The 111,896-nt window shown below is 68.6% G+C and carries 110 protein-coding genes and 2 tRNA genes (2 of these 112 running past the window's edge); 49 read left to right on the top strand and 63 right to left on the bottom strand.

Annotated elements, in window-relative coordinates; all coding sequences use genetic code 11:
* Together BLS34_RS13440 and BLS34_RS13435 are read right to left on the bottom strand one after the other, a co-directional pair.
* A protein-coding gene (locus tag BLS34_RS13440; RefSeq protein WP_093151004.1) for a TRAP transporter substrate-binding protein crosses the window boundary here: on the bottom strand, positions 1 to 10 show its 5' portion. 962 nt of this gene lie to the left of the window's left edge; 10 of the gene's 972 nt are visible here — the first part of the coding sequence; its start codon is at positions 8 to 10; the stop codon falls past the left edge of the window.
* A 211-nt stretch (positions 11 to 221) separates the two neighbouring features.
* Complete coding sequence (locus BLS34_RS13435) at positions 222 to 584, bottom strand: hypothetical protein (protein ID WP_093151001.1); 363 nt, start codon at positions 582 to 584, stop codon at positions 222 to 224.
* Between the two features lie 112 nt (positions 585 to 696).
* Here BLS34_RS13435 and BLS34_RS13430 point away from each other — a divergent pair, with 112 nt between their 5' ends.
* The 7 genes from BLS34_RS13430 to BLS34_RS25475 all read left to right on the top strand — a co-directional run bounded on the left by BLS34_RS13430 (position 697) and on the right by BLS34_RS25475 (position 7,409).
* The gene (locus tag BLS34_RS13430; RefSeq protein ID WP_215906105.1) at positions 697 to 984 is read left to right on the top strand and encodes an amidohydrolase family protein; all 288 of its coding nucleotides are present in this window, start codon (positions 697 to 699) and stop codon (positions 982 to 984) included.
* 454 nt (positions 985 to 1,438) lie between these two features.
* On the top strand, positions 1,439 to 2,644 hold the full coding sequence (locus BLS34_RS13425; RefSeq protein WP_175474222.1) for an MFS transporter: 1,206 nt from the start codon (positions 1,439 to 1,441) through the stop codon (positions 2,642 to 2,644).
* 65 nt (positions 2,645 to 2,709) lie between these two features.
* Complete coding sequence (locus tag BLS34_RS13420) at positions 2,710 to 3,231, top strand: putative pterin-binding protein (RefSeq protein WP_051244538.1); 522 nt, start codon at positions 2,710 to 2,712, stop codon at positions 3,229 to 3,231.
* A gap of 55 nt (positions 3,232 to 3,286) precedes the next feature.
* Positions 3,287 to 5,995, top strand: a complete 2,709-nt coding sequence (locus BLS34_RS13415) for a hybrid sensor histidine kinase/response regulator (RefSeq protein ID WP_093150996.1) — start codon at positions 3,287 to 3,289, stop codon at positions 5,993 to 5,995.
* 64 nt (positions 5,996 to 6,059) lie between these two features.
* A complete protein-coding gene (locus BLS34_RS13410) occupies positions 6,060 to 6,455 on the top strand; it encodes a response regulator (RefSeq protein ID WP_093150995.1) in 396 nt (131 codons plus the stop codon).
* 55 nt (positions 6,456 to 6,510) lie between these two features.
* Positions 6,511 to 7,170, top strand: coding sequence for a GTP cyclohydrolase I FolE (folE, locus tag BLS34_RS13405; protein WP_245701975.1), 660 nt, complete (start codon positions 6,511 to 6,513; stop codon positions 7,168 to 7,170).
* Complete coding sequence (locus tag BLS34_RS25475) at positions 7,167 to 7,409, top strand: hypothetical protein (protein WP_139189313.1); 243 nt, start codon at positions 7,167 to 7,169, stop codon at positions 7,407 to 7,409. The genes folE and BLS34_RS25475 overlap by 4 nt, the downstream gene beginning before the upstream one ends.
* Before the next feature lie 169 nt (positions 7,410 to 7,578).
* Here the strand turns inward: BLS34_RS25475 and BLS34_RS13400 are convergent, their stop codons facing one another.
* The 3 genes from BLS34_RS13400 to BLS34_RS13390 form a co-directional block, all read right to left on the bottom strand.
* Entirely contained in the window at positions 7,579 to 8,589 is a 1,011-nt protein-coding gene (locus tag BLS34_RS13400; RefSeq protein WP_093151064.1) for an NAD(P)H-binding protein, read from the bottom strand.
* 223 nt (positions 8,590 to 8,812) lie between these two features.
* Positions 8,813 to 9,352 carry a hypothetical protein gene (locus tag BLS34_RS13395; protein ID WP_093150992.1) on the bottom strand — a complete coding sequence of 180 codons (540 nt, stop codon included), beginning with the start codon at positions 9,350 to 9,352 and terminating at the stop codon, positions 8,813 to 8,815.
* A gap of 100 nt (positions 9,353 to 9,452) precedes the next feature.
* Positions 9,453 to 9,527: transfer RNA gene (locus BLS34_RS13390), tRNA-Val, on the bottom strand.
* 253 nt (positions 9,528 to 9,780) lie between these two features.
* Between BLS34_RS13390 and BLS34_RS13385 the strand changes: the two genes are divergently transcribed.
* Both BLS34_RS13385 and BLS34_RS13380 read left to right on the top strand, forming a co-directional pair.
* Complete coding sequence (locus BLS34_RS13385; protein ID WP_281241208.1) at positions 9,781 to 10,914, top strand: N-formylglutamate amidohydrolase; 1,134 nt, start codon at positions 9,781 to 9,783, stop codon at positions 10,912 to 10,914.
* A gap of 61 nt (positions 10,915 to 10,975) precedes the next feature.
* On the top strand, positions 10,976 to 11,866 hold the full coding sequence (locus BLS34_RS13380; protein WP_093150991.1) for a lysozyme family protein: 891 nt from the start codon (positions 10,976 to 10,978) through the stop codon (positions 11,864 to 11,866).
* 345 nt (positions 11,867 to 12,211) lie between these two features.
* Here BLS34_RS13380 and BLS34_RS13375 read toward each other — a convergent pair whose 3' ends face one another.
* Complete coding sequence (locus BLS34_RS13375; protein WP_093150988.1) at positions 12,212 to 14,653, bottom strand: GcvT family protein; 2,442 nt, start codon at positions 14,651 to 14,653, stop codon at positions 12,212 to 12,214.
* Positions 14,654 to 14,985: 332 nt separating this feature from the next.
* Here BLS34_RS13375 and BLS34_RS13370 point away from each other — a divergent pair, with 332 nt between their 5' ends.
* The 5 genes from BLS34_RS13370 to BLS34_RS13350 all read left to right on the top strand — a co-directional run bounded on the left by BLS34_RS13370 (position 14,986) and on the right by BLS34_RS13350 (position 20,478).
* Positions 14,986 to 16,074 (top strand): ABC transporter ATP-binding protein, encoded by a 1,089-nt coding sequence (locus BLS34_RS13370; RefSeq protein WP_028794169.1) that lies wholly within the window; start codon positions 14,986 to 14,988, stop codon positions 16,072 to 16,074.
* 112 nt (positions 16,075 to 16,186) lie between these two features.
* Complete coding sequence (locus tag BLS34_RS13365) at positions 16,187 to 17,257, top strand: ABC transporter substrate-binding protein (protein WP_093150985.1); 1,071 nt, start codon at positions 16,187 to 16,189, stop codon at positions 17,255 to 17,257.
* A gap of 108 nt (positions 17,258 to 17,365) precedes the next feature.
* Complete coding sequence (locus BLS34_RS13360) at positions 17,366 to 18,970, top strand: ABC transporter permease (RefSeq protein WP_175474221.1); 1,605 nt, start codon at positions 17,366 to 17,368, stop codon at positions 18,968 to 18,970.
* A gap of 16 nt (positions 18,971 to 18,986) precedes the next feature.
* On the top strand, positions 18,987 to 19,850 hold the full coding sequence (locus tag BLS34_RS13355; protein ID WP_028794166.1) for an ABC transporter permease: 864 nt from the start codon (positions 18,987 to 18,989) through the stop codon (positions 19,848 to 19,850).
* Between the two features lie 94 nt (positions 19,851 to 19,944).
* Entirely contained in the window at positions 19,945 to 20,478 is a 534-nt protein-coding gene (locus tag BLS34_RS13350) for a hypothetical protein (RefSeq protein ID WP_093150983.1), read from the top strand.
* A 5-nt stretch (positions 20,479 to 20,483) separates the two neighbouring features.
* Here the strand turns inward: BLS34_RS13350 and BLS34_RS13345 are convergent, their stop codons facing one another.
* The 4 genes from BLS34_RS13345 to BLS34_RS13330 form a co-directional block, all read right to left on the bottom strand.
* Positions 20,484 to 21,134, bottom strand: coding sequence for a LysE family translocator (locus BLS34_RS13345; protein ID WP_245701974.1), 651 nt, complete (start codon positions 21,132 to 21,134; stop codon positions 20,484 to 20,486).
* 87 nt (positions 21,135 to 21,221) lie between these two features.
* Positions 21,222 to 22,016: a helix-turn-helix transcriptional regulator gene (locus BLS34_RS13340; protein WP_093150981.1), complete on the bottom strand. Its 795-nt coding sequence runs from the start codon at positions 22,014 to 22,016 to the stop codon at positions 21,222 to 21,224.
* Positions 22,017 to 22,026: 10 nt separating this feature from the next.
* Positions 22,027 to 22,767, bottom strand: coding sequence for a glutamine amidotransferase-related protein (locus tag BLS34_RS13335; RefSeq protein ID WP_093150979.1), 741 nt, complete (start codon positions 22,765 to 22,767; stop codon positions 22,027 to 22,029).
* A gap of 13 nt (positions 22,768 to 22,780) precedes the next feature.
* Positions 22,781 to 23,521, bottom strand: a complete 741-nt coding sequence (locus tag BLS34_RS13330; RefSeq protein WP_028794161.1) for an SDR family NAD(P)-dependent oxidoreductase — start codon at positions 23,519 to 23,521, stop codon at positions 22,781 to 22,783.
* Between the two features lie 188 nt (positions 23,522 to 23,709).
* Between BLS34_RS13330 and BLS34_RS13325 the strand changes: the two genes are divergently transcribed.
* On the top strand, positions 23,710 to 24,156 hold the full coding sequence (locus BLS34_RS13325; RefSeq protein WP_093151057.1) for an MgtC/SapB family protein: 447 nt from the start codon (positions 23,710 to 23,712) through the stop codon (positions 24,154 to 24,156).
* Here BLS34_RS13325 and BLS34_RS13320 read toward each other — a convergent pair.
* The 4 genes from BLS34_RS13320 to pdxH all read right to left on the bottom strand — a co-directional run bounded on the left by BLS34_RS13320 (position 24,107) and on the right by pdxH (position 26,390).
* The gene (locus tag BLS34_RS13320) at positions 24,107 to 24,397 is read right to left on the bottom strand and encodes a hypothetical protein (RefSeq protein ID WP_215906104.1); all 291 of its coding nucleotides are present in this window, start codon (positions 24,395 to 24,397) and stop codon (positions 24,107 to 24,109) included. The two genes, BLS34_RS13325 and BLS34_RS13320, sit on opposite strands and share 50 nt — an antisense overlap.
* 5 nt (positions 24,398 to 24,402) lie before the next feature.
* Entirely contained in the window at positions 24,403 to 24,774 is a 372-nt protein-coding gene (locus BLS34_RS13315; RefSeq protein WP_028794160.1) for a hypothetical protein, read from the bottom strand.
* A 28-nt stretch (positions 24,775 to 24,802) separates the two neighbouring features.
* Complete coding sequence (locus tag BLS34_RS13310) at positions 24,803 to 25,657, bottom strand: universal stress protein (RefSeq protein ID WP_051244518.1); 855 nt, start codon at positions 25,655 to 25,657, stop codon at positions 24,803 to 24,805.
* 118 nt (positions 25,658 to 25,775) lie between these two features.
* Positions 25,776 to 26,390, bottom strand: a complete 615-nt coding sequence (gene pdxH / locus BLS34_RS13305; protein WP_038013975.1) for a pyridoxamine 5'-phosphate oxidase — start codon at positions 26,388 to 26,390, stop codon at positions 25,776 to 25,778.
* A 274-nt stretch (positions 26,391 to 26,664) separates the two neighbouring features.
* On the opposite strand from pdxH, the gene BLS34_RS13300 reads away from it, so the two are divergent.
* Both BLS34_RS13300 and BLS34_RS13295 read left to right on the top strand, forming a co-directional pair.
* On the top strand, positions 26,665 to 27,138 hold the full coding sequence (locus BLS34_RS13300; RefSeq protein WP_028794158.1) for an RT0821/Lpp0805 family surface protein: 474 nt from the start codon (positions 26,665 to 26,667) through the stop codon (positions 27,136 to 27,138).
* 160 nt (positions 27,139 to 27,298) lie between these two features.
* Positions 27,299 to 28,288 (top strand): DnaJ C-terminal domain-containing protein, encoded by a 990-nt coding sequence (locus tag BLS34_RS13295; protein ID WP_093150975.1) that lies wholly within the window; start codon positions 27,299 to 27,301, stop codon positions 28,286 to 28,288.
* A 35-nt stretch (positions 28,289 to 28,323) separates the two neighbouring features.
* On the opposite strand, the gene BLS34_RS13290 is transcribed toward BLS34_RS13295, so the two are convergent.
* Positions 28,324 to 29,730: a YihY family inner membrane protein gene (locus BLS34_RS13290; protein ID WP_093150973.1), complete on the bottom strand. Its 1,407-nt coding sequence runs from the start codon at positions 29,728 to 29,730 to the stop codon at positions 28,324 to 28,326.
* Positions 29,731 to 29,834: 104 nt separating this feature from the next.
* Between BLS34_RS13290 and fabI the strand changes: the two genes are divergently transcribed.
* The 4 genes from fabI to BLS34_RS13270 all read left to right on the top strand — a co-directional run bounded on the left by fabI (position 29,835) and on the right by BLS34_RS13270 (position 34,212).
* On the top strand, positions 29,835 to 30,647 hold the full coding sequence (gene fabI / locus BLS34_RS13285) for an enoyl-ACP reductase FabI (RefSeq protein WP_028794156.1): 813 nt from the start codon (positions 29,835 to 29,837) through the stop codon (positions 30,645 to 30,647).
* 21 nt (positions 30,648 to 30,668) lie between these two features.
* Positions 30,669 to 31,760, top strand: a complete 1,092-nt coding sequence (gene aroC, locus BLS34_RS13280; RefSeq protein WP_093150971.1) for a chorismate synthase — start codon at positions 30,669 to 30,671, stop codon at positions 31,758 to 31,760.
* Positions 31,761 to 31,908: 148 nt separating this feature from the next.
* Complete coding sequence (gene sppA, locus BLS34_RS13275; protein ID WP_093150968.1) at positions 31,909 to 33,666, top strand: signal peptide peptidase SppA; 1,758 nt, start codon at positions 31,909 to 31,911, stop codon at positions 33,664 to 33,666.
* Positions 33,667 to 33,741: 75 nt separating this feature from the next.
* Positions 33,742 to 34,212, top strand: a complete 471-nt coding sequence (locus BLS34_RS13270; RefSeq protein ID WP_093150965.1) for a hypothetical protein — start codon at positions 33,742 to 33,744, stop codon at positions 34,210 to 34,212.
* Between the two features lie 168 nt (positions 34,213 to 34,380).
* Here BLS34_RS13270 and BLS34_RS13265 read toward each other — a convergent pair whose 3' ends face one another.
* From BLS34_RS13265 to BLS34_RS13255, 3 genes are all read right to left on the bottom strand, one after another.
* Positions 34,381 to 35,340 (bottom strand): hypothetical protein, encoded by a 960-nt coding sequence (locus tag BLS34_RS13265; RefSeq protein WP_139189311.1) that lies wholly within the window; start codon positions 35,338 to 35,340, stop codon positions 34,381 to 34,383.
* Between the two features lie 253 nt (positions 35,341 to 35,593).
* Entirely contained in the window at positions 35,594 to 36,595 is a 1,002-nt protein-coding gene (locus tag BLS34_RS13260) for a DUF2806 domain-containing protein (RefSeq protein ID WP_093150961.1), read from the bottom strand.
* 51 nt (positions 36,596 to 36,646) lie between these two features.
* Positions 36,647 to 37,381, bottom strand: a complete 735-nt coding sequence (locus BLS34_RS13255; protein WP_093150959.1) for a TlyA family RNA methyltransferase — start codon at positions 37,379 to 37,381, stop codon at positions 36,647 to 36,649.
* 419 nt (positions 37,382 to 37,800) lie between these two features.
* Between BLS34_RS13255 and BLS34_RS13245 the strand changes: the two genes are divergently transcribed.
* The 3 genes from BLS34_RS13245 to BLS34_RS13235 all read left to right on the top strand — a co-directional run bounded on the left by BLS34_RS13245 (position 37,801) and on the right by BLS34_RS13235 (position 40,707).
* On the top strand, positions 37,801 to 38,310 hold the full coding sequence (locus BLS34_RS13245; RefSeq protein ID WP_245565587.1) for an extensin family protein: 510 nt from the start codon (positions 37,801 to 37,803) through the stop codon (positions 38,308 to 38,310).
* A gap of 270 nt (positions 38,311 to 38,580) precedes the next feature.
* Entirely contained in the window at positions 38,581 to 39,201 is a 621-nt protein-coding gene (locus BLS34_RS13240; protein ID WP_215906103.1) for an extensin-like domain-containing protein, read from the top strand.
* Between the two features lie 210 nt (positions 39,202 to 39,411).
* Positions 39,412 to 40,707 carry a tetratricopeptide repeat protein gene (locus BLS34_RS13235; RefSeq protein ID WP_093150954.1) on the top strand — a complete coding sequence of 432 codons (1,296 nt, stop codon included), beginning with the start codon at positions 39,412 to 39,414 and terminating at the stop codon, positions 40,705 to 40,707.
* 241 nt (positions 40,708 to 40,948) lie between these two features.
* Here the strand turns inward: BLS34_RS13235 and BLS34_RS13230 are convergent, their stop codons facing one another.
* The 7 genes from BLS34_RS13230 to BLS34_RS13200 form a co-directional block, all read right to left on the bottom strand.
* Entirely contained in the window at positions 40,949 to 41,896 is a 948-nt protein-coding gene (locus tag BLS34_RS13230; protein ID WP_028794146.1) for an N-carbamoyl-D-amino-acid hydrolase, read from the bottom strand.
* A 98-nt stretch (positions 41,897 to 41,994) separates the two neighbouring features.
* Positions 41,995 to 43,143, bottom strand: coding sequence for a hypothetical protein (locus tag BLS34_RS13225; protein WP_093150952.1), 1,149 nt, complete (start codon positions 43,141 to 43,143; stop codon positions 41,995 to 41,997).
* A gap of 5 nt (positions 43,144 to 43,148) precedes the next feature.
* Entirely contained in the window at positions 43,149 to 44,624 is a 1,476-nt protein-coding gene (gene hydA / locus BLS34_RS13220) for a dihydropyrimidinase (RefSeq protein WP_093150950.1), read from the bottom strand.
* Between the two features lie 79 nt (positions 44,625 to 44,703).
* Positions 44,704 to 45,309 (bottom strand): cyclodeaminase/cyclohydrolase family protein, encoded by a 606-nt coding sequence (locus tag BLS34_RS13215; RefSeq protein WP_175474220.1) that lies wholly within the window; start codon positions 45,307 to 45,309, stop codon positions 44,704 to 44,706.
* The gene (locus BLS34_RS13210; protein ID WP_093150945.1) at positions 45,309 to 46,151 is read right to left on the bottom strand and encodes a bifunctional 5,10-methylenetetrahydrofolate dehydrogenase/5,10-methenyltetrahydrofolate cyclohydrolase; all 843 of its coding nucleotides are present in this window, start codon (positions 46,149 to 46,151) and stop codon (positions 45,309 to 45,311) included. The genes BLS34_RS13215 and BLS34_RS13210 overlap by 1 nt, the downstream gene beginning before the upstream one ends.
* Before the next feature lie 112 nt (positions 46,152 to 46,263).
* Positions 46,264 to 46,764: a hypothetical protein gene (locus tag BLS34_RS13205; RefSeq protein ID WP_093150943.1), complete on the bottom strand. Its 501-nt coding sequence runs from the start codon at positions 46,762 to 46,764 to the stop codon at positions 46,264 to 46,266.
* 147 nt (positions 46,765 to 46,911) lie between these two features.
* The gene (locus tag BLS34_RS13200) at positions 46,912 to 48,366 is read right to left on the bottom strand and encodes an amidohydrolase family protein (protein WP_028794140.1); all 1,455 of its coding nucleotides are present in this window, start codon (positions 48,364 to 48,366) and stop codon (positions 46,912 to 46,914) included.
* A gap of 202 nt (positions 48,367 to 48,568) precedes the next feature.
* Here BLS34_RS13200 and BLS34_RS13195 point away from each other — a divergent pair, with 202 nt between their 5' ends.
* Positions 48,569 to 49,159, top strand: a complete 591-nt coding sequence (locus tag BLS34_RS13195; protein ID WP_093150941.1) for a biotin transporter BioY — start codon at positions 48,569 to 48,571, stop codon at positions 49,157 to 49,159.
* A gap of 184 nt (positions 49,160 to 49,343) precedes the next feature.
* Here BLS34_RS13195 and BLS34_RS13190 read toward each other — a convergent pair whose 3' ends face one another.
* Together BLS34_RS13190 and BLS34_RS13185 are read right to left on the bottom strand one after the other, a co-directional pair.
* Positions 49,344 to 50,972 carry an amidohydrolase gene (locus BLS34_RS13190; RefSeq protein ID WP_093150939.1) on the bottom strand — a complete coding sequence of 543 codons (1,629 nt, stop codon included), beginning with the start codon at positions 50,970 to 50,972 and terminating at the stop codon, positions 49,344 to 49,346.
* A 159-nt stretch (positions 50,973 to 51,131) separates the two neighbouring features.
* Positions 51,132 to 51,908 carry a class II aldolase/adducin family protein gene (locus tag BLS34_RS13185; RefSeq protein ID WP_093150938.1) on the bottom strand — a complete coding sequence of 259 codons (777 nt, stop codon included), beginning with the start codon at positions 51,906 to 51,908 and terminating at the stop codon, positions 51,132 to 51,134.
* 204 nt (positions 51,909 to 52,112) lie between these two features.
* Between BLS34_RS13185 and BLS34_RS13180 the strand changes: the two genes are divergently transcribed.
* Positions 52,113 to 53,309 (top strand): SPOR domain-containing protein, encoded by a 1,197-nt coding sequence (locus BLS34_RS13180; RefSeq protein ID WP_093150936.1) that lies wholly within the window; start codon positions 52,113 to 52,115, stop codon positions 53,307 to 53,309.
* A 9-nt stretch (positions 53,310 to 53,318) separates the two neighbouring features.
* Here the strand turns inward: BLS34_RS13180 and BLS34_RS13175 are convergent, their stop codons facing one another.
* From BLS34_RS13175 to BLS34_RS13165, 3 genes are read right to left on the bottom strand one after another with little or no spacing between them, the layout of a single operon-like run.
* Positions 53,319 to 53,654 (bottom strand): cupin domain-containing protein, encoded by a 336-nt coding sequence (locus tag BLS34_RS13175; protein ID WP_093150934.1) that lies wholly within the window; start codon positions 53,652 to 53,654, stop codon positions 53,319 to 53,321.
* 32 nt (positions 53,655 to 53,686) lie between these two features.
* Positions 53,687 to 54,880, bottom strand: coding sequence for an MFS transporter (locus BLS34_RS13170; protein ID WP_175474219.1), 1,194 nt, complete (start codon positions 54,878 to 54,880; stop codon positions 53,687 to 53,689).
* Positions 54,881 to 54,920: 40 nt separating this feature from the next.
* Entirely contained in the window at positions 54,921 to 55,640 is a 720-nt protein-coding gene (locus tag BLS34_RS13165; RefSeq protein WP_028794134.1) for a hypothetical protein, read from the bottom strand.
* Between the two features lie 190 nt (positions 55,641 to 55,830).
* On the opposite strand from BLS34_RS13165, the gene BLS34_RS13160 reads away from it, so the two are divergent.
* On the top strand, positions 55,831 to 56,769 hold the full coding sequence (locus BLS34_RS13160; RefSeq protein WP_028794133.1) for a DMT family transporter: 939 nt from the start codon (positions 55,831 to 55,833) through the stop codon (positions 56,767 to 56,769).
* Between the two features lie 159 nt (positions 56,770 to 56,928).
* On the opposite strand, the gene BLS34_RS13155 is transcribed toward BLS34_RS13160, so the two are convergent.
* The gene (locus tag BLS34_RS13155; protein WP_093150929.1) at positions 56,929 to 57,231 is read right to left on the bottom strand and encodes a GIY-YIG nuclease family protein; all 303 of its coding nucleotides are present in this window, start codon (positions 57,229 to 57,231) and stop codon (positions 56,929 to 56,931) included.
* A 228-nt stretch (positions 57,232 to 57,459) separates the two neighbouring features.
* Entirely contained in the window at positions 57,460 to 58,725 is a 1,266-nt protein-coding gene (locus BLS34_RS13150; RefSeq protein WP_051244503.1) for an MFS transporter, read from the bottom strand.
* A 155-nt stretch (positions 58,726 to 58,880) separates the two neighbouring features.
* Between BLS34_RS13150 and BLS34_RS13145 the strand changes: the two genes are divergently transcribed.
* From BLS34_RS13145 to BLS34_RS13105, 9 genes are all read left to right on the top strand, one after another.
* Entirely contained in the window at positions 58,881 to 59,288 is a 408-nt protein-coding gene (locus BLS34_RS13145; protein ID WP_093150927.1) for a hypothetical protein, read from the top strand.
* Positions 59,285 to 59,917, top strand: a complete 633-nt coding sequence (locus tag BLS34_RS13140) for an HD domain-containing protein (protein ID WP_093150925.1) — start codon at positions 59,285 to 59,287, stop codon at positions 59,915 to 59,917. The genes BLS34_RS13145 and BLS34_RS13140 overlap by 4 nt, the downstream gene beginning before the upstream one ends.
* Before the next feature lie 68 nt (positions 59,918 to 59,985).
* On the top strand, positions 59,986 to 61,146 hold the full coding sequence (locus BLS34_RS13135) for a DEAD/DEAH box helicase family protein (protein ID WP_093150923.1): 1,161 nt from the start codon (positions 59,986 to 59,988) through the stop codon (positions 61,144 to 61,146).
* Positions 61,147 to 61,169: 23 nt separating this feature from the next.
* The gene (locus BLS34_RS13130) at positions 61,170 to 62,537 is read left to right on the top strand and encodes a hypothetical protein (protein ID WP_093150921.1); all 1,368 of its coding nucleotides are present in this window, start codon (positions 61,170 to 61,172) and stop codon (positions 62,535 to 62,537) included.
* Positions 62,538 to 62,666: 129 nt separating this feature from the next.
* A complete protein-coding gene (locus BLS34_RS13125) occupies positions 62,667 to 63,608 on the top strand; it encodes a branched-chain amino acid transaminase (protein WP_028794127.1) in 942 nt (313 codons plus the stop codon).
* Positions 63,609 to 63,700: 92 nt separating this feature from the next.
* Complete coding sequence (locus BLS34_RS13120; RefSeq protein ID WP_175474218.1) at positions 63,701 to 64,522, top strand: alpha/beta hydrolase; 822 nt, start codon at positions 63,701 to 63,703, stop codon at positions 64,520 to 64,522.
* 27 nt (positions 64,523 to 64,549) lie between these two features.
* Positions 64,550 to 64,634 (top strand) — tRNA-Leu (locus tag BLS34_RS13115).
* 228 nt (positions 64,635 to 64,862) lie between these two features.
* On the top strand, positions 64,863 to 65,192 hold the full coding sequence (locus BLS34_RS13110; protein ID WP_093150917.1) for a hypothetical protein: 330 nt from the start codon (positions 64,863 to 64,865) through the stop codon (positions 65,190 to 65,192).
* A gap of 97 nt (positions 65,193 to 65,289) precedes the next feature.
* The gene (locus BLS34_RS13105) at positions 65,290 to 66,327 is read left to right on the top strand and encodes a TerC family protein (protein WP_028794125.1); all 1,038 of its coding nucleotides are present in this window, start codon (positions 65,290 to 65,292) and stop codon (positions 66,325 to 66,327) included.
* Between the two features lie 21 nt (positions 66,328 to 66,348).
* Here the strand turns inward: BLS34_RS13105 and BLS34_RS13100 are convergent, their stop codons facing one another.
* Positions 66,349 to 67,938: an MBL fold metallo-hydrolase gene (locus BLS34_RS13100; RefSeq protein ID WP_093150915.1), complete on the bottom strand. Its 1,590-nt coding sequence runs from the start codon at positions 67,936 to 67,938 to the stop codon at positions 66,349 to 66,351.
* Positions 67,939 to 67,955: 17 nt separating this feature from the next.
* A complete protein-coding gene (locus BLS34_RS13095) occupies positions 67,956 to 68,276 on the bottom strand; it encodes a hypothetical protein (RefSeq protein ID WP_093150913.1) in 321 nt (106 codons plus the stop codon).
* 185 nt (positions 68,277 to 68,461) lie between these two features.
* Here BLS34_RS13095 and BLS34_RS13090 point away from each other — a divergent pair, with 185 nt between their 5' ends.
* Genes BLS34_RS13090 through BLS34_RS13075 form a run of 4 tightly spaced genes read left to right on the top strand, consistent with a single transcriptional unit; the run spans position 68,462 to position 74,139 of the window.
* The gene (locus BLS34_RS13090; RefSeq protein ID WP_093150911.1) at positions 68,462 to 69,442 is read left to right on the top strand and encodes an HlyD family secretion protein; all 981 of its coding nucleotides are present in this window, start codon (positions 68,462 to 68,464) and stop codon (positions 69,440 to 69,442) included.
* Positions 69,432 to 72,236: a ribosome-associated ATPase/putative transporter RbbA gene (gene rbbA / locus BLS34_RS13085; protein WP_093150909.1), complete on the top strand. Its 2,805-nt coding sequence runs from the start codon at positions 69,432 to 69,434 to the stop codon at positions 72,234 to 72,236. Before BLS34_RS13090 ends, rbbA begins: the two co-directional genes overlap by 11 nt.
* A gap of 1 nt (position 72,237) precedes the next feature.
* Positions 72,238 to 73,365: an ABC transporter permease gene (locus BLS34_RS13080; RefSeq protein WP_093150908.1), complete on the top strand. Its 1,128-nt coding sequence runs from the start codon at positions 72,238 to 72,240 to the stop codon at positions 73,363 to 73,365.
* A gap of 60 nt (positions 73,366 to 73,425) precedes the next feature.
* The gene (locus BLS34_RS13075; RefSeq protein WP_028794119.1) at positions 73,426 to 74,139 is read left to right on the top strand and encodes an SDR family oxidoreductase; all 714 of its coding nucleotides are present in this window, start codon (positions 73,426 to 73,428) and stop codon (positions 74,137 to 74,139) included.
* On the opposite strand, the gene BLS34_RS13070 is transcribed toward BLS34_RS13075, so the two are convergent.
* The 22 genes from BLS34_RS13070 to speB all read right to left on the bottom strand — a co-directional run bounded on the left by BLS34_RS13070 (position 74,136) and on the right by speB (position 94,929).
* Entirely contained in the window at positions 74,136 to 75,539 is a 1,404-nt protein-coding gene (locus tag BLS34_RS13070; RefSeq protein WP_093150905.1) for an amidase, read from the bottom strand. The genes BLS34_RS13075 and BLS34_RS13070 overlap by 4 nt on opposite strands.
* A 131-nt stretch (positions 75,540 to 75,670) precedes the next feature.
* Positions 75,671 to 76,135: a DUF3237 domain-containing protein gene (locus BLS34_RS13065; RefSeq protein WP_028794117.1), complete on the bottom strand. Its 465-nt coding sequence runs from the start codon at positions 76,133 to 76,135 to the stop codon at positions 75,671 to 75,673.
* A 29-nt stretch (positions 76,136 to 76,164) separates the two neighbouring features.
* On the bottom strand, positions 76,165 to 77,889 hold the full coding sequence (locus tag BLS34_RS13060; RefSeq protein ID WP_093150904.1) for a dihydroxy-acid dehydratase: 1,725 nt from the start codon (positions 77,887 to 77,889) through the stop codon (positions 76,165 to 76,167).
* 79 nt (positions 77,890 to 77,968) lie between these two features.
* The gene (locus tag BLS34_RS13055; protein WP_084618802.1) at positions 77,969 to 78,244 is read right to left on the bottom strand and encodes a sulfurtransferase TusA family protein; all 276 of its coding nucleotides are present in this window, start codon (positions 78,242 to 78,244) and stop codon (positions 77,969 to 77,971) included.
* On the bottom strand, positions 78,234 to 78,950 hold the full coding sequence (locus tag BLS34_RS13050) for a DUF1194 domain-containing protein (RefSeq protein WP_215906101.1): 717 nt from the start codon (positions 78,948 to 78,950) through the stop codon (positions 78,234 to 78,236). The genes BLS34_RS13055 and BLS34_RS13050 overlap by 11 nt, the downstream gene beginning before the upstream one ends.
* A gap of 381 nt (positions 78,951 to 79,331) precedes the next feature.
* On the bottom strand, positions 79,332 to 80,240 hold the full coding sequence (locus BLS34_RS13045; RefSeq protein WP_175474217.1) for a LysR family transcriptional regulator: 909 nt from the start codon (positions 80,238 to 80,240) through the stop codon (positions 79,332 to 79,334).
* A gap of 129 nt (positions 80,241 to 80,369) precedes the next feature.
* Positions 80,370 to 81,146: a hypothetical protein gene (locus BLS34_RS13040; RefSeq protein WP_093150897.1), complete on the bottom strand. Its 777-nt coding sequence runs from the start codon at positions 81,144 to 81,146 to the stop codon at positions 80,370 to 80,372.
* Positions 81,137 to 82,009 (bottom strand): hypothetical protein, encoded by an 873-nt coding sequence (locus BLS34_RS13035; RefSeq protein WP_139189309.1) that lies wholly within the window; start codon positions 82,007 to 82,009, stop codon positions 81,137 to 81,139. The genes BLS34_RS13040 and BLS34_RS13035 overlap by 10 nt, the downstream gene beginning before the upstream one ends.
* Positions 82,010 to 82,042: 33 nt before the next feature.
* A complete protein-coding gene (locus tag BLS34_RS13030) occupies positions 82,043 to 82,534 on the bottom strand; it encodes a hypothetical protein (RefSeq protein ID WP_093150893.1) in 492 nt (163 codons plus the stop codon).
* Positions 82,531 to 83,079, bottom strand: coding sequence for a hypothetical protein (locus BLS34_RS25920; RefSeq protein WP_175474216.1), 549 nt, complete (start codon positions 83,077 to 83,079; stop codon positions 82,531 to 82,533). The genes BLS34_RS13030 and BLS34_RS25920 overlap by 4 nt, the downstream gene beginning before the upstream one ends.
* Positions 83,076 to 83,471 carry a hypothetical protein gene (locus tag BLS34_RS13020; RefSeq protein ID WP_139189305.1) on the bottom strand — a complete coding sequence of 132 codons (396 nt, stop codon included), beginning with the start codon at positions 83,469 to 83,471 and terminating at the stop codon, positions 83,076 to 83,078. The genes BLS34_RS25920 and BLS34_RS13020 overlap by 4 nt, the downstream gene beginning before the upstream one ends.
* Before the next feature lie 19 nt (positions 83,472 to 83,490).
* Positions 83,491 to 84,390, bottom strand: a complete 900-nt coding sequence (locus BLS34_RS13015) for a hypothetical protein (RefSeq protein ID WP_139189304.1) — start codon at positions 84,388 to 84,390, stop codon at positions 83,491 to 83,493.
* Positions 84,390 to 84,947, bottom strand: a complete 558-nt coding sequence (locus tag BLS34_RS13010; RefSeq protein ID WP_093150886.1) for a hypothetical protein — start codon at positions 84,945 to 84,947, stop codon at positions 84,390 to 84,392. The genes BLS34_RS13015 and BLS34_RS13010 overlap by 1 nt, the downstream gene beginning before the upstream one ends.
* A gap of 60 nt (positions 84,948 to 85,007) precedes the next feature.
* The gene (locus BLS34_RS13005; RefSeq protein WP_093150885.1) at positions 85,008 to 86,246 is read right to left on the bottom strand and encodes a hypothetical protein; all 1,239 of its coding nucleotides are present in this window, start codon (positions 86,244 to 86,246) and stop codon (positions 85,008 to 85,010) included.
* A 60-nt stretch (positions 86,247 to 86,306) separates the two neighbouring features.
* Entirely contained in the window at positions 86,307 to 86,822 is a 516-nt protein-coding gene (locus BLS34_RS13000; protein ID WP_093150883.1) for a hypothetical protein, read from the bottom strand.
* Entirely contained in the window at positions 86,819 to 88,459 is a 1,641-nt protein-coding gene (locus BLS34_RS12995; RefSeq protein WP_093150881.1) for a hypothetical protein, read from the bottom strand. The genes BLS34_RS13000 and BLS34_RS12995 overlap by 4 nt, the downstream gene beginning before the upstream one ends.
* 98 nt (positions 88,460 to 88,557) lie before the next feature.
* On the bottom strand, positions 88,558 to 89,310 hold the full coding sequence (locus BLS34_RS25915) for a lytic transglycosylase domain-containing protein (RefSeq protein WP_175474215.1): 753 nt from the start codon (positions 89,308 to 89,310) through the stop codon (positions 88,558 to 88,560).
* Positions 89,307 to 89,714 carry a hypothetical protein gene (locus BLS34_RS25910; protein ID WP_175474214.1) on the bottom strand — a complete coding sequence of 136 codons (408 nt, stop codon included), beginning with the start codon at positions 89,712 to 89,714 and terminating at the stop codon, positions 89,307 to 89,309. The genes BLS34_RS25915 and BLS34_RS25910 overlap by 4 nt, the downstream gene beginning before the upstream one ends.
* A gap of 108 nt (positions 89,715 to 89,822) precedes the next feature.
* On the bottom strand, positions 89,823 to 90,791 hold the full coding sequence (locus BLS34_RS25905; protein ID WP_175474213.1) for a hypothetical protein: 969 nt from the start codon (positions 90,789 to 90,791) through the stop codon (positions 89,823 to 89,825).
* Positions 90,792 to 90,905: 114 nt separating this feature from the next.
* A complete protein-coding gene (locus BLS34_RS12985; protein ID WP_139189302.1) occupies positions 90,906 to 92,525 on the bottom strand; it encodes a DUF4384 domain-containing protein in 1,620 nt (539 codons plus the stop codon).
* Positions 92,522 to 93,868, bottom strand: a complete 1,347-nt coding sequence (locus BLS34_RS12980) for a caspase family protein (RefSeq protein ID WP_093150876.1) — start codon at positions 93,866 to 93,868, stop codon at positions 92,522 to 92,524. The genes BLS34_RS12985 and BLS34_RS12980 overlap by 4 nt, the downstream gene beginning before the upstream one ends.
* 113 nt (positions 93,869 to 93,981) lie before the next feature.
* On the bottom strand, positions 93,982 to 94,929 hold the full coding sequence (gene speB / locus BLS34_RS12975) for an agmatinase (protein ID WP_028794101.1): 948 nt from the start codon (positions 94,927 to 94,929) through the stop codon (positions 93,982 to 93,984).
* A 128-nt stretch (positions 94,930 to 95,057) separates the two neighbouring features.
* Between speB and ygfZ the strand changes: the two genes are divergently transcribed.
* The 5 genes from ygfZ (at position 95,058) to BLS34_RS12950 (ending at position 101,412) form a co-directional block, all read left to right on the top strand.
* A complete protein-coding gene (gene ygfZ, locus BLS34_RS12970; RefSeq protein WP_093150875.1) occupies positions 95,058 to 95,984 on the top strand; it encodes a CAF17-like 4Fe-4S cluster assembly/insertion protein YgfZ in 927 nt (308 codons plus the stop codon).
* A 159-nt stretch (positions 95,985 to 96,143) separates the two neighbouring features.
* Positions 96,144 to 97,448, top strand: coding sequence for a sarcosine oxidase subunit beta family protein (locus tag BLS34_RS12965; RefSeq protein WP_093150872.1), 1,305 nt, complete (start codon positions 96,144 to 96,146; stop codon positions 97,446 to 97,448).
* A gap of 17 nt (positions 97,449 to 97,465) precedes the next feature.
* A complete protein-coding gene (locus BLS34_RS12960) occupies positions 97,466 to 97,768 on the top strand; it encodes a sarcosine oxidase subunit delta (protein WP_028794098.1) in 303 nt (100 codons plus the stop codon).
* 1 nt (position 97,769) lies between these two features.
* On the top strand, positions 97,770 to 100,808 hold the full coding sequence (locus tag BLS34_RS12955; protein WP_245701972.1) for a sarcosine oxidase subunit alpha family protein: 3,039 nt from the start codon (positions 97,770 to 97,772) through the stop codon (positions 100,806 to 100,808).
* The gene (locus tag BLS34_RS12950) at positions 100,801 to 101,412 is read left to right on the top strand and encodes a sarcosine oxidase subunit gamma (protein ID WP_093150871.1); all 612 of its coding nucleotides are present in this window, start codon (positions 100,801 to 100,803) and stop codon (positions 101,410 to 101,412) included. Before BLS34_RS12955 ends, BLS34_RS12950 begins: the two co-directional genes overlap by 8 nt.
* Positions 101,413 to 101,420: 8 nt before the next feature.
* Here the strand turns inward: BLS34_RS12950 and BLS34_RS12945 are convergent, their stop codons facing one another.
* From BLS34_RS12945 to BLS34_RS12925, 5 genes are all read right to left on the bottom strand, one after another.
* Positions 101,421 to 102,434, bottom strand: coding sequence for a hydroxyacid dehydrogenase (locus tag BLS34_RS12945; RefSeq protein WP_051244489.1), 1,014 nt, complete (start codon positions 102,432 to 102,434; stop codon positions 101,421 to 101,423).
* An 11-nt stretch (positions 102,435 to 102,445) separates the two neighbouring features.
* Positions 102,446 to 103,615, bottom strand: a complete 1,170-nt coding sequence (locus tag BLS34_RS12940; RefSeq protein ID WP_028794096.1) for an iron-containing alcohol dehydrogenase — start codon at positions 103,613 to 103,615, stop codon at positions 102,446 to 102,448.
* Between the two features lie 502 nt (positions 103,616 to 104,117).
* Positions 104,118 to 104,879, bottom strand: a complete 762-nt coding sequence (locus BLS34_RS12935; RefSeq protein WP_215906100.1) for a DUF3750 domain-containing protein — start codon at positions 104,877 to 104,879, stop codon at positions 104,118 to 104,120.
* Positions 104,876 to 105,334, bottom strand: coding sequence for a GlcG/HbpS family heme-binding protein (locus BLS34_RS12930; RefSeq protein ID WP_028794094.1), 459 nt, complete (start codon positions 105,332 to 105,334; stop codon positions 104,876 to 104,878). The genes BLS34_RS12935 and BLS34_RS12930 overlap by 4 nt, the downstream gene beginning before the upstream one ends.
* An 11-nt stretch (positions 105,335 to 105,345) precedes the next feature.
* A complete protein-coding gene (locus tag BLS34_RS12925; protein ID WP_028794093.1) occupies positions 105,346 to 106,755 on the bottom strand; it encodes an FAD-binding oxidoreductase in 1,410 nt (469 codons plus the stop codon).
* A gap of 354 nt (positions 106,756 to 107,109) precedes the next feature.
* On the opposite strand from BLS34_RS12925, the gene BLS34_RS12920 reads away from it, so the two are divergent.
* The 3 genes from BLS34_RS12920 (at position 107,110) to BLS34_RS12910 (ending at position 110,196) form a co-directional block, all read left to right on the top strand.
* Entirely contained in the window at positions 107,110 to 107,454 is a 345-nt protein-coding gene (locus tag BLS34_RS12920) for a PilZ domain-containing protein (RefSeq protein WP_093150870.1), read from the top strand.
* 108 nt (positions 107,455 to 107,562) lie between these two features.
* A complete protein-coding gene (locus BLS34_RS12915; protein WP_093150867.1) occupies positions 107,563 to 108,294 on the top strand; it encodes a TerB family tellurite resistance protein in 732 nt (243 codons plus the stop codon).
* 48 nt (positions 108,295 to 108,342) lie between these two features.
* Positions 108,343 to 110,196, top strand: coding sequence for an ATP-binding cassette domain-containing protein (locus BLS34_RS12910; protein ID WP_093150866.1), 1,854 nt, complete (start codon positions 108,343 to 108,345; stop codon positions 110,194 to 110,196).
* A 21-nt stretch (positions 110,197 to 110,217) separates the two neighbouring features.
* On the opposite strand, the gene BLS34_RS12905 is transcribed toward BLS34_RS12910, so the two are convergent.
* Both BLS34_RS12905 and BLS34_RS12900 read right to left on the bottom strand, forming a co-directional pair.
* The gene (locus tag BLS34_RS12905; RefSeq protein ID WP_175474212.1) at positions 110,218 to 110,688 is read right to left on the bottom strand and encodes a c-type cytochrome; all 471 of its coding nucleotides are present in this window, start codon (positions 110,686 to 110,688) and stop codon (positions 110,218 to 110,220) included.
* A gap of 46 nt (positions 110,689 to 110,734) precedes the next feature.
* Positions 110,735 to 111,202 (bottom strand): c-type cytochrome, encoded by a 468-nt coding sequence (locus tag BLS34_RS12900; RefSeq protein ID WP_245565586.1) that lies wholly within the window; start codon positions 111,200 to 111,202, stop codon positions 110,735 to 110,737.
* 556 nt (positions 111,203 to 111,758) lie between these two features.
* On the opposite strand from BLS34_RS12900, the gene BLS34_RS12890 reads away from it, so the two are divergent.
* Positions 111,759 to 111,896 carry the 5' end (the start) of a DMT family transporter gene (locus tag BLS34_RS12890; RefSeq protein WP_028794087.1) on the top strand. The gene runs 753 nt beyond the window's last position, so 138 of the gene's 891 nt are visible here — the first part of the coding sequence; its start codon is at positions 111,759 to 111,761; its stop codon lies beyond the right edge, outside the window.

Here is a 111,896-nt window from a genome sequence, read left to right as displayed (position 1 = left end):
GCTTGCGCATGATAGGCCTCTCCTTTGCGTGTTCTTTTGTTTCACCGGTGATCGGCTAACGCGGCCGTTGGCCGGCCGCGTGTCGTAGCCGTAACAGCCCAAGGATGAACTTGGAACCTGTCGAACGAGGAACACCGGCCTGGGCAGGTTAGAGCGCCAATTTAACGGATATGAGTGCGGGCACAAGGTGGGGACCGCCAGTCGCGGAACCGATCCTCCCTTCACTGACTTGGTCCACCGCCATGTTTGTGGGAACGCAGGACCGCGGTCGGCCGGCGATCGTGGTCGTGTGTTCGGACCGCGCCCGCGAGGGTCATCGACCGGCGGAACAAGGCTTCGGCCTCGGCGGCGCTCCGGTCGTCCCCGTCGGCCAGGATCCGCTCGCCCAAAATCCGCTCACCCTGGGCACGCAACACCCCGGGGGCGCACCAGTTGTCCGCGCTGGCCGCGATCCGCCTCAGCAGATCGTCGTCGAGAAAGCCCGGATGGAAGGTCGCCATGAGTTCGGGAAGCTGCGCGCCGCATATCGGGTTGCGCCATGCGTAGCGGTCCGGATGCAGCGCCGGGTCGCCGCCGTCGAACATAAGGCGCTGGCCCCGGTCGCCGCCGGCTGACGCGCTCCCCCGGCGTCGCGTCGTCCGCTTCGCGGCGCCGGGCCCCTCGCCCCCCTCAATGCTCACCCCCGAGAGGCCCCCGATGACCCCTGATCCGATCCTAACGAACGGTCGGGTGACGACCCTGGATCCTTCCAATCCGGAGGCCGAGGCGGTCGCGATCGTCGGTGGCGTGATCCAGGCGGCCGGGATGGAACGGGACGTGATGCCCCTGGCCGGGCCCGAGACGAAAATTGTCGATCTCGGCAACAGGCGGGTCATTCCCGGACTCAACGACAGCCATACCCACCTGATCCGCGGCGGGCTCTTCTACAATATGGAGCTGCGCTGGGAGGGCGTGTCTGACGTCAGCGTTCGTGGGACGGATTGAAGGGTATTCGTAAGGGAGGGTTTCTGGGGACCGGTCTCGCCCTGAAAACCTGGAGTGGCAAGACCACGGGCACCGCCCAGGCTGGCGTCAAGTGAGCCGCGATCAGGTTCTCCTGTTCTCCCGTGTCGCCTGGAGTGGCGTCCTTTTCTAAAGCGGCATCGACAAGCTTGTCGGCTGGTCGGTTGCTGTGCAGGAAGGGTGGGCGGTTGCGGCGTACCGGCCGGCCGACCCTCAACCCGGATCGGGGCCGCCCCCATTCTCCAACAAGCCGATCAAATTTAACGATAGTTAACTCATTTTTCATACATGCCGTCCACGTTGATGCAATCAGGGGAGAGGGTGCATCAGACAAATGAGTCAGCAGGAAAGCGTCGAACGGACGGTCGGAAGTGTGCTCTCCTGGGCGCGCCACTCCGCGGGGATGTCTGGCCTTCGGGTCAAGCGGGTCACGGTCATGCTCTGGACCATGATCGTTCTCGCCGTTCTCAGTCAGTTCTACCGATCGTCCAACGGCGTGATCGCCCCGCAGATCATGGCGGAGATGCATCTGGACGCCGCCGTGATCGGTCTGTCATCCGGTGCGTTCTTCCTGATCTTTGCGGCTCTCCAGATCCCGATCGGCGTGCTGTTCGACAAATACGGCGCGCGACTGGTCGTCTCGAGCATGTTGGTTTTCTCGATCATCGGCTCGGCCCTGTTCGCCATGGCCCATTCGGTCGAGGCACTGGTCGCCGGGCGGTTCCTGATCGGCCTCGGACTTGCCGGCGGCATGGTCGGTTCGCTGGTGATTCTGGCACGCTGGCACAGCCCCAGCGACTTCACCCGCGCCATGACGATCCTGTTCGCCACCGCCAATCTGGGCAGCCTCCTCGCCACGTCGCCGCTGGCCGCGTCGGCCGACTGGATCGGTTGGCGATCGACATTCCTGGTCCTGGCGGCACTCACCGCCGTGATCGGAATCGTGTTCTACGCCGTGGTGCGGGACACGCCCGCGCCGGTGCACGCCGCGGACAGCAACCGGGAATCCCTGGGCGCCAAGTTCCGCGGGGTGGCGCAGGTCTTCCGGGTCCCGGGACTGTTGTACGTGCTGCCGATGGTGGCGCTCGGCTACTCCTCGGTGATCACGATCCTCGGACTCTGGGGCGCGCCCTACCTGCATGAGGTTCACGGCCTGGACAACCTGGACAGCGGCAAGCTGCTGTCGGTGTTGGCCGTGGCCTTCGTCGTCGGGACGCTGGCGTTCGGACCGATCCAGCGACGGGCCGGAGGGTTCAGGCGTGTCGTCGTCGCCAGCGCGTCGCTGACCGGACTGATCCTGCTCGCGCTGGCCGCCTTCATCGACTCCCCGCTCGTCGTGACGGTGTCGATGCTGATCCTCGTGTGCCTGGTCGGCGCGTTCAGCGTCGTCCTGATGGGACATGGCGTCGCCCTCATCCCCAAGGAGCTCGTCGGCCGCGGAACGACGACGCTGAACTGCGTTCTCATGGGTGGAACCGCGATCCTGCAGATCGGCAGCGGTGCCATCGTCGAGGTTGCCCACGCGTGGTTCGGAACGGCGACGGCAGGCTATGCGGCGTTCTTCGGCGTCCTCGGTGCGCTGATGCTGGGCGCAACCTTGCTGTATCTGCGCGCGCCCGAACCGAAACCGAAATCTGACTGACCCTGTCTACCCGTTCGCAAGAACGGACGGACCCCCGTGCAAGAACCTCGACCAGGAGATCCAAAATGACCGGCACTGCTAGATTTCTGAGCTTCCTTTGCTCGCTGAGTGTGGCCGTCCTCGTTTTCAGCGGACCGTCGGGCGCCGCCGAGCTCGCCAAGCCGAAAGGAGAGGTCCTGCTGACCCTCAGCGGGAATGTGTCCAACCAAAATGCCGGCGACAAGGCAGAGTTCGATTTCGACATGCTGCACGCGCTGGGCGTCACCAAGATCGAGACGGCGACGGCCTGGACCCAGGGCACCAAGACATTCGAGGGGATCCTGCTGAAGACCCTCGTCGACGCGGTCGGCGCCGAAGGCTCGACTGCCGAAGTGATCGCGCTCAACGATTACAAGGTCGACATCCCGATGAAGGACTTCACCGACTATCCGGTGATCCTTGCCTATCAGATGGATGGAGAGCGTCTGAAGATCCGTGAAAAGGGTCCGCTCTGGGTCGTCTATCCCGAGGATGACAATCCTAAGCTGAAGAACAAGCAGACCCAGGCCAAGTGGGTTTGGCAGGTAAAAGAGATCCACTTCAAGTAAATCCATGATCCGCTCCAGGCTTTCCAGCGATCAAAGCGAAATGGGGTGAGTCTCAATGGCCACGATGCGCGAATTCAAATGGTTCATAGTTCGCCACAGCCTATTAATCGTGGCATTCACCGCCTGTCTCGCCGGTGTTTTCTTCTCGATTCAGGGGCTGATTCAGCAGCGGGAGCTGATCGAAAAGGAAAGCCGGATCAACATCTGGTTCCTGGCCCAATCTGAAATCGAGTTCCTGCGCTTCACCGAGTCCCTGAAGGACTATGCCCTTGCCCCCGGCTCGGATACCGCGGGCGAAACACGCGAGCGGTTCGAGATATTCTGGAGCCGCCTGATACCGCTTCTCGAAGGAAGGCAGACGGCCGATCTGCGGGCGATCGAAGGGCTTGTCCCTCTGGTCGAGAATATGATCGGCGAACTTGAGGCGCTCGAGCCGTTAATCTATGGGCTGGAAGAGCTTTCCGATCCGCAATTGGCGGGGATCGCACAGAAACTCGACTATCTGCGGACCCCCGTTCACGACATGGTCCGGCGCGGGCTGCTGTATGAGTCGGACGAGGTCAGCCGCGCCCGGGACCTGCACAATGCGCTGTACTACAAGCTCATCGGCCTCTTCGCACTGATTCTGATCGGCGTCTTCACCATTCTCTGGCTGCTGTGCAGCCAGATCTTGAAGACCAATCGCGCGGTCACGGAAAAGGAACAGGCTGCCACCCAGGCGATCCGTGCGCGCAACGAGCTCGAGCTGGCGATCAATAGCATTTCGGAAGGCTTCATCATCTTCGATCAGAACGATCGGGTGGAGCTGTTCAATCAGCGATATGTCGATCTGCATCCCATGCAGGCCGATGATCTCGCCATCGGCGTGAGTTTCCAGGATCTGCTGCGGAGCGCGGTCCGCAACGGCGGCGTCAAGATACCGGCCGACGAAATGGAGGACTGGGTCGCCTCGGTCACCGAAAAGCGCAGGGCGACCGAGTCGACGAAGTTCGAGAGCCGACTGTCAAATGGCATCTGGCTGCATATCAGCGAGCGGTGGACCAGCGACGGCCGGCTGGTGGGCGTGCATACCGACATCACCGAGTTGAAGGAGCGGGAGCGGCTGGTCAGCGAGAAATCCGAGTTGCTGCGCACGACTCTCGACAACATGAAACATGGCATCGCGGTCTTCGACAGCGACATGCGGTTGATGCTGTTCAATCAGCGCTTCCTCGAGATCAACGAATATGCTGATGACCTGGTCACCGGCAGCCTGGACTATCGCGAACTGATCAAGCACGCCGCCGGCCGCGGGGACCTGGGGCCGGGCAAACCCGACCAGATAGCCGACGCCCAGATCTCCTCGATCCAGAAGCTGCTGCGCACCCGCACCGGCAGCCAGCGCCAGGTTCGCCATATCGGCGACGGTCGGATCGTGGAAGCCATTGTCGCAGCCCTCCCCACCGGCGGCTTCGTGAAGACCTACGAGGACATCACGGAACGCACAGATGCCGAGGCCGAACGCGCGCGATTGACCGAGATGTACCACGCGTCCCAGCGCACCCAGGCCCTCGGCACCCTGGCCGGCGGAATTGCCCACGATTTCAACAACATCGTCGGCGGGATCCTGGGCAATTGTTCGCTGATGATCAGCGACCTGCCCAAGAATTCCCCCATACAGCCCCGTCTGACCCAGATCATGGAAGCGAGCACGCGGGCTCGCGATCTGGTGCGCCAGATCTTGACCTACAGCAGAAACGCCGGCTCCGACCGCAATCCTCTGGATCTGCAGAAGGCCGTCAAGGACGGTCTAGGATCTCTGGACCTCCAGTTGCCGGCGAATATCTCGCTGAAAATCGGTCAGCTCCAGCCGTGCATCGCCGAAGCCGACGCGGCACAGATCCATCAGCTGCTCGTCAATATCTGCCAGAACGCCGCCCAGGCGATCGGCGAGCATACGAGCGGTACAATCACCATCTCGATGGAGAGCTGCTTCCTCGACGGGTCGGCCGACGCGTTGAACCAAATGCAGAGCGGCCACCAGATTTCGATGGGCCGAGGGATCAGCGGACAGGTCAGTGACCTGAAACCGGGAGAGTATGCCCGCATCGGCATCACCGACACGGGACCCGGCATCCCAGCCGAGTTGATCCCTCGGATCTTCGAACCGTTCTTCACGACCAAGCGTATCGGCGAGGGCACCGGCCTCGGCCTCGCCGCCGTGCAGGGCATCATCCGCAACCACGAGGGGGCGATCGTCGTCGAAAGCCTCGAGGGCGTCGGGACCCGTTTCGACATCTATCTGCCGATCCTGGAGAAGACGCGCGTTGCCGCAGTCGCGAAACGCTCCGTCGTATCCCCCGCCTCCTCTGGAACCGAGCGACTGATGCTGGTCGATGATGACCGGATTTTGCTGTCGGTGAGCCAGGAGATCCTGACGCGTCTCGGTTATACGGTGGACGGTTTCGTCGACCCCGAGGAGGCCATACGCGCCTTCCGCCGGGATGCCGGGACCTGGGATCTGGTGGTCACCGACCGGAAGATGCCGAAGATCACGGGAGAGGATTTGGCGCTCTCCCTGCGCGAGATCCGAACGGACATCCCAATCCTGATGCTGAGCGGGTTCGTGTCCAACGAAGAACACGAGCAGATCATGTCCTGCGGCGTGACCGCCATCGTCGGAAAGCCGGTCCTTCCCGATGAGCTGCTGAACGCCGTGATGTCCGCCCTCGGACATCGCACCGATACCCCTGAGCGACCGGGACTGGAACGCAAGACGGGCTAGTGCCCGTGACCATCGAGATGACTGTCTGTGACGCCCTGAAGCCGCTTATCGGAGCACCGGGAGAATGACGAAAATCTGTCTGGTCGAGGATGACCCTGATCTACGCGAGAACCTGGCTGTCGTTCTGGGGCGGGCCGACTATGACGTCCGCACCGCGAGCAACGGGGTCCACGCCATTCCGATGCTGCTCGACTGGCGACCGGATATGGTCGTCTGCGACATGCTGATGCCGGACGGCGAGGGGTTCGAGGTCCTGCGCAGCGTCCAGTCGACTCTCCCGGACACCAGCTTCGTGATGATGTCCGGGGCGATCGGAGAGGTTGCGGACGTGCTGGAGGCGGCGCGACTTCTCGGCGCCGATGCAATTTTGCGCAAGCCGTTCACGCCGGACGAACTCCTGGAGACCTTGGCGCGGCTTCGGAATCAAGCCCGAACCGCCGTGAACGTTTCCGCAACGTAAACCACAGACGGCGGCCAGGGTCCGCGCGAGTCTCAAAAGGGATGGAGTGCCTAAAATGACGGATATGCCCGTTTCGATCATGCGCAGTGGCGGTCTTGCCGCACACCAGCTCTCAGACGACGGCGAGTTCGTCGCCGAATCAGGAGAAGACCGGCTCGCCGCTGCGGAGTCGGGCATTCGCGCCTTGCTGCGCGGGATCGGCGAGGATCCGGGCCGCGATGGGCTGCTGGAGACCCCGGCCAGAGTCGTGCGCGCTTTCTCCGAGTATTGCAGCGGCTATGCCGTGGACGCGAAGGCTCTCCTCACCACCACGTTCTCCGAAGTGTCGGGGTACCAGAACCTCGTCATCTTGACCGACATCGATTTCGTTTCCCACTGCGAGCATCATCTGGCGCCGATCGTCGGCAAGGCCCATGTGGCCTATCTGCCGGCGAGTTCGGTCGTCGGCATCAGCAAACTGGCCCGCGTCGTCGATGCCTATGCGCGCCGCCTGCAGATTCAGGAGCGGATGACGTCGCAAATCGCGCAATGCATCGAAGACGGCCTGAACCCGCAAGCTGTGGGCGTCATCGTCGATGCGGAGCACGGGTGTATGACCCTCCGAGGAGTCAACAAGCGGAGCCCGCGCCTCCGCACACAGGATTTCAGGGGACTTCTCGCGGAAGACCTGACCATGCAGCAGCGATTCCTCGACGCGATCGGCGCGCGTCCATGACGGAAACGGACGCCGGCCAGTGCCGACCGAGTGGCGATACGAACGACGCAGAACCCAGCCCTCAGGCACTCGTGCACGATATCAACAACGTCACAGGGCGCCTTCTGTCGACGCTGTACCTCTGCCTGTCCGACATCGAGCCCGATCACCCTGTTCATGGCCGATTGCAGGTCGCAAATTCGACGTCGCTCGAACTCCGCTCCCTGATCCAGCGCCTGGAAAATGCCCTGTCGGGTTAGAGGCCGTTTGGAAAATCGGCGGTTTGACGTTTCACGCAAGCCCGGGCTGAGGCTTGCGCCTCAATCTCCTTGGCAGCATTCGCCGCAGCTGCGAAGCCGCCCGAAAGGAAGCGCGGAAGGTCGCCTTTTGAAGTCACTGGTGATCGGCTGCGACCCGAGACGCTGAACGTCAAAAAACCGCGTGTTCCCCAAGATCGACCGACTCCTCTTGGGCCACGATCTTTGCGTAGAAATCGAAAAGCGTGTCGGCGCCCGTGGACGGTGTCGCATCTGCGTCGTAGCGACCCGTCGCCGGATCGAGCACCAGCATCGACTCGGTTGCGTAGTATCGCCCGATCCGAGCCAGTTCTGCCTTGTCGCGCAGACGCCGCGAAACTGTTCCGAGCACACTCAGGCCCACGATTATGGCGTCGAGCAGCCCGACCGGCACCCGCCGCACGCGCGGCGCCTCGTCGAGCAGCTCGAAGAGCCGTTCGGCTTGCGCAAGGGGCGTTATGGCGGGGCCCGGCCCGCCAATCGGAAGCACCCGGTTCCAGAGAGACGCGTCGTCGAGACAGTCTGCGAGAAAATTTCCCAGATCCCTGTCGCTGATCGGCTTGCAGGCCGTGAGCTCACCGTTCCCGAACACAAGATACGGCTTTCCGCGACGAACCCGGTCGATCTGCCCCGACAGCGACTTGAAATAGGCGGTCGGCCGCACGATCGAGGATGTCAGGCCGGACCCGATCAGCTCCTCCTCGAAGGCAAGCTTGGCCTTCTGGAACGCCAATCGGGGTCGCTGCACACAGATCGCCGAGAGCAGGACCATGTGCGAGATGCCTGAGCTGCGCGCAACGCCGAGGGCCTGCGAATGCGCGGTGTAGTCGATGGCCCACGCATCCCTCGGTGCGCCAGAACGGGAGGCAAGACAGGAGACCAATGCGTCGAAGGTCTCGCCGCGAAAGCCATCGCGGGCAAGGGCGGCGGGATCGGTGATCTCGCACGGCCGGATGTCGGCGTCCGGGGGGAGCTGCAGGCGCGCCGTGTCGAGGCTCGCGGGGCGCACAGGGCATATCACCCGGTGCCCTCGCTCGAGAAGGGCGCTGACGGTCGCGCGTCCGATCGTTCCGGTGCCGCCGAGCACGACGACCCGCTTGGACCCGCGCGGGACATCGGGGCTTTTGGATGTCGCCTGATCCATCGCAGCAGTGTGAAGGAAGGCAGAGGACATTGGTAGCGAAGCAAGTGCCGCACCGACCGGCAGTCGCTGCGTGAAGGCCTTCGTGGCGCAGCCTTATCTTGCGGGGCTACGCGGCGACGGAACCCGGTCGGCAATTATCTCTCGCCCTCCACAGTCCCGCCGTCCGGTGACGGCAACTGACCTGGTGATCGCTTCGTGCCGCAGGTCGTGGAAATGCAGGTCTTCAAGGCCTGCGCGCTTCGAGGCGGGCCTGCTCTTCAATGGGAAGCCGACGTGAGCGTCCGGGCGCTGGGCTGGGCCTCCGCACCAGCCGGAAGGGGTTATCCAGCCCCACCAGGCCCCAGGAGCGATGCGCGACGTCCCAGACATGCTGCAACGTGCCGAGATCCCGTCTGACGGTATCGACGGACACCTCAGCCATCCTGGGGTCACGGTGGTCCGACACCACCGAGGGGGAGAGCTTTGACAGCACCAAACCTGAGATCGCGTCCCGTCGCATCTTTCCCAGGCGCAGCGCCTCGACCTCTGAACTGCGCTTGGCTGGTGTGATCTCCCGCTGGTACCGGTCGATCAGGTCACCAAGGGTCGTCTGCGCGACATGAATGCCGGTGTCATTCGCGAGCGACCGACGGACGCTCTTCTCAGTCTCGGCCGCCCAGGCGACGGCGTCCTGGTAACGGTCGAAGGTCTTGGTGATGGTGGCCTTGTTGGCGACACGCACCTGGGCCTGCCAGCGGCGGTTCCGCTCGCGGATGGTGGGCATGGGTGGACCTCACTGTGACACAAAGTGTGACAGCAACGGTCTCCGTCGAGTTTTGGACCTAGCCTGAGCCGGAAAATGTCAATGACATCAACCGGATGCGTGGTGGGCGCGGCTGGGATTGAACCAGCGACCCCTACGATGTCAACGTAGTGCTCTCCCGCTGAGCTACGCGCCCACTGTGCCGGTCTGATCGGCCCCGGGAGGGACCTGTCGGCGGCGGCACTGACGGGAATTCCGTGCCGCGAGCGGCTGGTCTTAATGCCCCTCTCCAAGCTTGGCAACCCTATTTTCACATCCCCGCCTCGCGCCCCGTCCGGCCGACCCTCAGGTGCCCTGGCCGCCCCACCGGACCGTCCCCTCGCCCCGGCGCCGGCGTCCCCGGACGCTCCGGCGACGCGGGTCGCGCTCAGACCGGTGACAGGGGCGCCGTGTTGCTCTATCTGAATGTCATGGACGAGCGCGTCGACAGCCTGCCCGAACCCGCCGAGACCGGCATGCCGGCGAGCGTGGCCGCTTCCGACTCAGCCCCCGGCCCGACCCGCGTGGCAGCCGTCCCTCAGACCGCCTCCCGCGCCGTCTCAACGGTGGTCCCCGCCGTCCCGGACCCCGCCGCCCCCCGCCCCGCTGCCGCCATCGCGGCCGCCGCCTCAGTCACCGCCACAGCCGCCGCCGCTGTCACCGCCGCTGACGCGCCGCCGCCGCCGGTCACGGTGCGCCGGCCGGTGCGCCAGACCCTGCCGATCGTCGTCTCCTCGCCCCATTCCGGGCGCCACTATCCCGACGATCTGCTGACCCGCACTGGGCTCGACGAGCGCACCCTGCGCTCCAGCGAGGACAGCTTCGTCGACGAGCTGTTCGCCGCCGCCCCCGAGCTCGGCGCGCCGCTGGTCGCCGCCACCTTTCCGCGGGTCTATGTGGACGCCAACCGCGAGCCCTACGAGCTCGACCCGGCGATGTTCTCCGACCCGCTGCCCGACTACGTCACCACCCGCAACGCGCGGATCGCCGCCGGACTGGGCACCATTGCCCGGGTCGTCTCCAACGCCGTGCCGGTCTATGCCGGCAAGCTCGCCTTCGAGGACGCGGTGCACCGGATCGAGGGCTACTGGCGGCCCTATCACGCCGCCCTGACCGAGGCGATCGAGGAGACCCGCAGCCGCTTCGGCTACTGCATCCTGGTCGACGCCCATTCCATGCCGTCCAACGTGCACACCATCGGCGCCGACGGCCGCAGCTATCCGGTGAGCGACATCGTGCTGGGCGACTGCCACGGCACCAGCTGCTCGCCGGTGCTGACCGGCCGGGTCGAGCGGCTGCTCGGCCACCAGGGCTACCGGGTGCGGCGCAACAGCCCCTATGCCGGCGGCTACGTGACCCGCCATTACGGCCGCCCGGATCTCGGCATCCACGCCCTGCAGATCGAGGTCAAGCGCGGCCTCTACATGGACGAGCGGCGGCTCGAACGCACCGCCGGGCTGCAGCGCCTGGCCGCCGACATGCGCCGGGCGATCGCCGGGCTCTCCACCTTCGATCCGCGCCGTCCCCTGGGCGACGCCGACTGACACCTCCCCTCCGAACGATCTGGCACGGCACTTGCTTTACCTTCGGCAAAGGAGGTCCGCCATGCCGATTGCCAAAGCCCTGTCTGCCAAAGCCCTGTCTGCCAGGGCCGTTCTTGTCGCGCTCGCGGCGCTGCTCGTTCCGGCCCTGCTCGGCCCGGCGCTGATCGGCCCGGCCCAGGCCGCGCCCACCGCCCCGGTGACCCCCGAGGCGCATGGGCTCTGCGTGGCCGCGACCCGCCAGGCCGAGATCGACAACCGCCTGCCGCCGCACCTGCTGGCGGCGATCTCGCTGGCCGAGACCGGACGCTGGAGCAGCCCCCACAAGGCAAGCTTTTCCTGGCCGTGGACGGTGATGGCGGAGGGCGTCGGGCGATATCTGCCGAGCAAGGCGGCGGCGATTGCCGAGGTGAGGCGGCTGCAGGCCCGCGGCATCACCAACATCGATGTCGGCTGCATGCAGATCAACCTGTACTACCACGGCGACGCGTTCCGCGACCTGGAGCATGCCTTCGACCCGGGTGCCAACGCCGAATACGCCGCGGCCTTCCTGGCCGACCTGAACGAGACGACCCAGTCGTGGCCGAAGGCGGTCGCCTATTACCACTCCCGCGACGAGGAGCGCGGCCCGTATTACCAGAAGAAGGTCTACGAACTGTGGTACGGCCAGCGCGAGCACCTGGTGGCCAGCGCGGCCGGCCTGCCGATCGTGCACAGCGCCGTCGCCCGCCGGCATATGGAAGACCGCCAGGAGATGCTCAAGGAGCGCGCCAGGCAGACGGAGCTGCAGCGGGTGCGCGCCGCGGCCCGGGCGGCGAACGTGGCCTTCCTGCAGCGCCAGGCGGACCTGACCGAAGCCCGGATGATGTCAGAGTTCGAGGCCCGCAAGGCAAAGGCGCTCGCCGCCTTCCGCGAGCGCAAGGCCAAGCGCGAGGCGCAGCAGCAGGGCGGGTGATCGCTGGCAAGCGATCGTTGGCGGATGACCGCTGGCGGGTGAGGCCGAGCGGACACCGGCCTCGCCCTCTCCCTTCCCTCTTCTCTCTCACTCCCCGGATTTAGTCCGGGGCGAGCGCATCGGAGCGCAAGGGCGGCACATCCAGGAACACCCCGGGCGTGGGCCCCGGACTAAATCCGGGGAGTGGGTGTGGGGAGGAAGAAGAACAAGAAACTGAAACGGTCAGATGACGATGCCAAACCGGCGGCGACCTCCGGGGCCGCCGGCCGTCTCATCCCGTCGGAAGCGCCGCCGCCCGTCTCGTCTGCCACCTCGTCTGCAACGCCGCCGCCGGCCGCGCGCGCCTTACGCCCGGAGCATCTCGTTCTCGGGGTCGTAGGGACTCTCCGGGACGATGCGGGCCGGGCGGAGTTCGCCCATGACCCGGACCTGGCATTCGCGGCCGATCTCGGCGAACTCGGTCTTCACATAGCCCAGCATCAGCGACTTCTTCACATGATGGCCGTAGCCGCCCGCCGTGCCGCGACCGACCACCTCGCCGTCCATGAACACCGGCTCGTTGCCGAAGCTGTCGGCGTCCCCGGCATCGATCTCCAGCGTGCAGTACGTGTTCGGCACGCCGGCCTCCTGCTGGCGGGTGAGCGCGTCGCGGCCGACGAAATCGCCCTTGTTCAGCCGCACGAAGCGGTTCAGCCCGGCCTCCAGCGCCGAGTTCTCAGCGTTCAGGTCGGTGCCCCAGAGCCGGTAGCTCTTCTCCAGGCGCATGCTGTCCATCGCCCGCAGGCCGACCAGCCCGATGTCGAACTCGCGGCCCGCCTCCATGATCGCGTCGTAGAGATGGGCCTGGTACTCGATCGGGTGGTGCAGTTCCCAGCCCAGCGAGCCGACGAAATTGACCCGCAGGGCGCGCACGGTCGGGCACCAGCCGACCGGGATGTCCTGCACGGTCAGCCAGGGGAAGGCCTCGTTGGTGACGTCGGCATCGGCCAGCTTCTCCAGCACCCTGCGGGCCATCGGACCGGCCAGCACCAGCACGCCGTACTGGGTGGTCAGGTCGGACAGGATCACCGACCCGTCGCGCGGCAGCTGCTTGGTGAGGAAGTCCCAGTCGTAGTCGTGACCGGCCCCCGGGCCGACCAGGTAGAAGCGCTCGCCGTACAGCCCGTCGGGCAGTCGCGAGATGGTGAATTCGGAGCGGATCGAGCCCGAGGGGTTCAGCGCGTGGCTCAGGCTCATGCGGCCGATCTTCTTCGGGATGATGTTGGCGACCATGTGGTCGAGCCAGGCCCGCGCGCCCGGCCCCTCGACCATGTACTTGGCGAAGGAGGACAGCTCCAGCAGGCCGACGCGCTCGCGCATCGCCGCCACCTCGTTGCCCACATGGGGGAACCAGTTGGAGCGGCGGAACGAGTATTCGTCTTTGCGGGCCACGCCCTCCGGGGCGTACCAGTTCGGGCGCTCCCAGCCGAAACGCGCGCCCCAGACGGCACCGGCGGCATCGAGCCGGCCGTGGATCGGCACGGTCTTGGCCGGCCGCCCGGCCTCGCGCTCCTCCATGGGGAAGTGGTTGACGAAGACGTGCTCGTACGCCTCCTCGTTCTTGATCTTGGCGAAGTTCTTGGAGACCACGCCGAAGCGCCGGGGATCGACGCCGATCATGTCGACCGAGGGCTCGCCGTCGACGATCCAGTTGGCGAGCTGCCAGCCGGCGCCGCCGGCCGCGGTCACGCCGAAGCTGTGGCCTTCCGAGAGCCAGAAGTTCGGCAGGCCGAAGGCCGGGCCGACCATCGGGTTGCCGTCCGGGGTGTAGGAGATCGGGCCGTTCACGATGTCCTTGATGCCTGCGGTCTCGAACGACGGGACCCGGCTCATGCAGGCCTCCACATGGGGCATCAGCCGCTCCAGGTCGCCCGGGAACAGGTCCTTCTCGAAGGTCGAGGGCACGCCGTCGACGAAGCAGGCCGGGGCGAATCGCTCGTACGGGCCGAGGATCCAGCCCATGCGCTCCTCGCGAAAATAGTACTGGCTGTCCGACTCGCGCAGCACCGGCAGCTCCGGGTTCCCGGCCTCGCGGTATTCCTTCAGCGTCGGGTCGACATCGGTGACGATGTACTGGTGCTCGACGGGAATCGCCGGGATCTGCAGGCCGACCATCAGCGCCGTCTGGCGCGCGTAGTTGCCGGTGGCCGACACCACATGCTCGCAGCGGATCGAACCTTTCGAGGTGTGGACGATCCACTCGTTGTTGTCGCGCTCGATGCCGGTGACCTCGGTGTGCTGGTGGATCGTGCCGCCATGCATCCGCGCCCCCTTGGCCAGGGCCATGGTCACGTCGACCGGGGCGATATGCCCGTCGGTCGGGTGCCACAGCGCCCCGATCAGCCCCTCGGCATTGATCAGCGGCCAGAGCTTCTTGATCTCGTCGACGCCGACCAGGTGGCAGTCGACGCCGATGGTCTCGGCCGTGCACTGGTAGTTGCGGTACTCGTCCATGCGGTCGCGGTTGGTCGCGAGCCGAAGGTTGCCGACGCCGTGGAAGCTGACGTCCTGACCGGTCTCCGCCTCCAGGGTCTTGTACAGCTCGACCGAGTACTGGTGCAGCTGGCCGACCGAGTAGCTCATGTTGAACAGCGGCAGCAGGCCGGCGGCATGCCAGGTGGAGCCGGCGGTCAGCTCGGTGCGTTCCAGCAGAACGCAGTCCGACCAGCCCTTCTTGACGAGGTGGTACAGCGTGCTCACCCCGACCACGCCCCCGCCGATAACGACGACCCGAGCCGTATCCTTCATATCCGTCTCCCGCAATCGCACCGGGCACGCGCCCCGCCACCGACATCGGGCCGGCTCGCCCGTCATGAGCCTCGCCCGTCATGGGCGCAGAGTGCCGTCGATCGCAAAGCCGTCCCGACCCGTAGGCGACGGTCGCGTGTCGCATTTGTGGCAATGTCGCAGGGTTCCGCCGTTCCTGGGGTCCTTCCTTTCGCACCGCAACGACGCGCTTTACAGGCCGCGCACCGTTGTCTTAGGGTTTTGCGAAACAAAGGGCGCGCAATGCCGCGCCGAACAGGGCGTGTTGCTTTAGGGAGAGCGGCACGGCGCGAGTCTAGGGTGGCAAGGGGGACATGGCGGAAAAAAAGACGCCGTTCGTCCAATTCGTAGAGGTCCAGAAGACGTATGACGGGGAGATCCTCGTCGTTAAAGACCTCAATCTCGATATTCAGGCTGGCGAGTTCGTGACCATGCTTGGACCTTCCGGGTCCGGCAAAACGACTTGTCTGATGATGCTGGCCGGTTTCGAGACGCCTACGGAAGGGACGATCATGCTCGGCGGCCGCGAGCTCAATCACGTGCCGCCGCACAAACGTGGAATCGGGATGGTTTTCCAGAACTATGCCCTGTTCCCGCACATGACCGTTGCCGAGAACCTCGCGTTCCCGCTGCAGGTCCGAAAGCTGTCCAAGGCGGATACCGAGGCGAAGGTCCAGCGGGCGCTCGACATGGTCGAGCTCGGCGCCTTCGGCGGCCGGCGGCCGGGCCAGCTTTCCGGCGGCCAGCAGCAGCGCGTCGCCCTGGCCCGCGCCCTGGTGTTCGAACCCGATCTGGTGCTGATGGACGAGCCGCTCGGCGCGCTCGACAAGAACCTGCGCGAGCAGATGCAGTACGAGATCAAGCACATCCACGAGCAGCTCGGGATGACGGTCGTGTACGTGACCCACGACCAGTCCGAGGCGCTGACCATGTCGGACCGGATCGCCGTGTTCAACGACGGCAAGATCCAGCAGCTCGCCACGCCGCCGGACCTCTACGAGCGGCCGGACAACGCCTTCGTCGCCGAGTTCATCGGCGAGAACAACCGCCTGCGCGGGACGGTGAAGGAAGTCAACGGCACCAGCTGCACGGTCGATGTGGACGGCCACATCATCCAGGCGCTGAGCGTCAATCACAACGGCACCGGCTCGCAGACGACCCTGTCGCTGCGGCCCGAGCGGGTAGCGCTCGATCCGGCGCCTGGCAGCATGCCCAACGTATTCGATGCGAAGGTCGAGGAACTGATCTACCTCGGCGATCACATCCGTACACGGGTGAGCACCTGCGGCGATGACGAGTTCATCGTCAAAGTGCCGAATTCCCACGCCCATGCGTCGCTGAGCCGTGGACAGAAGGTTCAGGTCGGCTGGGCCCTGGACGATTGTCGGGCGCTAGACGCCTGACGGTCGCCATTCGGGAGTACGGGCCGGTCGCGACCCCCGTCCGGTCCTCGAACACAAAGACTTCAGGGGCAGTCGCCGGAAACTTCCGGCACAACACAGGGAGACTTGTTCAATGAACCATCTATTGAAGTCGGCGGGAGTCGCGGCGGTCGCGCTTGCGGCGATCGGCTACGCGGGGACCTCCTCCGCGGAGACCCTGACCATCGTGTCCTGGGGCGGTGCCTACACCAAGAGCCAGGTCGAGGCGTACCACAAGCCGTGGATCGCGCAGACCGGCGACACCATCAACTCCGAGGACTACAACGGCGGTCTCGCCGAGATCCGCGCCCAGGTCGAGGCCGGCAACGTGACCTGGAACCTGGTCGACGTCGAGCTGTCCGACGCGGTCCGCGGCTGCGACGAGGGCATCCTCGAAACCCTCCCGACCGACGATCTGCCGGCGGGTGACGACGGCACGGCGGCGGCCGAGGACTTCATTGCCGGTACCGTGCACGAGTGCGCGGTCGGCACCATCGTCTGGTCGACCGTCTACGCCTACGACACCACCAAGTTCGACACCGGCCCGACCACGATCGCCGACTTCTTCGACCTGGAGAAGTTCCCGGGCAAGCGCGGCATGCGCAAGACCCCGAAGGCCAACCTTGAGATGGCCCTCCTGGCGGACGGTGTGCCGTCCGACGAGATCTACGACCTGCTGGCGACCCCGGAAGGTGTGGAGCGGGCGTTCGCCAAGCTCGACACCATCAAGGACGACACCATCTGGTGGGAAGCCGGCGCCCAGCCGCCGCAGCTTCTGGCCGACGGCGAGGTCGTGATGACCACCGCCTATAACGGTCGCCTGTTCAACGCGATCGCCAAGGAGAACAAGCCGTTCGAGATCGTCTGGGACGGTCAGGTCTGGGACATCGACCTCTGGGTCATCCCGAGGGGTGCGCCGAACATGGAGCGTTCCTGGGAGTTCATCAAGTTCTCCACCGACACCCAGCGCCTCGCCGACCAGGCGAAGTACATCTCCTACGGCCCGGTGCGTAAGTCGTCCTTCGACAAGATCCTGCCGGAGATGCAGCCGCACATGCCGACCGCGCCGGACAACTTCAAGAACCCGCTGCAGAACGACTTCGAGTTCTGGGCGGACTACGGCGACGAGCTGAACGAGCGTTTCAACGCCTGGCTCGCCAGCTAAGACCTTTCGGGGAGAGCGGTGCGCCGCTCTCCCCTCCCCATTCATTCGTTTTGCACTTTTTCTCCCCGCTCGTTTGAGCGGCCGACAACCCGATTGCGGGAGACCCCGATGGCGCATGCGGTAGAAGAGGCAGGCCCGGCACGGCCGTTGACCATGGCCGACGGCACGCCCCTGAAGGTGGCTCTGGCCCGCGCCACAAGGCGCAGCAAGATCCGCGCCTTCCTGCTGGTCGCCCCGCTGCTGCTGTTCATCCTGGTCACCTTCATCTTCCCGATCGTCGACATGCTGATGCGCAGCGTCGACAACCCGGAAGTGAACGAAGCCATCCCGCAGACTGTCGCCGAACTGGAGAACTGGGACGGCGAGGGCCTGCCGCAGGACGCGGTCTTCGCCGCCTTCATCCAGGAGATGGGCGACCGCAGCGAGGGGCAGCGACGAAATATCGGCCGCATGGGCGCCCGCCTGAACTACGAGGACGGCGGCTTCCGCTCCCTGATCAACAAGTCGCAGCGCGCCGCCGCCAAGATCCAGGACGACCCGATGCAGTTCGCCCTGGTCGGTTTCGACGAGCGCTGGGAGGACAAGGCGACCTGGCCGACCCTGGACGCCCTGGCCGAGACGCCGGAATTCGCCGAGGTACTGCCGGAGACCGCCGCCCTGCTGCGCAAGTGGGAGACCGGCAACTCGCCCTTCGCCGAGAAGACGCCGAAGCCGGAGACCTACCCCACGCTTCTGACGGAACTGGAGAGCGCGCAGGCGGACGGTTCGCTCGACCGGCTGCTGCCGCTGGTGCAGGCCGAGAACGAGGAGCTCGCGGCCCTGCTGGAGAAGACCGCCACCGGGGCGGGCGAGATCCGCGAGAACCCGCTACGCTTCGCCCTGGTCGGCGTCGACCCGGACTGGGGCAAGCCGAGGACCTGGACGATCATCAAGCAGGTCTCCTCGCCGATCACCTTCAGCTACTACCTGAACGCGGTCGACCGGACGTATGACATCGAAGGCAACATCGTCATGCAGCCGGAGTGGAAGCAGATCTACGTCCAGCTGTTCATGAAGACGATCTACGTCTCCATCGGCGTGACGGTCGCCTGCCTGATCCTGGCCTATCCGATCTCCTACCTGCTGGCGACGCTGCCGCCGTCCAAGGGCAACCTGCTGCTGATCCTGGTGTTGCTGCCGTTCTGGACCTCGCTGCTGGTGCGCACGACGTCGTGGATCGTGCTGCTGCAGACCCAGGGCGTGATCAACGACACCCTAGTCTTCCTCGGGATCCTCTCCGACGATAACCGGATCGAGATGATCTACAACATGACCGGCACGATCATCGCCATGACGCATATCCTGCTGCCGTTCATGGTGCTGCCGATGTACTCGGTGATGAAGACGATCTCGCCGAGCTACATGCGCGCCGCCCGGTCGCTGGGCGCCAACCCGCTGATCGCCTTCGTGCGGGTGTACATGCCGCAGACCGTGCCCGGCATCGGCGCCGGCTCGATCCTCGTGTTCATCCTGGCGATCGGCTACTACATCACCCCGGCCCTGGTCGGTGGTCAGGACGGCCAGCTGATTTCCAATTTCATCGCCTATCACATGCAGAAATCGCTGAACTGGGGCCTCGCGGCCGCGCTCGGCACGATCCTGCTGGCTGGCGTGCTGGTGATGTACTGGCTGTACGACCGCCTGGTCGGCATCGACAACATGAAGCTCGGCTGAGCGGAGGGACGGCGATATGGCAATTCCCAGCTACGCAGGTCCCCTTGAGCGGGTCTGGTACTATCTCTACCGGCTGATCTGTGCGGCGATCTTCTTCTTCCTGATCGTGCCGATCCTCGTGATCATCCCGCTGTCGTTCAACGCGGAGCCGTACTTCACCTTCACGCCGGAGATGCTGCGCTTCGAGGCGGAAGCCTTCTCGCTACGCTGGTACGCAGACATCGTGAACAACGAGCAGTGGCTGCACTCGATCAAGAACAGCTTCATCATCGGCATCGCCTCCACCCTGGTCGCCACCTCGCTCGGCACTCTGGCCGCATTGGGTCTGTCGCGGGCGGAGCTGCCGGCCAAGAGCCTGCTGATGGGCATCCTGATCTCGCCGATGATCGTGCCGCTGATCATCACCGCGGCCGCCATGTTCTTCTTCTACTCGGCCCCCTTCGGCAGCGATTTCGCGCTGGCGCAGACCTATACCGGCGTGATCCTGGCGCACGCCGCGCTCGGCACGCCGTTCGTGGTGATCACGGTCACCGCCACCCTGGTCGGCTTCGACAAGAACCTGATCCGGGCGTCGAACAGCATGGGCGCGGACATGCCGACCACCTTCTTCAAGGTGATCATGCCGCTGATCCTTCCGGGGGTGATCTCCGGTGCCCTGTTCGCCTTCGTCACCTCGTTCGACGAGGTGGTCGTGGTGCTGTTCATGGCCGGGTTCGAGCAGCGCACCATCCCGCGACAGATGTGGGCCGGCATCCGCGAGCAGATCAGCCCGACGATTCTCGCCGTGGCGACCCTGCTGATCATCATCTCCACGATGCTGCTGGCGACCATCGAGCTCCTGCGGCGGCGCAACGAGAAGATGCGCGGTGTGACCTACTGACGGCGTTTTCGCGAATCATTCGCAACAAGCTGCTGGACTTTTGGTCCCGGACGCATCATATGAATGGGGAACCGCCACGCCTGGAGGCAGGGGCATGTACCGCGACAATTCTCTCGTTCCCAAGGAAGCCATTCGTCTCGCCGCGCTCGGCCTGCTGGCGGAGGGCGAACGGGTCTATAGCGACCTGTCCGCCGAGGTTCGGGAATTCGCGGCCCGCATCGTCGGCCCGTCCCTCGACCTGCTCGGCACCTCCATCGAGCTGCTGAAGTTCGAGGGGCTGATCGAGGCGGTACCAGGTCAGGGCTCCGGCGACAACGCCCTGCTCCGGCTGAGCGACGAGGGACGCGAGGCGCTGTCCGGCTACCTGACCTCGCCGCTGCGCCCGGGCGTGTCCGACCTGAACAAGCTGGTGCTCGCCCTCAAGCTGCGCTTCATCGACCAGCTCGACGCCGAAGGCCGCGGCGAGCAGCTGCACGCGCTGGAGGTCATGTACCAGGGCGAGCGCGCCCGTCTGGCCGACCTAGCCGCCCATGAGGAATGGGGCGGCGGCCTGCTGGACGACTGGCTGGGCCACGAGATCGACCAGATCGACCGCCGCATCGAGTGGGTGCGCGGGCTTCGGGGTTAGCCGGGCTACCGCTCGCTCAGCAGCAGGCGCAGGCCGAGCAGGCCGAAGGCGCCGGCAAATCCGTATCTCAGAATTTTCATGACCGACGGTTTCGCCAGGACGTAGGTTCTGGCGGCCGACGCGCAGAGGCCATAGACCGCGAAGACCGCGAAGGTCATCGCCATGAACACCGCCCCCAGCACCAGGATCGACAGCGCCGGGGCCGGCGCGTCCGCCGGCAGGAACAGCGGCAGGAACGCCAGGAAGAACAGCGTCAGCTTCGGGTTCAGCAGGTTGAGCAGGATGCCGCTCAGGATGATGCGATGGGCCGGGCGCCCGTCGCGCTCGGACGTCACCTCCAGCGCCCCGCCGTCCCGCAGAATCCCCCAGGCCATGTAGAAGAGATACGCCACGCCGAGCAGCTTCACCGCCTGGAAGGCCGCCGCACTGGAATGCAGCAGCGCCGCAAGCCCCACCGCGCAGGCGACCAGATGCGGCACGATGCCCAGCGTACAGCCGAAGGCGGCGATCAGGCTGGCCCGGCTCCCGCGTCCCACACCGTGGGCCAGCGTGTAGATCACCCCGGTCCCGGGCATGACGCAGACCGCCAGCGACGTCAGCAGGTAGTCCGGTGCGAGTGCAGACGCCAGGGCGGCCCTCAATGCGTCGTCGATCACGATCCCTCTCCTCTCGACGGCTTCAACGGCCGTCAGAAGAGCGGAAGCCGCGTTCCCCGGTCTTGAACGAAGTTGCAGGCCCGACGCTCAGGTGCCGGCATAGGCACCGGGCGGGTAGCCGAAGCGGCGAGTGAACAGCCGGGTCATGTGACTCTGGTCGGAAAATCCGCAGGCCGCCGCGACCTCGGCCAGGGGCAGACCGCCGCGGATCTGCCGGCGGGCCAGTTCGATCCGCCGCCGCAGCAGATAGGCATGGGGGGTGAGCCCCGTCGCCCGCGCGATCCCCCGCACCACCTGGAACCGGCTGAGTCCCGCCGCCGCGGCTAGCTCGCGCAGGCCGAGGGGCGCCGTCGGATCGTTATCGATCAGCTCCAGCGCACGGCGGATACCGCCGACGGGTCCCGGCCCCGCCGCGCGAACGCCGAGCAGCGGCGCCAGCGCCAGGAGGCTCCGCTCCTCGCTCTCCAGGCCCTCGCCATCCGATGCCGCCCGATGGATCGCGGCGATCATGGCCGCGACACGGGCGGCGACCCGCCGGTCGGTCACGACGGGGGCGGTGAATTCGCGGCCGGTGTCGGCCCGCCCATCCACCTCGTCAACCAACGACGCCATTCGGCTCGGCTCGACATACAGCATGGACCAGCGGCGCCCGCCGCCGATCGGTGCGCCGTCATGCACCTCGCCCGGGTTCACGGTGATCACGTCGCCCGCCTCGGCCTCGACCTGACCGCGTCCGCTGGCGGAGATCTGCGCGCCGTCGAGGATCACGCCGACGCCGAACTGGTCGTGGCAATGGCGGGGAAAGCTGCGGTCGGTATCGGCCAGGACCGCGTCGACCCCGTCGATCACGTCGCGGCGGATCGTGACGGAGCCGCGCTCCACCGGCCGCCCCCTACTCCGCCGCGACGGTCTTGCCGGCCGACGCGTCCAGGGCCCGGCGGATGAACCCGGCGATCCAGGCGCCCATGGCGTCGTGGTCGAGCGGCTTCTGCAGCGACGCCTTGCCGGCGGCGAACACCTCGGCGCCGACTCGCTGCTCGCGCAGATCGAGCAGGCGGTCGACGATGGGAATGGTCATTTCCGGATGACCCTGGAAGGTCAGGATCTTCTCACCGATCCGCAGCATGGCGTTGGGGCAGAACTCGGTGCCGGCCAGCACCACCGCGCCCTGTGGCGCCTCCACCACCTGATCCTGGTGGCTGACCACCACGTTCGGGCGATCGGGGCCGCCGTCCATCCAGGCCTCGCGCCTGAGGACCGGATGGGTGTGCACGCCGATGCCCCAGCCCTTGTCCGACTTCACCACCGTACCCCCCAGCGCCTGGGCGATGAGCTGGTGGCCGAAACAGCCGCCGATCAGCACCTTGCCGGCGGCCGCCGCGTCGCGCACGAACTGCTCGGCCCGGCGGATCCAGTCGAGATTCTCGTAGACCCCGTGCGGGCTGCCGGTGAAGACATAGACGTCGTGATCCTCGACGGAAGCCGGGAACGTGCCCTCGATGATCATCGAGCCGGTGATGGTCGCCTCCGGCAGATGCGGCGCCAGCAGCCGGCGGAACATCTCCAGATACGGATCCAGCACGTCGGCCAGATCCGGCCCGACATGGGCGCATACCATCACGCAGATCCGCATCTCGACTCTCTCCCTAGAGGATGTGCTGGCCGCCGGTCACGAAGATCTCGGTGCCGGTGACATACTCGCTGTCCTCGCTGCACAGGTAGTAGATCGCCCCGGCCACGTCCTTCGGCTGGCCGAGTTTCTGCAGCGGGATGCGCGGGATCAGCACCTCGGTCTCCGGCGACAGCATGGCGGTCTCGATCTCGCCCGGCGCCACCGCGTTCACCCGCACGCCCAGCTCGGCGAACTCGTTGGCCATCTCCCGGGTCAGCGCCGACAGGGCCGCCTTGGAGGTGGAATAGGCCGAGCCGGCGAAGGGATGGATCTCGTGGCCGGCAATGGAGGTGATGTTGACGATCGCCCCCTTGCCCTTGTGCAGCGAGGCGGCGAAGCCGCGCGCCAGCTTCAGCGGCGCGAAGAAATTCACCTCGAACACCCGGTGCCAGGCCTCCAGATCGCCGTTCAGCACGCCGAGCCGCTCCTTGAACGACGATTTCGGCGACCAGCCGGCATTGTTCACCAGGGCGTGCAGCGGCCGGTCGCCCAGCCACTCGTTCGCCTCGTCGATGAAGGCGTCCAGGCTCTTGGGATCCGACAGGTCGGCGGAGATGTGCCAGGCCCGGTCGGGGTCGCGCAGGCATTCCGCCGGCGGCGCGTCGCGCGAGCAGGTCAGCAGCCGCCAACCCCGGCGCACGAAGATCTGAACGGTGGCGTGGCCGATCCCTCGACTGGCGCCGGTGAGAAGCATGAGTTTTGAGTCGTCTGACATGGGTCGGAGCCTATCCCCATCGGCGCAGGGCGTCACCTGCGCAGACAGGGTGCAACGGCATTTCCCACGGGTTGAGGAACCGGCTCCGAGCCGGACCGTTTCCCGACGATGCGCCACTAGCCGGGAAAGGACGCCCCGTGCAGGATCTCTTGCCGACCATCGGCCAATTCACCAGCAGCGACACAGCCATGTACGCTGAAAGACTGGGCCTGGCCCTGCTGCTGGGCATGGTCATCGGCCTCGATCGGGAGTTGCACCGCAAGCCGGCCGGCCTGCGCTCGCACATGCTGGTGTCGCTCGCCTCGGCTTCCTTCGCGCTGATCGCCATGGAGATCGTCGACTCGGTCGACGGCTGGGACGAGCATGTCCGCATCGACCCGACCCGCGTGCTGGAGGCGGTGGTCACCGGCATCGCCTTCCTCGGCGCCGGCGCCATCATCCGCAACAAGGGCGAGGTGGAAGGCATCACCACGGGCGCCAGCCTGTGGCTGACCGGCGCCCTCGGCGTGGCCTGCGGCGTCGGCCAGCTCTACCTCGCCGGCATGACGGCGGTATTGGGCGTGATCGTGCTGGTGGTGATCGGGCTCATCGAGCGCCGCGCCGAGCGGCGACGGGATTGCGTCGGCGACGAGTGAGCGCCTCGGCCAGCCAGGGCACCTGTTCCGTGGCGGCCGCCGATGCGGCCGCCGCCGTCTCGAACCGGGCGGCGGAGTGGTAGGCGACCGGCGTCCAGCCCCCGCCGTCTTCCGGGTCGCGCCGGAACTCCTCGAAGCCGTAGCTGCCGTCCGGTCGGGAAAACAGATCCACACACCGGTCGTGCTGGCGGTTCTCGACGCTGTCGAAAACCAGCCAGCCCTCGTCCAACCGGCGCGACACCCGGTTCAGCGGACGCTGACGACGCGGAAGGTGTGTTGCTCGCCGTCGTGTTCGGTGATCGACACGTATTCGCCTTCGACGAAGTGATGACGGTCGAACTTGAAGATCATGTCGTCCTCCTCATCTTCCTCGTGGGTCACGCCGTCGTAGTGGAACAGCCAGCGGTTGCCGCGGCGGTGGACCAGATGACCGGTCTCCTCCGCCGCACCGTCCCAGAACCGCCGGAAGGTGCAGTCGCTGCGCACCTTGGACCACGCGTCATGGTCCAGCGTACCGTCCGCGGTCAGCGGCGCCTTGAACTCGTAGCCGCGAGAGGCGCTGCCCTCGGGAAACTCGGGGCCGCGGGCCAGCTCCAAACGAATGGTTCGCACGCTCATTCCGGTGATTCCTTCACGTTTTTCGTTGTTATCGGGCCAGCATCATGGGCACCGATCCTTCGGTCAAGGCATCGTCCGTGACGCCGCCCATGACGAATTCGCGGACCCGGCTGTGGCTGTAGGCGCCGATCAGGATCAGGTCGGCCTTCTGCTTGCCGGCCTCGACCTCGAGGGTCGCCGCCACGCCGGCCTTGTCCATCGTCGCCTTCACCGCCTCAGCCTTCACGCCGTTGGCCCGCAGGGTATCGGCCAGGGGTTCGGGATCGGCCGACACGTCGCCGTCATCGACTGTCACGACGACCACCTTGCCCGCCTGCAGCAGCAGCGGCATCGCCATCGAGACCGCCCGTGCCGCCTCGGCCGAGCCGTTCCAGGCCACCAGGATGGTGGTGGCGATGCTCTCCAGCTCCGCGTCGGGAACGACGATGACCGGCCGCCCGGCCTCCATCACCGCCACTTCCAGCAGGGCCGCCCGGTCCGGGCTGACATCCCGCGGGGCGCGGGCGCAAATCACCACATCGCTGACGCGCTCCGCGGCCACCTCGACGCCCGGCACTGGGCCGACCAGTTCGCCGAAGGTCGCGCTCAGGCCCTCGGCGCCGGGGGCCGCGCCGACATTGGCGCCGGCTGCCGTTGCCCACTCGTCGAAGTTCTTCCTGGCTTTCGCCGCCTGTTCCTGGGAGCCCTTCTCCGCGGCGGCCATGACCTCGTCGATCATCGCCGCGCCGAAGCCCTCCCCGACGATCGGCAGGACATCGCGCGGATCGCGGCGCAGCACGCGCGCATCGACAAAGCCGCCGGACGCCGCCAGCAGCTTGCCCGCAGCATCCAGGGCCGCACGGTCGCCAAGCTCACCAAGCAGCGGAACGAAGATCCGTTTCATCTCATGCCTCCATGGCCGGTAGTCGATCGGGCGGTCGCCCTCTCGTATGTGGAGGCTAGGTCAGGCGATGCAAACCGACCTTGATGCAGATCAAGCGATATGCGGCCCGTTTTCCGGTTCAGGGATACAGGCGCTGCACGCTCCAGGGCTGGCCTTCGGCCTGGCGGGTGAAGACGAAACGGTCGTGCAGCCGGAACGCCCCGTCGTGCCAGAACTCGATGCGCAGCGGCGACAGCCGGTAGCCGGACCAGTAGGGCGGGCGCGGCACCGCCTCGCCGGGATATTCGCCGCTGAAGCGCTCGACCGACTGCATCAGCGTCGCCCGGTCGGCGAGCGGACGCGACTGCTGCGAGGCCCAGGCGCCGATCCGGCTGTTGCGCGGACGGCTGTCGTAATAGTCGTCGGCCTCGGCCGCGGTCACCGGCGTCACCGCCCCCTCGAAGCGGACCTGGCGGCGCAGGGACTTCCAGTGGAACAGCAGAGCCGCGAACGGGTTCACGGCAAGCTGCAGACCCTTCTGGCTCTCGGTGTTGGTGTAGAACACGACACCGCTCTCGTCGTAGTCCTTCATGAGCACGATCCGGGCCGAAGGACGGCCGTCGGAACCGGCGGTCGCCAGGGTCATCGCGTTGGCGTCGTTGACCTCGCTGGCCTCTGCCTCGGCGAACCAGAGCCGGAACTGCTCGAACGGATCGTCGGTCTGCGGCTCGAAAATGGCCTTGTCGTCACTCATGTCACATCCCCTCGATGCCGGTGTCCGGCCTTCAATATGGCGAGAGCGACGCCATATCCAGTGCCGAATTGCCGACCGGAGCGGCGTGGCGATGGAATATCGGTGCGCAAAAAAGAGTTGAAGGAACCGACGGATCGTCGTGGCCGTTACGTTTCTAGCTGCGAGTTCCGCGATCTCCATCGTCGAAGGCGTCACTGCCCCGGCTTTGGATGGGGAATTCAGGGGAATCAGTCCGGCCGGAAAATGCCGGGCTCATGCGAAAGGTAAGAAGATCATGTTCCGCAAGACCGCAATCGTCTCCGCAATGGCGCTCAGCCTCGGCCTTGCCGCCTGCGCGGACACCGGGGCCAAGCAGACCGGCGGCGCCGTTCTCGGCGGCCTCGGCGGCGCCGTCGCCGGCTCGCAGTTCGGCCAGGGCAAAGGCCAGCTCGCCGCCGTCGCAGCCGGCACCCTGCTCGGCGCGCTGATCGGCAGCGAGGTCGGCAAGTCGCTCGACCGGGCCGACAAGGCGGCGCTGGCCTCGACCACCCAGAACACGCTTGAGAACCAGCCGAGCGGCGCCAGCTCGACCTGGAGCAACCCCGATTCGGGTAATTACGGCACCGTGACACCGACCCGGACCTATCAGACGAACAACGGCCAGTACTGCCGCGAGTACTCGCAGACGATCAATGTCGGCGGCCGCACGGAAGAAGCCTTCGGCACCGCCTGCCGCCAGCCGGACGGCACCTGGAAGGTGGTCAACTGAGGTCGGTCTGGCGACCCCCTTTACAAAGTCTTGATCCGGGACGACCTCTGGTCGGACACTCACGCTTCGAGTTTCCTGACGAGGTATCTGCGGCAATGGAACGGCCCACGGCCAGGTTCCCGATCATGTCGATCCTTCATCCGCCGACGGGAGTCGGCGGATGAGCGATCCGTATAAGGTTCTCGGCGTTACCCCGTCGGCCTCCCAGGACGAGGTAAAGGCCGCCTACCGCAAGCTCGCCAAGAAATACCATCCCGACCTGAACCAGGGCGACGACGACGTCGCCCGCAAGTTCCAGGAGGTCAGCTCGGCCTACGACCTGCTGGGCGACCCGGCCAAGCGCAAGAAATACGACCGCGGCGAGATCGATCCGGACGGCCGCGAGCGTCGCGGCCGCGGTAGCTTCTGGTCCAAGGGCTGGAAGTCGCGCAGCGGCCATGCCACCGGCGGCACCGGCTCGGGCCGCGGCAGCACCTTCGATTTCGACGACACGTTCGACGGCGACGGCAGCGGCGACCCGATCGAAGAGATCCTCAAGCAGTGGCGCGCCGGACGGTCCGGCACGGCCGGCGGACCCTCCGCCGGCGACGCCGGCCCGCGCAGCTCGCCGCGGCGCAACTCCCAGGACCTGCGCTACCGCCTGAAGATCCCCTTCGTGGAGGCGGTGAGCGGCATCAAGAAGCGGGTGACGCTGAGCGACGGCAAGGTCGTCAACCTGACGATCCCGCCGGCGACCGAGGACGGTACCGTGCTGCGCCTGAAGGGCCAGGGCAAGCCGGCCAGCAGCGCCCTGCCCGCCGGCGACGCCTATCTGGAGCTGAATGTCGAGCCGCACGCCCATTTCACCCGCGAGGGCGACGACATCCTGCTGGACCTGCCGATCACCCTGCAGGAGGCCATTCTCGGCGCCAGCGTGACGGTGCCGACCGTGCACGGCTCGGTCTCGCTGAAGATCCCGAAGGGCTCGAACGGCGGCAAGCGCATGCGCCTGCGCGGCAAGGGCGTGCCGGCCAAGGGCGGCGGCGAGCCGGGCGACCAGTACGTCACCCTGCGTGTGATGCTGCCGGAAAACGTGGATGCCGACCTGACCCAGTTCATCGAGAAATGGGGCGCCACCCACGCCTACAACCCGCGCAAGTCGCTGGGCTGAACTGCCGGGTTAGAGTCCCGGGCTGAGGCGACCGGCTACTCCGCCGGCGCGCTTCCGTCGGTCCGCGGCAGCATGGTGATCACGCCCTTGGCCTCCCATTCCGACGCGCGGTCGCGGATCGACTGGTCGATCACGTCGGCCAGCGACACCCCGAGCAGCCGGTCCTCGGCATCGGCCAGCTCGCGCAGCAGGGACGGCACCGGCCCCAGCCGGCCGTCCAGCACCCGGGTCATCATCTTGTTCACTTCCAGCTTGCGCATCAGACCGAGGGTCACGCCGAGGTCGCGGGCCAGTTCGGCCACCGTGGCGTGGCGCAGATCGCGGGTCAGGCTGTAATTGTCCTCGTCGGTGGCGGCGACATAGCCGGTCACCCGCAGGTCCTCTATCACCGAATCCCGGGCGTCCAGCGGCAGGGCGTCGGCCAGGGATTCCGCGTCGACCGCCCCGCCGGTCCGCGCCTTGGCCGAGATCACCGCCAGCAGTGCGACCGCCGCCTCCAGCCGCAGGGCCGGCGACAGGGCGGCCGTCACGCCCGGCACCCGCGAGCGCCACCATTCAGGAAACGAGGCCGCGAAGACCGCGCCGAACAGCACGATCGTCCAGGCCATGTACAGCCAGATCAGGAAGATCGGCACCACCGCCACCGCGCCGTAGATCGTCTGATAGGTCGGAAACGAGGAGAGATACCAGCGGAAGCCCCACTTCAGCAGCTCCAGGGCAATCCCGCTGACCGCCCCGCCGATCAGCGCGTCGCGCAGCCGGACCTGGCGCGCCGGCACCAGCATGAACATCACGGTGAAGGCGCCGGTCTGGATCAGCGCGGCGAACAGCCGATTGAAGAAGCCGAGCTTGCCGGTCAGGTCGATCGGCATCACCCCGGCCCCTTCCCAGGCCAGGCGCTGGATCGCGACGAATATGTCCGTGGTCAGCGTGAAGCTGACGGCCAGGAGCAACGGGCCCAGGGTCAGCATGGTCCAGAAGATCAGCAGCCGGGAGACGAGCGGCCGGCTGCGCTGTACCCGCCAGATCCGGTTGAAGGTCGCCTCGATGGTCGCCAGCAGCAGGACCGCGGACACGCCCAGGGCCACCACGCCGACCGCGGTCAGGTTGGTGGTGTTCTGGGTGAAGTCGGCGATGTAGCTGCGCACCTCCAGGCCGACCTCCGGCACCAGATTCTCGAACAGCATCGCCTCGAACCGGTCCTGGATCGCCTCGAAAACCGGGAAGGCGGAAAAGATGGCGAACGCGATGGCCAGCAGGGGCACCAGCGCAAGCAGCGACGTATAGGTCAGCGCACCCGCTGCCTGGGCCCCCTGATCGGCATAGAACCGGCGCACCGCGTAGAAGGCGTAGTTGCCGACATCGACCGCGATTCGCGTGGCGCGATGGGCCTTCCAGCGGTCCAACCGGCTGGAAGACTTCTTCTTATCCGGTGATTCCATGCGGCGATCCTAACACGTCAAAGCCATCGGCGCGCTTGCTTGCGGGTGTGGATCGATGGTGTAGGATGCGTCACTGCATGCTGATTGGCGATATCGAGGATTTAATGACGAAAGATCCCCGCATCATGGCGGGCAAACGCGGCCTGATCATGGGCGTGGCAAACGACCGTTCCATCGCCTGGGGCATTGCAAAGGCGGCCGCCGATCAAGGCGCCGAGCTTGCCTTCACCTATATGGGCGAGGCCCTGGAGAAGCGGGTGCGACCGCTGGCCGATCAGCTGGGGAGCAGCATGGTCGAGCCCTGCGACGTGAACGACGATTCCAGCGTCGACCGGGTGTTCAGCCGCATCGCCGAGACCTGGGGCAGCCTGGATTTCCTGGTGCACGCCATCGCCTATTCCGACAAGGACGAGCTGAAGGGCAAGTACCTGGACACCTCGCGCGACAACTTCCGGCGCACGATGGACATCTCCTGCTACTCCTTCACCTCCGTCGCCAAGCGCGCCGCCCCGTTGATGAAGGACGGCGGCAGCCTGCTGACCCTGACCTATTACGGGGCCGAGCGGGTGATGCCGCACTACAACGTCATGGGCGTGGCCAAGGCGGCGCTGGAGGCCAGCATCCGCTACCTCGCCGTCGACATGGGCGACCAGGGCGTGCGGGTGAACGGGCTGTCGGCCGGGCCGATGAAGACCCTGGCCGCCTCGGGCATCGGCGATTTCCGCTATATCCTGAAGTGGAACCAGTTCAACTCGCCGCTGCGCCGCAACGTGACGCTGGAGGATGTCGGCGGCGCCGGCGTCTACCTGCTGTCGGACCTGTCGACCGGCGTGACCGGCGAAGTGCATCACGTCGATTGCGGCTACAACATCGTCGGTATGAAGGCGGTGGACGCGCCCGACATCTCCGTCGTCTGACCGGGATCGGGAGCATACGCCATGGCCAGCAACGGTTTCGGCCAGATCTTCCGGGTCACCACCTGGGGTGAGAGCCACGGGCCCGCGATCGGCTGCGTGATCGACGGGGTGCCGCCGCGCATCCCGTTGAGCGAAGCCGACATCCAGCACGACCTGGACCGCCGCAAGCCGGGCCAGTCGCGCCACACCACCCAGCGCCGCGAGCCGGACGAGGTGCAGATCCTGTCCGGCGTGTTCGAGGGCCAGACCACCGGCACCCCGCTGTCGCTGGTGATCCACAACCAGGACCAGCGCTCCAAGGATTACGGCGAGATCAAGGACCGCTACCGGCCCGGCCACGCCGACTACACCTACGACGCCAAGTACGGCATCCGCGACTATCGCGGCGGCGGGCGCTCCTCGGCGCGCGAGACCGCGATGCGGGTCGCCGCCGGTGCCGTCGCCAAGAAGATCCTGGCCCGGCGCCTGGGCAACGCCTTCTCCGTGCGCGGTGCGCTGGTGCAGATCGGCCCGCACGGCATCGACCGGGCGCGCTGGGACTGGGCCGAGGTGCAGAACAACCCGCTGTTCTGCCCCGACCCGGTGGCGGCCGCCGAGTGGGAGACCTTCCTCGACGGCGTGCGCAAGGCCGGGTCCTCCGCCGGTGCCGTGATCGAGACCGTGGCCACCGGCATTCCGGCGGGCCTGGGCGAGCCGGTCTACGGCAAGCTCGACACCGAGCTGGCGGCGGCGATGATGAGCATCAACGCGGTCAAGGGCGTGGAGATCGGCGACGGCTTCGCCGCCGCGTCGATCCCCGGCCACGAGGCCTCCGACGAGATGCGGATGCAGGACGGCAAGCCGGTCTTCACCTCCAACCATGCCGGCGGGATCCTGGGCGGCATCTCCAGCGGCCAGGACGTGGTGGTGCGTTTCGTGGTGAAGCCGACCTCCTCCATCCTCACCCCGCGCGCCTCGATCGACCGCTTCGGCCAGGAGGTGGAGGTGGTGACCAAGGGCCGCCACGACCCCTGCGTCGGCATCCGCGCGGTCCCGGTGGGCGAGGCGATGATGGCCTGCGTCCTGCTCGACCACCTGATGCGCCACGAAGCCCAGGTCGGGCCGATCGGGTGAGCCGGACGCCGCCGCGCGCCGCATTCGACAGGCCCGACCCGCAGACCGAGAGTAGAGTCGCGCACACTGACGCGGTCACGAAGTGATCCCGTCACCGCACGATCTGCTCTAGACTTCCGCCCTTGCTTCCGTCACCGGTCGAGACCCCATGCGTCGTTTCTTCGTCGGATTTTTCGCCACCATCGGCGTCCTCTGCCTTGTCCTGCTGGTCGGCACGCTCGCCGCCGGGATCTGGTTGGCCGACAGTTTCCAGACCGACGAGCCGCTGCCCAAGCGGATCATCCTGCAGCTCGATTTCAACGGGCCGATCGACGAGTCTCCGCTGCTGCCGGAACTGGCCGGTCTGCTGGACGAGGACGCGCCGCTGTCGATGATCGACTATGTCGACGCGCTCGACCGGGCGGCGGCCGACGACCGGGTGACCGGCCTGTTCGCCGATCTATCCACCCTCGCCCTCGGCCTCGCCCAGGCGCAGGAGCTGCGGGCCGCCGTGTTCCGCTTCCGCAGCGCCGGCAAGACCGCCATCGCCTTCGCCGACAGCTTCGAGAGCGGCGAAAACGGTCCCTACTACCTGGCCAGCGCGTTCGACCGGATCTGGCTGCAGCCCTCGGGCCTGCTGGGCCTGACCGGCCTGCAGCTCGAATTTCCCTATGCCGCCGGGCTGCTGGACAAGCTCGGCCTGCGCGCCGAGTTCGAGCAGCGCTACGAGTACAAGGGCGCCGCCGGCGCGGTCACCGAGGACCATATGCCCCGCCCGGTGCGCGAGAACATGACCCGGGTCGCGGAATCCCTGTTCGGCCAGGTGATCAGCGGCATCGCCACGGCCCGGCGGCTGGGCGGCGGCTCAGTGCAGGCGGTGATCGACCGCGGCCCGCTGCTGGCCACTGAATCGGTCTCCAACGGCCTGATCGACAGCCTGGGCTATCGCGAGCAGGCCCGGGCCATGCTGGAGGGCGAGAGCGTCGGCGTCGGCCGCTATCTCGACGGCGCCGGAGGGCCGTATGACGCCGGCACCCGGATCGCCCTGGTGCATCTGGACGGCGCCATCGTGCGCGGCGACAGCCAGGGCCTGCTGGACCGGGACAACGCCGCCTCCGGTCCGATCGTCGCCGCCCTGGACGACGTGCGCACCGACCCGGACGTCAAGGCGCTGATCCTGCGGGTCTCCTCGCCGGGCGGCAGCTACGTCGCCTCGGACACCATCCGCCACGCGGTGGAGCGGGTGCGCGAGAGCGGCCGGCCGGTGATCGTCAGCTTCGCCGACGTCGCCGCCTCGGGCGGGTATTTCGCCGCCCTGGGCGCCGATCACATCATCGCCCATCCGGGCACCCTGACCGGCTCCATCGGCACGCTGGGCGGCAAGGTCAGCGCCGAACAGCTGCTGCGCGACTGGGACGTCAATATCGGCCGGATCAGCATTGGCGCGAATGCCGGCATGTTCTCGCCGACCGAACCGTTCACCGACAGCCAGCGCGACCGGCTGCGCCGGCTGCTGGATGCGGTTTATGCCGATTTCACCGCCCGGGTCGCCGCCGCCCGCCGGCTCTCCGCCGACGAGATCGACGCGCTCGCCCGCGGCCGGGTCTGGACCGGCGAGGACGCCCGGCGGGTCGGCCTGGTCGACGCGGTGGGCGGCTATGCCGAGGCCATGCAGCTCGCCCGCAACGCCGCCGGCATCGGCCCGGACGCGCCGGTGGAACGGATGCGCTTCCCGCAGGAGGAGGAGCCCTGGGAGCGGCTGATCGAGCTGGTGCGCGACCGCGACTTCACCGCCTCCCTGCGGGTCCTTGCCGGACTGGCCCGCCATGCGCATATCCTGGGAGAGAGGCTGGAGGCGAGCGGCGTGGACCTGAACGGCAGCGGCGCGCGAATCAAGACCCGGGCGCCCGCGCTCGTGGTACAATAAGCCTCGGGGACATCCCTCAGGGGACGAAGGGGACCGACCGGCAGGCGCCGGCGAGGTCCATGGAGAGAGGCTGACATGATCCGGATATCCTTGGCTGCCGCCGTGCTTGCGCTTCTGGTCGCGGGCGCGCCGATCCTGTCGGCGCCGGTCCTGGCGGAGACCAGCTCCACCAAGGAGCGCAAGGAGGAACAGAAGCAGCGCGACAAGGAACACAAGCAGTTCAACCGCGAGATCCAGTACCGCCGGGTCGTCGGGCCGAACGTGCTGCCGATCGGCCCGTTCTCGATCTCGGTCTTCGTCAAGGGCCAGCCGCTGGAGGCCCGTCTCAGGGTGGCCATCGAGGCCAAGGACGTGCAGGCCAAGACCGCCCTGGACGCCCAGAAATGGGCGGTGAACGGCATCGTCTACCCGCTGGCGGTCAAGCTCTACGAACAGGGCCGGCCGAACCGCGATCAGATCGAACTGTTCAAGATGGAAGCCCAGACCCAGCTCTCCGAGCGCTATCCGGACATGGTCGAGGCGGTCTATATCGAGTCGCTGATCTAGAGCCAGATCCGATCAGATGGAGACATCTGCTCGTGTGAATTTGCTCTATCTTTAATGGGTTAGGGGCGACCCACGAGCGGACCGAACGGTCCGCTCGTGTGAATTTGCCCAAGCGCCAGTTCGTTGGAGCACGATCGAAGGACGCGCCCGGGTCTCAGGCGGACGTTGTCAGCCTTGGGTGCCGAGCAAATCCTCGGTCGCCCGGATCGCGGTGGGCAGCCTGTCCTCGAAGCCCTGGAACCAGGGTTGCCGCTGCAGGTCCCCGGCATCGCGGATCGAGCCCAGGGTCCATCCCCGCGAGACATCGCCCTGCATCGTCCCCATGGCCGATTTGATCAGCTGGGCCAGGGGGACGTCGCTGTCCAGCTGCTCGGCGAGCCCGTTGCCGCGCGGCGTACTCCATTCGTAGGCAATCTGGGCCGAGGCGCGGGCCGACGCCCAGGCGACACTGCTCTTCTCCTCGTCGCTCACCTGATCCAGGAAGGACATGGCGGCCTCCATCCGCGCCGGCGTGTCGTCGGGATTTGGATCGACGAAGGCACTCTTCTGGCTGGTCGGCCCGGAATAGAGCCCCATCGCCAAGCCCTGCTGCTGGAGCATGATGTTGCGGGCGATGTCCTGTTCCTCCTCGCTGAACAGGCCTTCGGCATTGGTGGCGACGGCATTGAGCGAGCGGCGGTCGAGATCGACCATCAAGGTGTACTGGTCGCGGCCCTCGAAGCTCCCGGCGTCGAACGGCTGACCCTCGGCCGCCATCTGCTCGTATCGGGCATCCATCCGGGTGCGGGCATCGGCGGCGACCTCGGCGCGGGACAGCCCGGACGAGCTCCCCGCCTGACCCGGGTCGGCGACGGCCGCCGCAAGCGCGGACGCCGGTTCGCCGTCGCGGGTCGGGAAGAAGCGGGAATAGTACGCGGCCGGATCGCTGTCGCGCAGGGCCAGCGCCTGGGCCTGGGGCGAGAGCTTCACCAGGACCGGGTCGCCGGCCTGTCCCGCCGTGCGTCCGGCCTGGTTCATGCCCTGGGCCGTTCCCTGGGCCGCCCCCTGGGTCGTCGCATCCGCGTCGCGCATCAGCCGCGCCAAGCTGGCGTAAGTGGAACTTCCGCCATAGACGGATGAAATGGTCATGTTGGCCTCCCTTTCCGGACTCCGGTGATCGGTGCTGGTCGGAAAGGAGGCAAGGGCCATGCCACTCAGGAAAGTACGGGTATACTGCGTCGGCGGGGTTCCGCCGACCGGGCAGAATCCGAGCCTGCGGCCCGGTCCGGGTCGGCAGAGTCTTCCGCCCTGTCGGGTCTGCCGGGCGGTCTACCGCCTTGTCGGGTCTGCCCCCGTCGGGACTGCCGGGCGGCCTACCGCCCTGTCCGGTCTGTCGGGCGGTCTACCGCCCGAGCGCGACGATGTCGCAGAACGGGGAGTGGCGCGAGACGACCTGTTCGTCGGCCCGCTCCAGGATATCCGCCTGGGCGGTGTGGAAGCCCTGGCGCTGCAGGAGGCGGACCACCTCGACGATGTAGTCGGTGTCGGAGCGCAGCTCCCCCTCCTCCAGCAGCGCCCGGCACAAGGTGGTGCCGAACTCTGTCAGGCGGATGCAGGACAGCACGAGCTGCTTGTCCGGGTGGTCGTGGGTGATGCGCAGCGCCTTGTCGGCATAGAGCAGGTTGGTCGAGAACCGGTCCTCGCGCTGGCTCTGGAACACCCGGTTGAGGTCCCGGTTGGTGCGGATCAGCCCGTATTCCTCCAGGATCAGCATGTCGTCGGAGGTCAGGTCCTTGCCCTCGAAGAAGGACGGCTCCAGGCGCACGATGAAATTGTTCACCGCGAAGGCAGACAGCCGGCGGAACACCGCGAGCACGGTCTTGGACAGGCTCGGCAGGCGGACCAGCACGCCGCAGGGCACGGCCCCCGGCCGGCGCACCTCCTGCACCAGCAGCCGGGCCCACAGCCGGGCGAATTCCGGATCGGCGGTGTCGGCGGCGTGGGTGAAGAACGCGGCCGCCCAGTCCTGGTCCGGCGCGCCGTCGACCACCTCCTCGGGCAGCAGGCGCAGGGCGCGCTGTAGGATCGCCTCGATATTGCGCTGACGCCGGCTCTCCACGTGGTCCAGCCGCTCGGACACCCGGCTGGCGAGACTGCCGTCGCCGGCCGCCTCGCCGCGGTGCATCTGCAGGCCGCGCACCCAGTCGCGCTGAGCGGCTCCCAGGGCGGCGACCACCATCTCGTTCAATCGGGCGAGTGCGGCCGCCGTGGTCGGCCCGGCCGGCTTCGGCAGACCGAGCGGCGGTGCCGCCCGCTCGGAGCCGTCGGGATCAGGGGCGCTGGGGCCCGCCTGGGTGCCCAGATGGGGGCCGGCAGGGGGTTGATTCCCGTCGAGTGTGCTCATCGTCACCTCTCCCACCAGTAGGCTGTCGATCCCCCGATCCCGGACAGGCTATCACAGACGGCGGGCCGAAATCAGGAACTCGATATTGCCCTCGGGCCCGGTGATCGGCGACGGCACGATTCCGTCGATGGCCCAGCCGCCGATGCCGTCGAGCCAGGCCCGGATGTCGTCGCAGACTGCCGCGTGCACGTCGGGATCGCGGACCACGCCGCCCTTGCCGACCTGGGCGCGCCCGGCCTCGAACTGCGGCTTGATCAGCGCCACCATCCGGCCGCCCGGCTTGACCATGGCGATCGCCGCCGGTAGCACCGTCTTCAGCGAGATGAAGCTGGCGTCGCAGACCACCATGTCCACCGGGTCGGGCACATGCTCGGCGGTCAGGTGCCGGGCGTTGGTCTTCTCCAGCACGATCACCCGGTCGTCGTTGCGCAGCTTCCAGGCCAGCTGGCCGTGGCCGACATCGACGGCATAGACCTTTGCCGCCCCGCCCTGGATCAGCACGTCGGTGAAGCCGCCGGTCGACGCGCCCACATCGATCGCCACCGCGCCCGTCGGGTCGATGGCGAAATGTTCCAGCGCATGGGCGAGCTTCAGGCCGCCGCGCGAGACCCAGGGGTGGTCCTGTCCCCGCACCTCCAGGGCGATGTCCTCGGCCACCTGCTGGCCGGCCTTCTCCAACTTGCGCTCGCCGGAGAACACCTTGCCGGCCATGACCAGCGCCTGGGCCCGGGTGCGGGACTCCACCAGGCCGCGGTCGACGAGAAGCTGATCGAGGCGCCGTTTCATGGGGTCGGTCGGAGGGAAATCGCTGTGTCTGTCATGCGGCTCACCTTACAGATCCGCGGCACCGGGGCCAGCCCAAGGATGCCGCAGACCGCAGCCTGCCGCATTTCATCCAGAACCGGCCACCGCCCTGCCGCGTTGCCCCGATACCGATATCGAGGAACGAGTGCGGGAGGGTTGAGGCGATCGCCGATCGGAACGACACACGCGGATCCGGCGGCCTCGGCGGCTTTCTGGCCCGCGCCGCCCTGCCCCTGCTCGGGCTCGCCCTGCTGGCGGCGGCGGTTCACGGCATTCTCCTGCGCTTTCCCCTGCCCGCGCAGCATCTGCCGTTCAAGCCGCTGGACCTGGAGCGTCCGATCGGCCTGGCGACCGGCCTGCAGCTCGCCAATCTGAAGGACGATCTGGATCAGTGCCTCGGCGTGATCGGGGCCTCGGCGCTCGAGGTCCGGGCGATCCCGCCGCGCAAGACCGGGGAGTTCTGCGGCTTCACCGACGCGGTGCAGATCCTGCAGTCGACCGTGCCCTATTCCGGGCCGGTGCGGCTGACCTGCCCGATGGCGGCCGGGCTCTACCTGTGGGAGCGCGAGGTCGTCGCCCCGGCTGCCGAGAAGCACCTGGGCAGCCGGGTGGTGCGGGTCGACCATCTGGGCACCTATTCCTGCCGCCGGATCGGCGGCGGCACGACCGGCCGGCCGAGCGAGCACGCCACCGCCAACGCCATCGACATCGCCGGCTTCCGGCTTGAGGACGGTCGCCGCATCACGCTGGCGAGCGACTGGTCCGACGGCAGCGACGCCGAGCGCGCCTTCCTGCGCGCGGTGCGCGACGGCGCCTGCGACCTGTTCCGGGTGGTGCTGGGACCGGACTACAACGCGGCGCATCGCGACCACTTCCATTTCGACATGGGCCGATTCGGCACGTGCCGGTGACAGGGAAGGCTGGCGCGGCGGTCGGCTATCGGCGCGGTGTCCAGCCCCGAGGCCCCGGCCGCGGCAATCCCGTCTAGAATGCGGATCGAGGGCCGAACCGCAGCCCCGCTCTGAAATCCACCACCGCTCGAAGGGAGCAGGACGATCGCCGAACCGACGGGACCACGCATCTCCGGCGGATTTTCAGGAGTCCCGGTACGCGCCGCCCTGGCGGCGCTGGCTCTCTTCGTGCTGCTCATCGCGGGCTGCGGGACCGTGGAGCGGTCCCCGGTGCCGGACGCGAGCACCCCGGTCGGACCGCTGGACCTGGAGCGGCCCGTCGGTCGCGCCACCGGGCGCCAGCTCCTCGCCCTCAAGAACGATCCCGATCGGTGCCGGGCGACCCTGGCCGCCTCGCGGCTCCAGGTACGCGCCCTGGAGAACCGACGCAACGGCGCGTTCTGCCACTATTCCGACGTGGTGCAGATCCTGCGCTCCACCGTCCCCTATTCCGGCCCCGTGCATCTGACCTGCCCGATGGCCGCCGCCCTCTATCTCTGGGAGCGGGATATCGTCGCCCCGGCCGCCGTGAAATATCTCAGCAGCCGGCTGGTGCGGATCGACCATATGGGGACCTATTCCTGCCGACGCAGACAGGGTGGCTCCAGCAACCGTCCCAGCGAGCATGCCACGGCGAACGCCATCGACGTCTCCGGCTTCCGCCTGGAGGACGGCCGGCGGGTCACGGTGCTGGGGGACTGGAGCCAGGGGACAACCGCCGAGCGAGCCTTCCTGCGCGAGATCCGGGACCGCGCCTGCGGTCTGTTCCAGGTGGTGCTCAGCCCCGACTACAACGCGGCGCATCGCGACCACTTCCATCTCGACATGGGGGATTGGGGCGTGTGCCGGTGAGGCGGTGAAAGCGCCGCGTGACGGAGCGACGGAGATCCATCACCACCGCCCCAGCTGCCGCCTCTCTGGATCCCAGCGCAAGCCCGGGAAGACGGTTCGAGCAACGAACCCACCGAAGCGAGCGAACGTGATCTCCCGAGCGCGTTAACCGTTTGAAGTCCCGCTCCTCAGCGTCGACAATCGGGCAACCGTCACCATAAGGCGAGACCCATGCTGCAGGACCGATACGGCAACAGCCTCTCCACCGATTCCAACGCCGCGCGCGACGCCTATGTCGACGGCCTCGACCGCTTCCTGGCCGCCCAGTCCGGGGCCGAGGGAGCGTTCGAGGCCGCCGTCGCGGCCGACCCCGATTTCGCCCTCGGCCAGATCGGCCTCGCCCGCATCCGCCAGGCCATGGGCCAGGGCCACGACGTCTCCGGTCCCGCCGGCCGGTCAGCGCAGCTCGCCGAGGGGCTGAGCGAGCGCGAGGCCGCCCATGTGACCGCACTCGGCCTGCTGGTCTCCGGCCAGGGGCCCGCAGCCTACAAGGCGATCCGCGCCCATCTGCTGGACCACCCGCGCGACGCCCTGGTCGCCCAGACCTGCACCGGCGTGTTCGGACTGATCGGCTTCAGCGGCCAGCCGGGACGCGAGGCGGAGCAGCTCGCCTTCACCGCCGGCCTGGCGCCGCATTACGGCGAGGACTGGTGGTTCCTGTGCCAGCACGCCTTCTCCCAGGTCGAGGCCGGGCAGACCGGCCCGGCGACGGCGACCATCGAACGCTCCATGGCGCTGAACCCGCGCAACGCCCACGGCGCCCATATCCGCTCCCACGTCTATTACGAGGCGGGCGAGACCGCGGCCGGCTACGGCTATATCTCCGACTGGGTGCGGGACTACGACAAGTCGGGCCAGCTCCACTGCCACATCTCCTGGCACATCGCGCTCTGGGCGCTGGAGCAGGGCGATTTGGAGACCATGTGGCGGGTCTACGACGCCGACGTGGCGCCTTCCAGCGGCGAGGGGTCGAGCGGCGCCTGGGGACCGCCGGTGAACGTGCTGACCGACGCCGCCGCCCTGCTCTACCGCGCCGAACTGGCCGGGGTGGAGGCACCGGCGGCGCGCTGGCAGGCGGTCAGCGCGTATGCGGCGCGCTGCTTCCCCAACCCGGCCATCGCCTTCGCCGACGTGCATGCGGCGCTGGCCCATGCCATGGCGGGGAACGGTGCGGCGGTGGCCAGGATCGCCGCCGAGGCCAAGGGGCCCGCGGCCGATATCGTACGCGAACTGGCCGAGGCCTTCGCCGCGATGGCGGCCGGAAACTGGGCCGAAGCGGAGACGCATCTCGCCCGCACCATGTCGAGCCACGAACGCATCGGCGGCAGCCGCGCCCAGCGCGACCTGGTGGAATACGCGCTGCTGAACGCCTTGCTGAAACAGGGCAAGGCGGAGGAGGCCCGGCTGCTGCTGTCGACCCGGCGGCCGCTCAAGGTGGCGAGCGCGGCGGTGAAGGGGTTGACCTGAGGGGGGCGGAAGGCCTTCCCTTCCCTCTCCTCACCCCGTCTTCCCGGACTTGATCCGGGACCCAGAGCGGCCACAGCCGGAAAAGCGGGCCTCTGTTCTGCGACGCTCCAGCACGCCGAAAGCCGGGCCCCGGCTCAGGGCCGGGGAGACGGCAAAGGGTGACGGTGCTGCAGCAACGAATAAGGGCGCGACCCGGTGAGAGCGCGCCCCTGATCCGACGGACCCCGAAGGCCCTAAGGCGTCACTCCGCCGCCTCGTCCAGCGGCGGCTCGATCACGCCGGTCTGCGAGGTGATGATGCCGTAATGCTCGATCCGGCGGTGCTTGGCGTAGTTGAACACCGTCTCCTTGCCCATCTTCGCCAGGTCCAGGTCGCAGGCATAGGTGATCAGCTCGTCGCCCAGGGACGACGCGAGCGCCACCATCTCGCCCGAGGGCTGCACGATGCAGGAGCCGCCGATCAGCATGCAGCCGTCCTCGATCCCCGCCTTGGCGGTGCCGATGACGAAGCAGGAGTTCTGATAGGCGCTGGCCTGCATGACGATGTGGTTGTGGAACATCCGCAGGTGGTTCGGCTCCGGCGCCGACGTGTTCACGTCCGGGGTGTTGTAGCCGAGCATGATCACCTCGGCCCCCTTCAGCGACATCACCCGGTAGGTCTCCGGCCAGCGGCGGTCGTTGCAGATCGCCATGCCCATGATGCCGCCCATGGTGCGCCAGACCGGGAAACCGAGATCGCCCGGCTCGAAATAGCGCTTCTCCAGGTGCTGCCACGGACGCTTGCCGTCGTACTCGGAATGACCCGGCAGGTGCACCTTGCGGTACTTGCCGACGATCTTGCCGGTGTCGTCCACCAGGATCGCGGTGTTGAAGCGGTGGCCGTCCTCGGTCAGCTCGGCGTAGCCCAGGTAGAAGCCGATGCCGAATTCCTTGGCCTTGTCGAACAGCGGCTTGCACTCCGGCGTCGGCATCTCGCCGCGCTCGTAGTGCATGTCCATCTTGGAGATGTCTTCCTCGTAGTAGCGCGGGAAGAAGGTGGTCAGCGCCAGCTCGGGAAAGACAACCAGGTTGACGCCCCGGTCCTTCGCCTGCTTCAGCAGCTCGATCATCCGGTTCACCGCGCTCACCCGGCTCTCGTCGGGGGCGATCGGGCCCATCTGGGCGGCTCCGATGTTAATGATCCGGCTCATTGCGCGTCAGTCCTCGAAAGATGGTTGGGTTCACGCGCGTAGTCTAAGGGGACCATCGGGCGGCGTGAAGAACCCTTCGGCGGGTCGCGGCGAGGCCGTCAGCCGAGATCGACCAGCCGCTCCGCCACTGCCGCCAGGACCTCGTCGCGGCTCCGCACCGTCCCGGGAATCCGGTCGAGACCGAGCATCGACCGGGTCAGGGGGTCGTCGGCGTCGATGATCGGCATCTTCTGGTTCGGATCCGAGGCGCGCTCGTAGGACGGATGGCCCGGCGGCACGAAGATCAGGTTGGCGGTGACGAGTTGCTTGCCGCCGGGCAGGGCCGCCGGGTGCTTGGGGTTTCGGCCGATATAGCGTGCCGCGATCACCAGCGGGCGCAATCCGACGTCCATCAGCGCCCGCAGGGCGACATCGCCGCTGGTCTTCCCACCCCCGGGGCATTGCGCCAGGAACACGCCGGTCGGCTTCAGCACCGTGACGAACAGGCTGGCGTAGTAGCGCAGCGCGGTCTCGCTGAACTCGGTGAGGTTGGCGTTGGAGGTCACCACGTCGTAGCGGCGCGCGGCCAAGTCCTCCAGGCGCCACCAGGGGAAATGCTCGGCCCGAGGGCGCCGTTCGACGGTCAGGGATTCCGGCTTCTCGTAGTTGACCAGGATCTCCTTGTGCTGCGCGCGCATCGTCTCGAAATCGATGCCGCCGAGATCCAGCGATCGGCTGTCCAGTTGCGCGTGGTCGAGGAAACGGGTGCCGTAGACGTGCCGGTTCACCAGGCTCTGCAGTAGGTAGAAGCTCTCGGTCGCCTCCACCTGGTCGTACCGCTCGACGCCGGGGTCCTTGGCCAGGAAGAAGGAGAGCAGGCCGCTGCCCGGCCCGATCTCCAGCACCGTCTTGCGCTCGGGAATGCCGCGCAGCTTCAGGGCGATGGCGTATTGCGACAGCATGCCCGACAGCGGGATCGGGATCTCGGCCGAGGGAAACTGGGTCAGGAAGAACCGGGCGTAGTCGACGAAGGCGTCGAGCAGTTCGGCCATGTCGGCATCGCTCAGCCCGCCCAGCTCGGCGACGAAATCGTCGAAGCGGTTGTTGTGCATGACGTCGAGGAGGATCACCAGATCCTCCATCGACTCCACCCGGGTCAGGAACCCGGTCGACTCGAAATACTCCGGCGCATGGATGCCGGTCTGGCGCAGCGAGCGCATGGCCCGCTTCGCCAGGGTCTCCGACAGCCGGTAGGACGCCGCGTCCACGCCGTTCAGCCCTCGGTCTTGCCGGCCTCGATCTTGCCGGTGATCGGGTTGAACGGGGTCGGGAACTTGCCCGAAGGCTTGATGTAGTCGTAAGGCGCCCGCGCCAGAAACTGGCCCCAGCCGGCCTCGCAGCCGACCTCGCCGTCGTTCCAGACCACCTTGCCGCGCGACAGGGTCACCGCCGGCCAGCCCGTCACCTCCATGCCCTCGTAGGGGGTGTAGTCGGTGTCGTGGTGCAGCATGTCCTGGGTGACGGTCTGCTTCTTCTCGGCGTCCCAGATGACGATGTCGGCATCGGCGCCGATGCCGATCCGGCCCTTCTTCGGATACAGGCCGAACAGCTTGGCCGAGTTGGTCGAGGTCAGGGCGACGAAGGTCTGCAGGTCGATCCGGCCCTTCGCCACGCCCTCGGAGAAGGTGATCGGCATCCGCGTCTCCAGACCCGGCACGCCGTTGGCGATCTGGCTGAACGGCGCGTTGTCGCCGGCCCAGAACTTCCCGTCCGGCGCGTCGATGTTGTACGGCGCGTGGTCGGAGGTGACGTTGCCGATGGTGCCCATGCGCACGTGGTTCCACAGCGCCTGCTGATCGGCCACCGAGCGCGGGGCCGGCGAACACAGGACACGGGCGCCCTGACGCTGGTCGCCGTCGAGATCGTCGGCGGTCAGCACGAAATACTGCGGGCAGGTCTCGGCGAAGACCTTCACGCCGCGCGCCTGCGCCCGGCGGATCTCCTCGGCCGCCTCCTCGCAGGTCACGTGGAAGATCTGGATCGGCAGGTCCATCAGTTCGGACAGCATGATGATCCGCTGGCAGGCCTCGCGCTCGACCAGCGGCGGCTTGCACCAGGCGTGATACTTGGTGTTGCCGAAGCCGTTCCCGACCAGCTTCTCGGTCATGTACATGATCGCGTCGTGGTTCTCGGCATGGACGCAGACCAGTGCCTGATGCCGCCGCGCGGTCTCGAAGATCCTCAGGATCTGCTTATCGTCCACCCGGTTCTTCGGGTAGGTCATGAACAGCTTCAGCGACCGGTGCCCGGACTCGATCAGCTCCGGGATCTCGGTCTCCATCACCTCGTCGGACGGGTCGTTGAGGATGATGTGGAAGCTGTAGTCGATACAGGCCTGCTTCGCCTTCTCGTGGTAGTCGGCGACCATGTGCTTCACGCCCTTGCCCTTCTCCTGGGCGGCGAAGGCGATGACGGTGGTGGTGCCGCCGCAGGCCGCGGAGCGGGTGCCGCTCTCCCAGGTCTCGGCGTTCTGGCCGCCGCCCGACGACGGCTGCTGGATGTGGCAGTGGCTGTCGATGCCGCCCGGCAGGACGTAGCGGCCGGCGGCATCGATGGTGCGCGCGGCGGAGCCGGAGAGTTTCTCGGCCAGGGCGACGATGCGGCCGTCCTTGATGCCGATATCGGCCTGCTGCGTGTCGGCCGCGTTGACCACGGTCCCGCCCTTGATGATGACGTCGTACTCGCTCACCTGTGTACTCCCGGAAAATCGGTTGATCCTTGCCGAAAGTTAAGCACGCCTCGCCGGGTCAGCCCATAGGCGCAATGGCTCAACCCGTCGCTTTGACGAGGAGATCGGCCGCCTCGCGCAGCAGTTCCGCCTTGGCCTCGGCGTAGCGGGTGCGGTCCGCCTCCGACGGGATCGAGCCGAGATTGGCGTCGACATTCAGCAGGATCGATCGGCAGGACGCCTCCAGCAGGTTGGCGCCGGCATAGACGTCGCTCAGAATCGTCGGCCGGCAGATCGCCCGCGCCTCGGTCGCGATCATCAGCCCGGCCACGCAATGGGCGGCGGCGGCCACCGGCACGGCGGTGGAGGTGAGCGCCGCCTGCCCCATGGCGGCCTTGCGGGCGGCGATCTCCGCCTCGGTGCCCTTCGGCATCTTCAGGGTCGCCATGTAGGTGGAGAAACAGTCGATATCCGCCACCAGGCTGGTCTTCATCTCGGCGATCACGGTACGGCCGCGCTCGATCAGCGCGGTGAAGGGAGCGGGGTCCTCCGCCTTCTTGACGGACACCTCCAGCGCCATCACCACCAGCGCCATGCCGGCGGCGGCGGTGTAGGCGCTGACCGAGCCGCCGCCCGGCACCGGGGCGTCGCTGGCGATGGCGTCGAGAAAGCCGCCGATGGGTTGCTCGAAGGTCGCGTCGGTCATCACGGATGCCCCTGCAGTCTCATGCATTTCAGAAGGTTGGCGAAGATGATCGCCGAGGTCACCCGGCCGACCCCGCCCGGCACCGGGGTGTAGGCGGCCACACCCTCGGCCGCCTCGGCATCGAAATCGCCGACCAGCTTGTCGTCCTTGTAGGCGATGCCGGCGTCCAGGATGACGTGGTCGGCGGTGACGTTGCCGGCGTTCAGCAGGCCCGGCCGGCCGGTGGCGGCGAAGACGAAGCGGCACGGCGCGATGGTCGCCGCCAGATCCGTGGTGCGGCTGTGGGCGACGGTCACGGTGGCGCTGCGGTTGATCAGCATGGCGGCCAGCGGCTTGCCCACGGTGGGGCCGCGTCCGACCACGGCGACCCGCTCGCCCGAGAGCCCGCCGACGGTCTCGGCCAGCCGGATGCAGGCCTGCGGGGTCGCGGGACAGATCGCCTCGGCCTCGCGGCCCTGCTGGATCAGGCCCTGGTTCAGGGTGGTCAGCCCGTCCACGTCCTTCTTCGGATCGAGGATCGACAGCACCCGGTCGTGGTCCAGCCCGTCGCGCACCGGCAACTCGATCATCACGCCGTGGATGGATGCGTCATCGTTTGAGGCGCGGATCAGCGCCTCGAACGCCGCCTGATCCTTGTCCGGGCCGAACTCCACCACCTCCATGGCGATGCCGAGATTGCCGGCCTGCTTCACCTTGGAGCGGACATAGGACAGCACGGCCGCGTCGTCGGTGGCGACGATCACCCGGATCGTGGGCTCGACGCCTCTCGCCTTGTGCGCCTCCACGCCGGCCGTCACCTCGGCCTTGATGGCGTCGACAATGTCCTTGGCTTCGATCTTCATCGCTTACCCCGTGCCTGCTCCGCGATCATGCAGATCGCATAGCGCGCCTTTTAACGCGGCCTTGGTGCAGGCGCGACCCCCGGTGTCGGAGATGGGGTGAAGCGACGGTTCGTCAGCCCCGCCCGGCGAGCCGGATGACCAGCACCAGGACGATGCCGTAGAGCACGTGGCCGACCAGGGCGACCCAGGTGATGCCGGTGAAGTTCAGGAAGAACGGCAGCCCGGCGATCGCGGTGATGCCGCCGATGGCGAAGACCCACAGGCCGAAGCCGTAGACCGCCGCCGGCAGGAACCAGCCGCCGATGCCGCCCAGGACCTTCTCCCAGAGGGGCTTGAAGATGAACAGCCAGCCGACCGGATAGCCGATCAGGCCGACCAGATAGAAATGCACGAAATAGCCGGCGAAATCGCCGTTCGGCAGCCCGAAGGTACCGAGCAGGCTCTTGGCCAGACCGTGGGGCGACAGGTTGGCCCAGCCGAGCGCCGGGCTGACGAGCTGTCCCCACAGGTCGAAGGCCATGGTGGCGACGGCGCCGGCGAGGAACATCAGCCCCACGGTGGCGGCGGTCAGCGGCGGGACGGTCGGGCGGCTGTCGGTATCGGTGGTGGCCATGGCGCTGCGGGCTCCTGCGTTGCGGGCGTCGATCGCATCGACGTCCCGCCCCTAATGAGCCGCACCCGCGGTCGGTTACAATCACCTCGCACGGTCTTCAACCGGTTGTGACGGGCGGTGAGCGTCGGCCCACCGCCCGTGTCCGTCCTACTCCCGGGTCTCGAACACCATCGGCGTCATGGTGTCGATGTCGCGGCCGGCCCAGTCGCGCTGGCGCACGCCGGAGATGGTGATCTCCTGAAACGCGTTCAGCTTGGCCGACACGTCGGCCACGTCGATGCTGTCGACCTCGCCCTTGGAGACCACCTTCTGGCCGTGCACCCAGACATCCTCCACCGCGCGGTCGCCGGCGGAGTAGATCAGGCTGCGGATCGGGTCGCGCAGCGGCTGCATGTAGGGATGGCCGCAATCGACCACGGTGAAGTCGGCCTTGCAGCCCACCTCCAGCCGGCCGATGTCGTCGCGGCCGATCAGAGCGGCCGCCCCCGCCGTCGCGGCGTAGAAGATCTGCTCCGTGGTGGCGTTGGTGAAGTCGCCGGCCATCAGCCGCCCGGCGATCATCGCCACCTCCATCTCGTGGATGAAGTTGTGCGGGAAGGTGTCGGTGCCGAGGCCGAGCGGGATGCCCGCCTCCATGTAGCGGCCGACATGGTTCAGCGCGATGCCGCGGCGCCAGAACACGTTCGGGCAATGCGCCACGCCCGCGCCCGAGGCGACCAGCCGACCGAAATCGTTCGCCTGCGGCCAGTGCAGCCAGGGGTGATCGTTGAGGAAGATGCCGTGGGCGACGATGGTGCCGTCGGTCAGCACGCCGAGATCGTCCAGCCACTCGATCGGCGTCATGCCGTGGCGGCGGGTCATCTCGTTGAACTCGACCACGCTCTGGGCTGCGTGAATGTGCATGGTGATGCCCCGGTCCATCGCCTCCTTGTGGGAGGCCTGGATCAGCTCGGCGGTGCAGGTGTCGATCTGCGACGGGCCCATCATGCCGGACATGCGGCCCGAGGGGTGGGCGTCGGCCTCGTCGATGGTCGCGATGGCCCGCTCCATGGCCCGCTCGCCGGCGGCCTCGTCCCAGTCGTAGACGACGGAATGGCCGTCCTTGGTGGTCCAGGCGGCCGAGCGGTACATCGGGCAGAGCACGCCGCGGATGCCGGTCGACGCCACGTCCTCGACCCAGCCGTCGCGCGCCATGGACAGGTCGCAATAGGTGGTCACGCCGCTCTTCAGCATCTCGTGGATGGCGAAGCGCATGGCCGGGCTGGCGCCCTCGGGCAACATGCGGAAGACCGGCATGTACTCGTAGAGCGAGGACTGGCCGAGCTTGGGCGAGCCCAGCTCCTCGTTCAGCCCCTTGTTGCCGGGTTCGGAGGCAGGGTGGGAATGGACGTCGATGAAGCCCGGCATAACCATCTTGCCGGCCCCGTCCAGGGTGACGTCGGCCTCGCCGTCGAAGCCCTTGCCCACATGGATCAGCGCGTGGTCGCGGAAGGCGATGTCGGCGCCCTTCAGATAGACATGGCCGCCGGTGCCCTCGGCACCGCCGTCGGGATCCCAGGCGATCACCCAGTCGCAATTCTTGATCACCGTCGTGCGGCTCATGGTCTTCCTCATTCTCGATTGCAGTTCCGGCTCGATTGCAGATCCGGTCGGCGGGGGCTCCCGCGGCGGCAGCGAGTGTGCGGGGCGGGACCGGCCGCGTCAAACCGGAGAAATCGCCTTAAGTGACGTCGGGTCACCGTTGACAGGCCGGCGCCGTCTTCCGACCGTTCGCGTCTCGACAACCTGCCAACGGAACTCTGGCATGACCGCTTATCCCACCCTTCTCGACACCGCCCTGCCGGTCGACGGCCGCACCCGGCGCCTGCTGCGCGACGCCGGGCTGGCGCTCGCCGGCTCGGTGCTGCTGACGCTCTCGGCGAAGACGCAGATCCCGTTCTATCCCGTGCCGATGACCATGCAGACCTTCGTCATCATGGTCCTCGGCATGGCGCTCGGCCCGCGCCTGGGGGCGGCCACCGTGATGCTGTACCTGGCCCAGGGCGCGCTCGGCCTGCCGGTCTTCGCCGGGACGCCGGAAAAGGGCCTCGGCCTCGCCTATATGGCCGGGCCGACCGGCGGCTATCTGATGGGCTTCGTCGCCGGTGCGTGGCTGTGCGGCGCGCTGGCCGAACGGGGCTGGGACCGGTCCTGGCTGAAGACGGTCGCCGCCGCCGGCCTCGGCCATGCGGCGGTGTTCGCGGTCGGCTTCGCCTGGCTGGCGGTGCTGGTCGGCGCGGAGACGGCGTTTGCGGCCGGCGTGGCGCCGTTCTGGGCGGCGACGCTGCTGAAGACCGCGCTGGCGGTGGCGGTTCTGCCGCCGGCCTGGGCGGTGCTGCGGAAGGTGCGGGGGTAACCTCCGCCCCCTCCCCACCCTTTCCCGTCTTCCCGGCCGTGCGCCGGGATCGCGGGAAGGGGCCGATGCGGCGCCGGGGATCGATCTCCGGCGCTCCATCGCGCGGCGGTCGGGGTCCCGGCACAAGGCCGGGAAGGGGGAAAGGTGCTGGGGCGAGGGCTCGCGCCTACGCCCCCCCTGCTGCCTAAGCCGCCTCGCCCTGGCGGTCGTAGGCCAGTGCGCCGCCGAGCACCGTCAGGTCGCACTGGGCGTCGATCCAGGCTTCCGGCTCGGTGGCGAACAGGTCGGTGTCGAACACCGCCACGTCGCCGAGCCTGCCCACTTCCAGCGTGCCCTTCAGCCCCTCCTCGAACGAGCCGTAGGCGCCGTTCACGGTGTAGGCGCCGATCGCCTCCTCCACGGTGATCCGCTCCTCGGGGCCGATCACCGTGCCCCGCGAAGTCTTGCGGGTGACCATGTTGTAGATGCCGCGGAACGGGTTGGTCTGGGACACCGGCCCGTCGGAGCTGCCCGAGGGGTGCAGGCCGGCATCGATCCAGCTGCGCATCGGATAGCTCGCCGCCGGCCGCTCCGGGCCGAGCGCGTCGAGATACAGGTCTCCGAACTCGTACAGGAAGATCGACTGCGGTGCCGGCAGCACGCCGGCCTTGGCCATGCGGGCGATCTGGTCGGTCGACAGGAAGCCGCAATGCTCGATCCGGTGGCGGCGGTCGGACTGGACCTGGTTGCCGATCGCCTTCTCGTAGCCGCTGAGCACCTGCTCGATCGCCGCGTCGCCGATGGCATGGGTGGCGATCTGGAAGCCGCGGGCGTGGTAGTCGGCGATGTAGCCGTGGATCTCCTCGTCGCCGTAGATGAAGATGCCGAAATTCTCGGAATCGTCGGCATAGGGCGAGGACATGGCCGCGGTCTTGCCGCCGGCCGAGCCGTCGGCGAACAGCTTCATCGGCCCGGTGCGGACCCACTCGTCGCCGTCGCCGGTCATGAAGTCCATGTCGAGGATGCGGTCTGGCCAGCCGGTCGCCCCCGCCAGCGGCATCAGATACATGCGCTGCGGCAGACGGCCCTGGCGGCGGGCGAAGAGATAGGCCTGCCAGTCGCGGTAGCCCTCGCGCAGGCCGACTCCCGGATCGGTGCAGGAGGTGAAGCCGTAGGACAGGTTGAGTTTCGCGCCGGCCTCGATGCCGTCGACGAAATCGTCCATGCCGGCCTTCGGAAAGGCACGATACACGAGCTGCTGGGCGGTCTCCTGCAACAGGCCGGTCAGCTTGCCGTTCTGCGCCTCCACATGGCCGCCGGCCGGATTGGCGATGCCTTCGCGGACCTGCGCCAGTTCCAGCGCCTTGGAGTTGGCCACGCCCATATGGCCGCAGGTGCGCTTGATGTAGACCGGGTTGTCAGGCGCCACCATGTCCAGCTCTTCGCGCAGCGGATGGCGCTTCTCGGCCAGATTGAAGTGGTCGTAGCCGCGGCCCATGATCCACTCGCCCGGCGCCAGGGTGTCGGCCCGCGCCTTGATCGCGGCCAGAATGTCGCCGATCGAGGTGATGTCCTCGCCCTTGAGGTTGACCTCCAGGGTGCCCATGCCGACGGCCATCATGTGCTGGTGGGCGTCGTTCAGCCCCGGCACCGCGAGGCGGCCGGCGAGGCCGATCTTCTTCGTGTCCGGACCGATCAGGTCGGCGATCTCCGATGCCGTGCCGGTGGCCAGGACCCGCCCCTGCCAGATCGCCACCGCCTCGGCGAAACCGAGTCCGGGGCCAAGAAAGACCTTTCCGCCCGACAGGACGGTATCAGCGGCCACCCGCGTCATGCACGCATCTCCTAGAATCTAGAATGGGGTATCCAAGTCGGCCGAACGACCGAAGCGGCCCCGTCGCACGGACGGGGCCGAAGATCGTTCACGACCCAGCTTGCTACCGGATCGGGACCCGGCCCGGAGGCCGGATCAGGACCCGGCTCGGTGGCCGGGTCAGGCGTCGTAGCCCGGGCTGTAGCGGTCCATCATCCGGCGCATCGCCGGCCAGGCGCGCTCGCCGAACGGCTTGGAGCCGTCGCCCCAGAACTGGTCGGCGGTGTGCTGGCAGACCTCGTCGGACGGGATGATCAGCTCCTGGCCGGTCTGGGCGGAGAGCTGGGCGACGCAGGCATGCTCCAGGTTCTGCAGGATCTCGAACGCCTCGCCGATGGTGCGCCCGCAGGCCAGCAGGCCGTGGTTGCGCAGGATCATGGCGTAGCGGTCGCCGAGATCGGCCTGCAGGCGCTCGCGCTCGTCCAGGTCCAGGGCGATGCCCTCATAGGTGTGGTAGGCGAGATGGTCGCCGTAGAACATCATCGCGTTCTGGGTGATCGGCAGCAGCCCTTCCTTCTGGGCCGAGACCGCCATGCCGGCGCGGGTATGGGTATGGGCGACGCACATCACCTCCGGACGCGCCATATGCACGGCGGAGTGGATGGTGAAGCCGGCCTCGTTCACCTCGAAGGGCGTGTCCATGACGGACTTGCCCTCGGTGTCGATCTTCACCAGCGACGACGCGGTCACCTCCTCGAACATCAGCCCGTAGGGGTTCAGCAGGAAGTGATGGTCCGGTCCCGGAAGGCGGGCCGACAGGTGCGTGTAGATCGAGTCGGTCCAGCGGTAGAACGCCACCAGGCGGTAGAGACAGGCCAGATCCACACGGATCTGCCATTCCTCCTCGCTCACCTGCTCGCGCACTGACGGGATTTCTGCCTCATAGGCAAGGGCCATGGCGGCCTCCTCGGCTGAGGGACGGGAATTCTAGGGTTAGCGCCGAGATTGGCGGGTGCCGCGGGGACGGTCAATCCATCAAAGTTCCGACCATAGTGCCAACACTTTGCGTGGCGCCAGTCTTGCGGTTTCCTTGACACGAACCGCAAAATATTGATGATTCAGGACGAATCCGTGCTCCCCAGTGGCGAGAGGCCGATCCGCATGGCGCAGCGCCGCCCGCTCCTTCTCCTGGCCATCGCGACCGCCCTGCTGTCCGGCTGTTCCTCGGTCGGCAGCATCGGCGATAGTCTCGGCGGCAGCACCCCCGAGGACCGCCTGGCCCCGGCCCCGGCGCCGATCTACGCCGCCGGCGACACCTTCGTGTACACCGAGAACGGGCAGCCGACCCGCGAGCAGGTGGTCTCCGTCGCCCCCGACCGGGTGGTGTGGACCAACGACAGCGGCCTGATCTGGACCAAGGACGCCGCCCTGGTCACCCCGCAGCTGCGCTGGTCGTCGCATCCGGAGCTCGGCCGCGGACAGCAGACCATCATCGGCTCGCCCGAACAGCTCTTCCCGCTGCAGGAAGGCAACGTGATCGCCTACTCCGTGCGCGGCTCGGCCGAGAACGCGCCGGCCGGCTGGCAGGAGGAGCACCGCTGCGCCGTCACCGGTCAGGAGGACGTGCAGGTCCCCGCCGGCACCTACACGACCTTCCGCATCGACTGCCAGCGCAAGGACTTCCTGGACAGCTACTTCTATTCGCCGGTGGTACAGAACTACGTGCTGCGGGTCCGCGATTTCGGCACCGGCCAGTCGCGCAAGGAGCTGCTGTCGGTGACCCTGGCCAACGACCGCACCCGCGAGCTGCCGGCCACCGTCGCCGCGACGCCGAACCCGGTGGACGGCCCGACCGTGCAGCAGCCGGTCACCCCGCCCGTCGCCGTCATGGGCGCCGCCCCGACGCCGGCGATGGCCCCGGACAGCATGGCCAAGGAGCCGATGGGCACCGAGGCCGAGCGGGCCGACGCCCTGATCTCGCGTCTGGAGGACGTGGTCTCGCGCCTGGAGAAGGTCGCCGGGCTGGATGCCGGCGGCGCCGCGGCTGCGGCCGGCGGTTCCACCGCGCCCCGGACCGCGGCCGCATCGGGCGGCGGGTCGTCGGGACCCTGGGCGGTGCATCTGGCGTCCTACCGGTCCCAGCGCTCGGCGCAGACGGGCTGGACAGTCCTGCAGCGCCGGTTCCCGGCCCTGGGGGACAAGAAGATGGTCACCAGCGAGTTCGACCCGGGCAACGGGCGCGGCACCTATGTGCGGCTGATGGCCCAGGGCTTCCCGAACCGCGACGCGGCCATCCGGTTCTGCGCCCCGCTGAAGGGGAAGGGCCAGTTCTGCGACGCCCGCGGCCCGCTGCCCTGACCTGTACCGTCAGACCACCGGGACGTAGTCGTACTCGCCCACGCCCTGCATGATCAGGAAGCTGACCGAGGTCTCGCCCGCGTTGGTCACCAGGTGCGGCCGGCCGGCGACCACCTCGTAGCTCTTGCCGGGGACCAGCTCGACGGATTCCTTCGGGTTCATCAGGTAGATCCGCAGCGTCCCCTCCAGCACGTAGAAGGTGTCGCCCACATTGGTGTGGGTGTGCCACGGCACCTTCTGGGTCGGCGACAGTCGGATCTCCTGAATGCGGAAGCCGGGGCGCTCCAGATGCCGCGCCCGATACTCGGCCTCGTAGAGGTGGTCGGCGTCCTTGACCGCTTCCATGGCGGATCTCCCTTTGTGCTGTTGGGCTTGCCCTACCCTACCGCGCCGCGCGCCCGCATCCAGCCCCGGATCAGCGACAGCAGCACGAAGCCGGCGCAAATGCTGGCCATGTAGAGCATGAGCCCGGTCGGCACCCACGCCTCGATCGCCCAGCCGGAAAGCGGCGGGCCGAACAGGTTGGCCAGCTCGAAGGTCATGACGAAGGCGGCGTTGGCTGCGACCAGCTCGCCGCCGCGGTAGCGCTCGCCCAACATGGTGACGCCGACGGTGTAGAGCCCGAAGCTGCAGCCGCCCCAGATAAACAGGATCGGATAGGCTGCCAGGGAATCCGCCCACAGCAGCCAGGCCACCAGCCCCGGACAGGCGATGCAGATCGTGCCCAGCACCAGCAGCATGCCGCGCCGGTTCACCCGGTCGGCGATCCAGCCCAGGGGGATCTGCAGCGCCACGTTGCCGGCGAACACCGCCGTCAGCAGCGTGATCGCCGTCTCCGACGGCATGCCGAGGCGGATGCCGTAGATCGGCAGGAAGGTGAAGAACGCGGCGTCGATCAGCCCGACGGTCAGCACGGCGGCGAAGATGGTCGGCGCCTCGCGGGCCAGCCGGATCACGCTGCCCTTGGTCTCCAGCGCCAGGGGCGGCGCCAGCTTGCGGATCAGCGCCAGCGGCAGCGCGGTCAGGGCGGTGACCGCCGCGATGGTCACGAAGGGTGCGGGCCCCTGGGTCCCGATCAGGGTCAGGATGAGCGGCCCGAGCGCGAAGCCCGATGCGATGGAGGTGATGTAGATCGACATCACCAGCCCGCGCCGCCGCTCGCTGACGATGGCGTTCATCCAGGTCTCGCTGACCACCCAGTGGATCGAGACCCCGGCGCCCATCAGGAAGCGCAGGACCATCCAGGCCCAGAGATTGTCGATGAAGGCCATGGCCAGGGCCGACAGCGCGGTCAGCAGCAGGCCGCCGACCATGGCCGGACTGGCGCCGAACCGGCGGACAAAGACGGTCGCGTTGGGCGCGACCACCAGCACGCCGAGCGAGGTCATGGCGGAGTTGATGCCGATCATGACCGGATCGACCTGGCGCGCCTCCAGGGTCACCGCGATCAGCGGCACGAAGCCGCCGACCGCCAGGCCGATCGCCATCGAGGAGGCGTAATGCGCCAGCAGGCTGCGCATCACCTGGGCCGGCGACAGCGTGCCGTCCCGGTCGTCCCCGGTTTGCTTCATGGCCCCGGTTGGCGTCATGACCGGGTCACGCGCCGGCGGCTCATGGATAGGTGCAGCGTTCGGCCGCCACCTGCGCGAAGCCGCGCGCACCGGCCTTCACCAGGAAATGGTGCTCCACGCCGTCATGGACGACGGACTGCTGCAGCGGCAGGGTGCCCGCGACCTCGGTGCGCTGGCCGTCGATCCGGGTGAAGACCAGGGTGACCGGCTTGTGCGGATCGAACCAGGCCTGCGGCAGGCCGGCGTCGGTGACCTCCGAGTCGCCGCTGCCGGTGACCGCCACCGCGTCGTTGGCGAAGGTGACCGAGGTGTTGGCGCCGTCGTACAGCGGGGTGCGGACCAGGAAGCGCTTGGTCTCCACATCCTCGCAGTCGCGCTTCTCCTCCGCCGACTTGATGTAGAACGCCAGGCGCTGGGGATCGACCCCGGCCTGCAGGCGCTCGGACACCAGGTCCAGCAGCTCGCGCCGCGCGCCGGTCGGCACGTCGGCGTTGTAGCGCTTCTCCCATTCGTCCAGGGCGAGCTTCGCGCGTTCGACCTCGACCCGCAGGTTGGCCGCCTCCTGCTCGCTGGCGGCGCGAGCCTGCTCGAACTCCAGGAGCTGTTCCTGATGCATGCGGCGCTGACCCTCGATGTCCTCCGCGCCGAACTCGTAGGACACCGTGGCCGCCGCCAGAACGACGCCGATATAGATGACGAAGCGGATCACGCCGCTCCACACCCGACGCCGATAGCGCCGCTCGCTGTCGTAAAGGCTCATATGCTGTTTCCTCGCCGAGGGAAGACCGAGTTTGCCACTTCCCCGCCCGCGCCGGTGTTCTAGCCGGTCACGCCGCCCGGGTGAAGGGGGACCAAGGCGACGGGGTGGAACGAGCGGGTGAAACGACGTGGTGGAACGATCGGGTGATCCTCCTTTCCCATTGGGGCAGCCGTGTGTCACTTTCCGCCCCATGTCGATCAGCCCCAAGCCTCCCGTATCGGCGCCCGATCGGGCTCCCGCCGCCGTCGCCCGTGCCGAGGATGTCTCGGAGAACGCGGTGCGCGGCATCGGCCTGCTGATCACCGCGGAGCTGCTGTTCGCCACCATGGACACGCTGGCCAAGATGCTCGGCCAGGAGATGCCGGTGCCGATGGTCGCCTGGGGCCGCTACGCCTTCCATCTCGGCTTCATGCTGATGTTCTTCCCCGGCCGGCGGCTGCTGCCGCTGCTGCGGGTGCGCCAGGTCAAGCTGACCCTGCTGCGCGGCGTCCTGCTGCTGACCGCGACGATGAGTTTCTTCACCGCCATCCGCTACATTCCGCTGGCCGATGCCGTGGCGATCGGATTCGTCGCCCCGCTGTTCGTCGTCGCCCTGTCGATCCCGATCCTCGGCGAGACGGTAGGCCCGCGGCGCTGGGCGGCGGTGCTGATCGGCCTGGTCGGCGTGGTGGTGATCGTGCGGCCGGGTTTCGCCGACGTGCACTGGGCCTATGGGCTGATGATCTTCATGGCGTTCATCTTCGCGGTCTTCGTCATCGTCACCCGGATGCTGACCCGCACCGAGGAGACCCTGTCGATCCTGTTCTACGCCGCGCTGATGGGCACGGTGGGCACCTCGCTCATGCTGCCGTTCTTCTGGCAGACCCCGACCTGGGAGCAGCTCGGGGTGATGGCGGCGATGGGGGCGATCGGCGGCGTGTCGCAATGGCTGATGATCAACGCCTACAAGGTGGCGACGGCCTCGACCCTGGCGCCGTTCCAGTACGTGCAGATCACCTTCGCGGCGTTCTGGGGCTATGTGGTGTTCGGCGACATTCCCGATATCTGGGTGATCTGCGGCGGCTCCATCGTCGTCGCCAGCGGCCTCTACGTCATCCACCGCGAGGCGACCTTGGCGAAAAAGGGGTAACGCAACCCACTCTCCCCTTCCGTCTTCCCGGCCCTGCGCCGGGACCCAGACGTCGGCGTGATGGAACGCCGGAGGCCAATCACCGAAGCCGCGGCTGCCCTTTTCCTGGATCCCGGCGCAGGGCCGGGAAGACGGGGAGGGGAAATAGGGAATCGACCCTCAGCCGCTGTCCGGCGGTCCGAGGATGTCGTAGGAGAGGTCCCGCCAGTCCGGGTTCTGCTGCTCGATCAGATCCAGCTTCCAGTCGCGCCGCCAGCGCTTGAGACGCCGTTCGCGGATCAGGGCGTGGTCGAGACGCTCCTGCTCTTCGACATAGACCAGCCTGGTGACGTCGTTTCTCGACGTGAACCCCGCCAGCCGCTTCTCCCTGTGCTCGCGGATGCGCCGCGCAAGGTCGGTGGTCAGGCCGACATACAGCGTCCCGTTCCGACGGTTGGCGAGGATATAGACCCAGACTCTCATGTGGTGAGCCATGGGAGGGCGTGAGCGTCTTTCCCACGTTCCCCTCCCCGTCTTCCCGGCCTCGCGCCGGGATCCAGACGTCGGCGTGATGGAACGCTGGAGGCCAATCACCGAAGCCGCGGCTGCCCCTCTCCTGGATCCCGGCGCAGGGCCGGGAAGACGGGACAGCGAGGCTGGGAAAACGGCGTAGCGAGGCTGGAAGACGGGTGGGAGCGGAGGCGTGTCCCCTTACGCCGCCGCTTCGTTCTTACCGCCGTCCTTCTTGCCGCCGTCCTTCTTGCCGCCGACGCTGAACACCGTCAGCAGCGACACCACCATGAAGCCGGCGATCACGTAGAACACCAGGGCCGGCTCGCCGCGGTCGAGCAGGAAGCCGAACATCAGCGGGGCGACGATCCCGCCCAGGCTGAAGCCGGTCGACACGAAGCCGAACACCTTGCCCATCGATCCCGCCGGGGTGACCGAGCGCACGATCATGTCGCGGCTCGGCATGATGATGCCGTGGGTCAGGCCCTGCAGTGCCATCAGCGTCACCAGCATCCAGATCGGCAGCGCCACCGTGCCGACGATCAGCACCGCCACCGCCGTCGCCAGGAAGCAGCAGGCCGCCACCCGGTTGTGGTTCGAGGTGCGGTCGGCGATCACCCCGCCCAGCAGGATACCGAGCGAGGAGCCCACCAGATAGAAGGTCAGGCCCAGATTGGCGGAGTCCACCGGCGTGCCGTGCACCCGGTTCAGGGCGGAGACCAGGAAGTTGTTGATGCCGCCCGAGCTCAGCGCCAGCAGCAGGAAGAACAACAGGCACATCAGGATCGCCGGGTTCAGCATGATCGACCCGCCGGCGCCGGCGGCCGTGCCGTCGCCGCCCTTCTTCTTGCGCTTGTCGGAGCCCGGCGCGTGCTTCAGCGAGCGGCCGAACACCACCAGCGCCAGGGCCGCTACCATGCCCGCCGCGCCGCAGGCGGTCACCCCGGCCTGCCAGCCGAATTCCTGGGCCAGCCAGACGATGGTCATCGGCACCGCCGCGAAGCCGGCGAAGCCGGTGAAGGTGTGCAGCGAGAAGCCGCGCCCCATGCGCTTCTCCGACACCGAGGCCGACAGGATCGCATAGTCGGCCGGGTGATAGACCCCGTTCGCCGCCCCGGCCAGTACCATGCAGGCCAGCATCGCCCAGTAGGTGCCGGTGATGCCGATCAGCACGAAGGCGAGGCCATGCGCCGCCAGCCCGCCGATCAGGATCCATTTTGCCCCGACCTTGTCGACCAGATAGCCGAACGGGATCTGACTCACACCCGTCGCCGCGTTCGCCACCGTCAGGATCAGCCCGAGCTGCACGTAGCTCACGCCGAACGCGTCCTTCAGGATCGGGAACAGCGGCGCCAGCAGCAGGATGTAGAAGTGGCTGAAGAAATGGGCGGTGCCGATCAGCGAGATGACCTTCATGTCATCGCGGAACGATCCGGCGTCCTCGACGGTTGTGGTTGCGGCGGTCATGGGGGCGGTCGACGAATAGTTGGCTGGGCAACGAAAGTGCGCCCGGATCGGCCCAAGGGTCAAGGGGTCGGGTCAAGAGGGCGGGTCGAGGGAGTCGGGCCCCAGCGGCCGGCAAGACGCTTGCTCCGTCTCCCCTCCCCCGGTAGGGGAAGGCGATGAACCGGACCGTCGTCGTGCTGGGATTCGCCGTGCTGCTCTCCGTCGCCATCCTGTGGGCCGGCGGCATCGGGCTGGTGTCCTACCGCCAGTGGCACGACACCCATGTCCGCATCGAACGCAAGCGCGACGCCGGGAAGGCGGAATGCACCAAGACCTATGTCGAGGAGGACGCCAAGATCCGCTGCATGCACCTGTTCGACACCCAGTACGTCATGGAGATCAACATCGCCCGGGCGACCCGGGTGCTGATCGCCGCCGGACCGCTGGTCGGCCTGCTGATCGCGCTTCTGGTCGCCTGGCGCTCGGCGAAGGCGCGGGCCGGCGCCCAGGCCCTGCGCGACCGCTCCGCCGCCCGCCGCCGCGCCGACCGTACCCCCACCCGGCACGAGACCGACCCGACATGAGCCGCACCCGTGCCGACGAGCCGCCCCGCGCCTGGCAGCGCATGCTGAGCGGCCGCCGCCTCGACCTGCTCGACCCTTCGCCCTTCGACGTGGAGATCGAGGACATCGCCCACGGCCTGTCCCGGGTGGCGCGCTGGAACGGCCAGACCTCCGGCGCCTGGGCCTATTCCGTGGCCCAGCACTCGGTCCTGGTCGAGCGCATCGCCACCGGCATCGACGGCACCCTGGCGCGCAAGTGGCGGCTGGCCGCCCTGCTACATGACGGGCCGGAATACGTGATCGGCGACATGATCACCCCGTTCAAGGCGATCATCGGGCCGGACTACAAGACGGTGGACAAGCGGTTGTCGGCGGCGATCCACATCCGCTTCGGCCTGCCGGCGGAACTGCCTGCCACGGTCGAGAAACTGATCAAGCGGGCGGATCGCGTCGCCGCCTATTTCGAGGCGACCCAGATCGCCGGCTTCGATCCGGCGGAAGCGCGCAGGATTTTCGGCGCGCCCCGCGTCAAGCAATCGGTCACAATCGACCCGGTTGGCCCGGAAGATGCAAAGACGCTTTACTTGAAAAGGTTTCGCATGCTGGCAGGGGTTCCTGCCTCCAAGAACGGCGGCGTGCATGATAATTAAGGCAAGGGCAAACTAATTCGGCGCAGGTTGAAGGCACCGCAGCCGATCCTATAACAGGATCAGGACCGATGACGCAGACGACGCATTCAGCCACCAAGGACGGAGAGGCTGCCGGCCACCTCAATACCCGGTACTGGCCGGCGACCTTCGAGGAACGCGGCGTGGTGGTGCCGTTCACCACGCCGATGCTGGCATTCGCGCGCGCCCGGTCCAACGGCAATGGCGGGCTGGAGGTGATCGTGCCCGGCCTGTCCGGCAGCAGCGGCGTCTACATCATCGGCTGGTCCGGCGTGCGCGAGGTCTTCCGCATGTCCGTGCACGACCGCGCCTTCCACGACATGATCGAGACCCGCAAGGCAGCCACCCCGCGCGAGATCCGGCGCTGCGCCCATGAGATCGCCATGACCGGGCTGTCCGGGCCGGACGCCATCGACGCGGCGGAACGGGCGGTCGAGCAGGAGGAGAACGAGCGCCTGCTCACCAACTACTACCTGGTCAACTCGGTGGTGAAGAGCCTGGCGAAGACCGATGTGAAGCTCTCCGTGGCCGAGCTGTCCTCCACCACCGGCCAGAAGAAGGTGCGCGGCATCATGGCCGGCATCGCCAGCGACCTGCGCGTGTCCTCCGAGCAGCTCTATGCCGATATCGAGAAATGGTCGGACATGATCGCCCCGGTCGGGGTCGCCTCGATGCCGCACGAATGCCGGCTGCGGCGCCTGATGACCCGGCTGAAGGCGTTCCGGATGAACATCACCGCCTGGGGCCGGAACTCCAACGCCGACCCGGACGGGCTGGCCTTCCTGGTCGCGGACGTGGCCCTGCTGACCCTCGATGTGGGGCGCGACGTCCTGGGCGAGATCGACGACCACGCCAACGATTTGCAGACGGCGCTGGCCAAATGGAGTACCGTCGGCCCGGAAATCGCCGACGGGATGAACCGGATCTCCTGGCTGCTGGACGGCTGGGACCACGTCATCGGTCTGTGGGAAGAGGTACTCGACGGCGCCCTCCACGAGCAGAAGGATGCGCTGGAGGAAATCGTGCGCATGCTGCCCCTGGTCCCGACCAAGGAACTCGACGCGCAGCAGGGCAAGGCCTGGGGCGACCTGGAGAATGCCATGCGCAAATTCGTGAAACCGCTGCAGAACTGGCAGTCCGGCCATACCGACATCGAGCTGCAGCTGCGGATCGAGCGGCGCCGGGCCGAAGCGATGAGCGAGGCCGGCTGAACCCCAGCGAAGGCGAGAGCGACATGAGCGACACCTCCCTGGACAACATGGCGAACAAGGTCTTCGAGATCCCGGAGGCCGAGTTCGAGAAGCTGGTCGGCGCCCTGGAGCTGCGCCGCCTGCGGCCGTCCCAGCAGGCGGCGTCGATCGCCATGCTGACCCAGATCCGGCCGCGCCTGCGCCTGATCCGGCCGGAGCGCAAGTTCACGCCCATGCGGCTGTTCTGCCGTCCGTTCGAGGACCTGCTGTACAACCCGAACACGCCGCGCAAGGCGCTCGGCCGCATCCCGCGCGGCGCCCTGAAGCCGATCTGGGCGGAGGCGGAGGGCCTGCTGGGCGACGCCGGCCTCGCGCCGGTGCTGGAGGCGCTGAAGGGCCTGGATCCGAGCGACGACGAGGCGGTCGACGCCGCCGGGCGGCCGTTCTGGGCGGCGACCCATGCGGCGCTGACGGGCCTGTCCGACGCCAGCGCCAAGGAAAAGGGCGGCCGCGCCAGGCTGCAGGAGAAACTCGGCGGCCCCGAGGTCCTCGCCTCGCTCGACGACATCGTCACCGCCCTGGCCATCGCGGCGCCGCTGACCGAGATGCGGCGCCTGCTGCCGCCGCCGCCGATCGACGACATCAACAACGCCTCCCTGCAGGTGGTCGTCGCCGGGCTGACCCGCACGGCCGCCATCAACCGCGACGGCCTGCCGATCCTGGTGCTGTCGCTGATGGCGCGGCTGCAGTCGCCGGCCATGCTGCCGAGCCTGATCGAGCGGCTGATCGAACAGGGCGCCGGCGACCTGATCAAGTCCATGGGGGGCCAGGTCGGCGAGGCGGTGGCCAGCCAGCAGGAAGACCGGATCATCGACATCCGCGCCGATGCCGAGATGAAGAAGGACGACCCGGTGACCGTGGCCCGGGCCCTGGGCAACGAGCTGAAGACCCTGCAGCGCGAGGCGGCGGCGGCCGATGGCGGCGGGCGCGGCGTCGCCCGGCAGATCGAACGGGTGAAGGTCGAACTCGGCCGCCTCGCCCGCGAGACCATCGTGTCGGGGGCGGCGCCGAAGACGGTGGCGGCGATCGAGGCGCTGGACGCCCCGCCGGACAATGCCACCAGCAACCGCGACCGGTTCCGCGCCATCGAGGAACAGATCATCTCGCTGCGCCTGTGCAGGCAATACGCCGGCGATGTCGGCCTGGAGGGCGAGATCGCCACCGCCATGAAGCAGATCGGCGCCAAGCTCGACGAGCGCTCCAACGACCTGCTGCAGCGGCTGGCGGCGAACGACGCGACGGTGTCGACCGTCGACCTGTTCTGCACCGTGCGCCTGGTCGAACTGACCGAGGGGTCGGAGAAGGCGGACAAGCTGCGCGAGAAGGGAATGGCGGCGCTCCAGGACCAATGAGCCGTCTTGCCGCGGCCCGGCCACGGGCATAAATTGGCCGCTCCCAATCGAGTGCTCTGCCGTGTCCGGGTTTCCTTGGGAGGGCCCCACCAATACTCGGCCGCACCAAGATCAAAAGGACCTCAGATCATGGCGACCCCGAAATACGTGTTCATGGACGACCGTATCGTTCCCTGGAACGAGGGCACGGTTCACGTCGACACCGCGGCGTTCAAGTTCGGCTCCGCCGTCTTCGAGGGGGTGCGCGGCTACTGGAACGCCGACGAGCAGGAGATGTACCTGTTCCGCATGGCCGAGCACATGAACCGCCTGGTCTTCTCCCAGCGCTTCATGCGCTACGACGAGATCATCACGCCGGAATACGTGACCGAGAAGACGATCGAGCTGATCCGCGCCAACGGCATCCAGGGCGAGAACGTCCACATCATGACCACGACCTATGTCGCCGGCCATGGCGGGCAGAACGTCACCGGCCCGATCAAGCTGGCGATCACCGCCCAGGAGCGGCCGCGCACGGCGAAGATCACCGACGGCATCTCGGCCCAGGTCAGCTCCTGGATGCGGGTGCCCGACAACGCCATGCCGATGCGCGCCAAGGTCAACGCCAACTACCAGAACGGCCGGCTGGCCACCCTGCAGGCCGTTGCCGACGACTACGACACCGCCATCCTGCTGAACAGCCGCGGCAAGGTCGCCGAGGGCCCGGGCATGTGCTTCTTCCTGGTCCGCGACGGCGTGCCGATCACCCCGCACACGTCCAGCGACATCCTGGAGAGCATCACCCGCAGCACGGTGCTGCAGCTTCTGGAGGAGATGGGCACCCCGGCGGTCGAACGCGAGGTCGACCGGTCCGAGCTGGTGGCCGCCGACGAGGCGTTCTTCTGCGGCACCGCCTGGGAGGTGACGCCGATCACGTCCATCGACAAGCTGGCGGTCGGCACCGGCAAGGTCGGCCCGCTGACCAAGAAGCTGCAGGAGCGCTATTTCGACGTCTGCCACGGCACCTCGGGCGCGCATCCGGAATGGCGCGCGCCGGTCTATGGTGCGGCCAAGGCCAACGCGGCCGAGTAACCCGCCGCCCGACCGATCCGGACAGGCGCGGCACCCCCGGGTGTCGCGCCTTCTTGTTCCAGGCGCCGTATCCACGCCCCAGGGAGCTCCGCTTGACCCGACCCGACATGACCGCCCGCGCGCTGGGCCCGGCCCGGCTGCACTCGGTGGCCGCACGCGCCGCAAGCGCAGCTCCCGGCGCCGCCTCGGCCGATAGCCGTCCGCCGGTGCTGCTGGTGCACGGCGCCTATCACGGCGCCTGGTGCTGGGACGGCTGGGTCGAGCGGCTCGATGCCGAGGGCTGGGCGGTCCATTCCCTGGATCTGCGTGGCCATGGCGGGCTGGCGCCCGACGCGGCGTTCCGCACCGACGGGGCCGAGGAGATGACGGCCGACGTGGTCGCCGCCATCGACGCTATCGGCGCGCCGCCGCTGGTGGTCGGCCATTCCATGGGCGGCCTGCTGGTCGTGCTGGCCGCGCTGAACCGCCCGGTGGCGGGCCTGCTGCTGGTCTGCCCCTCGCCGCCCGGCAACCTGCCCGGCGCCGCCCGGGTGCCGCTGGTCGACGAGAGCGCGCTGTGCCCGCCGCTGAGCGCGGCCCAGGCCGGCGAGCGCTACGCCCCGCATCTGGCACCGGAGGCATTGGCCGCCATGGCCGCCCGCCTGAGTGCCGAGAGCCCGCGCCTGCTGAACCAGCGCTACGATCTGCGCATCCCGGTCGATCCGGCCGCCCTGCCGACGGACCTGCCGATCCTGGTGGTGGAGGGCGGCCGCGACGACCCGGCCCGCCACCCGCCCGGCCAGGACGAGGCCATCGCCCGGTTCTACGGCGCCGGCCACCTCCGCCTGCCCGAGGCCCCGCACAACCTCATGCTCGGCCCCGGCTGGCAGGGCTGGTTCACGGCGATCTGGAACCGCGTTACGGATATGCTGTAGACAGACAGCCGATCCGACACCGCACACGGCCCCGTGGCGGAACTGGTAGACGCACGCGACTTAAAATCGCGAGCCTTCGGGCGTGAGGGTTCGAGTCCCTCCGGGGCCACCAATCCCAAGCGGACGATAGCCGCCGGGATCCGGGTCTCGGGTCGCTGGGGATTGGGACTGCGATTTGGAAGCGGCATTCTTGCATGGCTGGCCGCCCCGCCGTGAGGGACACGCGGGGCTAATCTGAGCGGGTCGGCATTCCCGGAACGCCCGGGACTCCCCACATGACGACGACCACCAGTAGCGGCTCATCTGGCGGTCCTTGTCCTGAGCCGTTGAAAGCCTCCCCATGTCATCCGTGTTGACCGAACTCCTCATCGGCGTCCTGCTGCTGGGCGGCGGGATCCTCGCGCTCGTGTTCACGCACCGGTTCGTCGCCAGGGCGACACTGTCCGACGACGACTACTTCATGCCCGCGATGGCCGGCACGCTGATCACCAGCCTGCTCGCCTGCGGCATGGCCTTCCTGATCGAGGCGGCCCTCTCCGCCCACATGCTGCGCGAGATCGCGATCGCGGTGCCCGTCGGCCTTGTGCTGCTCGTCGTGGCGCGGGCGCTCTGGCAACGCCACGAGGCCCGGGCACGCCGCGTTCCTCCGGCCCAGGCGATGCCCCTCTAAGGCAGATCCGCCCTGGCGCCACGCCCCACCGCGAGAGCCGCCGGTGCTCCCGCGGTGCCGGCGCCATCGCCCGACCGACGCCGGCAGGGACCATCCGATGGACATACTGTTCGCGCAGGTGATCGGCGAGCCGCTGTGGATGTGGCTCGGCTTCCTGGCCTTCGTCCTCGCCCTGCTGGCATTCGATCTCGGCGTCCTGCACCGCCGGACCCACGAGATCGGCATCGCCGAGAGCCTGAAGCTGTCCGCCTTCTATATCGGCCTGGGCGTGGCGTTCTCCGGATGGATCTGGCACCGGCTCGGCACCGACGCGGCACTCGACTACCTCACCGGCTTCGTGGTCGAGCAGAGCCTGGCGATGGACAACATCTTCGTCATCGCCATGATCTTCGGCTTCTTCGGCATTCCCCGTATCCACCAGCACCGGGTGCTGTTCTGGGGCATCCTCGGCGTCATCGTGCTGCGCGGGGTGATGATCGTCGCCGGCGCCGCGGCGATCACCCAGTTCGAGTGGGTGCTGTATCTCTTCGCCGCCTTCCTCATGATCACCGGGGTGAAGATGCTGTTCGCCGCCGAGATCACCTATGACATCGCCCAGAATCCGGTGCTGCGGTTCATGCGCCGGCACCTGCGGGTGACCCGGCAGCTCCACGGCGATCGCTTCTTCGTGCGCCATAGCGACCACCGCACCGGCGCCGAGGTTCTCTTCGTCACGCCGCTCTTCCTGACCCTTGTCATGGTCGAACTCGCCGACGTGGTCTTCGCCGTCGACTCGATCCCGGCCATCTTCGCGATCACCACGGAACCCTATGTGGTCTACACCTCGAACATCTTCGCGATCCTGGGGCTGCGCTCGCTGTTCTTCGCGCTGTCGGCGATGATCCACCGCTTCGCCTATCTGCGATACGCCCTGGCGCTGATCCTCGTGTTCATCGGCGCCAAGATCTTCGCCGCCGACATGCTGAACCTCGCCAAGATACCGCCGGCGGTCTCCCTGTCGGTCACCCTGGGGCTTCTGGCGGGCGGGATCGCGGTGTCCCTGTGGACGACGGCGCGCGAGGCCCGGCACGCCTCCGTCGGCGCGCCTGCGATCTCCGAACGGCCGCGCGTCCGGCCGGACGTGGCGGAGAAATGAGCGACGGACGGCCCGTTCCCGCTACGCCTCCCCGGTCTCCTCCAGGGCGCGACGCAGGCGGCGGATGATGGCGGCACGGCCGCGCTCGTCGGCGGCCCCGTCGACCCGCTCGGAGACGTCGAGCAGCAGCTTCGACAGGTCGTTGTGCCAGTCCAGCCGGGCCACCTTCTCCGGCGGCAGCCGGCGCGGCCGCCCGCCTTCGGCGACCAGGGTGCCGGCGCCGTTCAGCTCGTACAGGTCGTCCAGATGCGGTGCCGCGATCCGCGCGTCGGGAAAGCGCGCGGCCAGCCGCACGTGCAGCGCGGACAGGGCGGTCTCCTCGCCATGGGTCAGAAAGATCGTGCCCGAGACCGGCCCCCTACCCTCGATCCAGGCGACCAGCTCGCTGGCATCGGCATGGCCGGAATACAGGTCGAACAGCGCGATCCTGGCCTTGACGTCGATCTCCTCGCCCTGGATGCGGACCCGCTGCGCGCCGTCGAGCAGGATGCGCCCCAGGGTGCCCTGGGCCTGGAAGCCGGCCAGCATCACCGTGGCGTTGCGCCGCCACAGATTGGCCTTCAGGTGGGGGCGGATCCGGCCGGCGTCGCACATGCCGCTGGCGGCGATGACCACGAAGAAGCCGGTGAAGCGGTTGATCGCCTTGCTCTGGTCCACCGTTTCGGTGAAGCGCACCCGCCGGGCGTTCAGGGCGGCGCGCAGGGTGTCGCCCTGCTCGATCTCGTCGGCGTGACGCTCGAAGATCTCGCTGGCGCGGGTCGCCAGCGGAGAGTCCACGAAGATCGGCGCCGAGGGCACCTCGCCCGACTGCATCAGCAGGTGCAGGTCGACCAGCAGTTCCTGGGTACGTTCGACCGCGAAGGACGGAATGATCAGCGGGCCGCTCGCCTCGGCCGCCTTGCGGACCTCCTCGGCGAGCATGGCGCGGCGCTGGTCGACTGAGACCGTCGGGCGTTCCCGGTCGCCGTAGGTGGACTCGCAGATCAGGTAGTCCACGTCGCGCGGCCCCTGGGGGTCGGGATGCAGCAGCTTGAAGCCGGGACCGATATCGCCGGAGAACAGCAGCCGGAGCGGCCGTTCGGCGGTCCGCTCGATCTCCATCTCGACCGAGGACGATCCCAGGAGGTGCCCGGCGTTCCAGAACCGCGCCCGGATCCCGGCGGCGACCGGGGCCCAGTCGCCGTAGCCGGCCGGGCGGAACAGGGTCAGGCAGTCCGCCGCGTCGCGCCGGGAGTAGATCGGCGAAACCGGCTCGCGGCCGCGCTGGGCATTGCGGCGGTTCAGCCGCTCGACCTCGACCTCCTGGATATGGGCGGAATCCGGCAGCATCACCGAGCACAGGTCCACCGTCGCCCGGGTGGCGTGGATCGATCCGGCGAATCCCTGCCTGACCAGCTTCGGCAGCAGGCCGCTGTGGTCGATATGCGCGTGGGTCAGCACGACCGCGTCGATCGCGGCGGGATCGAAGGGGAAGTCGCCGTAATTCAGCTCCCGCTCCGATTTCGAGCCCTGGAACAACCCGCAATCCACCAGGATCCGGGCGGCCCCCGTCTCGATCTCGTAGCAGGAGCCGGTGACGCAATGGGCGGCGCCGTGAAACCTGAGCTGCACCTGAGGCCGCCCGGCCTTCAGGAGCCGTCGGGCACCGGCGCCGACGGGACGTAGAGCCAGTTCCCGATCAGCCCGCCGGCAACCGCGCCCAGCAGGGCGCCGGCACCGCCGTGCAGCACGAGGTCGGCGGCGATTGCCCCGACCAGCGCGCCGCCGGCGATCGCGACCAGCTGGTCGGTGGTGAGGACGAATGTGGAATCGACCTGCTGCTCGACCTGCTCGATGACCTTCTGTGCCGCCGGACCGGCGTCGGAACCCGCCTGCTGGGCCGCGGCCGGGAGACTGACGAACAGCAGCGCTGCCGCCGCGAGAAGAACCGTACGTAGCAACGTGACCATGACGTGACCTCCGTTTTCCTGATCTGACCGATCCTAGCAGGTCGCGGCCACCACGAATTGATTTGCATCAATGCGGCCGATACCCTCCACCGGCGATTTGATGCAGCGCAAAATCAACCGCCGCCAAGCCTGATAGGCTTGCCGCGAGATTTGGCGTCACAACCTTTTCAGGAAGTCTGCATCCCATGCGAAAGAGCCTGCCGGTTCTGCTCGTTCTCGGCGCCGTGGCCGCCGCCGTCTGGTACTGGCACGCCCGGGAGCACGACGATCTGCCGGCCGGCCTGGTCAGCGCGAACGGCCGGACCGAGGCCGAGCGGATCGACATCGCCGCCAAGTTCCCGGGACGGCTGGACGCGGTCCTGGTGCGCGAAGGGGAGATGGTCGAGGCCGGCGACGTGGTGGCCGTGCTGGATGCCGCCGAGGTCGATGCCCGGCTGCGCGAGGCGGAGGCCATCGTCCGACAGACCGAGGAGGGCCTGAACGAGGCGAACGCCGTGCTGGCCCAGCGCGAGAGCGAGCGGATCTTCGCCGAACGCGAGCTGCACAGGGCCGAGCAGTTGGCCGAACGCGGACATACCGCCGCCGAGACCGTGGACCTGCGCCGGGCCGAGCATGCGACGGCGGTCGCCGCCGTCGCCTCGGCCCGCGCGGGGATCGCCCGGGCCAAGGCGTCCATCGAGGCCGCCAGGGCCACCGTGGAGCGGATCGCGGCGGACCGCGACGAGCATTTCCTGCGGGCGCCCCGCGCCGGCCGGGTGCAGTACCGGCTGGCGGAAACCGGCGAGATCGTCGCCGCCGGCGGCCGGGTGATCTCCCTGCTCGACCTGACCGACGTCTACATGACGGTCTATCTGCCGACCGATGCCGCCGGCCGCCTCCCCTACGGCGCCGAGGCCCGGCTGGTGTTCGACGCGGCCCCGGAATATGTGGTCCCGGCCGCCGTGACCTTCGTCGCCTCGCAGGCGCAGTTCACCCCGCGCTACGTGGAGACCGCGAGCGAGCGCGAGAAGCTGATGTTCCGGGTCAAGGTGACGATCCCGCCCGAGGTGCTGGAGCGCCACCGGGCGATCGTGAAGACCGGGGTGCCGGGCGTCGCCTATATCCGCGTCGATCCGGACGCGGCGTGGCCCGAGGACCTGGCGGTGCGGCTGCCCGATGCGCCCTGACCCGGCCCCGACTGACCCGACCCCTACCGAACCGGGCCCTACCGATCCGGCACCCTGCATCCGCCTGGAGGGCGTGTCGCACCGCTACGGGCCGACCGAGGCGCTGTCGGACATCTCGCTCTCCCTGCCGCCCGGCGGCAGCCTGGGTCTGATCGGTCCGGACGGGGTCGGCAAGTCGACCCTGCTCGGCCTGATCGCCGGCATCCGCCGGATCCAGCAGGGCAGCGTCACCGTGCTCGGGGCGGACCTGGCCCGGGCCGACCGGCGCGCCGCCGTCAGCGGACGCATCGCCTACATGCCGCAGGGCCTGGGCCGGAACCTCTATCCGACCCTGTCGGTGGCCGAGAACGTCGATTTCTTCGCCCGGCTGTACGGCCAGTCGCCGCAGGAGCGCGCGCGGCATATCGACGAGCTGCTGGACGCCACCGGCATCGCCGCGTTCCGCGACCGGCCCGCCGGCAAGCTGTCCGGCGGCATGAAGCAGAAGCTCGCCCTGTGCTGCGCCCTGGTGCACGACCCGGACCTGATGATCCTGGACGAGCCGACCACCGGCATCGACCCGCTGTCGCGCGTGCAGTTCTGGCGCCTGATCGACCGGATCCGCGCGCGGCGCCCCGGCATGAGCCTGGTGGTCGCCACCGCCCAGATGTCGGAGGCGGAGACCTTCGACACGATCGTCGCACTCGACCACGGACGCGTCCTGGCGCGCGGGACCGCGCGGGAGATCCAGGAGGCGACCGGCACCGCCACCCTCGACGAGGCCTTCGTGGCGCTGCTGCCCACGCCCGTGCGGGCGCCGACAGACGCCGCGCTGCCGCCGCGCAGGGCCGTCGACGGGCCGCCGGCGATCGAGGCCGAGGGCCTGGTCAAGCGGTTCGGCGACTTCACCGCCGTCGACCGGGTCAGCTTCCGGATCGAGGCCGGGGAGATCTTCGGCTTTCTCGGCTCGAACGGCTGCGGCAAGACGACGACCATGAAGATGCTGACCGGCCTGCTGGCGCCGACGGAGGGCGAGGCCCGGGTGTTCGGCTCGCCGGTGACCGCGCTGGGCAACGACGCGCTGGGCAACGACATGCGGCGAAGGGTCGGCTACATGTCGCAGTCCTTCTCGCTCTATGCCGAGCTGTCGACCCGCCAGAACCTGGACATGCATGCCGACCTGTTCGCGCTGGCGCCCGACCGCAAGCGCCGGCGGGTCGCGGCGCTGCTGGAGCAGTTCGATCTCGGCGAGGTCGCCGACGCGCGCCCGGACCGCCTGCCAATCGGCGTGCGCCAGCGGCTCCAGCTCGCGGTGGCGATGCTGCACGAGCCGGACATGCTGATCCTGGACGAGCCCACCAGCGGGGTCGATCCGATCGCGCGGGACCGGTTCTGGGACCTGCTCTACGACCTGTCGCGCAACGGCGGGGTGACGATCTTCATCTCCACCCATCTGATGGAGGAGGTGACCCGCTGCGACCGGGTCTCGCTGATGCATGCGGGACGGGTGCTGGCGGTCGGCGCGCCGGAGACCCTGCGCGCCGAGCAGGGGGCGGCATCGCTGGAGGAGGCCTTCATCCGCTATCTGGAGCAGGCGGAGCCCCCGGCCAGGGAATCTTCGGCCTCGGAACCGCCGCAGGAAGCCGCCCCGTCGCCGGGCCGGACGTCGGATGCCGGCCCCGTCGGAATCTTCTCGCCGCGGCGCTGCTGGGCCTTCGCCCGGCGCGAGGCGCTGGAGCTGTGGCGCGACCCGATCCTGCTGAGCTTCGCCCTGCTCGGCCCGCTGATCCTGATGCTGGCCATGGGCTACGGCATCTCCTTCGACGTCGACAGCCTGACCTATGCCGCCCTCGACCAGGACCGCTCGCGGGAAAGCCGGATGTTCCTGCGGCAGCTCTCCAGTTCCCCCTACTTCGCGGAGGCGCCGGCGCTGAGCGGCTTCGCCGATCTCGACCGGCAGATGAGCGCCGGCCGCATCGCCCTGGCGGTGGTGGTCCCGCCGGGCTTCGGGCGCGATCTGCTCGCCGGCCACAGCCCGGAGCTCGCCGGCTGGCTGGACGGCGCCAATCCGGTGCGGGCGGAGACCATCCGCGGCTACCTGGAGGCCGCCTTCCAGGGTTATCTGGAGGAATACGCGATGACCGAGACCGGGCACGCCGCGGCGCTGCCCCCGGTCACCGTCGAGACCCGGTTCCGCTACAATCAGGCGTTCCGCTCGACCGACGCGATCGCGCCGGGCGTGCTGATGATGCTGCTCATCATGATCCCGGCCATGCTCACCGCCCTCGGCGTGGTGCGCGAGAAGGAGCTGGGCTCGATCACCAACTTCTACGCCGCCCCGGTACGCCGCATCGAGTTCCTGATCGGCAAGCAGCTTCCCTATATCGGCGTGGCGATGCTGAGCGTCGCCTGCCTGCTCGCACTGATGCTCGGCCTGTTCGGCGTGCCCTTCGCCGGGGGCCCCGTCGCCCTGCTCGCCGGCGCCCTGCTCTACACCACCGCGGCGACCGCGTTCGGGCTGGTGGTCTCGACCTTCGTACGCTCGCAGATCGCGGCGATCTTCGCCACGGCGATCATCGTCATGATCCCGGCGGTGAACTTCTCCGGCATGATGTATCCGGCGGCCGCCCTGGAGGGGGCGGCGCGGGTGATCGGCCACGGCTTCCCGTCGCTGTATTTCCAGAACATCGCCACCGGTGTGTTCAACAAGGGCCTGGACCTCGCCCGACTCTATCCCAACCACCTCATCCTCGCGGGCTTCGTCGCGGCCTACTGGGTCGCCGCGTCGGTGCTGCTGCGCAAGCAGGAGGACTGAGATGACGCGCCTGCTCCGGAACACGGTCCGGCTCGGCGTGAAGGAGCTGTACAGCCTGTCGCGCGACCTCGTCCTGGTCGGGCTGATCGCCTACACCTTCACCGTGGCGATCTACACCGTCGCGCGCGGCCAGCAGACCGAGCTGAGCAACGCGGTGGTGTCGGTGGTCGACGAGGACCGCTCGGTCCTGTCGCAGCGGATCCGCGGTGCGCTGCTGCCGCCGCATTTCCGGCCGGCGGAACTGATCGGGCTCGACGCGCTCGACCGGGTCCTCGACAGCGGCCGCGCCTCCTTCGCGCTCGACATCCCGCCCGGCCTGCAGGCCGACGTGCTGGCCGGCCGCGCGCCGACCATCCAGCTCAACGTCGACGCGACCGCCATGACCCTGGCCGGCAACGGGACGCGCTACATCAGCAGCATAATCCAGGCCGAGGTCGCCGACTTTCTCGGCCGGGCCGAGGACCAGGTCGCCGCGCCGACCACCCTGACCGTGCGCGCCCGGTTCAATCCGAACCTGGAATCGAGCTGGTTCACCTCGGTGATGCAGGTCATCAACAACCTGACGACCCTGGCGGTGATCCTGTCCGGTGCCGCGGTGATCCGCGAGCGCGAGCACGGCACCCTGGAGCATCTGCTGGCGATGCCGGTGCGGCCGGCGGAGATCGTGCTGGCCAAGATCTGGGCGAACGGGCTGGTGATCCTGCTGGCGGCCATCCTGTCGCTCACCCTGGTCGTGCAGATCGGCCTGGGGGTGCCGGTCGCCGGGTCGCTCTGGCTGTTCGCACTGGGCGCCGGGATCTACCTGTTCGCCATCACCTCGCTGGGCGTCATGCTGTCGACCATCGCGACGACCATGCCGCAGTTCGGTCTGCTGGCGATCCCGGTCTTCGTCGTCCTGAACCTGCTGTCCGGCGCCACCACGCCGCTGGAGAGCATGCCGGAGCCGCTGCGCACCGTGATGCTCGCCTCGCCGGCCACCCATTTCGTGGCCTTCGCCCAGGCCGTGCTGTACCGCGACGCCGGGATCGGGATCGTCTGGCCGGAGATGCTGACGGTGGGCGGGCTCGGCGGTGCCTTCTTCGTCTGCGCGCTGATCCGGTTCCGCGCGACCATCGCCGCCGCCCGGTAGCGCGCACCCCGCCGGCCGCGCGCTTGACGGCGGACGTCCGGCCTCCATCTTCGTCGCCGCATGACCCAGCTTTCCCCCTTCCCCTCCCCCGCCCTCGCCGTCGTCATCGGCGCCGGCGGCGGGATCGGCGCCGCCCTGCTCTCCGCCCTGCGGGAAGCCGGCCGGTTCGAGGACGTGATCGGCCTGTCGCGGCGCGGCGATCCGCCGCTCGACCTGCTGGACGAGCGCTCGATCCGCGCCGCCGCCGAGCGCATCGCCGGCCACCGTGCCCCGCCCCGGCTGATCCTGGACGCGACCGGATTCCTGCATGACGGCGACTACCGGCCGGAGAAGTCCTGGCGCCAGCTCGACCCGGACCACCTCGCCCGCGCCTTCGCCGTCAACGCCACCGGCCCGGCCCTGCTGATGAAGCACCTGCTGCCGCTGCTGCCGCGCGACGGCAAGGCGGTGTTCGCGACCCTGTCGGCCCGGGTCGGCTCGATCTCCGACAACCGGATCGGCGGCTGGTACGCCTACCGGGCATCGAAGGCGGCGCTGAACCAGTTGGTGCGCTGCGCCGCGATCGAGCTGCGGCGTACCCACCCGCAGGCGGTCTGCGTCGCCCTGCATCCGGGCACGGTGGACACCGGCCTCTCGGCCCCCTTCGCCAAGGCGGGGCTGGAGGTGCGACCGCCGGAGGTGGCGGCGGCCGACCTGCTCGCCGTGGTGGACGGGCTCACGCCCGAGCGCAGCGGCGAGCTGGTGGACCAGAACGGCGAGACCGTACCGTTCTAACCGACGATCACCGGGTCGATGCTGCCGCTGATCCAGCGGGCGAGGCCGGTCATCCGGGCGTCGTCGCCGTCCTGGCCCATGACCTGGACGCCGACCGGCAGGCCGTTCACCGCCAGCATCGGCATGGTCACCGCCGGGGCGCCGGCGAGCGAGCTCGGCGTGTTGAACACCGCGTCGCCGGTCGGCAGCTTGGCGAGCGGCTGCCCCGGCGCGTCGCCCGGCCACAGCGGCGCCGGACCCGGGCAGGCGAAGGTCAGGAACGCGTCGGCCACCGAGGCCAGCGCCCGCCACGCGGCCCGCAGCTGCTCCCGGCGCAGCAGCAGGTGGCGGTAGTCGTCCGGTCCCAGCGCCTCCACCGCGCCGATCCGCGCCTTGATTCGCTCGCTCACCCCCTCGCCCTTGGTGTCGATCAGGTTGCGCAGGGTCCAGCGGTTCTCCCAGGCGGTGATGGTGTTGGCCAGATCGCCGGCGCCCACCAGCGCCCGCTCCAGGTTCTCGATCAGCGGATGGTCGCCGCGCCGCAGGATCTCCACGCCGGCCGACCGCAGGCAGTCGAGCAGACTGTCCATCGCGCCATGGCTGTCGGCATCGGTGCGGGCCCAGCCGTCGGTCTCCAGCAGGATCAGCCGGTTCGGCTTCACCGGAGCCGGCGTGGTCATCGGTCCCTGGATGCCGGCGCGGCCCGGATCGCCGCCGCAGCGGCTCGCCACCTCGATGGCGACCTGCCACATGTCCTCGATCGAGCCGGCATGGGGGCCGTGGGTGCTCATGGAGGTGGCCTGGCGCTCGCCGCGATGGATGCCGCCCTGGCTCGGCTTGAGCGCGAAGTTGCCGCAGAACGCCGCCGGCCGGATAATCGAGCCGCCGACCTGGGAGCCGATGGCCGCCGGCATGAACCCGGCCGCCACCGCCGCCGCCGAGCCGGAGGACGAGCCGCCGGGCGTGCGGGCCGGGTCGAACGGGTTGGTGGTCGGTCCCGGATGGTTGCCGCCCAGCTCCGCCGTGACGGTCTTGCCGAAGATCACCGCCCCGGCCTGGCGCAGCGCCCAGACCGCGGCGTTGTCGTGTTTCGGGAAATTCCCCGTCATCGCCGCGCAGCCGAGCTGCGTCGGCATGTCCTTGGTTTCCAGCAGGTCCTTGATGCCGACCGGCATGCCGTCGATCGGAGACAGCGGCTTGCCGTCCTTCCAGCGCGCGGTGCTGGCGTCGGCGGCGGTGCGGGCCGTCTCCCGGTTCAGGGCGGCGAAGGCCTGGACCACCGGCTCGCGGGCGTCGACCGCCTCCAGGCAGCGCTCCAGATAGGCGCGCGGCGTGTCGCGTCCCTCGGCGAAGGCGGCGGTGGCGTCGAACCAGGTCAGGGCCTTGAACTGACGGGGGTCATAGCGCGTGGCGCCGGTCATGACGGTCTCCAATGCAGGCGGGGAACGGGTCGAAAGGTGGGTCCCCGTCAGCTTGGCAAGCCGTCAGCCGAAGATCAATCCACGCACTTGCCCCCGAACTCGCCCCCGGACTTGACCGCGCGCGTGCGCGCTTACAGGACCCTGAACACCCGATAGACCGGCCCTTCCGGCTTGCGGTCGCCGGTGGAGACGAAGATCGACCGGGTCAGCCAGGCATAGGGGCCGTCGGTCGCCGTCTCGAAGAACGGGGCGGTGCGGAAATACAGCTCCGAGGGATCCACCGGCTGGCCGGCGGCGAGCCGCTCCATGACCTCCTTCGGGCCGTGTCGCAGGCCCTTGTAGGTCATGTAGATGCGGTGGCCGTCGTCGGTCTCCATGGTCAGCCGCACGTCGAGCTGGGTGACCCCGTCGATCCGGTTGAGGATCCAGTCTCCGCCGCCGTCGCGCACGGTGCCCTTGAGCCCCGGCCCCTCGAAGGTGCCGCCGGTCACCCGGGCGATGCGGCGGTCGCCGTACTGGGTAATGCCGATCGCCACCAGCGGCATCTCGACGTGGAGCTTCAGTTCCATGACGAATTCGGTCTGGATCTCGGACATGCGGGTCTCTCCCTTTGTTACGTTTCTTATCAGTCCTTCCAGACCAGAAAGTCGAAATCGACGCCCTGGTCCGCCTGGGTGACGGAGTTCATGTAGAGGTGACGGTAGCCGCGCTTGTGGATCGGCTGCACCTCGGTCGGCCTGATCTCCTCCAGGCGCCGGGCGATCTCCGCGTCGTCCAGCAGCAGGTCGATGGAGCGGTTCTGCACCGAGATCCGGATGCGGTCGCCGGTGCGCACCACGCCGAGCGGTCCGCCATCGGCGGCTTCCGGGGTGACGTGCAGCACGATGGTGCCGAAGGCGGTGCCGCTCATCCTTGCGTCGGAGATGCGGACCATGTCCTTCACCCCGGCGCGGGCCAGCTTCTTGGGGATCGGCAGGTAGCCGGCCTCGGGCATCGCCGCCGGGCTCTTCGGGCCGGCGTTCTGCAGCACCAGGAAGTCGTCGGCGGCCACGTCCAGCTCCGGATCGTCGATCCGCGCCGCCAGGTCGGCCAAATCGGAGAAGACGACCGCCCGGCCCTCCTTCTCGAACAGGGTCGGATCGGCGGCCGAGCGCTTCAGGATCGCGCCGCGCGGGGCGAGCGAGCCGAACAGGGCCACCAGCCCGCCCTTCTCCTGGAACGGCGCGTCGAAGGGGCGCACGATGTCGTGGTCGACCCAGGTCTTGTCGGCGTCCAGCCGCGCCTCCAGGGTCTCGCCGGCGACGCTGACCGTGTCCAGATGCAGCAGCGGCCGCAGGGCGTGCAGCACGCCGACCAGCCCGCCGGCGGCGAACAGGTCTTCCATGTAATGCGCCCCGGTCGGCTTCAGATCGACCAGCACCGGCGTCTCGTCCGACATCTCGTTCAGCCGATCCAGCGGCACCGGAATGCCGAGCCGCCCGGCGATCGCCGTCAGGTGGACGATGGCGTTGGTCGACCCGCCGATGGCGAGCAGCACGCGCAGGGCGTTCTCAACCGATTTCGGCGTGATGATGTCCTTCGGCAGCAGCCGGTCGTCGCCCTTGGCGAGCGCAAGCTGCATCGCCCGCGCCCCGGAGGCCTCGGCGGCGCGCAGCCGGTCGGCATGGACCGCCGGAATGGACGCGGTGCCCGGCAAGGTCATGCCAAGCGCCTCGGCGATGCAGGCCATCGTACTGGCCGTGCCCATCACCGCGCAGGTGCCGGCGGTGGTGGCCAGGCTGCCCTCGATCCGCTTGATGCCCTCGTCCGACACCTCTCCGGCGCGGTACTTGCCCCAGAACCGGCGGCAGTCGGTGCACGCCCCCAGGCGCTCGCCGTCATAGGGCGAGGTCAGCATCGGGCCGACGGCGCAATAAACGACCGGGACTTCCGCGTTGGCGGCGCCCATGAGCTGGGCCGGCAGGGTCTTGTCGCAGCCGCCGATCACCACGACCGCGTCCATCGGCTGGGCGCGGATCATCTCCTCCACGTCCATGCTCATCAGGTTGCGGTACATCAGGGAGGTCGGATTGAGGAACGTCTCGCCCAGCGAGATCGTCGGGAACTCGATCGGCAGACCGCCGGCCGCCAGCACGCCGCGCTTGGTCGCCTCGACCAGCTCCGGCATCAGGCGGTGGCAGTTGTTGTAGCCGCTGCCCGACGAGCAGATCCCGACCACGGGCTTGTCCAGCATCTCGCGGCTGTAGCCCATGGACGAGGCCATGGAGCGCCGCAGGTACAGGCTGAATTCGTTGTCGCCGTAATTGGTCAGGCCGCGTCCGAGGCCCTTGGGCGTTTCTTTGTCGGTCATACTTGGTTCCTCCCGCGCGCACCTTAGTCGCCGGACGTGCGGATTGGGAAGGCGCGGAAATGCCGCGCGCCGGCCCGCGCTACGCCGTGCGGCGCAGGACGAAGCGCAGAACCTCGCCCTCCTCGGCGCTCACCAGCTCGTGGCCGGACTGGCGGGCGTAGTGCCGGAAGTCGAGCATCGCCGCCGGGTCGGTCACCAGCACCTCCAGCAGGGCGCCGATCTCCACCTGGGCGATGGCCTTACGCGCCTTGAGCACCGGCAGCGGGCATTTCAGGCCGCGTACGTCCAGCGACCGGGCGATCGGCTCGGCCGTCTCGGATCCGGGCGCGTCGGGGGTCGGCTGGTCAGCGCTCATGCGGCGAGTCCTGCGCAAGTCTGGTGGCGGCACCCGTCGGCCGGGCGTCGGCGATCTCGCGCACCATCTTCGCCAGCAGGGTCTGCGTAAAGCCCCTCTCTTCGGTCGCCACCACCACGAAGGCCCCGAGCCCGCCGATCACGTCCATCTCGTAATGCTCGTCCAGCGGCTCGCCGCTCGGCCCGGTGCGCACGTTGCGGTTGGCGACCACCAGGCCGTTGATGGTGATGCCGTCGGCCACGGTCATCGAGCGGATCAGGGCGAGCGGCCGGCCGCCGATCTGCGGGCCGTCGCCGGACAGGTCGATGACCTTGCGCGCGCCGTCGATGTCGTTGGTGCGGATCAGGTCGGCGGAATAGGCGATGGCCTCGCTGATCGAGTTGTAGCCGTACGCCGCCCGAGACGCTGCCACCAGGCGCGCGCCCCAGGCCAGGGCATCGTCGCGGTTGGCGATCACCGTCCAGTCGACGATGGTGTGCTGGCTCTGCGGCGCGCCCCACTCGACGAAGGCCACGGCGATGCGCCCGAGCGGGCCGGCGGCGATCACCTCCTGCACCCGCTGGTCGGCCAGGGCGGCGGCGTAGCCCTGGCGCTGAAAGCGGAGCTCCTCGTCATCGATCGAACCGGAGCCGTCGGAGGCGAAGACCAGTTCCAGATCGACCGCCGTGCGGGCCGCCGCCATCGGCGCTAACACCAGCGACGCCAACAGAAAAATCCCGGTCAAGCCTGTGGATATTGACGAGGCGGCAAAGAACCCGCCAGCGGGCCAAGACCCGCGCATTCCCCGGGATCGGGGTGCTGCGGGCATATTCACCTTAAAATTTGCGGATAAATCAAAAAAACGCGTGCAGTTCGAAAACCCTGAAGTTGTCCACATCACATCCACAGCCCCCGTGAGTCGGTGGTGGTCAGACAGTGCTCAGGGAATTGAAGGTTCCAGTTTCGCACCGATCAACTCGCAATGCCGTGAGGAATGTCACGGCGGGCAAAGTACGGGACGAATGGCGATGGAGCGGCAGCGGGATCAGGCCGGGGCCGGATCAGACCCGGCCGGTTCAAGACTGGGCCGGATCAGGCCCGGGCCGGATCAGGTCTGGCCGGCGATGCGGTCGGCGTCCGCCTGGGCGCGTTCGTGGACGAAGTCCAGCACCGCGCGGATCCGCGCCAGCTTCGACAGGTCGCGGTGGACCAGCAGCCAGAGGTCGACCCCCGGGATCTCGCTGCCGGGCAGCACGCGGACCACGTCGCGGACCTCCTCGGCGACCATGCAGGGCACCAGGGCGATGCCGATCCCGGCCCGGGCGGCGGCGAGGCGGGCGCTGGCCGGGTTGGTGGCGAAGGCCGCCGGCCGCCCGCCCATCTGCTGACGCAGCCAGCTCACTGGCGCGTTCTCCGGGAACCCGTCCAGCCAGTCGATGACCGCGTGATCGGCCAGATCGCCGGGTGCCTGGGGCGCGCCCCGCGCCTCGAGATAGCCGGGCGACGCGTAGAGACCGAAGCCGAGCGTGCCGATGCGCCGGATCACCAGGTCGCCCTGCTCGGGGCGGGCCATGCGGATGGCGACATCGGCCTCGCGGCGCGACAGGTTGAGGAAGCGGTACTCGTTGACGACCTGCAGGCGGATGCCGGGATGGCGGTCCTGCAGCAGCGGCAGGTTGCGGATCAGAAAGGGGCCGATCAGCGATTCGGTGGAGGTGACCGCCACCGTGCCGGTCAGCCCGCGATCCTCGGCGTCGAAGGCGCGGGCCAGGCCGAACATCTCGGTCTCGATGCCGCGGGCCCGGGCGGCCAGCTTCTCGCCCGCCTCGGTCAGGCCGTAGCCGTCCTGGCGCCGGTCGAACAGCCGGACCTCGAAACGGGCCTCCAGCGCGTCCACGTGGCGGCTGACCGTGGCCGGATTGACCCGCAGGGTGCGCGCCGCCGCCGACAGGCTGCCTTCCGCCGCCACCGCCAGGAAATAGCGCAGGTCATCCCAGTTCATGTTGCCAGTGCTCATGTTTCCAGTGCTCATGGGCCAGTGCTCATGGGCCAGTGCTCATGGGCCAGACGCGCCGCCGGACATGCCGGTCACCTCGGTCGATATTTGCAAAACCGGCTCCCATGATCTGCCCGTCGCTTTGCAGGATCAAGGGATCCGTACGGGAGGGACTCCGGACGGCGGGGCGGCCGAATAGGTTCGGGTATCGGGCAGGGTCGCCATCAGCGCGCGCAGTCCGTCGTCGAGTACCGAAGCCAGCAGGTCCGGTCCGGCGACGAACAGCCCGGCCCGGCCCACGGCCAGCGCCACGCCGACCAGCGAGGTCGGCACGCCGCCGCCGCCGCGCGAGACCCGGTGGTCGGCCTGCCAGAGGGCATCGCCGGTGCGCAGGTCGATCAGCCGGGCCCGCAGATCGATCCGCGCCTCGCTCCAGACCAGGGCGAAATGGCGCGCGGATCGCAGGGTAAGGGCGAGTCCGTGCGGACATCCGGCCCGTTTGGCGAAACGTTTTCGTGCCGCCGAGGTGGGATTGGTGCGTCGATTCTTTTGCCGCGGGTGTTCGACGGCGGCAAGAAAGGGGGCCGGATCGGCAGCCGGTTCGGACGCCAGATCGAGCGCCCAATGGCGGGTCAGCCGGTCCCGGGCATCCGGCCCGATGACCCCGGCCACGCGCCCGGACAGGTGACGGGCGAGCGCGCGCTCCGCCGATCGGGCGCTGATCTCGCCCCGCACGGCGGCGGGCAGGATCACGACACAGGCCGGCGGATCGTGCCAGAATCCCGCCGTCACCCGATGCGCGACCGGCGGCGGGCCGGGGGCCGAGACGCAGGCGCCGAGGCCTGCCGCGAGACTTATTCCGAGCCCGGCCGCGCGGCAGAGCCGGGCGATGCGCCGCAGGGTGGCGGCGGACAGAATCAGCCGCATCGTCCGATCCGCCCGAGCGCGATCCGGGACGTCAGCGGCCGCCCGTCGACGCGGATATCGGTGAGGAAAAGCCGTTCCCCCTCAAGCGCATAGGCCGCCGTCACCTGTCCGGAAACGGGGCGTCCCTGCGGTATCAGCCGCGCCAGTCCGCCGAGCAACCGGCGATCATAGGCGCGGCTCACCAGGGTCACCAGCGCCCCGCCCCGCAGCCCGCCCGGCAGCCCGTGATGCCGCCGGATCCTCGCCGCCAACCCCTCGCCCGCCTCCGCCGCGTGCCCATCCGCCCGGCGGAGCAGCGGCGAAAACCCGGCCCCAGCCCCGGCCCCAGCCCAGTTCCAGGGCCTGCCGGCCGGATCGTCCAGCCGCCACAGCCGTCCCCCCGCCATCAGCGCAACCGCCAGCCCGCCGCAGCGCAGCAGGTGACCGGCAAGCCGCCGCCGATCGGCCACGGCCCGTGGCCAGAGCAGGGTGACGTCCGGTCCTTCGCCCGCCGCCACCGCCCGCAACACCGCCTCGCCGACCGCGTCGCCGCCCCCCTCCGGCGCCGTCCGTCGCGGCGGTTCCGGCGCGCTCTCCTCCGCCCACTCCTCCGTCCTCTCCCCTGCCGCCCGCGATGCAAGCGCCCCTGTCGGTTCCGGCTTCGCGCGGACACCGGGTATCGGCGGAGCGTCCGTCGACGGAGGCGCGGGCAGCCGGATCTCCGCCAGCGTCAGAGACGGCGTCCTGCCCGCCGGATCCGCCGTCGCCGCGGCGGGCGGTTCCTCACGCTGTCCGGCCCGGCCCGGCGGTTCCGGTCGGAAGAGAAGCAGCCACGCCAGGCCCGCGGCCAGCACAACCGGGGCCAGCACAACCGGGGCCGTCATCGCCGGACGGTTCGCGGCCCTGTCCGCGGACATTCACCGTATGCCGGCAAGGAACCGGCTCTCCATCTCGCGTGCAAGATCGCGCAGCTCACGGGACAGCCCGTCGCCCGCCCCGGCGCCCTCCCGCGGGGGTTTGGCGGCGCCGGTCTCGTTGCGGTCGACCGCCTCCGGCGCGTGTGCCGAGCCGGACGCGTCAGGGTCGAGCGATACCGTCGCGCGCGGCGCCGGCGGCGGTGCCGGATCGGCCGGGTCCCCGTCTACCGCAGCCACCGTCGCCCCAGGAGGCTCACCGCGCAGGGGCTCTCCGCGCAGGGGCTCTCCGCGCAGGGGCTCTCCGCGCAGGGGCTCTCCGCGCAGAGGCTCCCCGTGCAGGGGCGCCTCCTCCGCCGGGCGCGGCGGCGACACCGGTACCGCGTGCTCCACCGTCGTGACGGCCGGGAGCGGGTCGGCCGCATGCCATCGATCCGCCAGGATCAGGTAGGCCAGGGTGGCGCCGACGACCAGGTTGAACAGGACGAACCTCATGTCGCTTCCCCCGGCCCTGGCGCCTCCCCGTCCGGCACCGCCCGGTCGGGCTCCCTGGCGGCCAGGACGAGGAGAACCGCGCGCAGCAGCGCCGCCAGCGGCAGCCCGACGATGCTCGTGGCGAACGCCATGGCGAACCGCCGGGTCAGCGCCCCAACGAGTCGGCCGGCCGTCTCCGGTCCCAGCGCCGCGGTGGAAAGGCTGGCGATGCCGAGGCCGATCCCCAGCAGGGTGAAGGTGAGGGCAAGGGTCGCGATGCCGGCCGACGCCTGCAGCCCGACGATGTGCCAGGACCGATCCCCGGGATCGCGCCAGAGGCGCACCACGGCGATCAGCGCGATCAGGGTGAGGAGGAGAAGCGCGGCCAGGAAGACGGGACCGACCACCCGCTCCGTGCGGGCCACGAGCGCCGATACGCGGTCCCCGGTCAACCCGACGCCGAGTGCCAGGGCACCGCTGAGACCGGCCAACAGGATCGCCGTCGCGCGGGCGGCATCGTCCAGCGTGAGTCCGAGGCCCCCGACGGGGCGGCGCGGGGGCATCACCGGCGCCCCATGCGGGCCGCCATTACCCGCGCCGTCGAGATCCCGATCCGCTCGAGCCACAGGTCCAGGACCGCCCTGTCCAGCTCGATGGAGGCATGGGCAAGGAAGGTGAGGTCGTAGTCGGCGAAGGCGCGGCGGGCGATCGGCCGGGTGTCGGCGGCCGTCCTGGGGTCGCGCAACGCGATGCGTTCCAGGTCGATCAGCCGGCGCCGCGCGATCTCCGCCGTCTCCGATCGTCCGGCCGGATCCGAGCCGGGGTCGAGCAGCGCCCCGATCAGCCGGGCCCGCTCCCGTTCCATGTTCTCCAGCGGATCGGCACGCGTCTCGCCCCCCGCGACAAGGATGAGGCCCAGGACCAGTCTCAAACCTGCCACCCAAAGCGTTTTCGGCATCACGGCATCCTCCGTCACGTCAGTTCGGGGCTATGAAGAAATCGACGGCCGCGCTCACATCGCGCAGCTCGGGGCGCCCGGCCGTGTCCCGCGATCGGGCATCCACCTCGTCCGCCAGAGCCATGGCGTCGAGGGCGACGAGCTTGGCCATGTAGGACAGCATCAGGTCCTTCTGGTCGAGCAGCGCCAGGTCGGTCTCGGCCTCGGCCACCAGATGCGCGAGATAGTCCGGCTTGCCGATCGCCCGCCCGTCGATCTGCGGCGCGGCGTTCATCGGGTGGGCGTCGATCGCCCGCGCCAGATCGGCGATGGCGGCCGCCTGTCTGCGGTATTCACGGCCGTACCGGCTTTCCTGCGCCGTGGCGGAGGCGAACAGCTTCATGTCGACCGACGCCTGCGACGCCGCGAAACGCTCCATTGCCGCCGCGCGCTGCCCGGCCAACGCCGCCGGCGCTTGCGGTCCGCCCGGATCGCCGGTCCGCTCGATCCGGGCCAACAGCCGCCGGTACAGAGCCAGCCGGGTCTCGACCTGCTGGCGTTCCAGATCATGACGCGCCCCCAGGAGGGATACGTAGTCCTGCTTGGCGCGCAGAAACGCATGGCGCTTCTCGTCCCGAAGGGCACCGCGCGCCGTTGCGGCCGCCGCCTGCATCGCGCCGAGAGACGCCGCCGTCCCCTCGATCGCCGCCGCCTTGTCCTGCAGGGCGTCCGCCAGCGAGGAGTCCCGGAAATCCCGGTCCACCGCCTTCTCCAGATAGCCGATCGGAAGACGGACCAGCTGCTCGCTCGCCACCGGCGTCCAGCTCGGCAACTCCTCCGCCCAGGCCGCCCCCATCGGCATTCCACCCAGGACTCCAACGAGCATCGCGAGACGCAACAGCGCCGAAATCGCCCGACCGCAGTTGTCGCGTACCGCCATCATCGGCCCCACCGGTCGATCCGGGCGAGTTCGTCGGCCAGCCGGCGCGGTACATTCACCCCGGCCCCCGCCCTGACCCCTGCCGGATGCGCTTTCAGGATCAGGCCCATAGTGTCGATGAAGGACGTCCCGTCGTCGAAGAACAGGTCGCGGCCCGCAAAGGCGTCGGCGAAGCGCTCCAACCCCTCCCGGGCGCCGGCGACGTCGCCGCCCTTCATCCGGCTCTGCACCGCCACCGCGTAAACCCGCATCCGGTCCTCCAGATCCAGGTGGGCGGCATCGGGTCCCAGATCGGCTTCGCAGCGCTCAAGGGTGCGGGCGACCGCGAGATAGCGGGCGGCCTCTGCCGCCGCCCGCGCCTGACGGTCCAGGGCCAGGCCCTCGTCGCGGCAGGTCCGGTAGGCGCGCATCGCCTCGACCTCGGCGAACCGGGCCTGGCGATAGCCGATCCCTTCCGGCGCTACGGGAGGCGGAGCGACACAGGCGGCGAGCAGGGCCGCCAGGCCGAGCGCCGAAGACGCTGCGGTCAGGATCGAACGGTGTCGGGTGCTGCCCATGTCTGGCACCTCCGGCGAACGGTCTCGTCACCGGAGCCATGGACGGGCCAGAGCCGGATTTCAGCGCGCTGGGATCACCCGGTGAAGAATCTCGCGCACCTCCACATCCTGATCGTGCAATCCGTCGACCAGCGCATCGATTTCGGCGCTGGACAGCAGGTCGATGGCGCCGAACGCCTGGGCGACCTGGGGACGGTCGCCGTCGGCGAGGACGAGCAGGCCGCGCACGTCGATGCTCCGACGCACCCAGTCGGGCGGCTGCACCCGAACTTCGGCGGCCTCGCCCGGCGCGAGGATTCCCACGGCCAGCTCCGTATGGCGGCGGCGCGAGGCGTATTCCCGCACCCCGCCCTGGACCGCGCCATAGAGCCAGATCCGCACCGGCCGCTCACCGGCATTGGTCGCACGGAACGCCACCGCGCAGACCTCGCGCGGACCCTGCGGCCCCGGATCGGCCACGTCCGCCGGTCCGCAGGCGTCGCCGACCGGCCGGGACTCGAGCACGTCGAAGGAGACCCGGGCGGGCGCGAAAACCGGCACGCTCCCGGCCGACGGCGCCGCCGGCTGCCCGGCTGCCAGTTGTCCGGCGGCTGGTGGCATCTCGGTCGCCGGCTGCGACCGCGGGGTCTGCCAGAGCCCCCAGACGATGGCGGCGCCCCCAAGCAGCAGCGAGACGCCGAGGACCCCGCCACCGCGTCCCGCCCTGCCCCAATCCACCGGGCCCCAGTCAACCGGGTCCCAGTCCACCGGGCCCCGGACCACCGGTGCGACGAGGCCGAGATGGGCCAGCGCCTCGTCGACCGACCGCACCGCCAGCGGCGCGGCCCCGGCCGGCAGATCGTCGGCGTGCTCGACCGCGGCAACGGCGAGCACGGGCGGGCCGGTGGCCAGGAGTGCCGCCGAGCGGCGCGCCTTGTCCACCACACGCGCCACCGGCCCAACCTTGAGGTCGGAATCCACCGTGCCGGTCGCCCAGACGATGCCCTCGGCCGGCGCATCGTCCTCGGCCAGCCGGTCCGCCAGCTTCAGCTGGTGGGCAAGATAGAACCCGAGCTGCCAGCTCCGTCCGTCGTCGATGGGGCGGTCCACATCCACCCGGTACACCCGCTGGCCGGTATCACGTTCGACCACGCCGGTCGGCCGCCGCACGAAGGCGTCGTAGTCGCCGGAGATCGGCAGGGCGGTGGCGGTGCCGGCGAGGCAGACCACCGAGCGGAGCGCCGGATCCTCCGCGGTGATCCGGCGGACCGTGCTCGGCCCGGCGGTGGTTGCGATGACCACCCGCAGACGTCCACTCATGTCCCCGGACTCCGCGCCAGGCGCGTACCGGGTCGGCGCGCGACCGGCGCCGTCCAACGGTCACACGAGGTAGAGCCGGGCATCCGCATCCGCCAAAGCGACCAGGATCGGATCCGAGTTGTCGACGAGTATCTGGACCATGCCGTCGACCGGCGGCGGCAGGGCGAATACCAGCGGTTCCGCCCCGTCGCCGACCGCGATCAGGCGCGACGCCGTCGCCGTGGGGTCGTCGAAGGATATGGCGAGATAGCTCTGGCCGGGCGCGCCCAGGGACGGGACGACCCGTAGACGGGCGCCGTCGGCGTGGCGGTCGATGCCGTCTTGCGGGGTTGCCGCCGCCGCCTGCCGGGGGAAGGCCACGGAGGCCGCATCGGCCAGCAGGGCGTCCAGATCAGCGTCGGGCACGATCCCGCCCGGCAGGGCGCGGCCGGTCGCCAGAGCCGACCAGATGGCCGAGACCGACGGCCGGGACGGAGCACGGCAATCCGTCAGGCCCCGCGCCACATCCAGGGCCGAGAAGATCGTCTCGGCCGTCCGGCGCCCGTCGTCCTCCAGATCCCGCCACCGGTCGGTCATGCGGTACCGCCGTAGAGCGCCCGGAAGCCGGTGCGGAACCGGACCGTATCCTGCGCGAACGTGTCGTCGGACAGCCGGCCTTCGGCGGCGGTACGGACATGCTGCAGCCGCACCAGCAGACGACGCACCAGGGGCGCACCGGCCGCCATGCCGTTCACCGCCGTGGCCGACCGTCGGTCCTCGGGGCCGAAGCCGGACCGCCCGACGCCGCGCAGCGCCTTGCGGGCATCGCCGATCAGACCGGCGACCTCCGGGCCGACGACCTTTGGGTCGGCCAGGGCGGCCACCATGCCGACCACACCGCCGGGCCGCAACGCGATGACATTCGATCCGTCCGCCTCGCTGGGCAGCCGGTCGCGCAGGCCGCTCAGGTCGGCCGCCGGTAGCCGGGCCAGCACCTCCAGCGCCGCTTCCGCCCGATCCGCCTCCACCAGGACCGCGAGGGCGGCCAGGGCCATGCGTTCGAGCCGCCCCTCCAGGCCGCGCCACTGGCCGAGCCGCTGGTCGTAGGATTCGCACTCCCGCAGGTCGATCAGGCCGGTCACCTCGGCCTGCGGCGCGTGGCGGCGCAGCGCCTGACTAAGGCGGGACTGGACCGCGCCGAAGGTCGCCGCACGCAGGACCGACACCGCCAGCACCCCGGCATGGGATCCGAGCCGGGCGATCAGGTCGAGCTCGCCGACCTCCCGTCGGGTCAGGAACTTGACCGCCGCCGCCGGCTCGCTCTGCAGCGCGCGGAGCTCGTCGGCTTCCTCGTCATGCACCTCCAGCAGCGCCAGCACCGTGCCGGGATCGGCCTCCCCAGCCTCACGGTCGGGGCCGACCGACCGGGCGGTGTCGATGGCGTGGCGCTCGAAAGCGGCCTGTAGGGCGGTTCGCAGCATGCCGACCCGTTCGGTCACCATGCGGAAGCCCCGCAGCTCCGTCGCCTCGTCGTCGCCGGCGGTGACCGTTCCGTACCAGTAGTCCATCACCGCGCGGTCATCGAGGTCGTCGATGCCGAAGCCGGATCCGCGGCTCGCTTCCAGAAACGCGATCAGCCGGGCGAAGACCCGCAGGCTCTGCGCGGTGGAAAGGTGCTCCCTGAGATGGTCATAGAACAGCCGCGACAGGGCGTTGGCGTGGGTGGCGGCGCGCTGGGCCTCGAAGGGGGCGTCGAGCCAGGCACGGATCTCAGCATCGACCGCCCGGTAGCCAAGGGCGGTGACCATGAGTTCCAGCAGGGCGGCCAGAAAGCCCATCCGCCCATAGCTCACGGTGAAAGGCGCGTCGGGATAAGCGATCGTGACACCGTTGCTCTCCAGCCGGAAGTCCTGATCGAAAGCGTCACAGTGCCGGCCACCTTCCTGAATCAGCGCCCGAAACGCCGGGCCGCGGGCGACCTGCACCCCGAAGAACAGCGCCGGCCAGCCGTGCCGCCCCCCCACCGCGTCGGCCACCCGCAGCAGATGGCAGAGCTCCAGCATCGGCTTGCCGTAGGCGCGGGCGGCGACCGTGCGGGACAGGGCGCGCATCACGGTCGGCGCGTATTTCGGACCGCCTCCCAGATCGGCGTCGGCGACGGTCCGGAAGGCCGCCTCAAGCGCCGGGCTGATCGAGCCTGCGAGCAACGCGCGTTCGGTGGAGATGCCGTCCATTCCGGGGTCCTGAACACAGCTTGGGCGGGAGCCGGGACTGGAACTGTAATCAAGACCATCGGACATTGCACGCATTGGCATCAGGCCCGCCAATTTTCTCAACCATCGCCCAGCAGAACGCGGAATCGGGCCTTGCGGTCGGCGATCCGGTCCAGCAACGCCCCGGCGCCGATGGCATCGCCGCGCTGCCGGTCGCGCCCGCCGGCCGCCGCGAGAGCCGCGTCCGCAAGGACCATGAAACGCCGGCGCAGGTCGGAGCGGTCCGCGTCCGGTCGCTCGATGCGCGCCGCCTCCGCCTGCCGCGTCGCGCGTCTCTCCAGGCCGGCATTGGCCTCGGCGACGCGGTCGGCCAGTGCGATCGCCGTGGCGTCGCGGGCATAGCGCCGCTCGGCGGCCAGCACCTTGTCGACATAGGCGCGGGTCGCCGGGATCACCCGGGCGGCCCGCCCGCTCCCCACGCGGGAGCCGCCATTGTAGTGGGACAGGGCAAGGTCCCAGCGGCCGTCGTACCGCTCGATCAGCGACTGCAGGAAGGCCACGCCGAGCTGTATGTTCAGACGCGGGTTCCACAGGTCATCGGCCGCCACGCCGAACTCTCCACGGGCGGTGGCCGGCATGATCTGCATGACGCCGCGCGCGCCGGCGGAACTGACCGCGTCGGCGACGAAATCGGATTCCGCCTCCGCCACCGCGAGCGCCAGGGAGGCCGGCACTCGCGCGCTGCGCTGCGCCTCCTGCACCACCATGCGCTGCACCTCCTCGCGGGATGCGGCCTCGCTGCGGGCTGCCGCCGGCGCAGTGCCGATTGCCACAACGGCACACACCGCCAGTACAAGAACGATGGACTTCATTTCGACACTCCCCGTGACAGATGGTTCAGCCAGTCGGCATCGAGGGGCGTGACGACAACCCCGCCCGCGAATTGGGCCCGGGCCGCAAGAACCCGCTCGAGCGGCAGCCCGGGATCGACGGCGAGTACCACCGCCCCCGCAACCGCGGCCGGATCGACGGCGCCCCCCTTGCGGTCGAGGAACCGGCCACCGTGGAACAGCACCAGCCGCTCGTCCGCGCCCACCGGACGCCCCTGGCCCTCCCACCGAGCAGCGGTCTGCAGACGCGGCGCTTCGGGGCCAGCGACCGGCGCGCCGTCCGGAGGACCGACAGAGATCAGCACCAGGACGAGCAGGCAGAAGAAGGCCATGGCCAGCGCAAGGCCGATCTCGGTCATGGCATCGCTGACAGCTCTGTCGTCCACGGGGGCCCCTTCGATCGGTCATTCCGGTCCATGGAACGGCCAGGGCGGTTATCGGACAGGGCGATTTCTGCCAGGGCGATTTTTGGCCAGGCCGCAGACCGGGTTCCGTCAGTCCGGGCCGGCGGCAGGGGCGGGCAGCACCCGCTCGATCCGGATGTCGCCGCCGCGCACGCTCAGCACGGTCTCGCGCTGCGGGTCGAGGCCCATATCGACCAGCAGCAGGGTCAGCCAGCGCTCGACCTCGCGGGCGCTCGCCGTGGTCACGTATTCGTAGCGCCGCAACGCCGTCCCGCTGCGCAGCAGGCCGTAGCTGCGAAATCCCGGGAACCCGTCCGACATGACGCCGATGATGGACAGAGCGTCTTCCGTCGAGAGATTGCGCAAGGTCACGGTGTAGACCGTTTCCAACGCCCGCCCCCCCGCCGTCACGGTCTCTTCCGGGGGCGCCAGGGCCGCGAGCTTGCGGGCCAACACCGCCCCCAGTTCGCTCGCCAGATCGCGGGCCCTGGTACCGACCGCATCCGAGGCGCAGGCGGCGGTGAGACAGCGGCCGGTGGTGGTCACCGTCTCGGTCGGCAGATCGAAGGCTCCCAGGAAGCGGTTGCTTCGGGTATCGAAGACCTCGCCGGACAGATGGAGGTCGATCCGCGTGGCGTAGCGGAGGTCGCGATAGGTGCTCTCGATCCGGAACAGGACGGCGGCCTGCACCCGCGCGGAGGCGCGGTCGGCGCCATCGGCCAGCTTGGCCGCTTCCAGCACATCCACCTTGTTGCGGTAGGGCCGCGCCGCCCAGCCGAGATCGGCGGCGATCGCCTCCTCGTCGACCACCCGGAACCCGCGGCGGTCCAGCGCCGCCTGCAGCTCGGAAACCACCCGGCGGAACGCAGGATCGGAGCGCGGAACCAGGTTCTCGTGGCCGTCTTCCCCGACAACCAGGACCGTCACCGGCCCGCTTGCATGCGAGCGTCCGGGTTCCTGGGCATGGCCGCGGGTCGCCGCGGAGGCGCAGGAGATCAGCATGCCGCTCGCGAATACCAGTGCCACCGCCCGGCTGACCATCGCCACCACCTTCCTCATCGCATCGCCCTCCCGGCCTCCCTGGCCCATCCAGCGGACGGGGCGCGGCTCTCGATGGAGCCATGGAAGGCCGAGGGCGGTTTTCGTCACATCGGCGTGCCGCTCCCCCGACACTCACTCGCCGGACCGGGTGCGATAGGGCAGCACCGCCAGGCTGACCCGGCTCAGATCCAGCGCAGCGAGGGCATCGAGAAACGCGCTCATCTGCACCGCAATATCCAGGCTGCCCTCCGGCGTCGGCCCGGCCGCCGGCGCCAGCGCATCCGCGGCGAAAGGCACGGCGCTGGCCACCACGAGAAGCGCCTCGACCGTTTCCTGTGATCCCGGCAGGGGCGCTGCGGTGACCTGGGCATCGTCCGGACCGGGCAGATCGGCCCGCCTTTCCGCCTCCAGCAGCCTGGCCCCGCGGCCTTGCGGGGCGATCCGAACCACCGTGTCGTCGGCCTGCCAGGCATAGGCGGCAATGTAGGCCCGACCGCCGCGCACCATCACACGGGCCCGCAGCGGCTCGCCCGGCCGATAGAGCGCCCCGTCGACCGTCGCGTCCAGAAGTGGCGCGTCGCCGCCGCCGACGCGGGCCACACGGCCGGCCAGTTCCTGGACCTCCGCGCCCGCCGCCGAGCGGTCGCGCCAGATCTCCTCATGGGGCACGCCCCGCTCGATGCTGCGCATGGCCGCGGCGACGTCCTGGGCGGTTCCGCCGGTCTGGCGGCCCCCGCCGGTCCCGAGCCCATCCTCGACCAGCGCCGCCCGGGCGAGCACGCGGGCGGCGAACCGGACCTCGCGCGGATCGGTGCGCTGCGCCGGCAAATAGGCGCCGACCGCCCGGTACAGCCCCTGCCCGACCCGCCCACCATCGCGGGTCAGCGGCAGAAAGCCGTTCGGAATGGAAGTCAGCGCAATGCGCGCCGTGCCGTGCGCCTCCGCCGCACCCAGCGCCGCCCGCGCCTGGACGTCGACCCGCGCGCCCTGATCCCACAGGTCGAGTTCCAGGCGCACGATCCGCGCGGGCGGGGCCTCGCCAAGCCGGCTCAAGGGGCGCGCGACGTAGAGCGGCGGGGTCGCCAGGCGCTGGACCAGGTGTTCCGCCACCATCGCGGCGAACCAGTCGGCGGCGGGGCTGTACCGGCCGCGGCGCTCGATCCGGGCCGCGACCGCCGAGGCCGGATCGGCCGCCAGCCGCAGCGTCTCCGCCAGCGCCACGCCGAGCCGACGGGCGCCGGTGCGCGCCTGAACAACATCGGCGCGTTCGAGATCCGCGGCCAGCGGGATCGGCGGCATCGTCGCCAGGACCTCCCCCAGCGCGCCGTCCTGCACGCCGATCAGGGTCGACGCCACCGAGACGCCGTCGCTCTGCTCCGACACCATCAGCACGACCAAGGCGTCCACCGCCGCGGCCGCCAGCAGGTCTCTGGGCGGCCCGTCGGCGAAGCTCTCAGCCTCCTCCCAGACCGCCGGCAGGTCGCGCCGGGTCAACACACTCGACGCCGCCGGTGCGGTGTCCAGCAACGCGGCGGTGAGCGCCCGCTCGACCCGGATCAGCAGGGTCGCCGGTAGGCCACTCTCGTCGGGATCGAGCGGATGCAGGGCGATCCGCGCGCCCTCCGGCACCGGGGCCCACAGGCGCAACGCCGGCTCGGTCAGCGACCGCGTCCAGTCATCCCCCGCGACGGCCGGCGCACTGAGCAGGGTCAAGGCGATCAGCAGCAGCATCACCCGGGCGAGGACGGTCATCGCCACATCTTCTCCACCGCCAGCGCATCCGGGGCGACGGCGATCCGCATCACCGCCTCGGCGATGTCAGACACTCCGCCGCCCTGCCAGCGGTAGCGGATCTCCAGGTCGAAGGTATTGCCGGCCACCTTGACCACCCGCCGCTCGCTGATCTCCTTCATGCGCTCGGCGAACTCGACCTGAGGTGGGTTGCCCCGCTGATCCCAGACGGTCCCCTGGCGCAGGTAGTAGCTCTCGATGGTCCGGCGCACATCGTCCCAATGGGTCTGCAGGAACAGCTGGGCATCGGCGATCGACGGCCCGAGGGCGGGATACCGGCCGGATGGGACCCCGGCCGGAGGCGTCCTCTGCGGTGAGGCCCCCAGCACAGGTTGCGCCAGCGGTGCCGGCGGTGCCCGTCGGCGCACATCCGGCACCAGCACGGTCTTCGGATCGCCCAGCACGCTGGCGTTCTGCACCCGGCGGTACAGCCGCCGGGCGGCATAGCTCAGCTCGTCATCGAGATAGGTCTCGACCTCGCCCAGGGTGACCGCACCGTCGCCGTTCCCCCCGCGTCCCCGGTCGGCCGCTCCGTCGAACAGCGCGTCCATCACGTGTCGGGTGAACAGTCCCAGCCGCCGTTCCTGGTCCCAGCTCGCCACCTGATCGCCTTGGGCCGCGCTGATCACCGACAATCCGGTGGGATCGGCCGGGGCTTCGGTGCGGATATAGACCGGAGAGGCCGAGCGCAGCAGCCAGCCGGCGGCCGAATTGCCCGAGAAGCAGGCGTCCAGCATCACCAGCGTGGAGCGCGCCTCCAGCCGCGACAGGTTGGCCAGCAGCAGATCGAGGGAATACCCGTTGATCTCCGGCGTGGCCGGGTCGGCATCGACCGGCAGCAGATAGCCGCGCTTGTCCCTCAGTCCCGGCACGCCGTGGCCGGAGTAGTAGACGAACACGTCGGACACGCCCGACTTCACCCAGGCCCAGAGCTTGCCGCGATGGTCGGCGGCGTTGCCGAAGACGGAGAGCATCTCGGCCTGGGAGGCGTTGCGCAGATCGATGATGTTGCCGGCGCGGTAGCCGAGCACCTCGGTCGCCAGCCGGCGGGCCGCCAGGGCGTCGTTCTCGGCATACAGGACTTCGGGCAGGCCGTTCGCATAGCGCCGATTGCCGATGATCACCGCGATGGCGTCGCGGTTCTCGACCGCCGCGGTCCGGTGCGCCGGCTCGGTCTCCACCGGCAAGGACGGTCCGCCGATCCGTTCCCCGCCGATCCGCCCCGCATCAAGCGCCCATGCCGGCCCGGCCACGCACAGAAGTGCGCTGAAGCCGGCGACCAACCGAGCGATGCGACGCGACATGGGCGACCAGTCCCCGCTCAAGCTTCCAGGGTATCGGATCCGCAGCTTATCGAATCCAAACACTCATGGCACGCCTAGAGAGAGAATTGTATAATTTACGCAACCATACCGAATTATACCGTCCGGTTCGCGAAGGCCTCCGCCAGCAGGCAGAGCTGCTCGAACAGGATGGTCGCCCCCAGCAGGGCGGTGTTGCCGCTCGGATCGAAGGGCGGGGAGACCTCCACCATGTCGCCGCCGATGAAATCCACGCCGGAGAGGCCGCGCAGCAGCTGCAGGGCCTCGGCCGCCGTGAAGCCGCCGAATTCCGGCGTGCCCGTTCCGGGGGCATAGGCCGGATCGCAGGCGTCGATGTCGAAGCTGAGATAGGTCGGCCCGTCGCCCGCGACCTTCAGCGCCTCGGCGATCACCGCGTCGAGGCCCATGGCGGGGATCTCGTGCATGTAGATCACCCGCATCCCGCTCTCATGGCTGAACGACCACTGGTCGCGGTCGTTGATGCCGCCGCGGATGCCGATCTGGATGGTGCGCTTGGGGTCGAGCACGCCTTCCTCCGCCGCTCGGCGGAACGGGGCGCCGTGGTGGAAGCGCGAGCCGAAATAGTCGTCGCCTGTATCGGCGTGGGCGTCGATATGGATCATACCGACCGGCCCGTCCTTGCCGATCTGCCGCAGGATCGGCAGCGAAATCGAATGGTCGCCGCCGACCGACAGCGGGACCAGCCCGGCTTCCACCACGGTCTCGTAGTAGCGGTCGATCTCGCCATGGGCGCCTTCCAATTGGAACGGCCGTTCGATCACGCAATCGCCGATATCGGCGACCCGGGCGAGGTCGTAGGGGCACACGCCGGTCGCCTGGTTGATCAGGCGCATCAGGCTGGAGGAGTTGCGGACCTCGCGCGGGCCATGGCGGGCACCCGGCCGGTTCGTCACCCCGCCGTCATAGGGCACGCCGATCATGGCGATATCCACCTCGCTCCAGTCCTCGGCGAACGGCGCGCGCATGAAGGTCGGGATGCCCGTGTAGCGCGGACGTGCGATCGGATTGTCGGACTGGGCCATGGTTTATCTCCTGTCGAAATCGACGAGAGTTTGGCGAGGCCGCGGGCCGGAGGCAATGGCGCGAACGCGCTGCGCACTTGCGGCCCCTCCCCGCGCGCCTTACGTCTACTCCCGCACCGGAGGAACCCATGGCCAACGCGTATTTTCACATATTCGACGACCGCGGCGTGATCCGCATTGCAGGCGAGGACCGGGCTTCGTTCCTCCAAGGACTGGTGTCCAACGACGTCCTGAAGGTCACGCCGGACCGCGCGGGCTACGGCGCGTTCCTGACCGCCCAGGGCAAGTTCCTCTACGATTTCTTCCTGATCGAGACCGGCGAAGCCCTGCTGATCGAGACCGCCGCCGACCGGATCGAGGAATTCTTCGGCAAGCTGCGCCTGTACAAGCTGCGCTCCAAGATCGAGATGTCGATCGAGTCCGGCGACTGGATCGTCGCCGCCGTGTTCGGCGCCGAGACGTTCGACGCGCTCAGCCTGCCCGCCGAGCGCGGCGCGGCGAGCGGCTTCGCCGAGGGCCTGGCCTTCGTCGATCCGCGCCATGCCGATGCGGGCGCGCGGGTCCTGCTTCCGGAGGTCGCCGGCCCGGCCGCGCTGGAAGCCGCTGGCCTGAAGCCGACCGACCGGGCCGCGTACGACCGCCGCCGCGTCTCCATCGGCCTGCCGGACGGTGCCAAGGACATGGCGGTGGAGAAGACCGTGCTGCTGGAAGCCGGGTTCGAGGAGCTGGGCGGCGTCGATTTCGACAAGGGCTGCTACATGGGCCAGGAACTGACGGCCCGCACCAAGTATCGCGGCCTGGTGAAGCGCCGGCTGATGCCGATCATCATCAACGGTCCCCTGCCCGCGCCCGGCACCGAGATCACCCTGGGGGGCCGCGAGGCCGGCGAGGTACGCAGCGTCGTCGCCAATAACGGCGGCGGCAGCGAGGGCGGCGGCATGGGTCTGGCGATGATCCGCCTGAACCGCCTGGACGAGGCCCTGCGCTCCGGCGACCCGCTGACCGCCGGTGAGGCGACGGTGATCCCGCACAAGCCGGACTGGGCCACGTTCTAGACACCCGACTTCCGGCCGCATCCCCCCGAAACCGACGTCCCCCGTCGCACCCGGCATATCCGTGCTGCACGTGCGATATACTCTGCGCCCTGGATGCTCTGCGCACTGACGCCGGCCAGCGCGGCGTGTATGAGTGCCTTTTTACTCGGGGGTTGATGAATGAACGCCAGCGCCGGACGCCAGGGGACGACCACAAGCGGGCCGACCGCCAAGCAGCGCTATTCCATTTTCGCCCTGGCGAAGAACGCGCTGAGCTATCACGAGGGCTGGCAGCAGGCCTGGCGCTCGCCCGAGCCCAAGAAGGCATATGACGTCATCATCGTCGGCGGCGGCGGCCATGGGCTAACCACGGCCTACTACCTCGCGAAACTGCACGGCGTGCGCAACGTGGCGGTGCTGGAGAAGGGCTGGATCGGCGGCGGCAACACCGGCCGCAACACCACCATCATCCGGTCGGGCTATCTCTGGGACGAATCGATCAAGCTCTACGACCACGCCCTGAAGCTCTGGGAAGGCATGAGCCAGGAGCTGAACTTCAACGTCATGTTCAGCCAGCGCGGCGTCATCAACCTGGCGCACAGCGAGCATGAGTGGCGCGAGATGCGCCGGCGCTACGAGGCGATCCGTCTGAACGGCGTCGATATCGAGCTGGTGCTGCCGGACGACATCAAGAAGCTGGTGCCGATCATCAGCATCGACCCGGACATCCGCTACCCGGTGAAGGGCGGCATCCTGCAGCAGCGCGGCGGCACCGCCCGCCATGACGCGGTAGCCTGGGGCTATGCCCGCGCCGCCGACGAGCTCGGCGTCGATATCATCCAGAACTGCGAGGTCACCGGCTTCGAGCGCGCGCCGGAGGGCCAGATCATCGGCGTGCAGACCACGAGGGGCTTCATCGCCGCCAACAAGGTCGGCTGCGTGCCGGCCGGCCATTCCGGCGTGCTGGCGGAGATGGCGGGCTTCATGCTGCCGATCCAGGCCCGCCCGCTGCAGGCGCTGGTGTCGGAGCCGATCAAGCCGGTGATCGACAAGGTCGTCATGTCGAACGCCGTGCACATGTATATCAGCCAGTCCGACAAGGGCGAGCTGGTGCTGGGTGCGGGGACCGACGCTTACAACTCCTATGCCCAGCGCGGCTCGCCGAACCATCCCGAGCACCTGATGGCAGCGACGGTGGAGCTGTACCCGATCACCTCTCGGCTGCGGATGCTGCGGCAATGGGGCGGAATCGTCGACACCTGCCCGGACGCCTCGCCGATCATTTCCAAGACGCCCGTCCCGGGCCTGTACTTCAACTGCGGCTGGGGCACCGGCGGGTTCAAGGCGACGCCCGGCTCCGGCCATGTCTTCGCCGACCTGATCGCCCATGACCGCCCGAACGCGCTTGCCGCGCCCTACTCGCTCGACCGGTTCCGCACGGGATACCTGGTCGACGAGCACGGTGCCGCCGGCGTCGCCCACTGAGCGGGAGGAAGACAGAGATGCAACTGATCCCCTGCCCCTGGTGCGGTCCGCGCGACGACGCCGAATTCCACTACGGTGCCGAGGCCCATGTGGTCCGCCCCGCCGTGCCCGCCGATTGCAGCGATGCGGAGTGGGAGGCCTATCTCTACCTGCGCCGCAACACCAAGGGGCCGTTCGCCGAGCGCTGGATGCACACCAACGGCTGCCGACGCTGGTTCAACGTGATCCGCGACACCTACACCCACGAGATCTTCGCCAGCTACAAGCCGGGCGAACCGATGCCCGACATCGCTCAGCTCACCGCCAAGAAGGACGCCTGACGTGAGCCGCCAGCCCAATCGCATCGCTCCCCATGCCACGCTCGGCGGCGGGCGCATCGACCGGTCCAGGCCGCTCGGCTTCCGTTTCGACGGCAAGAGCTACACCGGCTATGCCGGCGACACCCTCGCCTCGGCCCTGCTGGCCAACGACGTCCATCTGGTCGGCCGCAGCTTCAAGTACCACCGCCCGCGCGGCATCCTCGGCCTGGGGGCGGAGGAGCCGAACGCGCTGATCCAGCTCGCCCGCGGCAACCGCAGCGAGCCGAACCTGCGCGCCACCCAGATCGAACTGTTCGACGGGCTCGACGCGTCCAGCCAGAACCGCTGGCCCTGCCTGAAATACGACGTCGGCGCCGTGAACTCGACCCTGCACCGGCTGTTCCCGGCGGGCTTCTACTACAAGACCTTCATGTGGCCGGCCTCGATGTGGCTGACCTACGAGGAGGTGATCCGCAACGCCGCCGGTCTCGGCAAGGCGCCGGAAGGTCCGGACCCGGACCGCTACGAGCACATGCACACCCATCCGGACGTGCTGATCGTCGGCGCCGGACCGGCCGGTCTCGCCGCCGCCCTGGCGGCAGGGCGCACCGGCGCCCGGGTGGTCCTGGCCGACGAGCAGGCGGAATTCGGCGGCTCGCTGCTGTCCGAGGACGACGTGTTCATCGACGGCAAGCCCGGACCCGACTGGGTGGCCGAGGTGGTGGCCGAACTCGCCTCGATGCCGGAAGTGACCCTGCTGCCGCGCACCTGCGTGCATGCCTATCTCGACCACAACTACCTGCTGGCCGCCGAACGGGTGACCGACCATATCGGCGCGGTGATCCCGAACACGCCGCGCCAGCGGCTGTGGAAGATCCGGGCCAAGCAGGTCGTGCTCGCCGCCGGCACGCTGGAGCGGCCGCTGGTGTTCCGCGACAACGACCGGCCGGGGGTCATGCTGTCGACCGCCGCCCGCGGCTACGCCGTGCGCTACGGCGTGACCGCCGGGCGCAAGCCGCTGATCGTGACCGGCCATGACGACGGCTACCGCACCGCGCTGGCCTATGCCGCGCGTGGGGCGCAGGTGGCCGCCATCGTCGATCTTCGCCCCGAGCCTTCCGGTCCGCTGGTGGACGCGGCCCGCGAGAAGGGCATCGACATCCTGGCCGGCCATTCGGTCGCCGGCGCCCATGGCGGGCACCGGGTCGAGGGCGTGGACGTCGCCGAGATGACGACCGACGGCTCCGGCCTCGCCAAGGTCACCCGGCGGATCGGCTGCGACCTCGTCGCCATGTGCGGCGGGTTCAACCCGACCGTCCACCTGTTCAGCCAGAGCCGCGGCAAGCTGCGCTGGGACGCCGAGCTCGACGCCTTCGTGCCCGCCACCGTGCATGACCCGAAGCACGCCCCGCAGGCCTCGGTCGGCGGATGCGCCGGGACGATGACCATCGCCCAGGCGGTCAAGGACGGTATCAAGGCCGGACTGGACGCCGCCCGCGCGACCGGTAGCACCGCCCGCCAGCCAGCCGCCCCGAAAGTGGACGAGCCTGGCATGGGCGAACACCGGACTGTCTGGGTCCTGCCCTCCGACAAGCCGGTCGGCCACAAGGGCAAGCACTTCGTCGACTTCCAGAACGACGTCACCGCCGCCGATCTGAACCTGGCGGCGCGCGAGGGCTATCGCTCGATCGAGCATGTGAAGCGCTACACCACCACCGGCATGGGCACCGACCAGGGCAAGACGTCGAACGTCAACGCGCTCGCGATCGTCGCCGCCACGCTCGGCACCGACATTCCGGCGGTCGGTACCACGACTTTCCGCCCGCCCTACACGCCGACCACCATCGGTGCCTATGGCGGTCGCAACATCGGCAAACTGTTCGACCCGGTGCGCACCACGGCGGCCGATCCCTGGCACAAGGCGCACGGGGCGAAGTTCGAGCATGTCGGCCAGTGGATGCGGCCCTGGTACTACCCCAAAGCCGGCGAGACCATGCGGCAGGCGGTCGACCGGGAGTGCATGGCGGCCCGCAACGCCGTCGGCATCCTGGACGCCTCGACCCTCGGCAAGATCGATGTGCGCGGCAAGGATTCGGCCGAGTTCCTCAACCGGGTCTACACCAACGCCTGGCTGAAGCTCGGGATCGGCAAGTGCCGCTACGGGCTGATGCTGAACGATGCCGGCTTCGTCATCGACGACGGCGTGACCACCCGGCTCGCCGACGACCGTTTCCACATGACCACCACCACCGGCGGCGCGGCGCGCGTGCTCTCCCATCTGGAAGAGCACCTTCAGACCGAATGGCCGGACCTGGAGGTCTACCTCACCTCGGTGACCGAGCAGTGGTCGGTCGCGTCCATCTGCGGCGCCAAGTGCCGCGAGCTGCTGGCCGAGCTGTGCGACGACATCGACCTGTCGAACGACGCCTTTCCGTTCATGGCGATGAAGGAAGGCACCGTCGCCGGCATCCCGGCCCGGGTCTACCGGATTTCCTTCACCGGCGAGCTGTCCTTCGAGATCAACGTGCCCCGGCGCTACGGCATGGCGCTGTGGGAGGCCCTGATGGCGGCGGGCGAGAAGCACGGCATCACCCCCTACGGCACCGAAGCGATGCACGTGCTGCGCGCCGAACGCGGCTTCATCATCGTCGGCCAGGAGACGGACGGGTCGGTCACGCCCTTCGATCTCGCCATGGACTGGATCGTGTCGAAGACCAAGACCGACTTCATCGGCAAGCGCGGCCTGTTCCGGCCCGACCTTATGCTGCCCGACCGCAAGCAGCTCGTCGGCCTGCTGACCGAGAACCCGAACGAGGTCCTTCCGGAGGGCGCGCAGATCGTGGAGGAGGTGAAGCCGCAGCCGCCGATGGTTATGCTCGGCCACGTCACCTCGTCTTACTATTCCGCCAATTGCGGCCGCTCCATCGCCATGGCCCTGGTCAAGGGCGGGCACGGCCGCAAGGGCGACACCCTGTCGGTGCCGCTGGCCGGCAAGACGATCAAGGTCACCGTGACCGATCCCGTGTTCTTCGATCTCGAGGGGAGCCGCCGAGATGGCTGATACCGCACCCCAGGCTTTCAGCCCGCTTTCCGGCCATATCGGTCCCGTCGGCGGACCGCACCATGCGGGCGTGGTCCTGCGCGAGGTCGCGGGCCTGAGCCTGATCAACCTGCGCGGCGATGCCGAGAAGGCCTTCGCCGGGCATGTGGAGACCGTGCTGGGCGTCGCCTTGCCGACCGCGCCGAACACCGCAGCCTGCACCGAGGGCCTGTCCCTGCTGTGGCTGGGCCCGGACGAGTGGCTGGCGGTCTCCGAGGACGGGGACAGCCCGGCCCTGTGTGCCCGGCTGGAAGAGGCGATGTCGCGCGTTCACCATGCGGTGGTCGATCTCTCGGACAACTACGCGGTGATCGAGCTCTCCGGCCATGCCGCCCGCTGGGTGCTGGCCAAGGGCTGGCCCCAGGACCTGCATCCGTCCGCCTTCAAGCCGGGTCAGTGCTCCCAGGGATTGCTCGGCCTGGCCCAGATCGTTCTGGAGCAGACGGCGGAGGACGCCTATCGGCTGTTCGTCCGCCCGTCCTTCGCCGCCTATCTCTGGGACTGGCTGGTCGACGCCTCAGCCGATGTCGGCGTGCGCGTCGCCCCGCCTGACGCGCCCACCTGACGTAGCCGCTACCCGGCCAGCAGCCGGGTCGCGCGCTGCTTCGCCCGTTCCCAGGCGTCCGGATTGCGGATATTGGCCGGCTGCTCGGCGTTGAACACCTGCAGCATGGTCCGCGCCACCGTCATCGCACTCTCCTTCATGAAGCCGCGGGTCAGGCCGCCGACATGCGGGGAGAGGATGATGTTGTCAAGCTGGCACAGCGGGTTGTCCGCCCCCACCGGCTCGACCTCGAACACGTCCAGCGCCGCCGCCCGGATCCGGCGAGTGCTCAGCGCCTTGTGCAGCGCGTCCTGGCTGACGATCTTGCCGCGCGCGGTGTTGATCAGGCAGGCGTGGGGCTGCATCGCCTCGAACGCCGCGTCGTTGAACATGTGGTGGGTCTCGTCGTTCAGCTCGGCATGGACCGAGACGTAGTCGGCCCGCGCCAGCAGATCGGCTAGGTCGGAGACCATCTCGATGCCCAGATCGTTGGCCGCACCGGCGTCGACATATGGGTCGTAGGCGATCACGTCCATGTCGAAGGCGCCCATGCATTTGCGTGCCATCTCGGTACCGATCTGGCCCAGGCCGACGATGCCGAGCACCGATTGATCGAGGTCCTTGATCGTGTTGGTCTCGCTCAGCCGGTCGGACCAGCCTTTGCCGGAGCGCACCATCGCGTCATGCTCGAAACCATGGCGCGACAGGCTCATCATCATGAACAGCGCATGCTCGGAGACCGGGATCTTGCCGAAGCCCGGGTTGTTGACGACGATCACCCCGGCCTCGGTCGCCGCAGCGATGTCGATGGCGTCGGTGCCGCGGCCGGACGAGCAGATGACCAGCAGGTCCTCCGCCGCCGCGATGACCTCGGCGTCCACCTTGTTCGGATAGCGGCCGCAGATGCCATGGGCGCCCTTGGCCGCTTCCAGCACCGCCTCGCGCTCGGGGCGGAGCAGCAGCTCGACATCGACATGGGCGCGAAGATGCTCCTGCCCGCCCGGATGGTAGAGCGGATCGATCAGTAAGGCTTTGTGACGCACGGAATTTCCCTTCAGTCGAGCGTTCCCTCCAGGGCGTTCCGCAGGACCGTCGCCATGTCCGAGGCCGTCATCGGCTTCGGATTGCTGCCCGTGGACGGGTCTTTTTCGGCGGCCGCTGCGATTTCATCGACCCGGTCCGGATCGACGCCCAATTCCTTGGCAGTATGAGGGATATCGAACGCTTTGCGCAGGTCCAGAATCCACTCCATGACCCCGTCGACACCGGATTTCTTCAGACCGAGATAGGCCGAGATCCGCGCGCACTTGTCGGCGATGACGTCGCGGTTATGGGCGATCACATACGGGAAGAAGACGCCGTTGGTCAGGCCGTGATGGGTGTCGAAGCGCGCGCCCACCGGGTGGCTGAGCGAATGGATCGCGCCCAGCCCCTTCTGGAAAGCGGTGGAGCCCATGGACGCCGCCGCCAGCATCATCCCGCGCGCCTCCAGATCGCGGCCGTCCTCGACCGCCCGGGGCAGGAACTCCTTGATCAGCCGCATGCCCTCCAGCGCCACGCCATCGGAGAACGGGTGCAGCTCCGGCGAGCAGAACCCCTCGAAGCAGTGAGCCAGCGCGTCGATCCCGGTCCAGGCCGTCAGGTTCGCCGGCAGGCCGACGGTGAGCTGCGGGTCCTCGATGACGATGGTCGGCATCATCTTGGCATGCAGGAAGATGCGCTTCTCGTGCACCTCCTCCTCGGTGATGAGCGAGGCGCGCCCGGTCTCCGACCCGGTCCCGGCCGTAGTCGGCACGGCGATGATCGGCGCGATCTTCGAGCCGTCGATCGCCGCCGGACCACCGGACCTCACATGCAGTTCGAACAGCGGGCGCTCCTGATGCGCAGCCATGGCGATCGCCTTGGCGACGTCCAGCGCGGAGCCGCCGCCGAAGCCGATGACGCCGTCGAAGTCGCCGTCGCGGAACATTTCCGCGCCCTCGAGCACATTGGCGCCGATCGGGTTGCCACGAACGCGCGAAAATACCTCCGCCGCCATGCCCGAATCCTGCAGGTCGTCGCGGGCGCCGGTAATCATCGAGTTCCGGACCAGACCGGCGTCGGTCACGATCAGCGGCCGGCGGATTCCCGCATCCCCGCAGGCATCGGCCAGCTTGTCGATCTCTCCCACACCGAAACGGATTTCGGTCGGATAGCGCCACACGCCGCTCGGGAAATCAGCCATCACGGCTCCTCCGTCCCTCAGTGTTTGATTCCTGTCGTTTGGCAGTGACCGTAGCGCCCGCTCACGACGGCTACAAGCAGCTACGCGGTTCCCGAAATTTCCGGATATCGAATGCCGAAACCGAGCTATGCGGTTTATGCCTGCCTGCTTTGCAGACTTCACGCGATCTTAACTGCAAATCCTGCTTGATGTTCCCGCCACGTACGTTAAATGGCGTTTCTAGACGGTGAACGCCGAACAGTGTGTGAGACCGTACGTTCATAGGGACCCCATGGGGGGGTTCCGTGACCCCCAGAGGAGGCGACCATGACGAAGGATGAAATGATCCGGACCTATAATCGAAATGCCGCCTCCTGGCCGGCGCTGGTCTTCGTGTACGGCATTCTGCTCGGCACGATGGTCCTGTCGGCGTCGGCGATCTCCTGAGCTGACGGGCGGGCCTGGCGCCTGCCCTCCCCTCACAGACCGGCATTTCAAGCCCGCGACCGGTAACGGTCGGGGGCTATTGCCGTGGGCGGTCCGCGCCGCCGGATGCGCCCACCCGACCGATGCCGGGAAGGCGCAAGGCCGGCTGCGCAATGTCCAAGCCGATGCCGAGACCGAGCAGATTGACCTCGATCCCCTCCGTCGGCGCGACGATCAGGCCCGCCAGCCCCAACAGGCTGACCTGCAGGCCGCCGCCGCTGGGCGCACGGCCGATCGGATCGCTGAGCGGCCGGAAGTCCTTGCCGATCGCGGTCGGCGGCAGGTCGAGGCCGAGATCCGGCACCCGGCGCGACACGAAGGCGACGAAGGTGTTGCTGTTCGGTCCGGGAAAGGTCCGGTAGGTCTCCGGCCAGGGATAGGCGGCCACCGCCGCGCGGATCTGTGGGATCAGGGCCACGGCCCTGTCGCCGCGGATATCGGCCAGCACTGTCGGCTCCCGGCCGAACCAGCGGTGGTCCGGACCGTCGTAGTTCTGCCGCACCACCCGGCCGCCGCCCCAGCCCATCACGTCCCACCGGTCGTAGCGCGCGGCATTCGCGTCCTTGACGGCGATCCAGGCATGGACGGCGAAGATGCCGCGCCAGCCATAGGTCGGCGCGGCGTAAACCTGAACCACCGCCTCCGGCGTCGACTGAGGGTCCGGCGCCAGACCCGCGGAACTGCGGTCGGCCCGATGCCAGGGCTCGCTGGCCCAGGAATGGCTCGCCCCCTTGAACAGCAGCGGTCCGACCATGGCCACGGCCGCGACCGCCAGGGCAAGCTTGGCGACCGCGCTCACGCCGATGGCGCCCCGGTTTCCGCCGTCAGCCCGGCAGCCCGAATGCCGGCGACGGCACAGGCCTCGTCCTGGTCCGAGGCGTCGCCGGAAATGCCGACCGCCGCGATCACGTTGCCGGCCGTGTCTTTCACCAGCACGCCGCCGGGAGCCGGTATCAGCCGCCCGCCGATCATGCCGTTCACCGCATCGAGAAACACCGCGCCCTTGTCCTTCACCCGATTGGCCAGCTCCCGGCTGCCGAACCCCATGGCGAGCGCCCCGTAGGCCTTGCCGATGGCGATTTCCGGCCGGTGCATGCTGGCGCCGTCCTGCCGTTCGATCGCACGGATATGGCCCCCGGCATCGAGCACGGCAACCGCCAGCGGATTCAGCTTCCGCGCGGCGGCCTCGGCGAACGCCCCGGCGATGATCGCCCGGGCCTCGTCGAGGGACAGGTCGGAGGTGGGGATGGGCAAAGGGCGCCCCCTCAGTTCATCCGGAACAGCTTGCCCGGATTCATGATGTTGTCCGGGTCGAGCGCCTGCTTGACCGCGCGCATCACCGGGATGGCTTCCGGCAGTTCGGCGGCCAGGAACTCCATCTTGCCGTAGCCGACCCCGTGCTCGCCGGTGCAGGTGCCGTCCATGGACAGGGCGCGCAGCACCATGCGGTCGCTGTGCTCCTTGGCCAGGCGCATCTCCTCCTGGCTCTCCGGATCGATCACATAGACCAGGTGGAAGTTGCCGTCGCCCACATGGCCGACCAGCGGCGCCAGCAGGCCGGTCTCGGCCAGATCCTTCTTGGTCTCCGTGATGCATTCGGCCAGCCGCGAGATCGGCACGCAGACATCGGTCGGCCAGCCCTTGGCCCCCGGACGCAGGGCCAGGGCGGCGTAGAACGCGTTGTGCCGCGCTTCCCACAGCTTGTTGCGGTCTTCCGCCTTGGTCGCCCATTTGAAGTCGGTCCCGCCGAACTCGGCGGCGATGCCCTGGACGGTCTCGGCCTGCTCGACCACGCCGGTCTCCGAGCCGTGGAACTCGAAGAACAGGGTCGGCCGGGCGGTGTAGCCCTCCAGCTTGGAGTAGGCGATACAGGCCCCCATCTGGCTGTCGTCGAGCAACTCCATGCGGGCGACCGGTACGCCGGACTGGATGGTCAGCACGCAGGTGCTTACCGCACTCTCCAGGTCGTCGAACTGGACGACGGCCGAGGAGATCGCCTCGGGGATGCCGTAGACCTTGAGCTGGATCTCGGTGATGACGCCGAGCGTGCCCTCCGAGCCGACGAACAGGCGGGTCAGGTCGTAGCCGGCCGCCGACTTCTTGGCCCGGCGCGCGGTCTTGACCACCCGGCCGTCGGCCATGACCACGGTCAGGCTCAGCACGTTGTCGCGCATGGTGCCGTAGCGCACGGCGTTGGTGCCGGACGCACGGGTGGCGCACATGCCGCCGATGGAAGCGTCGGCCCCCGGATCGATCGGGAACATCAGACCGGTATCGCGCAGATACTCGTTGAGCTGCTTGCGGGTCACGCCGGCCTGCACGCGGACGTCCAGGTCATCGGCGTTCACCGCCAGGATCTTGTTCATCTCGGAGACGTCGACCGACAGACCGCCGCGCAGGGCGGCCACGCCGCCTTCCAGCGAGGTGCCGACGCCGAACGGAATGACCGGCCACTTGTGCTTGGCGCAGATCGTCACCGCCTGGGACACCTCTTCGGTGCTGCGGGCGAAGAAGACGGCATCCGGCGCAACGGTCGGGTGGTAGCTCTCGTCCGTGCCGTGGCGGTTGCGGATGTCCTTGCCGGTGACGATCCGCTCGGCCCCGAACGTGGCGGCCAGTTCGGCCATGGCGGCGTCACGGGCGGTGGCGTTGGACGGCTGGACATCGACCTGCATGGTCTTCAACTCCTTTTCGGGACCGGAACGGCCCGAGTGACTCAACTCTACGGACTGGACCGACGACGCTAATGATTGCGGCGCGCGGGAACAAGGCGGCAGCACCTTCTTACTTCCGCCGCGGCCAGCGACCAAGCATCGCATATCGGGCCCGGGTACTCTGCAGTACTTCCGCGATCCGCCGGCCGCTCGACACAGGCAACGACAAGTAGATCAAGAGCGCGGCCCACAACCGAATATCCGCATTGGTGACCGGAAGTTTACCAAATCTTCAGTCACCGGCGCGCAGAATGCGCCCGAAATCCACTCTCGCAACGGGCCATCGGCCTCAATGGACTATCAGGAAGTGATCTCATGTGGTCTGCGATCAAATCCGCCTTCTCCGGTGACAGCGACCGCCGGGTTGCCCCCCGGGTGGCCGCGATCGGCACGGTGACCATCGACAGCAGCAAATTCGCGCTCGAGAACTGGAGCCAGTCCGGCATCCTGATCTCCGGCCATGACGGCCGGCTGATCAAGGGACAGAAGTTCAAGATGACCGTCGAGGTCCGTGACGACAGCCGGGTCATCGTCTTCAACGCCGAGGCCGTCGTGGTCCGGGCGGCCGGAGACAAGCTCGCCGCCCAGTTCCACCGGATCGACAAACATAAGAAGCAGGCGATCGTCGAATATTTCGCCCACAAGACCGGCAGCCGTTGACCGCTCCGGGAATGGAACCGTCCCGCCACCGTCGGCGTTGACCCCTGGAAGCGCGGACGCCAAACTCCCGCCGCCTTACCAAAAGCAAATTTACGGGTCGGGGACGGCGTGAGCATCTGGGGAAAGATCATCGGAGGTGCCGCCGGTTTCGCGATCGGCGGACCGATCGGCGCGCTCCTGGGCGTGGTCGGCGGCCATGCCATCGACCGCTATGCCGACGACCAGACCATCGACGAAGAGGCGGCGACCAAGAAGATCGCCTTCACCATCGGCGTGATCGCCCTCGGCGCCAAGATGGCGAAGGCCGACGGCGTGGTCACCCGCGACGAGATCTCCGCTTTCCGCGACGTGTTCAGCGTGCCGCCGGAGGAGATCAAGAATGTCGGCCGCGTCTGGGACATGGCGCGGCAGACCAGCGACGGCTTCGAAGCCTATGCCCACCAGATCGCCCGGCTGTTCAATCCCGGCTCCCCCGTCCTGGAGGAGCTGATCGGCAGCCTGTTCCATATCGCCCGGGCCGACGGCGTGATCCATGAGAACGAGGAGATCTACCTGCGCCGGGTCGCCGAGATCTTCGGCTTCGACGACGTCGCCTTCGACCGGCTGCGGACGATCTATGTCGGCGACAACGGCGACGACCCCTATTCGGTGCTCGGCGTCGACCATGCCGCCTCGGACGAGGAGATCCGAGCGGCGTATCGCCGGCTGATCCGCGAGCACCACCCGGACCGCCTGATCGCCCAGGGCCTGCCGGATGAGTTGATCTCGAAGGCGACCGGGCGTATGGCGGCCTTGAACGGTGCCTGGGATCGGATCAAGAAGGCCCGGAACATTTCCTGACCTGACCACCAGAACATCTCCTGACCTGACCAGATGAAAGCCTGATCGATGGCAACTGCGACCGACCGTGCGGCCCCTCCGGCCGTCGCCCTGCGTGGGGCGGGTCTCGGCTTCGGCGGAAACCCGCTGTTCTCCGACATCGACCTTCCGGTGGCGAAGGGCGACCGGATCTGTCTGGTCGGCCGCAACGGGTCGGGCAAGTCGACGCTGATGAAGGCGCTGGCCGCCGAGATCGACGTCGACAGCGGCGACCGGTTCGTCAAGCCGGGCGCCCGTGTCGTCTATCTGCCGCAGGACCCTCGGCCGCCGCGCGATATGACCGTTTTCGAATATGTCGAGGGCGGCCTGCCGCCGTCGTCGGACAACGCGCCGCGCGACCATCTGGTGGAAGCCGCGATTTCCGGCCTGTCGCTGGACGGCGGCCGGACCATGGGCGGGCTGTCCGGCGGTGAGGCAAGGCGCGGCGCGCTGGCCCGGGCGCTGGTCTCCGAGCCCGATGTCCTGCTGCTCGACGAGCCGACCAACCATCTGGATCTGCCGACCATCGAGTGGCTGGAGGACATGCTGGAGGGGCTGGAGGCGGGCCTGCTGATCATCAGCCACGATCGCGCCTTCCTCCGCCGTCTGGCCAACCGCACCCTGTGGTTGGAGCGCGGCCAGCTGCATCGGCTGAACGAGGGCATCGACGCCTTTCCCGACTGGGCGGAGAAGCTCATCGCCGACGAGGAGGTGCAGGCGCACAAGCTGAACCGGCAGATCGCCGAGGAGACCCGCTGGCTACGCGAAGGGCTCACGGCCCGGCGTAAGCGCAACATGGGTCGGGTGCGCGGCCTGCTCGACCTGCGCCAGGAGCGGGCCGAGCGGATCAAACGGCCGGAAGGCATGAAGATCGACGCCGGCGAGGCCAGCCGCAGCGGCAGTCTGGTGATGGAGGCGATCAACCTCACAAAGCGCTTCATCGACGAGCGCGGCGTGGAGAAGTCGGTCGCCGACGACGTGTCGTTCACCGTGCGGCGCAAGGACCGGATCGGCATCATCGGCCCGAACGGCGCCGGCAAGACCACCCTGCTGCGCATGCTGCTGGGCCAGGAGGAGCCGGACAGCGGAAGGGTGAAGACCGGTTTCGGCGTCGAGACCATCTATTTCGACCAGAAGCGCGAGCAGCTCAACCCGGCGGACACCCTGTGGTCGACCCTGTGCCCGGGCGGCGGCGACAGCGTGGAGATCCACGGCAAGAAGAAGCACGTGGTGTCTTACCTGCGCGATTTCCTGTTCGCCGACCGGCAGGCGACCGCCAAGGTTGCGACCCTGTCCGGCGGCGAGCGCAACCGACTGCTGCTGGCCAAGCTGTTCGCCCAGTCGCACAACCTGATGATCCTGGACGAGCCGACCAACGACCTGGACGTGGAGACCCTCGACCTTTTGCAGGAGGAGGTCTCCGACTACGACGGTACCGTCCTGCTGGTCAGCCACGACCGCGATTTTCTCGACCGAACGGTCACCTCGATCATCGCGGTGGAGGGCGGGGGCCGGATCCGGGAATATGTCGGCGGCTACCAGGACTACCTGGGCGAGCGCCGACGCACGGAGAAGCCGGCCGAGACCACCTCCACCAAGACCGCAAAGGCGAAGCCGGCCGCCGAGAAGCCGCGCACCCGCAGCACCAAGATGTCCTACAAGGATGGACGCGAACTGGAGCTCCTGCCGGAGCGCATCGCCAAGCTGGAGGCGGAGATCGTCCGGCTCGGCGAGGAACTGGCCGATGCCGACCTGTTCAGCCGTGACCCGAAGACCTTCCAGACCAAGAGCGCCCGGATGGTCGCCGCTCAGGAGGAACTGGCCGCCGCGGAGGACCGCTGGCTGGAACTGGAGGCGCTGAAGGAGGAATTGGCCGGGTCCTGACCGCCACGCTCAGAGCGGGCCTCAGTCCTCCTTGAAGTCCTGGTGGCAGGCCTTGCGGATGCCGGCGAGCCGGCCGAAGGCGGCCCTTGCGTCCCCCTTGCCCGCGTCGGCCACCGCCGCCAGCACCGAGGCCCGGGTTGCAAGCTCATCGGCCTTGGCCTCGAACTCCGGCCAGTGGCGCCAGATATCCTGCTTCGCCTCGCTCGGATGGCCGCTCGACCCCTCCGGAAACAGCTCGAGCATGTCTCCGCCCGCCCGACGCTCGATCCGCGCGGCCACGGCCGAGATCGCCTCGGGGTCGTAGGACGTCTCGCCCTTGAACATCCGGGCCAGCCGCTTCACGTCGTCGCCGAGCGCCTTCATCAGGTCCATGCGCTCCTTGACGATCCCGGTCGCTCCGTCATGAGCCTGCACGGAAGGCGCCGGCACCAGGGCCGCGGCAAACAACGCGCAGAGACCGGCGGAGGCGGCGAATCGTGGAAATCGGCGCATGGGGCCGATCCTCTGACAGGACTGAGCCGGACCCGACCGGCACCGGTCATCCGCCGGCGGCGCGGGCGTTGATCGCATCATGGCGCGCACGGATCTCCGCCGGCCATGTGCTCTTGATATAGGACAGCACCGCCAGGATGTCCCGGTCGCTCAGGACGTCTGCAAATCCCGGCATGTCCGTGGCATAGGCGGGGTCCTTCATCAATGCCGCCGGGCCCTGCTTCGTCAGCGCGAAAAGCACACCGTCCGGGTGGTGCCACGTATGACCGCTCGGATCGTGCGGCGGCGCCGGCAACCGGCCATCGGCGCGGCGCTGCTGCCAGTTGGGCTGACCTTCCAGCGCAGCGCCATGACAGGCGGCACAGGCCTCGCGATAGATCCGCCGTCCGTCGGCGACCAGCACGGGGTCTGTCGGGTCCAGGCGGATGGCGCCGCCGTCATCCTCCCCCGGACCGGTCAGCAGAAGCACACCGACGGCCACCATGAGGAGAAGCACACTGACCGCCAGAACCACCGTTCTTCCCGACATCACCCCTCCGTCCACCCGCAAGCACACCACAGCGTTCGGGCATAACCTGTCGCTTCCAGTAACGGGAAGGTCAACCCGGCGCAAAACGGCTGGGAACACCCGGCTCTTCACGAAACCGCCACATTTATGGGTGAAAGACAGCATCATTCCTGGGACGAAACTTGCCGAGCGGCGACGGAATCCGGCGCCGCGGCACGTTCTGAGCCAAAATCTCTGACCCATGGACACAGACATGCTTTCGAGCGCAGCCCTATCGCCCTTCCTCGCCATGTTACTCATGGCGGCACAAGGCAATCTGCCCGACCCCGCCCCCGATGCGCGCCGCGACTTCGCGCCGGCCGTGATCGTGTCGGCGCCGATCGAGGCCCCCGCCTCTCCCCGAGCCCCGGTTCCCTCCGAGGTGAAGGAGAGGGAGAGGAAGAAGGCCGCTCCAAAGGCGCAGTAGCGGCACGGATCCGCTTCCATCACAGCGCTGGACGGCACGGGAAGTTGATCCTATCACTCGGCCCATGCTTCTAGTCATTGCTGCAGCGCAAACACCGTGAGGCCGATCGACATCCTGCTCGCGGTCGCGGTCAACATCGCGTGGGGCCTCAATTTCGCGGTCACGAAGCTCGGTCTCGGCGAAATGCCGCCCATGCTTCTCGTTGCCCTGCGGTACGCGCTCACCGCGCTGCTG

It is taken from the genome of Thalassobaculum litoreum DSM 18839 (assembly GCF_900102465.1).
Lineage (GTDB): Bacteria > Pseudomonadota > Alphaproteobacteria > Thalassobaculales > Thalassobaculaceae > Thalassobaculum > Thalassobaculum litoreum.
This window is presented reverse-complemented; position numbering and strand designations above follow the sequence as displayed.

Coding starts and splice junctions, on each gene's coding strand:
- BLS34_RS13295 (WP_093150975.1), top strand. CDS start 27,299: ATGAGCGATCCGTATAAGGTTCTCGGCGTTACCCCGTCGGCCTCCCAG.
- BLS34_RS25905 (WP_175474213.1), bottom strand. CDS start 90,791: ATGAGGAAGGTGGTGGCGATGGTCAGCCGGGCGGTGGCACTGGTATTC.
- BLS34_RS12940 (WP_028794096.1), bottom strand. CDS start 103,615: ATGGCTGATTTCCCGAGCGGCGTGTGGCGCTATCCGACCGAAATCCGT.
- aroC (WP_093150971.1), top strand. CDS start 30,669: ATGGCCAGCAACGGTTTCGGCCAGATCTTCCGGGTCACCACCTGGGGT.
- BLS34_RS13330 (WP_028794161.1), bottom strand. CDS start 23,521: ATGTCAGACGACTCAAAACTCATGCTTCTCACCGGCGCCAGTCGAGGG.
- speB (WP_028794101.1), bottom strand. CDS start 94,929: ATGGCCCAGTCCGACAATCCGATCGCACGTCCGCGCTACACGGGCATC.
- BLS34_RS13190 (WP_093150939.1), bottom strand. CDS start 50,972: ATGACGCGGGTGGCCGCTGATACCGTCCTGTCGGGCGGAAAGGTCTTT.
- BLS34_RS13425 (WP_175474222.1), top strand. CDS start 1,439: ATGCTCTGGACCATGATCGTTCTCGCCGTTCTCAGTCAGTTCTACCGA.
- BLS34_RS13430 (WP_215906105.1), top strand. CDS start 697: ATGACCCCTGATCCGATCCTAACGAACGGTCGGGTGACGACCCTGGAT.
- BLS34_RS13215 (WP_175474220.1), bottom strand. CDS start 45,309: ATGACCGACGCGACCTTCGAGCAACCCATCGGCGGCTTTCTCGACGCC.
- BLS34_RS13010 (WP_093150886.1), bottom strand. CDS start 84,947: ATGGGCAGCACCCGACACCGTTCGATCCTGACCGCAGCGTCTTCGGCG.
- BLS34_RS13035 (WP_139189309.1), bottom strand. CDS start 82,009: ATGACGGCCCCGGTTGTGCTGGCCCCGGTTGTGCTGGCCGCGGGCCTG.
- BLS34_RS13360 (WP_175474221.1), top strand. CDS start 17,366: ATGGCGCATGCGGTAGAAGAGGCAGGCCCGGCACGGCCGTTGACCATG.
- BLS34_RS13300 (WP_028794158.1), top strand. CDS start 26,665: ATGTTCCGCAAGACCGCAATCGTCTCCGCAATGGCGCTCAGCCTCGGC.
- BLS34_RS13060 (WP_093150904.1), bottom strand. CDS start 77,889: ATGACCGACAAAGAAACGCCCAAGGGCCTCGGACGCGGCCTGACCAAT.
- BLS34_RS13155 (WP_093150929.1), bottom strand. CDS start 57,231: ATGAGAGTCTGGGTCTATATCCTCGCCAACCGTCGGAACGGGACGCTG.
- fabI (WP_028794156.1), top strand. CDS start 29,835: ATGACGAAAGATCCCCGCATCATGGCGGGCAAACGCGGCCTGATCATG.
- BLS34_RS13310 (WP_051244518.1), bottom strand. CDS start 25,657: ATGAAACGGATCTTCGTTCCGCTGCTTGGTGAGCTTGGCGACCGTGCG.
- BLS34_RS13210 (WP_093150945.1), bottom strand. CDS start 46,151: ATGAAGATCGAAGCCAAGGACATTGTCGACGCCATCAAGGCCGAGGTG.
- BLS34_RS13270 (WP_093150965.1), top strand. CDS start 33,742: ATGATCCGGATATCCTTGGCTGCCGCCGTGCTTGCGCTTCTGGTCGCG.
- BLS34_RS25475 (WP_139189313.1), top strand. CDS start 7,167: ATGACGGAAACGGACGCCGGCCAGTGCCGACCGAGTGGCGATACGAAC.
- BLS34_RS13070 (WP_093150905.1), bottom strand. CDS start 75,539: ATGACCGGCGCCACGCGCTATGACCCCCGTCAGTTCAAGGCCCTGACC.
- BLS34_RS13005 (WP_093150885.1), bottom strand. CDS start 86,246: ATGAGTGGACGTCTGCGGGTGGTCATCGCAACCACCGCCGGGCCGAGC.
- BLS34_RS13150 (WP_051244503.1), bottom strand. CDS start 58,725: ATGACCGCCGCAACCACAACCGTCGAGGACGCCGGATCGTTCCGCGAT.
- BLS34_RS13130 (WP_093150921.1), top strand. CDS start 61,170: ATGAGCGACACCTCCCTGGACAACATGGCGAACAAGGTCTTCGAGATC.
- BLS34_RS12950 (WP_093150871.1), top strand. CDS start 100,801: ATGGCTGATACCGCACCCCAGGCTTTCAGCCCGCTTTCCGGCCATATC.
- BLS34_RS13395 (WP_093150992.1), bottom strand. CDS start 9,352: ATGCCCACCATCCGCGAGCGGAACCGCCGCTGGCAGGCCCAGGTGCGT.
- folE (WP_245701975.1), top strand. CDS start 6,511: ATGACGGATATGCCCGTTTCGATCATGCGCAGTGGCGGTCTTGCCGCA.
- BLS34_RS13365 (WP_093150985.1), top strand. CDS start 16,187: ATGAACCATCTATTGAAGTCGGCGGGAGTCGCGGCGGTCGCGCTTGCG.
- BLS34_RS13180 (WP_093150936.1), top strand. CDS start 52,113: ATGGCGCAGCGCCGCCCGCTCCTTCTCCTGGCCATCGCGACCGCCCTG.
- BLS34_RS13055 (WP_084618802.1), bottom strand. CDS start 78,244: ATGAGCGCTGACCAGCCGACCCCCGACGCGCCCGGATCCGAGACGGCC.
- BLS34_RS13265 (WP_139189311.1), bottom strand. CDS start 35,340: ATGACCATTTCATCCGTCTATGGCGGAAGTTCCACTTACGCCAGCTTG.
- BLS34_RS13015 (WP_139189304.1), bottom strand. CDS start 84,390: ATGGCGGTACGCGACAACTGCGGTCGGGCGATTTCGGCGCTGTTGCGT.
- BLS34_RS13400 (WP_093151064.1), bottom strand. CDS start 8,589: ATGGATCAGGCGACATCCAAAAGCCCCGATGTCCCGCGCGGGTCCAAG.
- BLS34_RS13370 (WP_028794169.1), top strand. CDS start 14,986: ATGGCGGAAAAAAAGACGCCGTTCGTCCAATTCGTAGAGGTCCAGAAG.
- BLS34_RS13380 (WP_093150991.1), top strand. CDS start 10,976: ATGCCGATTGCCAAAGCCCTGTCTGCCAAAGCCCTGTCTGCCAGGGCC.
- BLS34_RS12960 (WP_028794098.1), top strand. CDS start 97,466: ATGCAACTGATCCCCTGCCCCTGGTGCGGTCCGCGCGACGACGCCGAA.
- BLS34_RS12920 (WP_093150870.1), top strand. CDS start 107,110: ATGTGGTCTGCGATCAAATCCGCCTTCTCCGGTGACAGCGACCGCCGG.
- BLS34_RS13020 (WP_139189305.1), bottom strand. CDS start 83,471: ATGCCGAAAACGCTTTGGGTGGCAGGTTTGAGACTGGTCCTGGGCCTC.
- BLS34_RS13255 (WP_093150959.1), bottom strand. CDS start 37,381: ATGAAACGGCGCCTCGATCAGCTTCTCGTCGACCGCGGCCTGGTGGAG.
- ygfZ (WP_093150875.1), top strand. CDS start 95,058: ATGGCCAACGCGTATTTTCACATATTCGACGACCGCGGCGTGATCCGC.
- BLS34_RS13195 (WP_093150941.1), top strand. CDS start 48,569: ATGACCGCTTATCCCACCCTTCTCGACACCGCCCTGCCGGTCGACGGC.
- BLS34_RS13175 (WP_093150934.1), bottom strand. CDS start 53,654: ATGGAAGCGGTCAAGGACGCCGACCACCTCTACGAGGCCGAGTATCGG.
- rbbA (WP_093150909.1), top strand. CDS start 69,432: ATGCGCCCTGACCCGGCCCCGACTGACCCGACCCCTACCGAACCGGGC.
- BLS34_RS13260 (WP_093150961.1), bottom strand. CDS start 36,595: ATGAGCACACTCGACGGGAATCAACCCCCTGCCGGCCCCCATCTGGGC.
- BLS34_RS13350 (WP_093150983.1), top strand. CDS start 19,945: ATGTACCGCGACAATTCTCTCGTTCCCAAGGAAGCCATTCGTCTCGCC.
- BLS34_RS12985 (WP_139189302.1), bottom strand. CDS start 92,525: ATGACCGTCCTCGCCCGGGTGATGCTGCTGCTGATCGCCTTGACCCTG.
- BLS34_RS13135 (WP_093150923.1), top strand. CDS start 59,986: ATGACGCAGACGACGCATTCAGCCACCAAGGACGGAGAGGCTGCCGGC.
- BLS34_RS13065 (WP_028794117.1), bottom strand. CDS start 76,135: ATGTCCGAGATCCAGACCGAATTCGTCATGGAACTGAAGCTCCACGTC.
- BLS34_RS13125 (WP_028794127.1), top strand. CDS start 62,667: ATGGCGACCCCGAAATACGTGTTCATGGACGACCGTATCGTTCCCTGG.
- BLS34_RS13075 (WP_028794119.1), top strand. CDS start 73,426: ATGACCCAGCTTTCCCCCTTCCCCTCCCCCGCCCTCGCCGTCGTCATC.
- BLS34_RS13110 (WP_093150917.1), top strand. CDS start 64,863: ATGTCATCCGTGTTGACCGAACTCCTCATCGGCGTCCTGCTGCTGGGC.
- BLS34_RS13165 (WP_028794134.1), bottom strand. CDS start 55,640: ATGAGCCTTTACGACAGCGAGCGGCGCTATCGGCGTCGGGTGTGGAGC.
- BLS34_RS13095 (WP_093150913.1), bottom strand. CDS start 68,276: ATGGTCACGTTGCTACGTACGGTTCTTCTCGCGGCGGCAGCGCTGCTG.
- BLS34_RS12965 (WP_093150872.1), top strand. CDS start 96,144: ATGAACGCCAGCGCCGGACGCCAGGGGACGACCACAAGCGGGCCGACC.
- BLS34_RS13415 (WP_093150996.1), top strand. CDS start 3,287: ATGGCCACGATGCGCGAATTCAAATGGTTCATAGTTCGCCACAGCCTA.
- BLS34_RS12910 (WP_093150866.1), top strand. CDS start 108,343: ATGGCAACTGCGACCGACCGTGCGGCCCCTCCGGCCGTCGCCCTGCGT.
- BLS34_RS13185 (WP_093150938.1), bottom strand. CDS start 51,908: ATGGCCCTTGCCTATGAGGCAGAAATCCCGTCAGTGCGCGAGCAGGTG.
- BLS34_RS13090 (WP_093150911.1), top strand. CDS start 68,462: ATGCGAAAGAGCCTGCCGGTTCTGCTCGTTCTCGGCGCCGTGGCCGCC.
- BLS34_RS13290 (WP_093150973.1), bottom strand. CDS start 29,730: ATGGAATCACCGGATAAGAAGAAGTCTTCCAGCCGGTTGGACCGCTGG.
- BLS34_RS12980 (WP_093150876.1), bottom strand. CDS start 93,868: ATGTCGCGTCGCATCGCTCGGTTGGTCGCCGGCTTCAGCGCACTTCTG.
- BLS34_RS13230 (WP_028794146.1), bottom strand. CDS start 41,896: ATGAGCCGGATCATTAACATCGGAGCCGCCCAGATGGGCCCGATCGCC.
- BLS34_RS12925 (WP_028794093.1), bottom strand. CDS start 106,755: ATGCAGGTCGATGTCCAGCCGTCCAACGCCACCGCCCGTGACGCCGCC.
- BLS34_RS13170 (WP_175474219.1), bottom strand. CDS start 54,880: ATGAAGCAAACCGGGGACGACCGGGACGGCACGCTGTCGCCGGCCCAG.
- BLS34_RS12905 (WP_175474212.1), bottom strand. CDS start 110,688: ATGCGCCGATTTCCACGATTCGCCGCCTCCGCCGGTCTCTGCGCGTTG.
- BLS34_RS13355 (WP_028794166.1), top strand. CDS start 18,987: ATGGCAATTCCCAGCTACGCAGGTCCCCTTGAGCGGGTCTGGTACTAT.
- BLS34_RS13205 (WP_093150943.1), bottom strand. CDS start 46,764: ATGGCCACCACCGATACCGACAGCCGCCCGACCGTCCCGCCGCTGACC.
- pdxH (WP_038013975.1), bottom strand. CDS start 26,390: ATGAGTGACGACAAGGCCATTTTCGAGCCGCAGACCGACGATCCGTTC.
- BLS34_RS13145 (WP_093150927.1), top strand. CDS start 58,881: ATGAACCGGACCGTCGTCGTGCTGGGATTCGCCGTGCTGCTCTCCGTC.
- BLS34_RS13325 (WP_093151057.1), top strand. CDS start 23,710: ATGTACGCTGAAAGACTGGGCCTGGCCCTGCTGCTGGGCATGGTCATC.
- BLS34_RS13235 (WP_093150954.1), top strand. CDS start 39,412: ATGCTGCAGGACCGATACGGCAACAGCCTCTCCACCGATTCCAACGCC.
- BLS34_RS13000 (WP_093150883.1), bottom strand. CDS start 86,822: ATGACCGACCGGTGGCGGGATCTGGAGGACGACGGGCGCCGGACGGCC.
- BLS34_RS13160 (WP_028794133.1), top strand. CDS start 55,831: ATGTCGATCAGCCCCAAGCCTCCCGTATCGGCGCCCGATCGGGCTCCC.
- BLS34_RS13200 (WP_028794140.1), bottom strand. CDS start 48,366: ATGAGCCGCACGACGGTGATCAAGAATTGCGACTGGGTGATCGCCTGG.
- BLS34_RS13105 (WP_028794125.1), top strand. CDS start 65,290: ATGGACATACTGTTCGCGCAGGTGATCGGCGAGCCGCTGTGGATGTGG.
- BLS34_RS25915 (WP_175474215.1), bottom strand. CDS start 89,310: ATGAAGTCCATCGTTCTTGTACTGGCGGTGTGTGCCGTTGTGGCAATC.
- BLS34_RS13315 (WP_028794160.1), bottom strand. CDS start 24,774: ATGAGCGTGCGAACCATTCGTTTGGAGCTGGCCCGCGGCCCCGAGTTT.
- BLS34_RS13410 (WP_093150995.1), top strand. CDS start 6,060: ATGACGAAAATCTGTCTGGTCGAGGATGACCCTGATCTACGCGAGAAC.
- BLS34_RS13045 (WP_175474217.1), bottom strand. CDS start 80,240: ATGAGCACTGGCAACATGAACTGGGATGACCTGCGCTATTTCCTGGCG.
- BLS34_RS12995 (WP_093150881.1), bottom strand. CDS start 88,459: ATGGACGGCATCTCCACCGAACGCGCGTTGCTCGCAGGCTCGATCAGC.
- BLS34_RS13435 (WP_093151001.1), bottom strand. CDS start 584: ATGTTCGACGGCGGCGACCCGGCGCTGCATCCGGACCGCTACGCATGG.
- BLS34_RS13140 (WP_093150925.1), top strand. CDS start 59,285: ATGAGCCGCACCCGTGCCGACGAGCCGCCCCGCGCCTGGCAGCGCATG.
- BLS34_RS13080 (WP_093150908.1), top strand. CDS start 72,238: ATGACGCGCCTGCTCCGGAACACGGTCCGGCTCGGCGTGAAGGAGCTG.
- BLS34_RS13040 (WP_093150897.1), bottom strand. CDS start 81,146: ATGCGGCTGATTCTGTCCGCCGCCACCCTGCGGCGCATCGCCCGGCTC.
- BLS34_RS13335 (WP_093150979.1), bottom strand. CDS start 22,767: ATGCGGATCTGCGTGATGGTATGCGCCCATGTCGGGCCGGATCTGGCC.
- BLS34_RS13375 (WP_093150988.1), bottom strand. CDS start 14,653: ATGAAGGATACGGCTCGGGTCGTCGTTATCGGCGGGGGCGTGGTCGGG.
- BLS34_RS13030 (WP_093150893.1), bottom strand. CDS start 82,534: ATGAGGTTCGTCCTGTTCAACCTGGTCGTCGGCGCCACCCTGGCCTAC.
- BLS34_RS13420 (WP_051244538.1), top strand. CDS start 2,710: ATGACCGGCACTGCTAGATTTCTGAGCTTCCTTTGCTCGCTGAGTGTG.
- sppA (WP_093150968.1), top strand. CDS start 31,909: ATGCGTCGTTTCTTCGTCGGATTTTTCGCCACCATCGGCGTCCTCTGC.